Source organism: Nocardioides sp. GCM10027114 (assembly GCF_042659625.1).
Lineage (GTDB): Bacteria > Actinomycetota > Actinomycetes > Propionibacteriales > Nocardioidaceae > Nocardioides.
The window spans coordinates 111,855-223,524 of record NZ_JBHSSS010000029.1 but is presented as its reverse complement, the minus strand read 5'-3'; the positions used below and the strand labels follow the sequence as shown (position 1 = coordinate 223,524).

At 72.8% G+C, this 111,670-nt stretch carries 107 protein-coding genes and 2 tRNA genes (2 of these 109 only partly in view); 30 read left to right on the top strand and 79 right to left on the bottom strand.

Annotated elements, in window-relative coordinates:
- From ACFP2E_RS17855 to rpsP, 14 genes are all read right to left on the bottom strand, one after another.
- Nucleotides 1-982 carry the 5' portion of a pilus assembly protein TadG-related protein gene (locus tag ACFP2E_RS17855; protein ID WP_378524308.1) on the bottom strand. Its footprint begins 839 nt before the window's first position, so 982 of the gene's 1,821 nt are visible here — the first part of the coding sequence; it begins with the start codon at nt 980-982; the stop codon falls past the left edge of the window.
- Nucleotides 970-1,398 (bottom strand): TadE/TadG family type IV pilus assembly protein, encoded by a 429-nt coding sequence (locus ACFP2E_RS17850; RefSeq protein ID WP_378539363.1) that lies wholly within the window; start codon nt 1,396-1,398, stop codon nt 970-972. Before ACFP2E_RS17850 ends, ACFP2E_RS17855 begins: the two co-directional genes overlap by 13 nt.
- Nucleotides 1,399-1,530: 132 nt before the next feature.
- Nucleotides 1,531-3,630, bottom strand: a complete 2,100-nt coding sequence (locus ACFP2E_RS17845; protein WP_378524311.1) for a hypothetical protein — start codon at nt 3,628-3,630, stop codon at nt 1,531-1,533.
- A complete protein-coding gene (locus ACFP2E_RS17840; protein ID WP_378524312.1) occupies nt 3,615-4,127 on the bottom strand; it encodes a TadE/TadG family type IV pilus assembly protein in 513 nt (170 codons plus the stop codon). The genes ACFP2E_RS17845 and ACFP2E_RS17840 overlap by 16 nt, the downstream gene beginning before the upstream one ends.
- A gap of 140 nt (nt 4,128-4,267) precedes the next feature.
- A complete protein-coding gene (locus ACFP2E_RS17835) occupies nt 4,268-6,109 on the bottom strand; it encodes a hypothetical protein (protein ID WP_378524313.1) in 1,842 nt (613 codons plus the stop codon).
- Nucleotides 6,106-6,555: a TadE/TadG family type IV pilus assembly protein gene (locus ACFP2E_RS17830; protein WP_378524314.1), complete on the bottom strand. Its 450-nt coding sequence runs from the start codon at nt 6,553-6,555 to the stop codon at nt 6,106-6,108. The genes ACFP2E_RS17835 and ACFP2E_RS17830 overlap by 4 nt, the downstream gene beginning before the upstream one ends.
- A gap of 138 nt (nt 6,556-6,693) precedes the next feature.
- Nucleotides 6,694-7,002 carry a DUF2469 domain-containing protein gene (locus ACFP2E_RS17825; RefSeq protein ID WP_378524315.1) on the bottom strand — a complete coding sequence of 103 codons (309 nt, stop codon included), beginning with the start codon at nt 7,000-7,002 and terminating at the stop codon, nt 6,694-6,696.
- Nucleotides 6,999-7,715: a ribonuclease HII gene (locus tag ACFP2E_RS17820; protein WP_378524316.1), complete on the bottom strand. Its 717-nt coding sequence runs from the start codon at nt 7,713-7,715 to the stop codon at nt 6,999-7,001. The genes ACFP2E_RS17825 and ACFP2E_RS17820 overlap by 4 nt, the downstream gene beginning before the upstream one ends.
- Nucleotides 7,716-7,743: 28 nt before the next feature.
- A complete protein-coding gene (gene lepB / locus ACFP2E_RS17815) occupies nt 7,744-8,559 on the bottom strand; it encodes a signal peptidase I (protein ID WP_378524317.1) in 816 nt (271 codons plus the stop codon).
- Nucleotides 8,560-8,594: 35 nt separating this feature from the next.
- The gene (gene rplS / locus ACFP2E_RS17810) at nt 8,595-8,945 is read right to left on the bottom strand and encodes a 50S ribosomal protein L19 (RefSeq protein ID WP_378524318.1); all 351 of its coding nucleotides are present in this window, start codon (nt 8,943-8,945) and stop codon (nt 8,595-8,597) included.
- 215 nt (nt 8,946-9,160) lie between these two features.
- Nucleotides 9,161-10,297: a tRNA (guanosine(37)-N1)-methyltransferase TrmD gene (trmD, locus tag ACFP2E_RS17805; protein WP_378524319.1), complete on the bottom strand. Its 1,137-nt coding sequence runs from the start codon at nt 10,295-10,297 to the stop codon at nt 9,161-9,163.
- Nucleotides 10,297-10,872, bottom strand: coding sequence for a ribosome maturation factor RimM (rimM, locus tag ACFP2E_RS17800; RefSeq protein WP_378524320.1), 576 nt, complete (start codon nt 10,870-10,872; stop codon nt 10,297-10,299). Before rimM ends, trmD begins: the two co-directional genes overlap by 1 nt.
- A gap of 149 nt (nt 10,873-11,021) precedes the next feature.
- The gene (locus tag ACFP2E_RS17795; protein ID WP_378524466.1) at nt 11,022-11,264 is read right to left on the bottom strand and encodes an RNA-binding protein; all 243 of its coding nucleotides are present in this window, start codon (nt 11,262-11,264) and stop codon (nt 11,022-11,024) included.
- A 5-nt stretch (nt 11,265-11,269) separates the two neighbouring features.
- On the bottom strand, nt 11,270-11,779 hold the full coding sequence (gene rpsP / locus ACFP2E_RS17790) for a 30S ribosomal protein S16 (protein WP_378524321.1): 510 nt from the start codon (nt 11,777-11,779) through the stop codon (nt 11,270-11,272).
- Between the two features lie 208 nt (nt 11,780-11,987).
- Between rpsP and ACFP2E_RS17785 the strand changes: the two genes are divergently transcribed.
- The gene (locus ACFP2E_RS17785) at nt 11,988-12,596 is read left to right on the top strand and encodes a hypothetical protein (RefSeq protein ID WP_378524322.1); all 609 of its coding nucleotides are present in this window, start codon (nt 11,988-11,990) and stop codon (nt 12,594-12,596) included.
- Here ACFP2E_RS17785 and ACFP2E_RS17780 read toward each other — a convergent pair.
- The 23 genes from ACFP2E_RS17780 to ACFP2E_RS17670 form a co-directional block, all read right to left on the bottom strand.
- The gene (locus tag ACFP2E_RS17780) at nt 12,593-13,663 is read right to left on the bottom strand and encodes an amidohydrolase family protein (protein ID WP_378524323.1); all 1,071 of its coding nucleotides are present in this window, start codon (nt 13,661-13,663) and stop codon (nt 12,593-12,595) included. The genes ACFP2E_RS17785 and ACFP2E_RS17780 overlap by 4 nt on opposite strands.
- 44 nt (nt 13,664-13,707) lie before the next feature.
- The gene (locus tag ACFP2E_RS17775) at nt 13,708-14,079 is read right to left on the bottom strand and encodes a hypothetical protein (RefSeq protein WP_378524324.1); all 372 of its coding nucleotides are present in this window, start codon (nt 14,077-14,079) and stop codon (nt 13,708-13,710) included.
- 121 nt (nt 14,080-14,200) lie between these two features.
- Nucleotides 14,201-15,769, bottom strand: a complete 1,569-nt coding sequence (ffh, locus tag ACFP2E_RS17770) for a signal recognition particle protein (RefSeq protein ID WP_378524325.1) — start codon at nt 15,767-15,769, stop codon at nt 14,201-14,203.
- Nucleotides 15,770-15,872: 103 nt separating this feature from the next.
- On the bottom strand, nt 15,873-18,086 hold the full coding sequence (locus tag ACFP2E_RS17765) for a [protein-PII] uridylyltransferase (protein ID WP_378524467.1): 2,214 nt from the start codon (nt 18,084-18,086) through the stop codon (nt 15,873-15,875).
- Complete coding sequence (locus ACFP2E_RS17760; protein WP_378524326.1) at nt 18,083-18,421, bottom strand: P-II family nitrogen regulator; 339 nt, start codon at nt 18,419-18,421, stop codon at nt 18,083-18,085. The genes ACFP2E_RS17765 and ACFP2E_RS17760 overlap by 4 nt, the downstream gene beginning before the upstream one ends.
- Nucleotides 18,418-19,785, bottom strand: a complete 1,368-nt coding sequence (locus tag ACFP2E_RS17755) for an ammonium transporter (RefSeq protein WP_378524327.1) — start codon at nt 19,783-19,785, stop codon at nt 18,418-18,420. The genes ACFP2E_RS17760 and ACFP2E_RS17755 overlap by 4 nt, the downstream gene beginning before the upstream one ends.
- A 223-nt stretch (nt 19,786-20,008) precedes the next feature.
- Complete coding sequence (gene ftsY / locus ACFP2E_RS17750; RefSeq protein WP_378524328.1) at nt 20,009-21,169, bottom strand: signal recognition particle-docking protein FtsY; 1,161 nt, start codon at nt 21,167-21,169, stop codon at nt 20,009-20,011.
- 62 nt (nt 21,170-21,231) lie between these two features.
- A complete protein-coding gene (locus ACFP2E_RS17745) occupies nt 21,232-21,489 on the bottom strand; it encodes a hypothetical protein (RefSeq protein WP_378524329.1) in 258 nt (85 codons plus the stop codon).
- Nucleotides 21,490-21,625: 136 nt separating this feature from the next.
- On the bottom strand, nt 21,626-22,084 hold the full coding sequence (locus tag ACFP2E_RS17740) for an acyl-CoA thioesterase (RefSeq protein ID WP_378524330.1): 459 nt from the start codon (nt 22,082-22,084) through the stop codon (nt 21,626-21,628).
- Nucleotides 22,081-25,635, bottom strand: coding sequence for a chromosome segregation protein SMC (smc, locus tag ACFP2E_RS17735; protein WP_378524331.1), 3,555 nt, complete (start codon nt 25,633-25,635; stop codon nt 22,081-22,083). Before smc ends, ACFP2E_RS17740 begins: the two co-directional genes overlap by 4 nt.
- Nucleotides 25,636-25,857: 222 nt before the next feature.
- Nucleotides 25,858-26,964 (bottom strand): pyridoxal-phosphate-dependent aminotransferase family protein, encoded by a 1,107-nt coding sequence (locus ACFP2E_RS17730; protein WP_378524332.1) that lies wholly within the window; start codon nt 26,962-26,964, stop codon nt 25,858-25,860.
- A gap of 40 nt (nt 26,965-27,004) precedes the next feature.
- Nucleotides 27,005-28,399 carry an FAD-binding oxidoreductase gene (locus tag ACFP2E_RS17725; RefSeq protein ID WP_378524333.1) on the bottom strand — a complete coding sequence of 465 codons (1,395 nt, stop codon included), beginning with the start codon at nt 28,397-28,399 and terminating at the stop codon, nt 27,005-27,007.
- 4 nt (nt 28,400-28,403) lie between these two features.
- A complete protein-coding gene (locus tag ACFP2E_RS17720; protein ID WP_378524334.1) occupies nt 28,404-29,654 on the bottom strand; it encodes an MFS transporter in 1,251 nt (416 codons plus the stop codon).
- A 79-nt stretch (nt 29,655-29,733) separates the two neighbouring features.
- Nucleotides 29,734-31,260 (bottom strand): hypothetical protein, encoded by a 1,527-nt coding sequence (locus ACFP2E_RS17715; protein ID WP_378524335.1) that lies wholly within the window; start codon nt 31,258-31,260, stop codon nt 29,734-29,736.
- Between the two features lie 88 nt (nt 31,261-31,348).
- Complete coding sequence (locus ACFP2E_RS17710) at nt 31,349-31,558, bottom strand: hypothetical protein (protein WP_378524336.1); 210 nt, start codon at nt 31,556-31,558, stop codon at nt 31,349-31,351.
- Between the two features lie 77 nt (nt 31,559-31,635).
- Nucleotides 31,636-32,550 carry a bifunctional DNA-formamidopyrimidine glycosylase/DNA-(apurinic or apyrimidinic site) lyase gene (mutM, locus tag ACFP2E_RS17705; protein ID WP_378524337.1) on the bottom strand — a complete coding sequence of 305 codons (915 nt, stop codon included), beginning with the start codon at nt 32,548-32,550 and terminating at the stop codon, nt 31,636-31,638.
- Nucleotides 32,551-32,556: 6 nt separating this feature from the next.
- Nucleotides 32,557-33,417 carry a ribonuclease III gene (gene rnc / locus ACFP2E_RS17700; RefSeq protein WP_378524338.1) on the bottom strand — a complete coding sequence of 287 codons (861 nt, stop codon included), beginning with the start codon at nt 33,415-33,417 and terminating at the stop codon, nt 32,557-32,559.
- Nucleotides 33,338-33,523 (bottom strand): 50S ribosomal protein L32, encoded by a 186-nt coding sequence (rpmF, locus tag ACFP2E_RS17695; protein WP_378524339.1) that lies wholly within the window; start codon nt 33,521-33,523, stop codon nt 33,338-33,340. Before rpmF ends, rnc begins: the two co-directional genes overlap by 80 nt.
- Before the next feature lie 69 nt (nt 33,524-33,592).
- Nucleotides 33,593-34,132, bottom strand: coding sequence for a YceD family protein (locus ACFP2E_RS17690; protein ID WP_378524340.1), 540 nt, complete (start codon nt 34,130-34,132; stop codon nt 33,593-33,595).
- A gap of 156 nt (nt 34,133-34,288) precedes the next feature.
- The gene (gene coaD / locus ACFP2E_RS17685; protein ID WP_378524341.1) at nt 34,289-34,789 is read right to left on the bottom strand and encodes a pantetheine-phosphate adenylyltransferase; all 501 of its coding nucleotides are present in this window, start codon (nt 34,787-34,789) and stop codon (nt 34,289-34,291) included.
- Between the two features lie 3 nt (nt 34,790-34,792).
- On the bottom strand, nt 34,793-35,476 hold the full coding sequence (gene rsmD, locus ACFP2E_RS17680; RefSeq protein WP_378524342.1) for a 16S rRNA (guanine(966)-N(2))-methyltransferase RsmD: 684 nt from the start codon (nt 35,474-35,476) through the stop codon (nt 34,793-34,795).
- A 10-nt stretch (nt 35,477-35,486) separates the two neighbouring features.
- On the bottom strand, nt 35,487-37,730 hold the full coding sequence (locus tag ACFP2E_RS17675; protein ID WP_378524343.1) for an ATP-dependent DNA helicase RecG: 2,244 nt from the start codon (nt 37,728-37,730) through the stop codon (nt 35,487-35,489).
- Nucleotides 37,731-37,755: 25 nt separating this feature from the next.
- Nucleotides 37,756-39,411 carry a DAK2 domain-containing protein gene (locus ACFP2E_RS17670; protein ID WP_378524344.1) on the bottom strand — a complete coding sequence of 552 codons (1,656 nt, stop codon included), beginning with the start codon at nt 39,409-39,411 and terminating at the stop codon, nt 37,756-37,758.
- 253 nt (nt 39,412-39,664) lie between these two features.
- On the opposite strand from ACFP2E_RS17670, the gene rpmB reads away from it, so the two are divergent.
- Nucleotides 39,665-39,850, top strand: coding sequence for a 50S ribosomal protein L28 (rpmB, locus tag ACFP2E_RS17665; RefSeq protein ID WP_378524345.1), 186 nt, complete (start codon nt 39,665-39,667; stop codon nt 39,848-39,850).
- A gap of 100 nt (nt 39,851-39,950) precedes the next feature.
- Here rpmB and ACFP2E_RS17660 read toward each other — a convergent pair whose 3' ends face one another.
- Complete coding sequence (locus ACFP2E_RS17660; protein WP_378524346.1) at nt 39,951-40,907, bottom strand: thiamine-phosphate kinase; 957 nt, start codon at nt 40,905-40,907, stop codon at nt 39,951-39,953.
- Nucleotides 40,908-41,023: 116 nt separating this feature from the next.
- Here ACFP2E_RS17660 and ACFP2E_RS17655 point away from each other — a divergent pair, with 116 nt between their 5' ends.
- The gene (locus ACFP2E_RS17655) at nt 41,024-41,260 is read left to right on the top strand and encodes an Lrp/AsnC family transcriptional regulator (RefSeq protein ID WP_135080071.1); all 237 of its coding nucleotides are present in this window, start codon (nt 41,024-41,026) and stop codon (nt 41,258-41,260) included.
- Between the two features lie 92 nt (nt 41,261-41,352).
- Complete coding sequence (locus tag ACFP2E_RS17650; protein WP_378524347.1) at nt 41,353-41,760, top strand: DUF3515 family protein; 408 nt, start codon at nt 41,353-41,355, stop codon at nt 41,758-41,760.
- Nucleotides 41,761-41,799: 39 nt separating this feature from the next.
- Here ACFP2E_RS17650 and ACFP2E_RS17645 read toward each other — a convergent pair whose 3' ends face one another.
- Entirely contained in the window at nt 41,800-42,957 is a 1,158-nt protein-coding gene (locus tag ACFP2E_RS17645; protein ID WP_378524348.1) for a D-alanine--D-alanine ligase family protein, read from the bottom strand.
- Nucleotides 42,958-43,012: 55 nt separating this feature from the next.
- On the opposite strand from ACFP2E_RS17645, the gene ACFP2E_RS17640 reads away from it, so the two are divergent.
- Nucleotides 43,013-44,116 carry a trans-sulfuration enzyme family protein gene (locus ACFP2E_RS17640; RefSeq protein WP_378524349.1) on the top strand — a complete coding sequence of 368 codons (1,104 nt, stop codon included), beginning with the start codon at nt 43,013-43,015 and terminating at the stop codon, nt 44,114-44,116.
- Nucleotides 44,117-44,317: 201 nt separating this feature from the next.
- Here ACFP2E_RS17640 and ACFP2E_RS17635 read toward each other — a convergent pair whose 3' ends face one another.
- Nucleotides 44,318-45,319, bottom strand: coding sequence for an NAD(P)H-dependent glycerol-3-phosphate dehydrogenase (locus ACFP2E_RS17635; protein WP_378524350.1), 1,002 nt, complete (start codon nt 45,317-45,319; stop codon nt 44,318-44,320).
- Nucleotides 45,319-46,089 (bottom strand): lysophospholipid acyltransferase family protein, encoded by a 771-nt coding sequence (locus ACFP2E_RS17630; RefSeq protein WP_378524351.1) that lies wholly within the window; start codon nt 46,087-46,089, stop codon nt 45,319-45,321. Before ACFP2E_RS17630 ends, ACFP2E_RS17635 begins: the two co-directional genes overlap by 1 nt.
- A gap of 142 nt (nt 46,090-46,231) precedes the next feature.
- On the opposite strand from ACFP2E_RS17630, the gene cofC reads away from it, so the two are divergent.
- Complete coding sequence (cofC, locus tag ACFP2E_RS17625; protein ID WP_378524352.1) at nt 46,232-46,876, top strand: 2-phospho-L-lactate guanylyltransferase; 645 nt, start codon at nt 46,232-46,234, stop codon at nt 46,874-46,876.
- 21 nt (nt 46,877-46,897) lie between these two features.
- Here cofC and ACFP2E_RS17620 read toward each other — a convergent pair whose 3' ends face one another.
- The 3 genes from ACFP2E_RS17620 to leuC all read right to left on the bottom strand — a co-directional run bounded on the left by ACFP2E_RS17620 (nt 46,898) and on the right by leuC (nt 49,834).
- Nucleotides 46,898-47,569 carry an HU family DNA-binding protein gene (locus ACFP2E_RS17620; RefSeq protein WP_378524353.1) on the bottom strand — a complete coding sequence of 224 codons (672 nt, stop codon included), beginning with the start codon at nt 47,567-47,569 and terminating at the stop codon, nt 46,898-46,900.
- Nucleotides 47,570-47,809: 240 nt separating this feature from the next.
- On the bottom strand, nt 47,810-48,409 hold the full coding sequence (gene leuD, locus ACFP2E_RS17615) for a 3-isopropylmalate dehydratase small subunit (RefSeq protein ID WP_378524354.1): 600 nt from the start codon (nt 48,407-48,409) through the stop codon (nt 47,810-47,812).
- A gap of 3 nt (nt 48,410-48,412) precedes the next feature.
- Nucleotides 48,413-49,834 carry a 3-isopropylmalate dehydratase large subunit gene (leuC, locus tag ACFP2E_RS17610; RefSeq protein WP_378524355.1) on the bottom strand — a complete coding sequence of 474 codons (1,422 nt, stop codon included), beginning with the start codon at nt 49,832-49,834 and terminating at the stop codon, nt 48,413-48,415.
- Between the two features lie 111 nt (nt 49,835-49,945).
- Here leuC and ACFP2E_RS17605 point away from each other — a divergent pair, with 111 nt between their 5' ends.
- A complete protein-coding gene (locus tag ACFP2E_RS17605) occupies nt 49,946-50,671 on the top strand; it encodes an IclR family transcriptional regulator (RefSeq protein ID WP_378524356.1) in 726 nt (241 codons plus the stop codon).
- A gap of 29 nt (nt 50,672-50,700) precedes the next feature.
- Here ACFP2E_RS17605 and ACFP2E_RS17600 read toward each other — a convergent pair whose 3' ends face one another.
- The 11 genes from ACFP2E_RS17600 to ACFP2E_RS17550 all read right to left on the bottom strand — a co-directional run bounded on the left by ACFP2E_RS17600 (nt 50,701) and on the right by ACFP2E_RS17550 (nt 59,926).
- Nucleotides 50,701-51,318 carry a histone deacetylase gene (locus ACFP2E_RS17600; protein ID WP_378524357.1) on the bottom strand — a complete coding sequence of 206 codons (618 nt, stop codon included), beginning with the start codon at nt 51,316-51,318 and terminating at the stop codon, nt 50,701-50,703.
- Between the two features lie 8 nt (nt 51,319-51,326).
- Complete coding sequence (locus ACFP2E_RS17595; RefSeq protein WP_378524358.1) at nt 51,327-51,809, bottom strand: methylated-DNA--[protein]-cysteine S-methyltransferase; 483 nt, start codon at nt 51,807-51,809, stop codon at nt 51,327-51,329.
- 2 nt (nt 51,810-51,811) lie between these two features.
- Complete coding sequence (locus ACFP2E_RS17590; RefSeq protein WP_378524359.1) at nt 51,812-53,344, bottom strand: Ada metal-binding domain-containing protein; 1,533 nt, start codon at nt 53,342-53,344, stop codon at nt 51,812-51,814.
- Nucleotides 53,345-53,457: 113 nt separating this feature from the next.
- Complete coding sequence (locus ACFP2E_RS17585) at nt 53,458-54,240, bottom strand: amino acid ABC transporter ATP-binding protein (protein ID WP_378524360.1); 783 nt, start codon at nt 54,238-54,240, stop codon at nt 53,458-53,460.
- Between the two features lie 3 nt (nt 54,241-54,243).
- Nucleotides 54,244-55,029 carry an amino acid ABC transporter permease gene (locus tag ACFP2E_RS17580; RefSeq protein WP_378524361.1) on the bottom strand — a complete coding sequence of 262 codons (786 nt, stop codon included), beginning with the start codon at nt 55,027-55,029 and terminating at the stop codon, nt 54,244-54,246.
- 52 nt (nt 55,030-55,081) lie between these two features.
- Nucleotides 55,082-55,936, bottom strand: coding sequence for an ABC transporter substrate-binding protein (locus ACFP2E_RS17575; protein WP_378524362.1), 855 nt, complete (start codon nt 55,934-55,936; stop codon nt 55,082-55,084).
- 345 nt (nt 55,937-56,281) lie between these two features.
- A tRNA-Glu gene (locus ACFP2E_RS17570) sits at nt 56,282-56,354 on the bottom strand.
- Between the two features lie 102 nt (nt 56,355-56,456).
- Nucleotides 56,457-56,528 (bottom strand) — tRNA-Gln (locus ACFP2E_RS17565).
- Nucleotides 56,529-56,574: 46 nt separating this feature from the next.
- Nucleotides 56,575-57,639, bottom strand: coding sequence for a type II CAAX prenyl endopeptidase Rce1 family protein (locus ACFP2E_RS17560; protein ID WP_378524363.1), 1,065 nt, complete (start codon nt 57,637-57,639; stop codon nt 56,575-56,577).
- Nucleotides 57,636-59,093, bottom strand: coding sequence for a glutamate--tRNA ligase (gene gltX, locus ACFP2E_RS17555; protein WP_378524468.1), 1,458 nt, complete (start codon nt 59,091-59,093; stop codon nt 57,636-57,638). The genes ACFP2E_RS17560 and gltX overlap by 4 nt, the downstream gene beginning before the upstream one ends.
- Before the next feature lie 23 nt (nt 59,094-59,116).
- Nucleotides 59,117-59,926: a fumarylacetoacetate hydrolase family protein gene (locus ACFP2E_RS17550; protein WP_378524364.1), complete on the bottom strand. Its 810-nt coding sequence runs from the start codon at nt 59,924-59,926 to the stop codon at nt 59,117-59,119.
- Nucleotides 59,927-60,035: 109 nt separating this feature from the next.
- Here ACFP2E_RS17550 and ACFP2E_RS17545 point away from each other — a divergent pair, with 109 nt between their 5' ends.
- The 10 genes from ACFP2E_RS17545 (at nt 60,036) to ACFP2E_RS17500 (ending at nt 69,727) form a co-directional block, all read left to right on the top strand.
- Nucleotides 60,036-60,914 (top strand): 3-methyladenine DNA glycosylase, encoded by an 879-nt coding sequence (locus ACFP2E_RS17545; protein ID WP_378524469.1) that lies wholly within the window; start codon nt 60,036-60,038, stop codon nt 60,912-60,914.
- A gap of 8 nt (nt 60,915-60,922) precedes the next feature.
- Nucleotides 60,923-61,726 carry an alpha/beta fold hydrolase gene (locus tag ACFP2E_RS17540; RefSeq protein WP_378524365.1) on the top strand — a complete coding sequence of 268 codons (804 nt, stop codon included), beginning with the start codon at nt 60,923-60,925 and terminating at the stop codon, nt 61,724-61,726.
- Nucleotides 61,726-62,913: a PP2C family protein-serine/threonine phosphatase gene (locus ACFP2E_RS17535; protein ID WP_378524366.1), complete on the top strand. Its 1,188-nt coding sequence runs from the start codon at nt 61,726-61,728 to the stop codon at nt 62,911-62,913. Before ACFP2E_RS17540 ends, ACFP2E_RS17535 begins: the two co-directional genes overlap by 1 nt.
- Nucleotides 62,914-62,975: 62 nt before the next feature.
- The gene (locus ACFP2E_RS17530) at nt 62,976-64,448 is read left to right on the top strand and encodes a pyridoxal phosphate-dependent decarboxylase family protein (protein WP_378524367.1); all 1,473 of its coding nucleotides are present in this window, start codon (nt 62,976-62,978) and stop codon (nt 64,446-64,448) included.
- Nucleotides 64,445-65,782, top strand: coding sequence for a lysine N(6)-hydroxylase/L-ornithine N(5)-oxygenase family protein (locus ACFP2E_RS17525; RefSeq protein WP_378524368.1), 1,338 nt, complete (start codon nt 64,445-64,447; stop codon nt 65,780-65,782). Before ACFP2E_RS17530 ends, ACFP2E_RS17525 begins: the two co-directional genes overlap by 4 nt.
- Nucleotides 65,782-66,348 (top strand): GNAT family N-acetyltransferase, encoded by a 567-nt coding sequence (locus tag ACFP2E_RS17520; RefSeq protein WP_378524369.1) that lies wholly within the window; start codon nt 65,782-65,784, stop codon nt 66,346-66,348. Before ACFP2E_RS17525 ends, ACFP2E_RS17520 begins: the two co-directional genes overlap by 1 nt.
- Nucleotides 66,345-68,105: an IucA/IucC family protein gene (locus ACFP2E_RS17515; protein ID WP_378524370.1), complete on the top strand. Its 1,761-nt coding sequence runs from the start codon at nt 66,345-66,347 to the stop codon at nt 68,103-68,105. Before ACFP2E_RS17520 ends, ACFP2E_RS17515 begins: the two co-directional genes overlap by 4 nt.
- Before the next feature lie 140 nt (nt 68,106-68,245).
- Complete coding sequence (locus ACFP2E_RS17510; RefSeq protein WP_378524371.1) at nt 68,246-68,827, top strand: M23 family metallopeptidase; 582 nt, start codon at nt 68,246-68,248, stop codon at nt 68,825-68,827.
- Nucleotides 68,827-69,105 carry a DUF2087 domain-containing protein gene (locus ACFP2E_RS17505; RefSeq protein WP_378524372.1) on the top strand — a complete coding sequence of 93 codons (279 nt, stop codon included), beginning with the start codon at nt 68,827-68,829 and terminating at the stop codon, nt 69,103-69,105. The genes ACFP2E_RS17510 and ACFP2E_RS17505 overlap by 1 nt, the downstream gene beginning before the upstream one ends.
- Nucleotide 69,106: 1 nt before the next feature.
- The gene (locus ACFP2E_RS17500) at nt 69,107-69,727 is read left to right on the top strand and encodes a pentapeptide repeat-containing protein (protein WP_378524373.1); all 621 of its coding nucleotides are present in this window, start codon (nt 69,107-69,109) and stop codon (nt 69,725-69,727) included.
- Nucleotides 69,728-70,072: 345 nt separating this feature from the next.
- Here ACFP2E_RS17500 and ACFP2E_RS17495 read toward each other — a convergent pair whose 3' ends face one another.
- Complete coding sequence (locus tag ACFP2E_RS17495; protein ID WP_378524374.1) at nt 70,073-70,270, bottom strand: hypothetical protein; 198 nt, start codon at nt 70,268-70,270, stop codon at nt 70,073-70,075.
- Nucleotides 70,267-71,262 (bottom strand): biotin synthase BioB, encoded by a 996-nt coding sequence (gene bioB / locus ACFP2E_RS17490; RefSeq protein ID WP_378524375.1) that lies wholly within the window; start codon nt 71,260-71,262, stop codon nt 70,267-70,269. The genes ACFP2E_RS17495 and bioB overlap by 4 nt, the downstream gene beginning before the upstream one ends.
- A 109-nt stretch (nt 71,263-71,371) precedes the next feature.
- On the opposite strand from bioB, the gene ACFP2E_RS17485 reads away from it, so the two are divergent.
- From ACFP2E_RS17485 to bioD, 3 genes are read left to right on the top strand one after another with little or no spacing between them, the layout of a single operon-like run.
- Nucleotides 71,372-72,682: an adenosylmethionine--8-amino-7-oxononanoate transaminase gene (locus tag ACFP2E_RS17485; protein WP_378524376.1), complete on the top strand. Its 1,311-nt coding sequence runs from the start codon at nt 71,372-71,374 to the stop codon at nt 72,680-72,682.
- Nucleotides 72,682-73,830, top strand: coding sequence for an 8-amino-7-oxononanoate synthase (locus ACFP2E_RS17480; RefSeq protein ID WP_378524377.1), 1,149 nt, complete (start codon nt 72,682-72,684; stop codon nt 73,828-73,830). Before ACFP2E_RS17485 ends, ACFP2E_RS17480 begins: the two co-directional genes overlap by 1 nt.
- Complete coding sequence (bioD, locus tag ACFP2E_RS17475) at nt 73,830-74,546, top strand: dethiobiotin synthase (protein WP_378524378.1); 717 nt, start codon at nt 73,830-73,832, stop codon at nt 74,544-74,546. Before ACFP2E_RS17480 ends, bioD begins: the two co-directional genes overlap by 1 nt.
- 23 nt (nt 74,547-74,569) lie before the next feature.
- Here bioD and ACFP2E_RS17470 read toward each other — a convergent pair whose 3' ends face one another.
- A complete protein-coding gene (locus ACFP2E_RS17470; RefSeq protein ID WP_378524379.1) occupies nt 74,570-75,118 on the bottom strand; it encodes an NADPH-dependent FMN reductase in 549 nt (182 codons plus the stop codon).
- A 124-nt stretch (nt 75,119-75,242) separates the two neighbouring features.
- Between ACFP2E_RS17470 and ACFP2E_RS17465 the strand changes: the two genes are divergently transcribed.
- The gene (locus ACFP2E_RS17465) at nt 75,243-75,863 is read left to right on the top strand and encodes a TetR/AcrR family transcriptional regulator (protein WP_378524380.1); all 621 of its coding nucleotides are present in this window, start codon (nt 75,243-75,245) and stop codon (nt 75,861-75,863) included.
- A gap of 331 nt (nt 75,864-76,194) precedes the next feature.
- Here the strand turns inward: ACFP2E_RS17465 and cimA are convergent, their stop codons facing one another.
- A complete protein-coding gene (gene cimA / locus ACFP2E_RS17460; protein ID WP_378524381.1) occupies nt 76,195-77,790 on the bottom strand; it encodes a citramalate synthase in 1,596 nt (531 codons plus the stop codon).
- A gap of 276 nt (nt 77,791-78,066) precedes the next feature.
- Nucleotides 78,067-79,635, bottom strand: coding sequence for a serine/threonine-protein kinase (locus ACFP2E_RS17455; RefSeq protein ID WP_378524382.1), 1,569 nt, complete (start codon nt 79,633-79,635; stop codon nt 78,067-78,069).
- Nucleotides 79,636-79,806: 171 nt separating this feature from the next.
- Between ACFP2E_RS17455 and ACFP2E_RS17450 the strand changes: the two genes are divergently transcribed.
- Nucleotides 79,807-80,667, top strand: coding sequence for an HDOD domain-containing protein (locus ACFP2E_RS17450; RefSeq protein ID WP_378524383.1), 861 nt, complete (start codon nt 79,807-79,809; stop codon nt 80,665-80,667).
- A 96-nt stretch (nt 80,668-80,763) separates the two neighbouring features.
- Here the strand turns inward: ACFP2E_RS17450 and ACFP2E_RS17445 are convergent, their stop codons facing one another.
- The 3 genes from ACFP2E_RS17445 to ACFP2E_RS17435 form a co-directional block, all read right to left on the bottom strand.
- Nucleotides 80,764-81,843 carry a branched-chain amino acid aminotransferase gene (locus ACFP2E_RS17445; protein ID WP_378524384.1) on the bottom strand — a complete coding sequence of 360 codons (1,080 nt, stop codon included), beginning with the start codon at nt 81,841-81,843 and terminating at the stop codon, nt 80,764-80,766.
- Between the two features lie 144 nt (nt 81,844-81,987).
- Nucleotides 81,988-83,085, bottom strand: coding sequence for a 3-isopropylmalate dehydrogenase (locus tag ACFP2E_RS17440; protein WP_378524385.1), 1,098 nt, complete (start codon nt 83,083-83,085; stop codon nt 81,988-81,990).
- Nucleotides 83,086-83,095: 10 nt separating this feature from the next.
- Nucleotides 83,096-83,221 carry a hypothetical protein gene (locus tag ACFP2E_RS17435; protein ID WP_378524386.1) on the bottom strand — a complete coding sequence of 42 codons (126 nt, stop codon included), beginning with the start codon at nt 83,219-83,221 and terminating at the stop codon, nt 83,096-83,098.
- Between the two features lie 394 nt (nt 83,222-83,615).
- Here ACFP2E_RS17435 and ACFP2E_RS17430 point away from each other — a divergent pair, with 394 nt between their 5' ends.
- Nucleotides 83,616-84,182 (top strand): O-methyltransferase, encoded by a 567-nt coding sequence (locus tag ACFP2E_RS17430; protein ID WP_378524387.1) that lies wholly within the window; start codon nt 83,616-83,618, stop codon nt 84,180-84,182.
- Here the strand turns inward: ACFP2E_RS17430 and ACFP2E_RS17425 are convergent.
- On the bottom strand, nt 84,163-84,876 hold the full coding sequence (locus tag ACFP2E_RS17425; RefSeq protein WP_378524388.1) for a YitT family protein: 714 nt from the start codon (nt 84,874-84,876) through the stop codon (nt 84,163-84,165). The genes ACFP2E_RS17430 and ACFP2E_RS17425 overlap by 20 nt on opposite strands.
- A 61-nt stretch (nt 84,877-84,937) precedes the next feature.
- Between ACFP2E_RS17425 and ACFP2E_RS17420 the strand changes: the two genes are divergently transcribed.
- A complete protein-coding gene (locus ACFP2E_RS17420) occupies nt 84,938-86,371 on the top strand; it encodes a PLP-dependent aminotransferase family protein (RefSeq protein WP_378524389.1) in 1,434 nt (477 codons plus the stop codon).
- A gap of 69 nt (nt 86,372-86,440) precedes the next feature.
- Here ACFP2E_RS17420 and ACFP2E_RS17415 read toward each other — a convergent pair whose 3' ends face one another.
- The 3 genes from ACFP2E_RS17415 to serA form a co-directional block, all read right to left on the bottom strand.
- On the bottom strand, nt 86,441-88,903 hold the full coding sequence (locus tag ACFP2E_RS17415; RefSeq protein ID WP_378524390.1) for an immune inhibitor A domain-containing protein: 2,463 nt from the start codon (nt 88,901-88,903) through the stop codon (nt 86,441-86,443).
- A 232-nt stretch (nt 88,904-89,135) separates the two neighbouring features.
- Nucleotides 89,136-91,565, bottom strand: coding sequence for an immune inhibitor A domain-containing protein (locus ACFP2E_RS17410; protein WP_378524391.1), 2,430 nt, complete (start codon nt 91,563-91,565; stop codon nt 89,136-89,138).
- Nucleotides 91,566-91,784: 219 nt separating this feature from the next.
- Nucleotides 91,785-93,371 (bottom strand): phosphoglycerate dehydrogenase, encoded by a 1,587-nt coding sequence (gene serA / locus ACFP2E_RS17405; RefSeq protein ID WP_378524392.1) that lies wholly within the window; start codon nt 93,369-93,371, stop codon nt 91,785-91,787.
- Between the two features lie 280 nt (nt 93,372-93,651).
- On the opposite strand from serA, the gene ACFP2E_RS17400 reads away from it, so the two are divergent.
- The gene (locus ACFP2E_RS17400) at nt 93,652-95,316 is read left to right on the top strand and encodes an ABC-F family ATP-binding cassette domain-containing protein (protein WP_378524393.1); all 1,665 of its coding nucleotides are present in this window, start codon (nt 93,652-93,654) and stop codon (nt 95,314-95,316) included.
- Between the two features lie 13 nt (nt 95,317-95,329).
- Here ACFP2E_RS17400 and ACFP2E_RS17395 read toward each other — a convergent pair whose 3' ends face one another.
- From ACFP2E_RS17395 to ACFP2E_RS17370, 6 genes are all read right to left on the bottom strand, one after another.
- Nucleotides 95,330-96,049, bottom strand: coding sequence for a DsbA family oxidoreductase (locus ACFP2E_RS17395; RefSeq protein WP_378524394.1), 720 nt, complete (start codon nt 96,047-96,049; stop codon nt 95,330-95,332).
- Nucleotides 96,050-96,172: 123 nt separating this feature from the next.
- Nucleotides 96,173-97,201: a ketol-acid reductoisomerase gene (gene ilvC, locus ACFP2E_RS17390; RefSeq protein WP_378524395.1), complete on the bottom strand. Its 1,029-nt coding sequence runs from the start codon at nt 97,199-97,201 to the stop codon at nt 96,173-96,175.
- A gap of 54 nt (nt 97,202-97,255) precedes the next feature.
- Entirely contained in the window at nt 97,256-97,798 is a 543-nt protein-coding gene (ilvN, locus tag ACFP2E_RS17385) for an acetolactate synthase small subunit (protein ID WP_378524396.1), read from the bottom strand.
- Nucleotides 97,795-99,567 carry an acetolactate synthase large subunit gene (locus ACFP2E_RS17380; RefSeq protein ID WP_378524397.1) on the bottom strand — a complete coding sequence of 591 codons (1,773 nt, stop codon included), beginning with the start codon at nt 99,565-99,567 and terminating at the stop codon, nt 97,795-97,797. The genes ilvN and ACFP2E_RS17380 overlap by 4 nt, the downstream gene beginning before the upstream one ends.
- A gap of 302 nt (nt 99,568-99,869) precedes the next feature.
- Nucleotides 99,870-100,562 (bottom strand): VOC family protein, encoded by a 693-nt coding sequence (locus ACFP2E_RS17375; RefSeq protein ID WP_378524398.1) that lies wholly within the window; start codon nt 100,560-100,562, stop codon nt 99,870-99,872.
- On the bottom strand, nt 100,559-100,975 hold the full coding sequence (locus ACFP2E_RS17370; protein WP_378524399.1) for a VOC family protein: 417 nt from the start codon (nt 100,973-100,975) through the stop codon (nt 100,559-100,561). Before ACFP2E_RS17370 ends, ACFP2E_RS17375 begins: the two co-directional genes overlap by 4 nt.
- Nucleotides 100,976-101,062: 87 nt before the next feature.
- Between ACFP2E_RS17370 and ACFP2E_RS17365 the strand changes: the two genes are divergently transcribed.
- Nucleotides 101,063-101,785, top strand: a complete 723-nt coding sequence (locus ACFP2E_RS17365) for a Pr6Pr family membrane protein (RefSeq protein WP_378524400.1) — start codon at nt 101,063-101,065, stop codon at nt 101,783-101,785.
- Here the strand turns inward: ACFP2E_RS17365 and ACFP2E_RS17360 are convergent.
- The 4 genes from ACFP2E_RS17360 to ACFP2E_RS17345 all read right to left on the bottom strand — a co-directional run bounded on the left by ACFP2E_RS17360 (nt 101,751) and on the right by ACFP2E_RS17345 (nt 106,462).
- Entirely contained in the window at nt 101,751-102,986 is a 1,236-nt protein-coding gene (locus ACFP2E_RS17360) for a kynureninase (protein ID WP_378524401.1), read from the bottom strand. The genes ACFP2E_RS17365 and ACFP2E_RS17360 overlap by 35 nt on opposite strands.
- A gap of 66 nt (nt 102,987-103,052) precedes the next feature.
- Complete coding sequence (gene ilvD / locus ACFP2E_RS17355) at nt 103,053-104,756, bottom strand: dihydroxy-acid dehydratase (protein WP_378524402.1); 1,704 nt, start codon at nt 104,754-104,756, stop codon at nt 103,053-103,055.
- A 162-nt stretch (nt 104,757-104,918) separates the two neighbouring features.
- The gene (locus ACFP2E_RS17350; protein WP_378524403.1) at nt 104,919-105,377 is read right to left on the bottom strand and encodes an SRPBCC family protein; all 459 of its coding nucleotides are present in this window, start codon (nt 105,375-105,377) and stop codon (nt 104,919-104,921) included.
- Nucleotides 105,374-106,462, bottom strand: a complete 1,089-nt coding sequence (locus tag ACFP2E_RS17345; RefSeq protein ID WP_378524404.1) for a WD40/YVTN/BNR-like repeat-containing protein — start codon at nt 106,460-106,462, stop codon at nt 105,374-105,376. Before ACFP2E_RS17345 ends, ACFP2E_RS17350 begins: the two co-directional genes overlap by 4 nt.
- Nucleotides 106,463-106,613: 151 nt before the next feature.
- Here ACFP2E_RS17345 and ACFP2E_RS17340 point away from each other — a divergent pair, with 151 nt between their 5' ends.
- The 4 genes from ACFP2E_RS17340 (at nt 106,614) to ACFP2E_RS17325 (ending at nt 110,123) form a co-directional block, all read left to right on the top strand.
- On the top strand, nt 106,614-107,468 hold the full coding sequence (locus ACFP2E_RS17340; protein ID WP_378524405.1) for a DMT family transporter: 855 nt from the start codon (nt 106,614-106,616) through the stop codon (nt 107,466-107,468).
- Nucleotides 107,469-107,600: 132 nt separating this feature from the next.
- Nucleotides 107,601-107,828 carry a hypothetical protein gene (locus ACFP2E_RS17335; RefSeq protein ID WP_378524406.1) on the top strand — a complete coding sequence of 76 codons (228 nt, stop codon included), beginning with the start codon at nt 107,601-107,603 and terminating at the stop codon, nt 107,826-107,828.
- Between the two features lie 98 nt (nt 107,829-107,926).
- Nucleotides 107,927-108,952 carry an alpha/beta fold hydrolase gene (locus ACFP2E_RS17330; protein WP_378524407.1) on the top strand — a complete coding sequence of 342 codons (1,026 nt, stop codon included), beginning with the start codon at nt 107,927-107,929 and terminating at the stop codon, nt 108,950-108,952.
- A gap of 7 nt (nt 108,953-108,959) precedes the next feature.
- Complete coding sequence (locus ACFP2E_RS17325) at nt 108,960-110,123, top strand: PQQ-dependent sugar dehydrogenase (RefSeq protein WP_378524408.1); 1,164 nt, start codon at nt 108,960-108,962, stop codon at nt 110,121-110,123.
- A gap of 3 nt (nt 110,124-110,126) precedes the next feature.
- On the opposite strand, the gene ACFP2E_RS17320 is transcribed toward ACFP2E_RS17325, so the two are convergent.
- Together ACFP2E_RS17320 and cobT are read right to left on the bottom strand one after the other, a co-directional pair.
- The gene (locus tag ACFP2E_RS17320; protein ID WP_378524409.1) at nt 110,127-110,894 is read right to left on the bottom strand and encodes an adenosylcobinamide-GDP ribazoletransferase; all 768 of its coding nucleotides are present in this window, start codon (nt 110,892-110,894) and stop codon (nt 110,127-110,129) included.
- On the bottom strand, nt 110,891-111,670 hold the 3' portion of the coding sequence (gene cobT, locus ACFP2E_RS17315) for a nicotinate-nucleotide--dimethylbenzimidazole phosphoribosyltransferase (RefSeq protein WP_378524410.1). It continues 270 nt past the right edge of the window; the window shows 780 of its 1,050 coding nt (coding positions 271-1,050); its start codon lies beyond the right edge, outside the window — the gene reads right to left on this strand; its stop codon occupies nt 110,891-110,893. The genes ACFP2E_RS17320 and cobT overlap by 4 nt, the downstream gene beginning before the upstream one ends.

Here is a 111,670-nt window from a genome sequence, read left to right as displayed (position 1 = left end):
TGGCCTCGTCGGCCGGCGACCACGTCCCCGTCGCCACGGGGCCGTTGAACACCCGGATCCACCACACCGCCTCGGTCTGCGCGACGGAGTCGGGGATGTCCAGCTCGACCGTGCGCGACGGGTTGCTGGTGTACGGCGCGAGCCCGGTCCGCGAGCCGTCGCCCTGGAGCCAGAAGTTTCCCTGCTGGACGACGTAGATCGGGTTGGGGTCGTCACCGCGGAAGAAGCCGACGAACCGGGTGTTGCTCCACTTGGACGCCGTCAGCCGCAGCTGGTTGCCCACGGAGTTCAGCGCGAGGGTCGAGACCGTGGCGCCCGTGGAGTCGAGTGCTGTTGCTGCGCTCAGCCTGGTCGTGTTCGTGTCCAGGGGGTAGGCGAGCGTGGGCACGACCGGAACCGTCTGGCCGTTCGCCGGGTCGGTCAGCGTCTGCCGGCCGAAGGAGCACGAGTCGACGGCGTACATCGGCACGACGCGCATGCCGCCGGAGTAGACGTTGACCGTGGCGTCGGCGTTGACGTAGGTGCCGTCCATCCCGAGCACCGTCGCGAAGCCGAACGCGACCCGCGCCCGAGGGGACGTCACCCGGACGCCCTCGTTGGTGTACTCCACCTCGCCGTTGAGGATGCTGCCGTCCGTGAGGTCGGCCGCGACGACGCAGGTAGGAGGACTGTTGCGCCAGCACGCGTCCTCGTCGTCCTGCGGCTGGTTGTCGTTGAGGGCGGCGGTCACGGCGTTCACCACCGCGGCGGAGGGTGCGCCCCCGGCCGAGATGGTGGTGCTCAGCTCGGGCGCTGCGGCCAGCGCCGCGAAGTCCGCCTGGGTCTGCGAGTTCGTCTTGCGGGCCACGGTGTTGCCGAGGTCGACGGCGAGGGCCGCCATGATCAGGATGACCAGGGAGACGATGGCGTAGACGACAGCGACCGCGCCGCGGTCGCCACGACGACGGAGGCGCCAGCGGCGGCGGAGGGTCAGGCGGTGCATGCCGGCCCCGCAGTCGTGTCCTCGAGGCGGGCCTTGACCACCTTGGTCACGACGCCGCCGTTGGGGAGGGGCAGCAGCCCGATGATCTCGGCGTCCGCCGTGACGGTCACGACCACCTGGGTCACGCCCGGCGTGGCGCCCGAAAGGGAGGCCGGGGACTTGGTGAGGCTGGTGACCTGCACCGACTGCTGCTGGGCCAGCGTCTGCGCCTCGTTGCCCACCCAGCAGTCGCCCACGACCAGGCGCCGGGCCACGGTGCTCGCGGCACCCGAGGCCGTCTGACTGACGAAGAAGTACCAGCCGTACTGCATCAGCCCGACCAGCACCAGCATCAGCGGGATCGACACCAGTGCGAACTCGACCGCTGAGGCACCACGCTCGTCGCCGTCACGATGACGGCGCACCATCCACGACATACCCGTCCCCTCTCGACGTCCCCTGAGCACACTGTCTCGGGGCCGCGGAGGTGGATCCGGGCCATTGGGGACCTAGGTCCCGTTAATTGGGTATGTGCGGGTCAGCCCCCTCGGGTGATTTCGGTAGCCACCTCAGCGCACCAGCCCGACGAGGTTCAGGGAGGGGACCGACACGGCGGCGTTGGGGTCGACGGACATCGTGACCCGGGTCGTGTTGCCGTTCAGCCGGACGCTCGTGGCGATGTACTGCGCGTTCCTTAGGTCGAGGGCAGCACCTCCGCTGAGGATGAAGGGGTCTGCGTTGGGGGCCATGAAGACACCCTGCACCTTGAAGAGACCTCCGCCCGCCATGCTGAAGTTGGTGCTGGTGCTGCTGCCGCTCTCGGCCCAGAGCGCCAGGTCCTCGGGCCCGTCCGGGTCCCCCCAGGCGGCGACGGCGGTCGGGGTCGGGTTGCCGGCCGCGTCGGTGATGGCGTCGAGCGAGTTCGGGGCGGTCCAGTCGACGTCACCGCCGTTCTGCGTGAACTGGCCGGAACCGAGGCCGCCGTTCACCCCGGCGCACGGCGTCGAGGTCGGCGCGGCGCCCGCGGCGGCCGGGATGCAGGCGTCGGTGCGGCCGGCCATGAGGATGGCCGTCGTCCGGCACAGCCGGAGCAGGCCACCCGTCTGCTTGAAGTCCCCGCCGCGGACCAGCAGGCTCCCCCGGATGTTGCTGGTGCCCGTGCTGCAGTTGCCGCTGCCGTCGACGCTGCCCGACATCCCGACCTCGAAGGACGAGTTGTTGCCGAGGTCGATGGCCGACGAGTTGTTGCCGTGGTTCCCGATGTAGACCTTGCGGGCGTTGGGGAGCCGGAGCTGGCGGCTCGGGTTGACCCAGCCGCGGAAGTAGACGGTGCCCGCATTGATGGTCAGCCCGCTGTTGTCACCGACGAACTTGCCGCTGCAGTTGATGTAGAGCTTGTTGCTCGGGAGCAGGTTCATCGCCGTGATCTCGAGCGGTGTGGGCTTGCAGGGGTCCGCGGCCACGAGGGGGATCCAGCCGCCCAGCACCCACGCGGGAGGGAGCGGAAGGCCGGTGTTGCCGGCGGCGAACATCGAGCTGGCAGCGCTCACCGCGGCCTTCACCCCCGGGAAGTACCGGTCGTCCACCAGGCTGCGGGTGACCAGTGGACGCCCGCTCACCTCGAGCTTGCTGCCGGATGTGCCGGTGAGGGAGTCCGTGGCGTAGACCTGGTTGAGGCTGTCGCGCACGGGCGCTCCGGTCAACCCGTTGTAGGTCGCGACCGACGTGATGCTGCCTGGCTTGTTGGGGTCCGGCGCCGCCGGGTTGCTGGCCAGGGGGGCCGCGTGGGCGATGATGCCGTCGTTTGCGAGTCCGCCGAAGATCGATCCGTTGTTGGCGCCGTTGCACCCCACGCCGTCGCTGTCGGCGTGGATCGTGCCCGGCTGGGTCTTGCCGTCGGAGGACAGCGCGCCGAGGACGCGGATGAACGAGCCGCCGCCGCTGGAGCCCGTCGTCAGGACCGGGCAGCCCGTGCGCTTCAGGAGCAGCATCGCGGGCGCGCTGTCCCCCGGACCCGCCGTCACCCGGCCGACGGAGCGGACCGAGGTCCGGAGATCGGCCGACGTGGCGAGGCTGCCCATGCCGGGTCGGCGGCTCTGGGTGATGGTCACGGACAGGTTGTCGCAGCCCTGCAGCGCGGGGTCGCCGTTGTCCCCGCTGGTCGCGGGGAGCGTGTCCTCGGCCCAGGCGCCCCCGCCGAGGACGTAACCGCTCTCGATGGTGACGGTCACCGTCACACCGCGGTAGGTGCCGCTCCCGCTCCAGCGGGCCCAGGTGCTGCGGTCGGTGGGCCGGCACACCCGGTTGCGCAGGGTGGCGTCGGAGCAGCCGTTCGCGGTGGCGGCCCCCAGACCGTCCTTCCAGTTCGTGTTCTCGTTGATCCCCGCGAACCGGGGGCTGTTCGCCTTGAGGTACCGCGCCGCGGTGCACACACCGATGAAGGGCCGCGATACGCCGTCGACGGCGCCGAGCCCGTGGAGACCGGCCAGCGTGGCGGAGTCGGCGGCGGAGCGGTCGATCTGTCGGTCGATCCTTGCCAGCCCGAAGTCCATCACGAGCGCGGTGATCACCAGGAGGCCCGTCATGGACGCGGCCACGACCACCGCGACCGCCCCGCGCTCGTCGCGGGCGGATCGCCTCGGCCACGGCAGTGTCAGGCGACGGGGCACGTCGACGCCACCTTCCGGCTGTAGTACGCGACGGACTCCGCCTTGGAGTTGAAGGTCAGGTCCGGGAACGCGATCAGGCGGATGCGCTGGGGACGCTGCATCCAGACGAGCACGGCGCAGCTCCCCGACGCCATGTTGGCCGGGACCGGGGGTGCGCTGCCGCAGCTCGCACCGATGTGCTCGGCGGCAGTCGTCCCGGTGGAGCGGACCAGCCGGACACAGATCTGGTCGTTGGTGACCGTGACGCCGGCGTTGAAGTAGGTCTGCTTGACGCGGTCCCGGACCGAGGTGGCCCACGAGGAGTTCGAGATGCTGGTCGCCGCGCCGTAGCGAGCGCCCTCACGGGTGGCGTTGGTCGCGGAGAGGTGGTCGGAGAAGGCCAGGCCGGTCGTGATGAGGCCGAACAGGACCATCATCAGCAGCGGCACGATCAGCGCGAACTCCACGGCCGACGCTCCGCGCTCGCCGTGGCGTCGCGCACGTCTGCTCGTCCCCATGATGGTCCCCTCTCCCGGATGCACCCCGGGACCCACCATCGTGAGTCGAGGCCTCGGGAGAGGGTGGTTTCGGTGCTGCCTCCCCAAATTGGGGTATACCGCACACCGATATACCGACCTTGGGCGTAGCGGCGGCCCTGTCAACCCACCAATCTGACGATGCTGCGGCCGGACGGCTGGTAGTCGATCGTCGGAGACTGCTGGTCGATCGGGAGCGCGGCCTTGTTGAAGGTGAAGACGCGCAGGACCTTGACCGAGTTGCCGTTGATGTCGAGCCCGTTGGCGCTGGTCGCCGGCGACGTCTGGGTCTCGTCGGTGATGAACGCCGGAACGAAGTCCTTGATCGGCTGGAAGTTCTTCTGGGCACGGTCCGTTGCCACGACCATGGGCAGCCAGACGAAGCGCGGGGAGTCGACGACCCGCGGGTCGAGCATCGACTGCGTGACCCCGGAGGCGGAGGCGATGTCGCTCAAGGATGCACCGTTGCGCAGGAAGCACGAGAGCACGTCGTTGTTGACGGTCACGCCACCGATGGAGGTGTTGGAGCGCGAGGGGTTGCACAGCGGCGAGGTCGATCCGTTGATGGCGGAGAGCCGTCCAGGCGTGCCGTTGTCCGCGCCGGTCACGAGGCCGTCGTAGATGGCCGGTCCGTCGTTGCCCGGGTCCGCGATGATGCAGTTTCTCGGGGGGTTGCTGCTGGACACCGTGTCCGGGTGGGCACCCGGGATGAAGCCGTGCTGGGGGCTTCCACAGTCCTTGGTCTCGGCCTGGGACGGTGCCCACAGGAAAGGCTGCAGCAGGTGGTCGAGGCCACCGGCGATGTTGCGGGCCAGTCGTTTGTTGCCGGTGGAGCCGTCCTTGCGTGGGCTCAGCAGCTGCCCGAAGTTGCCGCGGTCCTGGCCGACACAGCCGACGGGCACCGGCGTGCTTGTCGCGGACGGGGAGGCGGAGGCAGACGCCGAGGCGGACGCGGTGCTGGACGGCCCGGCCGACACCGTGACGGTCAGGAAGTTCGCCGAGTACTTCGCATTGCCGCTGTTGCCCGAGATCAGCGCATAGGCCCGCCAGGTCCCCGGTGTGGCCGTGATCTCGGGACCGATGGTGAATGAAGGGATGTTGAAGGTGGCCTGATTCTTGGCCAGGGACTGGGCTGCGTAGTCGACGTACCGGGAGCCGTCCGGGGCCCAGAAACGCAGCGAGGCCCGGTCCGGGTTGCCGTTGATGCCGGTGATGACCCAGTTGGAGGCCGTCGCCGAGCCGTTGTAGGAGATGGCGATCGGCGAGGTCCCGCCCAGGACGTGGTTGCCCTGCTCGTTGGGCGACGGGGTGAACCCTGACGGACTCGCCGACGGGGAGGCAGACCCCGAGGGGGAGGCAGACCCCGAGGGCGACGCCGACGGTGAAGACGGGGAGGGCGAGGGCGGGCCGCCGCCTTGGGTGGTGTCGGCGTCCGCGGGGCCGTAGCCGCAGCCGCTGGGCAGCCAGAACGGGATGAGGTCGACCGGGTCCGGGAGGGCCGAGACCACGCGGACCGTGGCGCTCCGGGTCACGTCGACGTTGTCGTAGCCCATGATCCCGGCGAGCCCGAAGTCCACCCGCGCGGACGGCGCGACCACCCTCATCTGGGTGCAGCCGGTGACGCAGGCAGTCCCGTCCGAGTTGTGGAACGTCACCTCGCCGTCGGCCGTGAGTGTGTTGAGCAGCTGCACGCCCGTCACGCTGGCCTGGCCGGCCACGCGGTTCTCGGGCAGGTTCAGGTAGGAGGCGACCTCGTTGGCGATGCTGAGGGCGTTGACCGGGGTCTTCGGCAGCAGGTAGCCGGCGCCGAGTGCGCTGACGTCGACCTGCTTCTGCACGGCTCGCTTGCGGGCCCAGGCGTTGCCCATGTCCACGGCCAGTGACGCGACGGTGAAGAGGAGGATCGAGAGGAGGCCCACCATCACGGCCGTGGCGCCCCGCTCCCGGTCGGTCCGGCGCCTCACGAGCAGTCCTCGAGCGGGGCCGGGACGTACTCGACCATGGCCTCGGCGGTCGAGGTGACCCGACCGTTGTTGACGAACGGCAGGAAGGGCAGCTGCAGGTCGAAGCTGGTGAAGGAGACCGTGACCGTGACCTTGTCGCCCACGAGGACGTCCCCGGAGCTGTCGTAGTCGCGCGTGATCGTGGCCGTGCCGCCGGACCCGGTGAGCCCCGTGATCTGGCCGCGGACCTCGTTGCGGAAGTCCGTGCACGTCGCCGGGTCGCCGACAGCGGAGAGCCGAACGGCGTCACGGGCGATGTCGCTGCCGCCCTGGTAGGCCCAGAAGTACATGCCGTACTGGATGATGCCGAAGACCAGCAGGAGCAGGATCGGCACGACGAGCGCGAACTCGACAGCTGCTGCGCCATGATCCGTCTGCACACGACGGGGGCGCTGAGGCCACTTCATGGACTCCCCTTCCGAGATCAAGGACCCCCCGTCGTCCTGAGCCTCGGAGTCTAGGGGCGCGAGGGCGGCCACGTACCCCAAATGGGTGAACTCAGGGCCGTACCAGCGGCGGACCAGACCAGTCGGCGGCGCGACGCCTCAGCCCTTGGGCGGATCGATGTCCTGCGGGCTGAGCTCCTCGACGTTGACGTCCTTGAAGGTGAGCACCTTGACGTTCTTGGCGAACCGCGCCGGGCGGTACATGTCCCACACCCAGGCGTCGCTCATCGAGACCTCGAAGAACACGTCGCCGGACTCGGTGCGGGCCTTCACGTCGACCTGGTTGCACAGGTAGAAGCGGCGGTCGGTCTCGACGACGTACTTGAAGATGCCCACCACGTCGCGGTACTCGCGGTAGAGGGTCAGCTCCATCTCGGTCTCGTAGCGCTCGAGATCCTCGGCACTCATCGCACTCCCTCGCTCACTGCCTGCTGCTGACGGAGCTCATTCTGCAGGGCGGCCGGCTCCTCGAGGCCTGCGGCCCGCCGGACGTTGACGAACCGCATCCGGTGCTCGGGGCACGGGCCGTTCTGCTCGAGCGCGGCGGTGTGGGTGTCGGTGATGTAGCCCTTGTGCGTCCTGAAGTCGTAGGCCGGGAAGCGGGCGTCGAGGTCGGCCATCAGCCGGTCCCGGGTCACCTTCGCCAGCACCGACGCGGCGGCAATGCAGGCGGCCACCCGGTCCCCCTTCCACACGGCCAGTCCCGGCACGCCGAGCCCGTCGACGGGGAAGCCGTCGGTGAGCACGTAGGCCGGCGGCAGGTCGAGCAGCGCCACCGCCCGGCGCAGCGCCTCCACGTTGGCGACGTGCATCCCGAGGCGGTCGCACTCCTCGGCGTCGATGACCACGACCGACCACGCCAGCGCCCGCTTCACGACCTGGTCGTAGCAGCGCTCGCGGGCCTGGGCGGTGAGCAGCTTGCTGTCGGCCAGGCCCGGGACGATCCCGGCCTTCCCGGGCGGCAGGATCGCCGCGCCGGCGACCAGCGGTCCGGCGCACGCGCCGCGGCCGGCCTCGTCGACGCCGGCCACGGGCTCGATGCCGGCCCGCCGCAGGGCGCGCTCGTAGCCGTAGAGCCCGGCGTCTCGCCGGACCGTGAGGCCTCGTGGCAGCTGGCTCATCGGTGATGGGAAAGCAGGTCGGGACGGGTCAGTCGGTGGCAGCCACGTCGCCGAACGTGTCGGGACGCTCGACCCACCGGAAGTGGTCGTAGGGCCACAGCAGCACGAACACCTTGCCGACCACAAGGTCCACCGGCACGAACTCGTCGCCGGGGACGCAGTCGGTCTCCTGGTCGAGGCACATGTGGACCGTCGAGTCGGCCGAGTGGGCCCGGTTGTCCCCCATCACGAAGACGTGCCCGTCCGGGATCGGCCCGGCCTCCCAGTTGCAGTCGCCGCGCATCGGGCCGCGGCACTCGACGCCCCGCTCCTGCTTGACGTAGCCCTCCTCCTGGAGGGGAACGCCGTTGACGGCGAGTCGGCCCTTCTTGTCGCAGCAGGTGATGGTGTCGCCGGCGACGCCGACGACCCGCTTCACCAGGTGGCCGCCCTGGGGGTAGAGGCCGACCTTGGCCATCAGCGACGCGACCGGGTTGGTCGGGCCGGAGGACTCCGACGGGGTCAGCCAGCCGCCCGGGTCCTTGAAGACCACGACGTCACCGCGCTGGGGCGTGCCGTCGAACCAGTAGGAGACCTTCTGCACCAGGATCCGGTCGTCCTCGACCAGCCCGGGCTCCATGGACTCCGACGGGATGTAGAACGCCTGGACGAGCAGCGCCTTGATGGCGACGGCGAGCACGAGCGCGATGCCGAGCAGCAGGATCGTCTCCTGCCACAGCGGCAGGTGCTTCTTCTTGCCGGCCTTCCGGTCGCTGCCGTGGCGGCCCCGGGAACGCGAAGACCGCGACCCGGCGTCGTCGTTGGTCACGACTGCTGCCGTCTGGTCGCGGTCTTCGGAGGTCACGCGGGAAGCGTAACGAGGCGGTGGCTGAGGCCGACTCAGGCCTCGCGACGCTCCTTGATCTTGGCGGCCTTGCCGCGCAGGTTGCGCAGGTAGTAGAGCTTGGCGCGACGCACGTCACCGCGGGTCACGACCTCGATCTGCTCGAAGATCGGGGAGTTGATCGGGAAGGTCCGCTCGACACCGACGCCGAAGGAGACCTTCCGGACGGTGAAGCTGCGGCCGACGCCGGCGCCCTGGATGCGGATCACGACACCCTGGAAGACCTGGACACGGGAGCGGTTGCCCTCGACGACCTTGACGTGGACCTTGATGGTGTCACCGGCGCGGAAGGCCGGGACGTCGTCGCGCTTGATCGAGTTGCCGAGCTCGGCAATGACGTTGCTCATGTCTCTCCTCGCGAGTGCCACAGGTCAGCCGCGGTACGGGGAACCGTTGTCTGTTGTGGGCCAGTCGTCGTGGCCGGCGGCACCACGCTCCCCCTGTGGCAGGAGGTGGTGCGGACCCCCGACCGGAACGAGTCCTCCGGGCGATCCCTGTTTGGCCGACTGACCGAGGAACGAGTTTGCCACAGTCGCCCGCGCGGCTGGAAATCAGCAGGCCCTCAGGAACGCCGTGCGCGCCTCGCGGGCTTGGCCAGCCGGAGCAGGCCCTCCGAGGGTTCGCCGCGGCGCCGGTACCCGGCCCTGCGGTACCAGCGCTCCGCGATGTCGCTGCCCGCGGCCGTCGACAGCACGTACGCCGTGGTCGTGTCGGGCGCGGCGGCCTCGGCGTGCTCCAGCAGCCAACGCCCAAGGCCGCGGCCGCGCAGGTCGGGGGCGACCATGAGGAGGAAGATCCGCCACTCGTCGCCCTCGGGCCGGCCGGCGACCGACCCGACGATCCGTCCGCCCGAGCGCAGCACGAACGCGGTCGCGCCCGCGAGGTCGTGGGCGAGCTCGTCGGGGGTCTCCCGCAGCGCGGGCTCGAAACAGGCCCACTGCAGGGTCTGGAGCTCGCCCAGGTCGGCGGGGCGGAGCGGCTCGACCGCCCCGGTGAGGTCGCCGACGTCCAGGGCCCGGGCCGCGTGGGCCAGGTCGGGCCGGCGCTCGACGGTGCGGCGCACCGCCTGGTCGTGGCGCCACGCCGCGATCGCCGCGTGGTCGCCCGACAGCAGCACGGGCGGGACCTCGAGGCCGCGCCAGCCGGCAGGCTTGGTGTAGACGGGGTACTCGAGGAGGCCGCTCTCGTGGGACTCCTCGACGAGCGACTCGGGGTTGCCCATGAAGCCGGGCAGCAGCCGCACCACGGCCTCGGTGATGGCGAGCGCCGCCACCTCGCCGCCGTTCAGCACGTAGTCGCCGATCGACAGCTCGCGGACGCGCGCCCGCTGCCGCGCGTGCTCGACGACCCGGTGGTCGATGCCCTCGTAGCGGCCGCACGCGAAGACGAGGTGCCCCTCCCCCGCGAGCTCGCGTGCCACCGCCTGGGTGAACGGCTCCCCCGACGGCGTCGGCACGACGAGGACGGCATCGTCGGCGAGCACCTCGTCGAGCGCCTCGCCCCACGGCTCGGGCTTCATGACCATCCCGGCGCCGCCGCCGTACGGCGTGTCGTCGACCGTGCGGTGCCGGTCGTGGGTCCAGCCGCGCAGGTCGTGGACGTGCACGTCGAGCAGGCCGCGGTCCTGCGCCTTGCCCGGCAGCGACAGCGACAGGGGCGCGAGGTACTCGGGGAAGATCGTGACGACGTCGATCCGCATCAGGACTCGTCCTCGGCGGGCGAGACCAGCCCGGGCCGGTCGGCGACGACCACGCGGCCGGCGGCGAGGTCGACCTCGGGGACGAGCGCCTTCACGAACGGGACGAGGGCCTCGCGGCCGTCGGTGGTGCGGACGGTCAGCAGGTCCTGCGCACCGCCGTGCACGACCGCGGCGACCTCACCCAGCGTCGTGCCGGCCTCGTCGAGGACCGCCAGCCCGACCAGCTGGTGGTCGTAGAACTCGTCGGGGTCCTCCGGGGTCTCCTCCACCGGGACCGTCACGTGCAGGAGCGTGCCGCGGGCCGCCTCGGCGGCGTTGCGGTCGGCGATCTCCTCGAAGGTGGCGAGCAGCACGCCCTGGTGCCATCGGGTGCGCGCGACGGTCACCTCGCGCAGCGTCGAGGCCGACCCCTGCTTCGGCTGGGCCCGGAGCCGGGCCCCGGCGGCGAAGCGCCGGTCAGGCTCGTCGGTGCGCACGTCGATGGTCACCTCGCCGCGGATGCCGTGCGGCTTGCCGATGCGGCCGACCACCAGCTCGATGCCCCCGGCTCCGCCGCCGTTGCTGCCCTCAGTCACGGGCGCCAAGCCTATGCCGCCGGGTCAGTCGCCCGAAAATGACACCGACCCGCCCGAAAGCTTCGGGCGGGTCGGTGTGCGTTGCTCTGCTCAGCGACGACGGTCGACGTCGACGCTGTGCTCGCCGCTTCGTGGGCGGCGACCTCCGGCTAGCGCCTCCGGTCGACGTCCACGAAGTCGATCCGCGCGCCACCGCGGCCGGCGAGGGCCGAGATGACGGTGCGGAACGCCGTGGCAGTGCGGCCACCGCGGCCGATCACCTTGCCGAGGTCCTCGGGGTGGACCCGGACCTCCAGGATCGAGCCGCGCCGCAGCTGCTTGTCACGGACGCTCACGTCGTCGGGGTGGTCGACGACGCCGCGCACCAGGTGCTCGAGCGCCTCGGCGAGCATGGCGCTCAAGACTCGCTCTTGCCGGCGTCCTCGGCGGTCACGGTCTCGGCCGACTCGGCCTCGTCCGCGGCGCCCTCCGGCGTCTCCGAGGCGGGAACCTCGGCCGGCGCCTCAGCAGCCTCCTCGGTCTTCTTGGAGGACTTGGCGGTCACCGCGGCGCCCTTGGGGTCGCTGGCGGCCTCCTTGAGGGCCTCGTTGAAGATCTCGAGCTTGTCGCGCTTCGGCTCGGCCACCTTGAGGGTGCCCTCGGCGCCCGGCAGGCCCTTGAACTTCTGCCAGTCACCGGTGATCTTCAGGATCGCGGCGACCGCGTCGCTCGGCTGCGCGCCGACGCCCAGCCAGTACTGCGCCCGGTCGGAGACGACGTCGATGTACGACGGGTCCTCCTTGGGGTGGTACTTGCCGATCTCCTCGATGACCCGACCGTCACGCTTCTTGCGCGAGTCGACGACGACGATGCGGTACTGCGGCACCCGGACCTTGCCCAGGCGCTTCAAACGGATCTTGACGGACACGTCTGAGTGTCTCCTTGACGGTTGTGGTGGGTGAGGCGCCGGACACCAGGTGGGGTTACCGGCACGCGCGCCTCGATGGGCACTGCGACGACCGGGTGAGAGGGTCCGGGCGCGCAGGACTCAGCCGTGCATTCTGCCAGACCGCCGCGCGCCGCGGAAAATCGGCCGGGTGCCCCGTCCGGGGCCCCCGCGCGGCAGACTCTGCGGCATGACGCAGCCTCCGAACCCACCGTACGGCGGAACCCCGCCCGGCCCCTACGGCAGCCCTCCGCCGTACCCGGGTTCGCCGGGGCCCCGCCGGCTACGGCCGCGCGCCCGCTGGTTCGTCATCGGCGGCGTGCTGCTGGTGCTGGCGCCGGTGGTGTTCGCGGCCGGGCTGTTCCTGACGCTGCGCCCGCTGGCGCAGGAGGACGCCGTCCTCGTCGCCGACGGACAGCCGCGCCGGGTCGAGCTGCCCGCCGGCGAGGAGCGGGCGCTGTTCCTGGACCGGCCGGTGGTCGGCACGACCTGCCAGCTGGTCGACGGCGCCGGCAACCCGGTCGACCTGCGGCCGGTCGGCGGCGACTTCACCTTCAACGAGTGGACCGCCACCGACCGCTTCGACACCGCCGACGGGGACCTGACGATCACCTGCACCGGCGACGGCCGGGTGCGGATCGGGGCGCTCCCGAGCCTCGGCGGCTTCGCCGGCGGGCTCGCCGTGGCCATCCTGCTGCCGTTGCTGCTGGGGCTGACAGGGCTCGTGATGCTGGTGGTCACCGGCATCCTCTACGCGACCGGCGCCCCGCGCCCGCCGCGCTCCCAGCCCGGCAGCTAGGCCACGACCCGGCCGCGCAGCACCACCCGCGCCGGACGCCACAGCACGCCGAGGTCGGCCACGGGGTCGGCGTCGTAGACGACGAAGTCGGCCGGCGCGCCCTCCTCGAGGCCCTGCCAGCCGAGCCACTCGCGCGCCCGCCACGAGGCCGCGCCCAGCACGTAGTCGGCGGGCAGGCCCATCTCGGCCATCGCCTGCACCTCGCCGGCGAGGTAGCCGTGGCGGGCGGCGCCCCCGCCGTCGCTGCCGACGTACATCGCCAGCCCGGCGTCGTACGCCGACATGATCACCTCGCGGCGGCGGGCGTAGAGCTCCTCCATGGTCGCCGCGTAGTCGGGGAACTTCTCACGGCCGGCGGCGGCGAACTCGGGGAACTTGCTGGTCTGCATGACCGTCGGCACCAGCGCCACGCCGGCGGCCGCCATCTGCTCCACCTGGTCGACGGAGAGGCCGGTGCCGTGCTCGATGCAGTCGATGCCGGCGTCGAGCAGGCCCTGCAGCACGTCGCGGCCGAAGCAGTGGGCGGTGACCTTCGCGCCGTGCTCGTGGGCCACCCGGATCGCCTCGGCGAACGCCTCGGGCGGGAACGACGGGGCGAGGTCTCCCTCCTCGCGGGAGATCCAGTCGCCGACGAGCTTGACCCACCCGTCGCCGCGGTCGGCCTCCTGAGCGACGGTCGCCGCGAGGTCGGCGGGCTCGACCTCGTGGCCGTAGTTGCGCAGGTAGCGCTTGGTGCGGGCGATGTGGCGCCCGGCGCGGATCAGCCGCGGCAGGTCCTCCCGCTCGTGCACCCAGCGGGTGTCGGCGGGCGAGCCGCAGTCGCGCAGCAGCAGCGCGCCGGTGTCGCGGTCGGCGAGGGCCTGCCCCTCGATCTCGTCCTCGCCGACGGCGCCGTGGTCCTCGAGCCCGAGGTGGTTGTGGGCGTCGACCAGGCCCGGGACGATCCACCCCTGCCCGGCGGTCTCCGCACCCGGCTGGCGCTCGTAGGTGACGTGCCCGTCGACGACGTAGAGGTCGCGGGTCTCGCCGTCGGGCAGCACCGGGCCGTGGAACCTGAGCGCGCTCATGGCCGCGACGCTACCGCGCCGCTCGCGTCCGGCTGACGCGCGACTCAGCCGAGCCGCTCGAGCAGCCAGGTGGGTCCGAGGACCCGGGCCCCGACGCCGGTGACGTTGGCGGCGAGCGCGCGGTCGGCGGTCACGACCGTGACCTGGCGGCCGGCCTCCTGCCCTCGCCGCGCCTCGGCGAGGATCGTGGCGTCGCCGTCCCGTGGCGCGTGGACCGTGCGGACGTGGGCGTCGCGCCCGGCAGGTACGCCGCCCTTGGCGCCGCCCTCGAGCACGAGCACCACCTCGTCACCCGGCACGTCCGCGGTCAGCAGCTGCTCGTGGAGCCGGCGCGCGGCGCCGGCCCGGTCCTTCCACCAGCCGTCGGGACGCGCGCCCACGACGTTGGCGGCGTCGACGACCAGGGTCGTTCTCACGGCTGCCTTCCGTCTCGCTGGGTTTCGACGCGCTCGCGCGACTTCGTCCCTCGGTCGCGTCGCTTGCTCAACCTGGCCGAGCCCACGCGCACCGCTCGTCCCTCGCGGTGCGCTGCCCGACTCACTTCAGGAACTTGGAGAAGTCCTTGGGCAGGTTGAGGGCCGCGGCCGCCTGCTCGTAGTCGACCTCGTCGCCGCCCGGCGCACCGAAGGGGTTGGGGGCGGCCTTCTCCTTCTCCGCCTCCGCCTTGGCCTGCTGCGCGGCCTTGGCGGGGTTGCCGGAGACCCGCTTGCCCTTGCCCTTCTTGGGGGCCTGCCGGGCCTTGGACCGCTTGCCGCCCATGCCGGGCATCCCCGGCATGCCGGGCATCCCCGGGATGCCGCCGCCCTTGGCCAGCGACATCATCATCTTGCGGGCCTCGAAGAACCGGTCGACGAGCTGGTTGACGTCGGAGACCTGGCGTCCCGAGCCCTTGGCGATGCGCGCGCGGCGGGAGCCGTCGATCATCTTCGGGTTGGCCCGCTCGGCGGGCGTCATCGACTGGATGATCGCCTGGATGCGGTCGATCTCGCGCTCGTCGAAGTTCTCGAGCTGCTCGCGGAACTGCCCCATCCCGGGCAGCATCCCCATGATCTTCGACATCGAGCCGAGCTTGCGGACCTGCTGCATCTGCTCGAGGAAGTCGTCGAGCGTGAACTCGCCGCCCTGACCGCTGAGCTTCGCCGCGGCCTTCATGGCCTGCTCCTGGTCGAAGGCCTTCTCGGCCTGCTCGATCAGGGTCATCACGTCGCCCATGTCGAGGATGCGCGACGCCATGCGGTCGGGGTGGAACAGGTCGAAGTCGGTCATCTTCTCGCCGGCGGAGGCGAACATGACCGGCTTGCCGGTGACCTGGCGGATCGACAGCGCCGCACCACCGCGGGCGTCACCGTCGAGCTTGGTGAGGACGACGCCGTCGTACCCGACGCCGTCGAGGAAGGCCTGCGCCGTGGTGACGGCGTCCTGACCGATCATCGCGTCGACGACGAACAGCACCTCGTCGGGCTGGATGGCGTCGCGGATGTCCGCGGCCTGCTGCATCATCTCGGCGTCGACGCCGAGGCGGCCGGCGGTGTCGACGATCACGACGTCGTGGAGCTTGCGCTTCGCCTCCTCCACGGACTCGCGCGCCACGGAGACGGGGTCGCCCACGCCGTTGCCGGGCTGCGGCGCGAACACCGGTACGCCGACCCGCTCGCCGTTGACCTGCAGCTGGTTGACCGCGTTGGGGCGCTGCAGGTCGGCGGCGACCAGCAGCGGGGTCTTGCCCTGCTCCTTGAGCCACAGCGCGAGCTTCGCCGCGAGGGTCGTCTTGCCCGCGCCCTGGAGGCCGGCGAGCATCAGCACCGTCGGGCCGGTCTTGGCGTAGCGCAGCCGCCGGGTCTCGCCGCCGAGGATCGTGACGAGCTCCTCGTGGACGATCTTGACGATCTGCTGCGCCGGGTTGAGGGCCTGGGAGACCTCCTCGCTCCGGGCGCGCTCCTTGACCGCGGCGACGAACTCCTTGACGACGGGCAGCGCCACGTCGGCCTCGAGCAGGGCGATGCGGATCTCGCGCGCGGTCGCGTCGATGTCGGCCTCGGACAGCCGGCCCTTGCCGCGCAGGTTCTTGAAGGTGGTTGCGAGGCGGTCGGAGAGAGTGGCGAACAAGTGTGAGTCCCTAGCGGTGGAGCGGGTCAGGATCGAGGTCCAAGCCTAGCCGGACCCCGCGGGACGGCCGTCATCCCGCCGCCAGTGCACTGTCAGTGCACGGTCAGCCCCCGGTGAGGGCCTCGCGCACGGCGTGGGCCGCGGCCGCGGCGCGCTTGTCGGTGAGCGCACCGGCGCCCTCCTCCTGCACGTAGAAGACGTCGACCGCCTGCGGGCCCAGCGTGTCCACGTGGGCGGAGCGCACGGTGAGCGCCAGGTCCGCGAGGGCGGCGCAGACGAGGTGCACGGTGCCGGGCCGGTCCGCGGCGCGGACCTCCAGCACCGTCGCGCTCGACGAGGCGTCGGGGTGGACCACCACGACCGGCGCCAGCGCCGGGTCGCTGGGCGGCCGCAGCCTGGCCGACGGGTCGACGCGTCCGGCTGCGACCGCCTCGAGGCGCTGCCGCAGCACCGCCGGGTCGAGGTGGTCGTCGGCCACGTCCCAGACCGAGACACCCCACGGCCCCTGCGCCCAGGCGCGGGCGGCCCGGACCGGGGCGCGCTGCAGGGCGAGGACCGCGGCGGCGTCGGCGAGCAGGCCGATCCGGTCGATCGCCACGACGGTGACCGTCGAGCCACCCTCCGCGGGGGCCACCTCGACGATCGTCTGGTCCGGGTGCTCGGGGACCGGCACGTCGGCATCGGCCAGGTCCGTGGGCGTCACCGAGCCGGGCTGCAACGACGCCCGCACCCGGCCGGCGAGGGTCGTCACGAGGCCGGCGCGCCAGGTCGACCACGCCTTGGGGGCGGTGGCCCGCGCGTCGGCCTCGGTCAGCGCCAGCAGCAGGTCGAGGGTCTCCTCGTCGCCCACGCAGCGCGCGACGAGGTCGATGGTGGCGGGGTCGTCGGGGTCGCGGGTGGTCGCGGTGCCCGACAGCAGCAGGTGCCGGCGTACGAGCGTGCCGATCGTCGCCACGGCGTGGTCGTCGAAGCCGAGGCGGCCCGCGATGTCGCGGGCGATGGGCTCGCCGGCGACGCTGTGCTCGGTGAGGCCGCCCTTGCCGATGTCATGCAGCAGTGCGGCGACGAGCAGCACGTCGGGCCGCGCGACTCGCCGGATCAGGGCCCCGGCCTCGACGCAGGTCTCGACGACGTGGCGGTCGACGGTGAAGCGGTGGATCTCCGAGGCGTGGGGCAGCAGCCGGATCCGCTCCCACTCGGGGAGCAGCCGCGCCAGGGCGCCGGTCTCGTCAAGGGTCTCCCACACCGCCTGCAGGCCGCCGCGAGCGGCCAGCAGCCGCACCAGCAGCTGCCGGGCGCCGGCCGGCCACGGGTCGGGCAGGTCGGCTCCCTCGCGGGCCAGCCGCCCCGCGGTGGCCGGCGAGAGCACGGCGTCGCGCTCGGCGGCGAGGGCGGCGGCACGCAGCAGGAGCAACGGGTCCTCCGCCGGGCGGGCCTGCCGCGTCAGCACCACCTCGCCGGAGGACAGCGCGATGCCCGGCGCCAGCGGCACCAGGTCGGGCCGGCGGGCCGACGCGCTCGGGGCCGGCCGGGACAGCGCGGCGTCGACCCGCCGCCAGGTGAGCCGGGACAGGTGCGCCATCCGCCGGCCGAGCTCGCGGACCTGCTGCTGCGTGACGTCGCCGCCGGCGTGGCCCAGCGCGTCGGCGAGCGGGTCCCAGAGCTCCGGCGCGACCCGGTCGGTGCCGCGCCGGGCGACGGCGTGCAGCGCGTCGCGGACGTCGAGGAGCTGGCCGCGGCAGCGCTCGAGGTCGGCGTGCGGCACGTCGACCAGCCAGGTGGCGGTCAGCGCCTTGAGGACGGTGGCGTCGCGGATCCCGCCCTCGGCCTCCTTGAGGTCGGGCACGGACAGGTGGGCGAGCTCCCCCACCAGCCGGTGCCGGGCCTCGACCAGCTCGGCCAGCGCCGGCAGCCGGTCGCGGGCCTGCCGGCGCCAGGCTGCCAGCACCTCGGTGCGCAGCCGCAGGGTGAGGTTGGGGTCCCCGGCCACGTGCCGCACGTCGAGCAGGCCCAGCGCGACCTTGAGGTCGCCGTCGGCCGCCTTGACCATCTCGTCGAGGCTGCGGACCGCGTGGTCGAGCCGGTGGCCGGCGTCCCACAGCGGGTACCACAGCTTCTCGGCCCACTCCCCCGCCTCGACGCCTGCGTCGAGCACGAGGACGACGTCGAGGTCCGAGCAGGGGGCCAGCTCCTTGCGCCCGTAGCCGCCGACCGCCACCAGGGCGGCCCCGCTGTCGGGGCCGCCCTGGCCGGCGTACGCGGCCGTGCAGGCCGCGTCCGCCTCGGCGGTGCGCTGGGCGCGGTCGGCTGCGGTCAGAGCGCTGCCTCGTCCTGGTCACCGGTGCGGACCCGCACGACGGTGTCGACGGGGCTCACCCAGACCTTGCCGTCCCCGATCCGGCCGGTCTGCGCCGTCTTCACGACGATCCCGACGATGTCGTCGGTGTCGGCGTCGTCGCAGACGATCTCGATCCGGATCTTGGGGACGAGCGCGATGTCGTACTCCGCGCCGCGGTAGACCTCGGTGTGGCCCTTCTGGCGGCCGTAGCCGCTGACCTCGGAGACCGTCATGCCGGTGACCCCGAAGGTCTCCAGCGCCTCACGGACGTCCTCCCACTTGTGCGGCTTGATCACCGCGGTGACGAGCTTCATGCGGAGGCTCCTTCCTTGTCAGTGTCGGTGGCGGGAACGGTCGCCGCGTGGGCTCCCGCGCCGGCGAGCAGGCTGCCGCGGCGGGTGCCGGCGGTGCCGGAGAAGTCGTACGCCGCCTCACCGTGCTCGGCGAAGTCGATCCCGTCGACCTCCTCCTCCTCGGTGATGCGCCAGCCGATGGTGGCCTTGATGGCCAGGCCCACGACCAGGGTCGCGAGGCCCGCCCAGAGCATGGCGTAGAGGGCGACGACGACCTGGACGACGAGCTGGCGGACGCCCTCGCCGTAGAACAGGCCGGTCGTGGTGCTGAGCAGGCCGGCGCCGACGGTGCCGACGAGGCCTCCGACCAGGTGGACGCCCACGACGTCGAGCGAGTCGTCGTACTTGAAGCGGTACTTCAGGCCGACCGCGAGGGCGCACAGGCCACCGGCGGTGGCGCCGAGGACCATCGAGCCGACCGGGGACAGGTTGCCGCACGCCGGGGTGATGGCGACCAGACCGGCCACGATGCCCGAGGCGGCGCCCAGCGAGGTGCCCTTGCCGTCGCGGATCCTCTCCACCAGCAGCCAGCCGAGCATGGCGGCGCAGGTCGCGAGGGTGGTGTTGAGCCAGACCAGGCCGGTCTCGGTGGTGAACTGCGTCAGGTCCGCCTCGCCGCCGGTGCCGTCGACGAAGACGATCGAGCCGACGTTGAAGCCGAACCAGCCGAACCACAGCAGGCCGGCGCCGATCATGGTCAGGGTCAGGTTGTGCGGCTTCATCGGCTCCTTGCCGAAGCCGCGGCGCACGCCGATCAGCAGCGCCAGCACCAGGCCGGCCATGCCGGCGTTGATGTGGACCACGGTGCCGCCGGCGTAGTCGATCGGCGCCACGGCCGCGCCGCCGTCACCGGAGAAGAGCAGGTCGGCCAGACCGCCCTCGGCGCCGCTCAGGAAGCCGCCGCCCCACACCTGGTGGGCCAGGGGGAAGTAGCTGAGCGTGACCCAGATGGGCACGAAGACGAGCCAGGCGGAGAACTTGACGCGGTCGGCGATCGCGCCACTGATGAGCGCGGCGGTGATGACCGCGAAGGTCATCTGGAATGCCACGAAGACGTAGTCGCCGGGGGCCGTCCCCGAGAGCCCGAACTGGTCGAAGGGGTTGGCGAAGAGCATCGCCACCCCACCCTCGCCGTAGGACATGGACCAGCCCCACAGGGCGTAGACGATGCCGACCACGCCGAGCGCGCTGAACGACATCATGAGCATGTTGAGCACGGACTTCGACCGGCTCATGCCGCCGTAGAACAGCGCCAGGCCGGGCGCGGTCATCAGCAGCACGAGCGAGGCCGACACCAGCATCCAGGTGTAGTAGCCGTCGTACACGGGACCTCCAGAAGGTGCTTGCGGAGGCGAGGTCCCCCGGTCCGACCTCGGTGTCGAGCAGGCGGACCACGCCATTGCCCGTCACTCTTCGGGGCCGACGTTTCGCGGCTGGCAGCGTCGTGTTGCCGTCAGGCAACGAGTTCCGCGCCCGTGTTACGTCTGTGTGAACGGCGACCGGGCCGACCGGGCTGTCAGCCGCGCCGTTCGCAGGGGCTCAGGCGACTCAGCCGAGCAGCGCGTCGACGAAGGCGCCGGCGTCGAAGGGCGCGAGGTCGTCGGCGCCCTCGCCGAGGCCGACGAGCTTGACGGGGACGCCGAGCTCGCGCTGCACGGCGACGACGATGCCGCCCTTCGCGGAGCCGTCGAGCTTGGTGAGGACGATGCCGGTGACGTCGACGACCTCGCTGAAGACGCGGGCCTGGATCATGCCGTTCTGGCCGGTGGTGGCGTCGAGGACCAGCAGCACCTCGGTGACCGGCGCCTGCTTCTCGATGACTCGCTTGACCTTGCCGAGCTCGTCCATCAGGCCGGCCTTGTTCTGGAGCCGGCCGGCGGTGTCGACGACGACGGTGTCGACCCCGCGGTCCACGCCCTCCTTGACGGCGTCGAAGGCCACGGAGGCGGGGTCGGTGCCCTCGGGACCGCGGACCACCTCGACGCCGACGCGCTCGCCCCAGGTGCCGAGCTGCTCGACGGCCGCGGCGCGGAACGTGTCGGCGGCGCCGAGCACGACCTCGCGGTCCTCGGCGACGAGGATCCGGGCGATCTTGCCGACGGTGGTGGTCTTGCCGGAGCCGTTGACGCCCACGACGAGCACGACGCCGGGCTTGCCGTCCTCGCCGCTCACGCGGAGGCGGCGGTCGAGGTCGGGGTCGACGAGGGCGAGCAGCTCCTCGCGGAGCGCGGCCCGCGGGTCGGCGTCGCCGTCGCCCTTGAGCCGGGTGCGCAGGTTGTCGACGAGCTGCTGGGTCGGGGCGACCCCCACGTCGGCGGTGAGCAGGGTGTCCTCGATGGACTCCCAGGTGTCCTCGTCGAGCCGGTCGCGCGAGAGCAGCGCGAGCAGTCCACGGCCGAGGCCGCCCGCCTGGCTGCCGGCCAGCCGCTGGCGCAGCCGGGCGAGCCGGGAGGCCGTGCCCTCGGGCTTCTCGAGGGTGGGGGCTGCGGGAGCCTCCGGCTCGGGCGTGACGACCGGCGGCTCGGCCGTCTCGACGGGCTCGTCGACCTCCGCCTCGGTGGGCGGCGGCGGGGCCAGGACCTCGGTGCCGGCGCCGCCTCGCGGCGCGGCCGGGGGGCCCGCCTTGCGGCGGCCTCCGGCGAGCAGCCCGACGACGAGCAGCAGCGCCAGGCCGGCGATGGCGAGGATCAGGAACAGCCAGTCACCCATGGGCCCCATCCAACCAGAGGCCGTCGGGCGTCCCGCGCCCGGTCAGCGCGGGTGTGTGAGGGTCAGCGCCGGTCGGCGACGCGCTCCCGCAGGCCGGCGTCCAGGTCGGCGCCGAGCCCGCCGGCCCCCACCTCGACCGGCTGGGCCGCGGACAGGTCGCGGTCGGCCAGGACCGGCAGCCGCTCGACCCCGCGGCTCAGCGCGTCCCCGAGCCAGGGGGCGCCCGGGACCTCCTCGCCGCGGTGCGGGAACGCGACGTAGGTGACGACGAGACCGCAGACGGCGAGGACGATGATCATCGCGAGAGCGACGGACAGCACGGCAGGACCCTTCGAGAGATTCCGAGATGTTGGTGCGAGCAAGAAGATCGCACACTCCCGTACCCCGTTCGGCACCGGATCCACCCCTCGGTACCCCCGACGAGACGTCGGTCTCGCGCTGCGCCGCCCGGACCGGTCAGCCCGCGTCGGGCGCCGGCCGCAGCAGCGGCTCCACGGCGGCCCGGATCACGTCCGGCATCGGCGTCGACGGCCGGTCCGGGACGGTGTTGTCGACGTAGACGTGGACGAACCGCCCCTCGGCCGCGGCCTCGTCGCCCTCCCCCTGGAAGAGGCCGATCCGGTAGACCACCGAGGACCGGCCGACGTGGTCGACGACGAGCCCGGTCTCGATCGGCGCCGGGAAGCCGAGCTCGCGGAAGTAGCGGCACGACGTCTCCGCGACGACCCCGATCGCCGGCAGCGCGCGCACGTCGACGCCGGTCGCCTCGAAGAGGTGGGCGTTGACGGCGGTGTCGAACAGCTCGTAGTACGTCGCGTTGTTGAGGTGGCCGTAGGCGTCGTCGTCGCGCCAGCGCGTGGTCACCGTCCGCCAGGCGACGTAGTCGTCCCGGGTGGGTCGGGGGGCTCGGGTCACGCGGGCTCGGCCTCGCGCAGCCGCTGGCTGATCACGGTCGAGACGCCGTCACCGCGCATCGTCACGCCGTAGAGGGCGTCGCCGACCTCCATCGTGCGCTTCTGGTGGGTGATGACGAGCAGCTGGGAGTTCTCGCGGAGCTCCTCGTAGATCTCGAGCAGGCGACCGAGGTTGGTGTCGTCGAGCGCGGCCTCGACCTCGTCGAGGATGTAGAAGGGCGACGGCCGGGCCTTGAACAGTGCCACCAGGAAGGCCACGGCGACCAGCGAGCGCTCGCCGCCGGAGAGCAGCGAGAGCCGCTTGACCTTCTTGCCCGGCGGGCGGGCCTCGACCTCGACACCGGTCGCCAGCATGTCGTCGGGGTTGGTGAGCACCAGCCGGCCCTCGCCACCCGGGAACAGCCGCGCGAACGTCGCGTCGAAGGCCTTGCTGACGTCGGCGTACGCCGCGGTGAAGACCTCCTCGACCCGGGCGTCGACCTCCTTCACGATGTCGAGCAGGTCCTTGCGCGTCTTCTTGAGGTCCTCGAGCTGCTCGGTGAGGAACTTGTGGCGCTCCTCCATGGCCGAGAACTCCTCGAGCGCCAGCGGGTTGACCCGGCCGAGCATCGACAGCGCCCGCTCGGCGGCCCGGAGCCGCTTCTGCTGCTCCTCGCGCACGAACGGCACCGGCTCCGGCGCCTCGGCGTCCTCGTCCGCGCCCTCGGGGAGGGGCTGCGGCACCAGCTGGTCGGGGCCGTACTCGGCGATGAGCGCCTCGGACGCGAGGCCGAGCTCCTCGAGGGCACGTTCCTCGAGCTGCTCGATGCGCATCCGCTGCTGGGTGCGGGCCATCTCGTCGCGGTGGACGGAGTTGACCAGCTCGTCGTGCTCGCGGCCGAGGTCGCGCAGCGAGGCGCGCACGGCCATCAGCTCCTGCTCGCGGCCCTGCCGGGCCTGCTCGACGGCCTGCTTGGCCTCCGCGGCCCGGTGGACCGACACCTCCAGGCGCGCCAGCACGAGGCCCACGGCGGTGCCGACCGCCTGGGCCGCGCGGCCCTCCCGCTCGAGCCGGGCGCGGCGCTCGGCGGCGCGGGCGCGCGTCTCACGCTCCGACCGGGCAGCCCGCAGCAGGGAGTCGGCGCGGCCGTGCAGGGCGCGGGCCCGCTCCTCGGAGGTGCGCAGCGCCAGCCGCGCGTCCATCTCGGCCTGCCGGGCCTCGCGGGCGACCTCGGCGAGCCGCTCCCGCTCGGTGGTGTCGGGCTCCTCCTCGGGAGCCTCCTCCGCGGTGGCGAGGCGCTGCTCGAGCTCGGCGAGGCCGGCCAGGTCGCGGTCACGGGCCTCCTCGGCGCGGGTGATCGCCTCGGCGAGCCGCTCCGCCTCGCCGCGTGCGGCGCGGGCCTGCGAGCCGTACTGGCCGAGCTCCTCGGCCACCGCGGCGAGGGTGGCGTCGGACTCGTGCAGCTTGGCGAGGGCGACGTCGACGCGCTGCTGCGCCTCCTGCCGCTCCGCCTCGAGCCGGGAGATGTCGAAGCCGAGCCGCTCGGCGGCGGCGACCGCCTCGGCGAGCTGTGCGGCGGCGTCGTCGACCGCGGCCTGGATCTCGATGAGGCTGGGCTGGCTCGTCGAGCCGCCGGCGGCGACGTGGGAGCCGAGCACGTCGCCCTCGCGGGTCACCGCGGTCAGGTCGGGCAGCTCGGCGACGAGCGCCCGGGCGGCGGGCAGGTCGTCGACCACGGCGACCTTGAACAGCAGCCGCGACAGGGCGCCGCGCAGGTCGGCCGGGCAGTCGACCACGTCCACGGCGTACGTCGCGTGGTTGGGCAGGCCGGGCCAGTCGAGGTCGGCGGCGGGGCCGCCGCCGAGCAGCAGCCCGGCGCGGCCGAGGTCGTTGCCCTTGAGGTGGCCGATGGCGTCGAGGGCGGCGTCGGCGTCGCGCACGGCGACGGCGTCGGCGGCCGAGCCGAGGGCGCCGGCGACGGCGGCCTCGTAGCCGGGGCGGACGGTCAGCAGGGCGGCCACGGAGCCGAGCAGGCCGGAGACCTCGTCGGAGGCGGCGAGCAGGGCGCCCGCGCCGTCCTTGCGGTTGAGGCCCATCTCGAGGGCGTCCTTGCGGGCGGTGAGCGAGGCGCGGTCGCGCTCGGCCTGCTGGGCCTCCTCGCGGACCTTGGCGAGCCGCTCGGTGAGGTCGTCGAGGGCGCCGCTGGCGGCCTCGTGCTCGGCGTCGAGCCCCTCCTCGCCGGCGTCGAGGCCGGCGACCTTCGTCTCGAGAGCGGTGAAGTCGCGCTGCGCCCGCTCGGCGCGGGCGAGGGCGTCCTCGCGGGCCTGGGTGAGCCGGCCGACCTCGTCGGCGGCGGCCGCGGCGCGGGACTTGAGGGCGTTGACCTGGCCGTGCAGCCGGGCGAGGCCCTCGCGGCGGTCGGCGGCGGCGCGCTGCAACCCGGCGACCCTGCGCTCCTCGGTCGCGGCGGCCTCCTCGGCCTCCTTGCGGGTGGCCACCGCGGCGTCCATCGCCTCGCGGTGGCTGGCCACCTCGGCCTCGATCTGCCGCTCCTGGTCGCGGACCCGCTCGGCCTCCGCCTCCAGCTGCTCGGGGTCGCGGCCGGTGGGCGTGGTGTCCTCGGCGGCGTGGGCGTTGCGGACTCGCTCGGCGGCCAGCGACTGGGTGCCGCGCAGCCGCTCGCGCAGCCCGGACAGGCCGAACCAGGTCTCCTGGGCCTGGGCCAGCGCCGGGAGGTCCTCGCGCAGCGCCGCCTCGAGGGCCGCCTCGGCCTCGCGGGCCTGGGCGATGGCGGCCTCGACCTCGGTGCGGCGCGCCACCAGCAGCGACTCGTCGGCCATCTCCTGCTCCAGCGCCGTGCGGGCCTGGACGAGGTCGTCGGCCATCAGCCGGGCGCGGGCGTCGCGGACGTCGGCCTGCACGGTCTGGGCCTTGCGGGCAACCTCGGCCTGCCGGCCCAGCGGCTTGAGCTGGCGGCGGATCTCGGTGAGCAGGTCGTTGAGCCGGGTGAGGTTGCCCTCGGTGGAGTCGAGCTTGCGGAGCGCCTTCTCCTTGCGCTTGCGGTGCTTGAGGACGCCGGCGGCCTCCTCGATGAAGCCGCGGCGGTCCTCGGGGGTGGCGTGCAGGATCGTGTCGAGCTGGCCCTGGCCGACGATGACGTGCATCTCGCGACCGATGCCGGAGTCGGACAGCAGCTCCTGGACGTCGAGCAGCCGGCAGGGGTTGCCGTTGATGGCGTACTCGGAGCCGCCGGAGCGGAACATCGTCCGGCTGATCGTCACCTCGGCGTACTCGATGGGCAGGGCGCCGTCGGAGTTGTCGATCGTCAGGATGACCTCGGCGCGGCCCAGCGGCGGGCGGCCGGAGGTGCCGGCGAAGATGACGTCGTCCATCTTGCCGCCGCGCAGGCTCTTCGCGCTGGCCTCGCCCATGACCCAGGCGAGGGCGTCGACGACGTTGGACTTGCCGGAGCCGTTGGGCCCGACGATGCAGGTGATGCCCGGCTCGAGCTGCAGCGTCGTCGAGGAGGCGAAGGACTTGAACCCCTTGAGGGTCAGGCTCTTCAGGTACAACGTGGGCTCCTCACCGGACGACGAACAGGCCTGGCTCTCACCAGCGAACGCGCGGGCACTGATGGGGCACTGAAGGTACGTGGGGAAGCTCAGCGCGCCTCACCCTACCTGCCGGCACCCCCGCGTCCGCGCATCCTCGCCGAGCTGCCACCAGTTGCCCGCCCCGGCCCGCCGAGCTGCCACCAGTTGCCCGCGTCCGCGGCAACTGCTGGCAGGTCGCGGTCAGGCGTGGTCGAGCGCGTCCTGGAGCGCGGCGAGCACCAGCAGCGCGGCGTCGGGGCGGGCGTTGTGCCCCATCAGACCGATCCGCCAGACCGTGGCGGCGTACGGGCCGACCCCCGCGCCGATCTCGAGGTCGTGCCGCTCGAGGAGGTACTTGCGGACCGCCGCGGAGTCGACGCCCTCGGGGACCTTGACCGAGGTGAGCTCGGGGAGCCGGTGGCCCTCGGCGGCGAACAGCTCCAGTCCCATCTTCTCCAGGCCGTCCTGCAGCTGCCGGCCGGCCGCCTCGTGGCGGGCCCAGACCTGCTCGAGGCCCTCGTCGAGGATCCGGCGCAGCCCGGCGTGCAGGCTCGCGACCATCGCCACCGGGGCGGTGTGGTGGTAGGTCCGGCCGCCGGACCCGCCGGCCTCGCCGACGTACCCGCCGAGCAGGCCGAGGTCGAGGTACCACGACTGCGGCTTCTCGACCCGACGCTCGAACGCGCGGTCGCTGATCGTGAACGGCGCCAGGCCCGGCGCGACGCCCAGGCACTTCTGGGTGCCGGCGTAGCCGATGTCGACGCCCCAGTCGTCGGCGCGCAGCTCGATGCCGCCGATGCTGGTGACGGCGTCGACCAGCAGCAGGGCGTCGCCCTTGCCGGCGCCGAGCGCCGCGATGTCGGAGCGCACGCCGGTCGAGGTCTCGGCGTGGACGGCCGCGATGATCGCCGGGGACGGGTGGGCGGACAGCACCCGGTCGACGTCGACCGGCTGGCCCCACTCGTGCTCGACCACGACCACCTCGGCGCCGCAGCGGGCGGCGACGTCGGTCATCCGGCGGCCGAAGAGGCCGTTGACCGCGACGACCACGACGTCGCCGGGGTGCACCGTGTTGACGAACGCCGCCTCCATGCCCGCCGAGCCGGTCGCCGAGATCGGCAGCGTGCGGGCGTTCTGCGTGCCCCACACCTCGCGCAGCATCGCGCAGGTCTCGTCCATGACCTCGAGGAACACCGGGTCGAGGTGGCCGAGCAGCGGCAGCCCGAGAGCCGCGGTGGCCTCCGGGTAGGGGTTCGACGGTCCGGGTCCGAAGAGCTTGCGGTCGACGACGGTGCGGGTTCCGGTCATGCCCGCGACCCTAGGCCATGCTCCGGTGGGTCAGAAGGGCTCACAGGATCGCGCCCGGGTTGAGGATCCCGTCGGGGTCCAGGGCGTCCTTGACCCGCCGGGTCAGCGCCATCACGTCCGGGCCGAGCTGGGCGGGCAGCGCCCCCTTCTTGGTGCGGCCCACCCCGTGCTCGCCGGTGATCGTCCCGCCGAGCGCGATCGCGGCCTTCATCACCTCGTCGAACGCGAGCCGGGCCCGCTCCTCCCCCACCGGGTCGGCCGCGTCGTAGACGATGATCGGGTGGGTGTTGCCGTCGCCGGCGTGGGCGACGACGGGGATCTCGACCTGGTGCCGCTCCGCGATCGCGGCGATCGCCGCCAGCAGGTCCGGCAGCAGCGGGACGGGCGCCCCGACGTCCTCGAGCAGCAGCGCGCCGCGCGCCTCGATCGCCGGGAACGCCGCCCGCCGGGCCTCGACGAAGAGCTCACCCTCGTCGGGGTCGTCGGTCACGAAGACCTCGCTCGCACCCGCCTCGGTGCAGGCGGTCTCCATGACCGCGACCTCCGACGCCCGAGCCCCTTCCGGGGCGTCGGACTGCGCGACGAGCAGCGCGCCGGCGGTGCGGTCCAGGCCCATCGCACGGTGGTCCTCGACGGCGTTGACCGCGGCCCGGTCCATCAGCTCGAGCATGGAGGGCCGCAGCGTGCGCCCGATCGCGACGACGGCGCGCGCGGCGGCGTCGACGTCGGGGAAGGTGGCGACCAGCGTCGAGCGCGGCGGCTGGGCGGGCACCAGCCGCAGCACCGCCCGCGTCACGATCCCGAGCGTCCCCTCGCTGCCGACGAACAGCTTGAGCAGGCTCAGCCCGGCCACGTCCTTGATCCGCTTGCCGCCCAGCGTCACGAGCGTGCCGTCGGCGAGCACGACGTCGAGGCCGAGCACGTAGTCGGTCGTGACGCCGTACTTCACGCAGCACAGGCCGCCCGCGTTGGTGGCGATGTTGCCGCCGATCGAGCAGATCTCGTACGACGACGGGTCGGGCGGGTACCACAGCCCGTGCTCGGCCGCGGCGGCCTTCACCTCGGCGTTGAACGCCCCCGGCTCCACGACAGCGACCCGTGTCGCCGTGTCGATCTCGATGGCACGCATCCGCTCCAGGCTCAGCACGATCCCGCCGTCCACGGCGCTCGAGCCGCCCGACAGGCCGCTGCCCGCGCCCCGCGGCACGACCGGCACGCCGTGCCGCGCGGCCCAGCGCACCGCGACCTGGACCTGTCCGGCGTCCTCGGCCCGGACCACGGCCACCGGCTTGCCGGCACCCCGGTCCTTCGACCAGTCGTGGCGGTACTTCTCCATGCCGTCCGGATCGGTCAGCACCACCCCGCCGGGCAGCGCCGAGACCAGCTCGTCGACCCTCTCGGCGTCTGGGTCCGTGGTCACCCCGGGGACGTCCATGGGCTCATGCAACCACGCGGGCCGCGGCTTCCTCGTCGGCGTGCGCGATGTGGGCGAGCTCGCGCCACACCAGCACCAGCGTGAGACCCGCTCCCGCGAACGCGAACCACCACGGGGCGAGGACCCCCCACTGCTGTGCGATCAGTCCGCCGAGCAGTGATCCCACGAGCATGCCGCCCATCACGCAGATCGAGTAGACCGACCCGACCCGGCCCTGGAACTCGGTGGGGACGGCGCGCTGACGGACCGCCTGCGAGAGGGTGCCCCACACGAAGGCGTAGACGCCGAAGAAGAACACCAGTGCGTAGGCCGCCCAGGGGACGGTCGTCAGCGCCATGCCGAGGTGGAAGACGACCTCGCACAGCAGCACGACGCGCATCAGCAGCGCGAGCGGGACCCGCCGCTCGAGGGTGCCGTAGAGCGCCATGCCGAGGAGGCCACCGACCGCCGCGGCCGAGGTGAGCAGCCCGAAGCCGAACTCACCGATGCCCACCCGCTCCGAGGACCACAGCACCAGCACCGACCAGGGCGCGGCCCAGGTGAGGTTGAACGTGACGATCACCAGCGCGAGCGTGCGCACGGGCCGGTGGCCGACGAGCCAGCGGACCCCCTCGACGATGTCCTGCCGCACGTGGGTCTCGACGTTGTCGCGCACAGCACCCTTGGGCGTACCGATCCGGCTCACCAGCAAGGCGCCCAGCGCCACGCACACCGCCTGCAGCGCGAACGGCACGACCACGCCGACGGAGAAGAGCAGTGCACCCAGCGCAGGTCCGGCCATCTGGTTCGCGGTGATGAAGCCCCCCTGGATCCGCGCGTTGGCCAGGCCGAGGTCGGCCTTCTCCACCAGCATGGGCGTGAGCGTGGACGAGGTCGCGTCGGCGAACACCTCGGCGATGCCGAGCAGGAACATCGCGGCCAGCACCAGGGCGATGTCGACCTGGCCGGTCACGATCACCGCGCAGAGGAGGGCCAGGACCACGGCTCGCGACCCGTCCATCACCATCACCAGCAGCCGACGGTCCAGCCGGTCGGCCAGCGCCCCGGCGACGAGGCCGAAGAGCAGCCACGGCAGCTGCGTGGCCATCGCGGCTGCGGCGACCAGCAGCGGGTTGCGGGTCTGCGACGCGACCAGCAAGGGGCCGGCGGCGAGCATCAGCCCGTCGCCGAGGTTCGTGGTCCACGAGGAGGCCACCAGCCACCGGAACCCGCGGCCCAGCCTGGCGGGGACGACAGTCTCGACGATCCTGCTCACAAACGCGCAAGCCTAGGCGGGCGGCGGGGAGCTGGTCGCGCCATTTTCCCCCGCCGCCCGTCGGCGTCCGGCTCGGGGGTCAGTGCCTGCTGCGGCGGCGTACGGCGACGACGAGCGCCAGCGCGAGCGCCACGAGACCGATGGGCAGGACGCCCTGGGTGGCGCGCTCCACGACCGACCGCTCGCGGTCGACGCCCGCCTGCGGGGTCTTCCCGGCGCCGTCACCCGGGACGTTCGCGGAGTAGACGTCGAGACCGCGGACCAGGTCGATCGAGTAGACGACATTCGTCCGGGCGTCCTTCTGCTTGCCGCGCTTGTTGTAGACCGGCAGCCACATGGTGTCCCACACCTCGGAGGCACCCCAGTAGGCGTAGCCGTGCGAGGTCAGCTTCTTCGGGTTGCTCACGTCGACGAGCTGGCTGCCACCGCCGTAGTAGCCCACGGCGACGATGCCGCTCTGGTGGTAGTCGAACCAGTGGGCGGAGCAGAAGGTGCCGTGCGGCAGCGGCAGGCTGGCGGGCTGCTGGGCCTGGAGGTCGCTCAGCTCGACCTTGTCGAGCGGGACGATCGCGTCGGGGGTGCCGTCGAGCCGCTTCACGTGCCAGGTCTGGAAGGAGCCGGCCAGGGAGCAGTCGGTCTCCATGTAGTCCTCCTCGGTGACGAGCAGGATGTTGCCGTTCTCCAGCGACGGGGGCGCGTCGGGCCGGAAGGCGTCGGCGTTCGGCCGGTAGGAGTTGTGGTGGATGAAGTCGTTGTAGCCCTCGCCGGCGCCCTTGCCCTGGCCGGCTTCCCCGGTCGTGGTGACGAGCCGCGGCTCGCGGGGGTTCGACACGTCGAAGAGCGAGGTGCCGCCGAAGCCGGTGAAGGCGCCGAACTCGGCCGCGTCGAAGTTCCACTTGTGGCCCGCGGTCGGCGACGTGAAGGGCTGGACTCCCTCCTGCGTCGGGTCGGCGTCGACCTCGACGGGCTTGTCGAGGCGGCGCAGGTCGAAGATCGAGAACGTGCCGGGCTTCCCGTCGCGGGGCCGGTTGCCCGAGGAGTAGGCGTAGCGGCAGTCGGTCTCCTCGACGCAGGCGACCGTGTGGGTGCCGCTCGTCGACGCGACGCGGGACCGGATGGTCGGCTTCGCCGGGTCGGTGACGTCGACGATCATCAGCTCGTCGCCGCCGACGTTGACGTGCTGCGGATCGTCGGGCGAGGCCTGGTAGAGGTCGATCCCGACGAGCGCGAACCGCTTGGTGCCCTTCTTCGTGCGACGCTCGCCGCAGTTCATCGCCTCGTTCTCGAAGACGGGGTTGGGCAGCACGCCGGTCTGCGTCGGGTTGGTCCCCTGGCTGACGTCCCACACCTGGACCGACTCGAGGCCGCTGGTGACGAACAGGGGCGCGGTCTGCATGAAGCAGCCGGAGATCCCGGTCGTGCCGGGCTTGGTGGCGACGTGCTGGACGTTGCCGCTCGTCACCGGGGTGCCCTCGCCCTCGGCGAGGAGGTCGCTGCGGACCTGGGCGAGGCGGTCACGGTCGACGTGGGCAGTGGCGGGGGCGGCGACACCGAGGGCGAGCGAGAAGCCCAAGGCCGCCGCGCCGAGAGTTCCGAGTAGGCGCATGACGGCCCAACGACGGTCTAGACCGTCGGTCACGCGATTCGTGCCGTGCCGGTGTGCCGTCCCGGTTGTGCCGCCGGGCGGCGGAGGGTCAGACGGGCTGCATCTCCTGCTGCATCTTCTGCGACTCCATGTCCAGGAGCTCCGCCGCGCGAGCGGCGAGGGCGTCGTTCTCCTGGGAGAGCCGGAGCACCATCGCCTCGAGATCGGCCACGCGCGAGCGGAGCCGGTCGTTCTCGGCGGTGAGTCGGGCTGGAGTCCGCAGGTCGCTGTTCATGTATCCGATCAGCGCCTTGGCCATGGGTGAGCCTTCCAGGGAGAGAGTGGTGGTAGCCGTGGTGGGGCCGTCTTCAAGCGTCCCACCAGACCGCGCGTGGGTCAATCGCTCCCCGGCAAAGCCTGTTCCCCGGCGCGGCGGGCCGTTCGAGCCCGTCGGGGCGCCGGCTGGCAGCGGGGGCAGAAGAACGACGACCGGTTGGTGAAGGCGATCCGGCGGATCGGGGTACCGCAGCGGCGGCACCCCTCCCCCTCGCGGCCGTAGGCGTCGAGGCTGCGGTCGAAGTAGCCGGACTCGCCGTTGACGTTGACGTAGAGCGAGTCGAACGACGTGCCGCCCTGGCCGAGCGCGTCGGACATGACGGTCCGGGCGTGGTCGAGGAGCTCGCGCACCTGGCGCCCGGTCAGCCGGTCCCCCGGCCGCTCGCCGTGGATGCGGGCGCGCCACAGCGCCTCGTCGGCGTAGATGTTCCCGACGCCGCTGACGAGCGTCTGGTCGAGCAGCAGCCGCTTCACGCCCGAGGCGCGTCGCCGCACCCGCCGGACGAAGTCGTCGTCGTCGAACGCCGGGTCGAGCGGGTCGCGGGCGATGTGCGCGATCTCGGGCGGCAGGTCCGCGCCACCCTCGGAGAACGACAGCCCGCCGAACATCCGCTGGTCGACGAAGCGCAGCTCGACGGGACCGGTCGGTGCGCCGGCCGCGGCCCGTTCCAGCAGCAGCCGCACCCGCAGGTGGCGCTCGTCGGGGGCCCCGGGCGGCTGCACGAGCAGCTGGCCGCTCATGCCGAGGTGGCCGAGCAGCGCGTCACCGTCGGACAGCGGCAGCCAGAGGTACTTGCCGCGGCGGCGCGCGGCCACGATGCGCCGGCCGGTCAGCGCCAGCGCGAACCCCTCCGCGCCGCGCGGGTCACGGCGTACGGGGCGCGGGTGGAGCACCTCCACCCGACGGATCGTGGTGTCGAGGACGTGGCGCTCGAGGCCCGCCCTGACGACCTCGACCTCCGGCAGCTCCGGCACGTCGGGTCAGTCGTCGTCCTGCACGGACCGGGCGGACGCCTTCACGGCGTCGGCTCCCCCGGCGCCGGCCTCGGCACCGTCGGCGCCCAGGCCCTGGGCGATCTCGCCGTAAGCCGTCTCCGCGGCGGCCTGCTCGGCCTCCTTCTTGGAGCGGCCGACGCCGTTGCCGTAGAGCCCGTCGCCGACCTTCACCTGGGCGGTGAAGGTTTTCATGTGGTCCGGGCCGTCGTCCTCGATGACGTACTCGGGGACGCCGAGGCCGTGCTCGGCCGACAGCTCCTGGAGCGAGGTCTTCCAGTCGAGGCCGGCGCCCAGCGCGGACGCCTCCTCGATCAGCGGGTCGAAGAGTCGGTGGACGACGTCCGCCGACACCTCGAAGCCCCCGCTGAGGTGGATCGCCCCGAGCACCGCCTCGACGGTGTCGGAGAGGATCGAGTGCTTGTTGCGCCCTCCCGTGGCCTGCTCGCCGCGGCCGAGCTTGACGTGCTCGCCGAGGCCGATCTGGCGGCCCACCTCGGCGAGGGCGCGCGCGTTGACGACCGCGGCCCGCAGCTTCGCCAGCCGACCCTCGGACAGGTCCGGGTGGACGCGGTAGAGCGTCTCGGTCACCACGACGCCGAGCACGGAGTCCCCGAGGAACTCCAGCCGCTCGTTGGTGGGCAGCCCGCCGTTCTCGTAGGCGTACGAGCGGTGGGTGAGGGCGCGCTCGAGCAGCTCGGGATCCAGCTCGGGATCACCGAGCGCTGCTCGGAGCTCGGGATAGTTGGTCAAGCCGACCGGTGCCCGGTCAGAGGACCTGACGACGGTCAGCCTTGGCGCCGTACTGACCGCACTCGCCGCACGCACGGTGCGGGAGGTGCTTGGCACCGCAGGCGGGGTTGGCGCAGGTCACCAGGGACGGCGCGACGGCCTTCCACTGCGAGCGACGGTGACGCGTGTTGCTGCGCGACATCTTCCGCTTCGGGACAGCCACTGTTCTCTCCTTGCTACCGCGACCGTTCGGTCGCCCTCATGATTCTTCGGACCTGGCTCGAGGTGCTTCTCAGTCCTCGTCCTGCTGGAGTTCCTGCAACCGGGCCCACCGGGGATCCACGGCCGCTTCGTGCGCGTGGTCCGGGTCGTCGGCCAGACGGGCACCGCACTCGGTGCACAGTCCGGGACAGTCGTCCTCGCACAGCGGCTGGAAGGGTAGTGCGAGCACCACCGCGTCCCGCAGCAGGGGTTCGAGGTCGAGCAGGTCTCCCTCGAGCCGGCTGGTCTCGTCGTCCCCGGCGTCGTCGGTGTCGCCACCGCCGGCCCCGGGTCGGTCCTCGTCGTCGTAGACGAACAGCTCCTGGAAGTTCACGTCGACCTCGTCGGAGATCGGCTCCAGGCACCGCACGCACTCGCCCTCGAGCCCGGCGTGTGCCGAGCCCGTGACCAGGACCCCCTCCATGACCGCCTCGAGGCGCAGGTCGATCTCGACCGGCGCACCCTCGGGGACGTGGAGGACTTCGATACCGAGATCTGCCGGTGCCGGTGCCGAGAAGATCACCTCGTGCTGGGACCCCGGGCGGCGGCCGAGCTCGCGGGTGTCGAGCACGAGCGGCGCTCTCGGGTCCAGGCTGCTCAGGGGTTCACTTTCCGGTCCGGGCACACAACAGATCGTCGGGAATCGTAACCGTCCGGACGGGGGCACCGCAAAAGCAGCCACGGCGCCCCGCCGGGCCGGGCTCGGTGCCGGGCTGCCCGCGCGGTCTCAGGCTCCCGGCTGGCCGTCGCCCTGCTGCGCCAGCCGCTTCGTCAGGGCACGGTGCACGAAGTCCGGAACCAGCCCCGACACGTCGCCACCGAAGGCCGCGACCTCCTTGACGAGGCTGGACGCGAGGAAGGAGTACTCCGGGCTCGTGGGCACGAACACCGTGTCGACGTCGGCGAGCGAGGCGTTCATCTGAGCCATCTGGAGCTCGTAGTCGAAGTCGCTGACCGCCCGCAGCCCCTTCACGATGGCGCGGACGTCGTTCTCCTCGCAGAACGTCGTGAGAAGCCCGGTGAACGACGCGACCCGCACGTTGTCGTAGTCGCGGCAGGCCTCCTCCAGCATCGAGATCCTCTCCTCGGCGGTGAAGAGCCGGTTCTTGGAGGCGTTGACGCCGACGGCGACGATCACCTCGTCGAACAGGCGCGAGGCGCGCGAGACGATGTCGATGTGCCCGTTGGTGACGGGGTCGAACGACCCCGGGCAGACGGCACGACGCACGGACTACTCCTCGCTGCTGGGGCTGCTGGGGCTGCTGGGGCTGCTGGGGCTGCTGGGGCTGCTGGGGCTGCTGGGGCTGCTCGGGCTGCTGGGGCTGGGCTCGTCCGGCACTCCGTCGGGCGGCCCGGATGCCGCGTGACCGTACCAGAGCGTGGTCTCGCCGTAGCGCCGCTCGCGCCCGTCCTCGAACCCGGCCGGCCAGCGCGGGCGGGGGCTGCGCGAGGAGCGCTCGACCACCACCAGCGCGCCGGGCACGAGCCAGCCGTGGTCGGCCAGCGCCGCGAGGTCCTCGGCCAGTGCCTCGTCGGACAGGGGGTACGGCGGATCGAGGAACGCGACGTCGTAGGGCGCGGAGGGCGGCCGCAGAAGCGCCGTCCCGACCGACCCCGTCACGACGTTCGCCTTGGCGAACCCCAGGGCGCGGGCGTTGTCGCGGATCAGGGCGGCGGTACGGCGGTCCTGCTCCACCAGCGTGACCACGCCGGCCCCGCGGGACCAGGCCTCGAGCCCGACTGCTCCCGACCCGGCGTACAGGTCGAGGAAGCGCAGCCCGTGGAGGGATCCGCACCAGGACTCGATGGCGGAGAACAGCGCCTCGCGCACCCGGTCACTGGTAGGTCGCGTGGCTGCGCCTCGCGGAGTCTGGATGCGGCGTCCCCCGACGGCTCCCCCGATGATCCGGGTCATGCCCCACCACTCATGACTTCTCCATGAACTCAGACTGCCTCGAAAGCTCCATGGCTGTCACCGCGGCCCCCAGCCCGGGCGCCGCAGCGAGGGCGGGGTCGTCGGCCAGCAGGGACTCGGCCGCCCCGCGGGCCTCGACGATGGTGTCCTCGTCGCGCAGCACGCGGAGGTTCTGCAGGCTCGAGCGGAAGCCCGACTGGCTGCGGCCCAGCACGTCGCCCTCCCGCCGCTGCTCGAGGTCGACCCGGCTGAGCTCGAAGCCGTCGGTGGTGGCGGCCACGGCGTCGAGCCGCTCCCGGGCCGGCGTCAGGTCCGGCGCGTGGGAGACGAGCAGGCACAGGCCGGGGAGGCCGCCACGGCCCACCCGACCGCGCAGCTGGTGGAGCTGGGAGACGCCGAAGCGGTCGGCGTCCATGATCACCATGGTGGTGGCGTTGGCCACGTCGACGCCGACCTCGATGACGGTGGTGGAGACCAGGACGTCGATCTCGCCGGCCGCGAACGCGCGCATCGTCGCGTCCTTCTCGTCAGGCACCAGGCGGCCGTGGAGCAGGCCCACCCGCAGCCCGGCGAGCGGGCCCTCCTGCAGCAGAGCGGCCAGCTCCTCGACGGCGTACAGGGGCGGCTTCTTCTGGACGGGGTTGCCGTCCTCGTCGACGTCGACGACGTCGGACTCCCCCTGCTCGGACACGTCGCCGGAGATCCGCGGGCACACGACGTAGGCCTGGTGTCCCCTGCCGACCTCCTCGCGCACCCGTTCCCAGACGCGGTCGAGCCAGCCGGGCCGCTCGGCCAGCGGCACGACGTTGGTCTGGATCGGGGCGCGGCCGGCGGGGAGCTCCGTCAGCACGGAGGTCTCGAGGTCGCCGAAGACGGTCATGGCGACGGTGCGCGGGATCGGCGTCGCCGTCATCACCAGCACGTGGGGCGGGGAGCCCGCCTTGTCGGTGAGGGCGGCGCGCTGCTCGACCCCGAAGCGGTGCTGCTCGTCGACCACGACCAGGCCGAGGTCGGCGAAACCGACCTTCTCCTCGAGCAGGGCGTGGGTGCCGACGACGATCCCGGCCTCACCGCTCGCGGCGCGCAGCATGGCCTCCTGGCGCTGCGCCTTGCCCATCGAGCCGGTCAGCAGCGCCACCGAGGTCCCCTCCTCGGCGCCGCCGAGCATGCCCCCCTGGGCGAGGTCGCCGAGCAGCGCCACGATCGAGCGGTGGTGCTGCTGGGCCAGCACCTCGGTCGGCGCGAGCAGCGCGGCCTGCCCGCCGGAGTCGACGACCCGCAGCATGGCGCGCAGCGCGACCAGTGTCTTGCCGGAGCCGACCTCGCCCTGGAGCAGGCGGTTCATGGGGTGCGGCTGCGCGAGATCGGCCTCGATCTCCGCCCCGGTGCCGCGCTGCCCCGCGGTGAGCTCGAAGGGCAGGCGGGCGTCGAACGCGGCCAGCAGCCCGCCGCCGCCGGTGCGGGCCTGCGCCCCCTGGGCCCGGATCTCGGCGCGCCGGCGCGCCAGGACGACCTGCGTGACGAGCGCCTCCGCGAACCGGAACCGGCGCTGCGCCTGCTCCACCTGCTCCTGCGACTCCGGCGCGTGGATCCAGTCGTACGCCGTGCGGGCGTCGACGAGGCCGTGCCGCTCGCGCACCGCCGGGGGCACCAGGTCGGGCACGTCGTCGAGGACGGTGCGGGCGAAGGTCACCGCACGCTGCAGGTCCCACGACTCGACGCCCTTGGTGAGCGGGTAGATCGGGAAGTAGGCGCCGACGTCCTTGATCCAGGCGGCGTCGTCGGACTCGCCCCCGGACCCGTCGTCGTCGCCGGAGCCGAACAGCACCATCTTCGGGTTGGTGAGCTGCCACTGGTCGTTGAACGTCGACGCCTGGCCGACGAACAGCCCCCGCTGGCCCTTGGCGAGCTGCTTGGCCCGCCACTCCGCGATGTGCTTGCGCTTGGCGAAGAAGGTCATCCGCAGCGCCGGGCCGCCGGTGGAGAGCACGGTCTCGACGCGGTAGGCGGTGCCGCCCTTGCGCCGGTCGGTGTAGGACCGCAGGTCGCTGCGGGTGATCTCGCCGACGACGGTCAGCATCTGGCCGGCCTCGAGCTGCGCGAGCCGGGTGAGCTCGCCGGTCTTCACGTAGCGGCGCGGGAAGTGCTCGAGCAGGTCCTCGACCGTGCGCAGGCCGAGGCCGTCGACGATCTTCTGCCGCTTGCCCCGCTGGTCGCCGAGGACGGTCTCGATGGGCGAGTCGAGGCTGATCACAGCTGCTCCTCGTGGGGTCGTGGGCTCACTCGACGGACACCAGAAGTGGGTACCGCTCCTGCCCTCCGTCGTACACCACGACGTCGACATGCGGGTGGCGCTCCTCCACCAGCGCGGCGCAGCGCGCGGCCAGGCCGTCGGTGTCTTCCTGTCCGGACACGATCGTGACCAGCTCGCCGCCGCCGGCCAGCAGCCGCTCGAGCACGTCCGCGGCAACCGTCTCGAGGTCGTCGCCGATCACGGCGAAGTCGCCCGCAATGACACCCAGGACGTCACCGGGCTCACAGGGGCCGGCCATGGTGATGGCGCGCTTCGCTGCGACCGTGACGGCGCCGTGCCGGGCGTGACGGGCCGTCGCGGTCATCTCCAGGACGTCGTGCTCGAAGCTCCGCCCCGGCTCGTGGACCGCCACCGCCGCAAGGCCCTGCACCTGCGCCTGCGTCGGGATCACGGCCACGGTCACGCCCTCGTCGCTCTCGGCGGTGCGCGCGGCCACCTCCGCGACCTTCACCGAGTCGGGGTCGTTGGGCAGCACCACGACCTCCTCGGCGCCGCACGAGGTGATCGCCTCCAGCAGCTCTCCCGTCGAGGGGCGGTGGCCCAGCGCCGCCTCGACCACCACGGCCCCCGACCCGGCGAACAACGAGGCGAGGCCGGGGCCGGCCGCGACGACCACGATCCGTCGTCCGCGGCGTCGGGCGGTGCGCTGCCGCTGGGCGGCGACCTGCTCGGCGAAGTGGGTGACCCGGACCCGGTGCGGACGGCCGGCGCGGATCCCCGCCTCGATCGCGGCGCCGACGTCGTCGACGTGGACGTGGACGTTGTAGAGGCCCTCGCCGCCGACGATGACCAGCGAGTCCCCGAGCGGCGCCAGCTCGCCGCGCAGCACCGCGACCCGCTCGTCGTCGGAGTCGAGGAGGTACATCACCTCGTACGCCGGACCTTCCGGCGTGAGGTCGTCGGTGAGCCCGTCGGCCAGGGCAGGGACCGGGATCCGCGGCTGGCCGATCGTCGTGCGCACCGGCGGCGGGCGACGCCCGGTCAGCACGGTCTCGGCCGCGTCGAGCACCACGCTCAGCCCGCGTCCGCCCGCGTCGACGACGCCGGCATCGCGCAGCACGGCGAGCTGCTCGGGCGTCCTGGCCAGCGCCTCACGGGCCGCGGCCGCCGCCGCCGCGATCACGTCGCGGGCACGCGACCGCTCCTCCGCCGCGCACCGCTCGGCGGCCTCGCTGGCGGCGCGGGCGACGGTGAGGATGGTGCCCTCGACCGGCTCCCCCACGGCGGCGTAGCTGGCCCGGGTGGCCTCGGACAGCGCCTGCGCGATCACGTCGGCGTTGCGCTCCTCCGGGCTCCGGGCCGCGAGCCGGTGCGCGATGGCACCGAGCATCTGGCTGAAGATCACGCCGCTGTTGCCCCGGGCACCGAGGAGCGCTCCACGGGCGAGCGTGCTGAGCGTCGGGCCGAACGACGCCTCGGGATCGTCCCCCGCGGCCTCGCTCACGGCGTCGCGAGCGGCGGACACGGTGAGGTACATGTTCGTGCCGGTGTCGCCGTCGGGCACGGGGTAGACGTTGAGGGCGTCGATCTCCTCGCGGGCTCCCGCCAGGGCGTCGACGGCGACGTCGACGAAGCGCAGCACGGTGTCGAGCTCGATGGTCCCGCTCGGAGGTGCTTCCATCCCTGCCCTCGTGGTCGGCTGCCTGCTGGGTCGCCGCCGGCGAGCACGTACCCCCCGGCGTGGTGCCATAGGCTAGTGCGTGGTCCGCGGGGAGTGCCTCCGGTCGGTGACCGGGGCGTCGCCCGGGTGGCCGCTCGGGGTGGTCCGTGCGCCCGGGGCGACGATTCGCAACGCCCGCAGGGCATCGGATACTCTTGGGCGGTTGCCCGCGAGCGGGCCCTTTTCGTTGCACATCGATCTTCAGGAGTTCACGGTGGCTGCCGTCTGTGACATCTGCGCCAAGAAGCCGGGCTTCGGTCACAACCGGCCGTGGTCGCGCAAGATTACGAAGCGTCGCTTCAACCCCAACATCCAGCGCGTGCGGGCGACCGTCAACGGCACCCCGAAGCGGCTCAACGTCTGCACCGGCTGCCTCAAGGCCGGCAAGGTCAGCCGCTGACCACAGCCTCACACTTGGCTGGAAGGCCCCCGGAGCGCTCGACGCTCGCGGGGGCCTTCTGCATGTCCGGGCCGGCCTGACCTGCCCGGTTCGCCCTCGCTCAGAAGTGGGTCCACCCCGTCGGGCCGTCGTACGCCGCGCCGTCGACGGTGACCCCGCTCCCCTCCGCGACCGACCCGACGACCGTCCAGCCCTCCGGGACCGCCCCCTCCGAGCCCCCGGGGAACGTCGCCAGCAGCGCGTGGTCGTCGCCGCCGCCCAGGATGAACTGGAGCGGGTCCGCGCCCAGCGCCGCGCCGACCGCCGTCAGCGGTTCGGGGATCGCGAAGGCGTCGCGCCGGATGTCGACGGCGACGCCCGAGTCGTGGGCGATGTGCCCCGCGTCGGCCACGAGGCCGTCGGAGACGTCGATCATCGCCGTCGCCCCGGCCTCGGCGGCCGCCACGCCTGCGTCGTACGGCGGAGCGGGGCGCCGGTAGGCGTCGACGAGCACGCGGGGTGACCGGAAGCCGCGGCCGAGGACCGCGAGGCCGCCCGCTGCCCAGCCCTGCCGGCCGTGGAGCGCCACGACGTCGCCGGGCCGCGCCCCGGAGCGCAGCACCGGCGCGACCGTGCACGAGCCGAGCACCGTCACCGCGATCACGATCTCGTCGGCCCGGGTCAGGTCCCCCCCGACGACGCTCGCGCCGACCAGGGCGCACTCGTCGGCGAAGCCGCGGGCGAAGTCGAGGGCCCACTGGACGGGCAGGTCCGCCGGCGCGGCCAGCCCGATGGTGAGGGAGGTCGCCCGGCCGCCCATCGCGTTGACGTCCGAGAGGTTCTGCGCCGCAGCGCGGTGGCCGACGTCCTCCGCCGACGCCCAGTCCCGGCGGAAGTGGCGCCCCTCGACCATGAGGTCGGTCGACACCACGACGTGGCCGGTGCGCACCCGCAGCACGGCGGCGTCGTCGCCGGGGCCCACCAGCACGTGCTCGCCCTGGCCGAAGACCTCGGTGAGGGCGTCGATCAGCCCGAACTCGCCGGCGTCGGACAAGGTGGCGTCAGGGGGGAAGGCCATGGCGTCATCCCACCAGACCCCGGCGACGCACCCACGCGTCGGGCACCTATCGGCGTGTGTCGGGGAGACGGTAGGTTTGCCGCGACACAAGTCCCGTGACATGCGAGGAGCGCACGATGGTCGTCCAGGCGTACATCCTGATCCAGACCGACGTCGGCAAGGCCGCCGAGGTCGCCCGCGAGATCGCCCAGGTCAAGGGTGTGACGCTCGCCGAGGACGTCACCGGCCCCTACGACGTGATCGTGCGCGCGGAGGCCCGCAACGTCGACGAGCTCGGCAAGCTGGTGGTCTCGAAGGTCCAGAACCTCGACGGCATCACCCGCACCCTCACCTGCCCCGTGGTGCACATCTGAACGCGCTCGTCCGTCGACGCCCCGGTCCCGCACGGTGCCGGGGCGTCGTCGCGTCCGGGCTGCTCCTCGCCCTGACGGGCTGCGGCGGCCCGGTGGCGGTGGACGCGCCCGAGGTCGCGGGAGCCGACGCGGCCGCGTGCCGGGCACTGCTCGACGACCTGCCGGGGACCCTCGCGGGCCAGGACCGGCGGGAGGTCGAGCCCCCGGACGCGGCCGCGGCCGCCTGGGGCGACCCGGCGATCGTCCTCACCTGCGGTGTCCCGCGGCCCGACCTCGATCAGTTCGCGCCGTGCCTGGAGGCCAACGGCGTCGGCTGGTTCGTGGAGTCCGAGGACGAGTCGGACCCCGAGGCGCCGGCGACCGTCACCGCGGCCGGCTACGAGCCGACGGTGCGCGTCGAGATCCCCTCCGACCGCCAGCCCGAGGGGGTCGCCTCGGTGACCGCTGGGCTGGCGGCCGTCGTCGAGGAGCACCTCGAGCTGGTCGACCCCTGCGCCTGACCTGCGCGTCGGCCAGGGGTCGCCGCGAGGTCGACGGGGTCAGCGCAGCCCGGTGCCGCGCTGCAGCGCCAGCTGGATCAGCCGGTCGACCAGGGCCGGGTAGTCGAGCCCCGATGCCGCCCACATCTGCGGGTACATCGACGTCGGCGTGAAGCCCGGCATCGTGTTGATCTCGTTGACCACGAGCGACCCGTCGGGCATGTAGAAGAAGTCGACCCGGGCGAGGCCCTCGCAGCCGACCACCTCGAACGCGCGGCCCGCCATCGCGCGCAGCTCGGCGACCACCTCGTCGGGCAGGTCGGCCGGGACGTCGATCTCGGTGTGCTCGCCGGGCAGGTACTTCGCGGCGAAGTCGTAGAACTCATGGTCCCCGCCGACCCGGAGCTCGGCGGGCAGGCTGGTCTCGGCGGTGCCGTCGAGCGCCTGCAGCACGCCGCACTCGACCTCGCGACCGCCCTCGGCGGAGACCTCGAGCAGCGCCTTCGGGTCGTGGCGGTGGGCCTCCTCGAGGCACGCGTCGAGCTCGGTGGCGTCGTGGGCCTTGGAGATGCCGAAGCTCGACCCGCCCCGGGCCGGCTTCACGAACAGCGGGTAGCCGAGCTCGGCCGCGCGGTCGCGGCACGCCTGCGGGTCCCGCTCCCAGTCGCGGGTCGTGATCGTCACCCAGGGCAGCACCGGCAGGCCGGCCTCCTTGAGCACGACCTTCATGAACGCCTTGTCCATCCCGACGGCGGAGGCCAGGACGCCGGCGCCGACGTACCGGACGCCGGCCATCTCGAGCATCCCCTGGATGGTGCCGTCCTCGCCCCACGGGCCGTGGAGCAGCGGGAAGACGACGTCGACCTCGCCGAGCGTCTGCGGCGGTGCCGAGGGGTCCGTGACGACGAGGTCGGTCGAGGAGCCGTCGCGCGACAGCGTCACCAGGGCCCGGGTCTCGTCGACGCTGGGCAGCGCGTCGGGGCCGGCGCCGATCCGCAGCCGCTCGGGGTCACCGGACTCGAGCACCCACCGGCCGTCGCGGGCGATGCCCACCGGCACCACGTCGTACTTGTCGCGGTCGATGGCCCGCAGCACGCTGCCGGCGGTCACGCAGGAGATGGCGTGCTCGCTGGAGCGGCCGCCGAAGACAACGGCGACGCGGGGCTTGCGGGCCCCGCCGGCGGACTCGGCTGCGGGCACTGCTGGGCTCTCGTTCATCGCAGGCGACCCTACCGGCCGCGGGGCGGGTGGCCCGCGACCGTAGGGTCGTCGCATGACCGAGGACACACGCGCCCTCTCCCCCGCCGCCGGGAGCGGCCCCCGGCTGGCCCCGGCCACGCTCGCCGTCACCGCCGGCCGGCCCGAGCACCAGCCCGACGCGCCGCTGAACACGCCGCTGACGATGGCGTCGACGTACGTCGCCGGCGGGGACCTCGAGTACGGCCGCTACGGCAACCCGACCTGGACGGCGTTCGAGCACGCGCTCGGCGCCCTCGAGGGTGGCCGCGCGCTGGCGTTCTCCTCCGGCCTGGCGACCGTGGCGACGGTGCTCGACCTGGTGGGCCAGGACGCCGTCGTGGTTGCGCCGCGGCACGCCTACAACGGGACGGTGCTGCAGCTCGCCGACCTCGAGGCGCGCGGTCGGCTGCGCGCGTCGCTGGTCGACATCACCGACACCGAGGCGGTCGTGAAGGCGTGCGCCGACGCCGCCCTGGTGTGGCTCGAGTCGCCCACCAACCCCGCGCTCGAGGTGGCCGACATCCCCACCATCCGGGCCGCCGCGCACGACGCCGGCGCCTACGTGGTCGTGGACAACACTTTCGCCACCCCGCTGCTGCAGCGCCCGCTGGAGGACGACGTGGACCTCGTCGTCCACTCCGCGACGAAGTACCTCGCCGGCCACAGCGACGCCCTGCTCGGGGCACTGGTGACCCGCGACGAGGAGCTGTACGGCGTGCTCAAGGGCCGCCGCGACCTGCTCGGCGCCGTCCCCGGGACGCTCGAGGCGTGGCTCGCGCTGCGCGGCCTGCGCACCCTGCACCTGCGTGTGGAGCGGGCCCAGGCCAACGCCACCGAGCTCGCCCGCCGGCTCGCCGGCCACCCGGCGGTCGGGGAGGTCCGCTACCCCGGCTTCGGTGGGATCGTCTCGATCGTGCTCGCGCAGGGCGCCATGGCGGCCGACCTGCTGGTGCACAAGACCCGCCTGTGGGTGCACGCCACGTCCCTCGGTGGCGTGGAGTCGACCTTCGAGCGCCGTCGCCGCTGGAAGACCGAGGCGCCGACGATCCCCGACGCGCTGGTCCGGATGTCCGTCGGGATCGAGGACGTCGAGGACCTGTGGGCCGACCTCGAGCGCGCGCTCGACACGCTCACCTGAGGCACCGGTGGTTGAGGTGCGAAGGCCCGCTAGGGGCCTGAGCCTCGAAACCCCGCGAGGTGCGCAGGGCGGTTCCCACTGCCCTGCGTCCGTCACCGGGTTTCGACCCGCTCGCGCGACCTCGTCCCTCGGTCACGTCGCTTGCTCAACCTGGCCGGCTGACGGTCCCACCTCGTTCCTCGGTGGGACCGTGCCGGCTCATCAGTCAGTCTCTGCCTTGGTGGTGCGGGAGATGAAGGAGTCCATCATCTGCTGCGCGGTCATCCGGCCGGCGACGACCGCGTCGACGTGCTCGGCGATCGGGGCGTCCACGCCGTTGCGCTGGGCGAGGGCGAGGAGCGAGGAGCACGACTTGGCGCCCTCGGCGACCTGGTTGGTCGAGGCGTAGATCTCCTCGGTCGTCATCCCCTGCCCGAGCTTCTCGCCGAACGAGCGGTTGCGCGACAGCGGCGAGGAGCAGGTGGCCACGAGGTCGCCGAGCCCCGCGAGGCCCATCAGCGTCAGCGGGTTGGCGCCCAGCTTCGTGGCGAGGCGGGCGGTCTCGGCGAGACCACGGGTGATCACCGAGGCCGTGGTGTTGTCGCCGAAGCCGAGGCCGACCGCCATGCCGACGGCGAGCCCCACGACGTTCTTGTAGGCGCCCCCGAGCTCGCAGCCGAGCACGTCGACACTGGTGTAGGGCCGGAACGCCGCGGAGTGGGTGCGCTTCTGGATCATCCGCGCGACGTCCTCGTCGGCGCAGGCCACCACCGAGGCGGCCGGCTCTCGCCGGGCGATCTCGCGCGACAGGTTGGGTCCGCTGACCACGGCGATCCGCTCCGGGCCGGCCCCGGTCACCTCGGCGATGACCTCGCTCATCCGGTCCAGGGTGCCGAGCTCGACGCCCTTCATCAGCGAGACGAGGACGGCGTCCTTCTCGATGAAGGGCGCCCACTCGGTGAGGTTCTGGCGCAGCGTCTGCGAGGGCGTAGCCAGTACGACCATGTCGGCGCCGTGCAGCGCCTTCTCCACGTCGGACGTGCCGGTCACGGACTGAGGCAGCTCGATGCCCGGCTGGTAGTCCGGGTTCTGGTGCCGCTCCGCGATGGCCTCGGCGAGCTCCGGCCGTCGGGCCCACAGCGTCACGTCGTTGCCGGCGTCGGCCAGCACGATCGAGAACGCCGTCCCCCACGAGCCGGCGCTGAAGACCGCCACCTTTCCCATCACTGCCCCTTCTTCCTGCGCTTGTCCTGCTTCGGGTTGCCGATCTCCCGCACCCCCATCTTGCGGGGGTCGAACCGCTCGGCGGGAGGGGTCTCGCCCCTCAGGTCGGCGACCAGGGCGGTCAGCGCGACCATGATCCGGTCGGTGGCCTCGTGGACCACCTCGGCCGTCCGCGGCTGGGTCAGCAGGTCGGCGAGGTCGACCGGGTCGCCGACCTTCATCAGGACCTCGTGCCGCGGCACGACCCTGAGCCTCGCGGAGTACGGTGGCAGCACGTCCTGGGCCCCCCACTGCCCGATGGGGATGACCGGGCACCCCGTCTCGAGGGCGATGCGGGCGGCGCCGCTCTTGCCCTTCATCGGCCACATGCCGGGGTCCCGGGTCAGCGTTCCCTCCGGGTAGACGACGACGCACTCGCCCCGCCGGACCGCCTCGACCGCCGCGTCGTAGGCCCCGACGGCACTTCGGGTCATCCGCTCCACCGGGATCTGGCCGGCGGCGGTGAGGAAGCCTCCGAGGGCCCGGTTGCGGAAGAGTCCCGACTTGGCGAGGTAGCGGGGCAGCCGACCGTGGTCGTAGACGATGTGAGCCGCCAGCAGCGGGTCGACGTGGGAGATGTGGTTGAAGACCAGGACGCAGCCACCCTGCTCCGGGATCCGGTCCCCGTCGATCCAGGTGCGCCTGGTCGCCGCGAGCAGCAGGGGCTTCAGGATCGGGACGGCGACGGAGAACGCCCAGCCCCGCTTCTGCTGGTGCCTGCGAACCGTCACTCTCGTCCTTCGTGGATCGTCCGGCGCTGCCCGCCGGGGACGCACCCTGCGTCGGATGCAGGCTATCGCTCCGCGTCCCGGGCGGGGGCCCACGCCTCGACGCGTGTGCGCGGCCACCGGGACCGGCTGACAGGATCGGGGCATGTCCCACGTCGTGCTCGTGCCCGCCAAGCCACCGGCGGCCGGCAAGACACGGCTGCGCGGGCTCCCGGACGGCGTACGCCGCGACCTCGCGGAGGCGTTCGCCCTCGACACCGTCGCGGCCTGCCTCGCGACGGACGGGGTGGACCACGTGATGGCGGTGACCGACGACGCGGGCTTCGCCCGTCGACTCGCCGCCATGGGGTGCGCCGTGCTGCCGGACGGGGTCGCGGACGACCTGAACGGCACCCTCGTGCAGGCAGCCGTGGAGGCGGCCCGCCGCTGGCCGGTGAGCCGGGTGGCGGCCGTCTGCGCCGACCTGCCCGCGCTGCGGCCCGCCGACCTCGCGCTGGCGCTGCGCCGCGCGAGCAGCCACGCCCAGGCGTTCGTCGCGGACGCCGAGGCCACCGGCACCACCTGCTACGTGGCCGACCTCGGCGCGTTCCGGCCGGCCTTCGGACCCGACTCCCGGACGCAGCACCTGGCGCTGGGTGCGGTGGAGATCCGGGACGACACAGCGGGAGATCTGGCGTCGCTGCGGCGCGACGTGGACGACCTCGAGGACCTCGAGGAGGCGCACCGGCTCGGCCTCGGACCGCAGAGCCATCTCCGCAACATGCAGCGAGGGTGGGTCACCGGTCGGTGACCCACCCTCGCTACGTGTGGTTCAGGACTTCTTGGCCGGCGCCTTCTTGGCGGTGGACTTCTTGGCCGTGGTGGTCTTCTTGGCCGGCGCCTTCTTGGCGGCCGCCGTCTTCTTGGCCGGCGCCTTCTTCGCAGGAGCCTTCTTCGCGGTCGTCGACTTCGCCGTCGAGGTCTTCTTGGCCGGCGCCTTCTTCGCGGTCGTCGACTTCGTGGCCGTGCTCTTCTTGGCCGGCGCCTTCTTCGCGGTCGTCGACTTGGCCGTCGAGGTCTTCTTGGCCGGCGCCTTCTTCGCGGTCGTCGACTTCGAGGCCGTGGTCTTCTTGGCGGGGGCCGACTTGGTCGTGGCCTTCTTGGCAGCGCTCGCGGCGGTCTTGGCGGCGGTGCCGCTGGCGGCCAGCGTCAGCTTCGGGAGCTTCTTGGCCCCGGAGACGACGTTCTTGAGGTCCTGGCCGGCGCTGAACTTCGGCACCGCGGTCTTCTTGGCCTTCACCCGCTCGCCGGTCTGCGGGTTGCGGACCCAGCGCGCAGCGCGGACCCGCTTCTCGAACGAGCCGAAGCCCGTGATGGCGACCTTCTCCCCCTTGGCGACCTCGCGGGTGATCGTGTCCAGGACGGACTCGAGCGCGTGCGCGGCAGCCTTGCGGTTCCCCTCGAAGCGCGCAGCCAGCGTGTCGATCAGCTGAGACTTGTTCACTAGCTTCCCTTCCAATGAACTCGTGCGCCGAGCCCGTGCTCGACTTTTCCCTACGCACGCTAGGTATTCGTGGCCGTGGTCACAATCGCCACGCCGCATTTCCTGCGCCTTTTTTCCGAGGTCCGGACGCCCCGATGTCCAGCAAAGACGCGGGTTCCGGCAATTGCGCCGAGGTCCTAAATGAAGGAATCCCCTTATTTCTAAGGGGATTCCTTGCAATTCCGCTCAACGACGGGGCTTTCAGAGCGTCGAGGGCTTCCACTCCGGCCTCGTCGCCTCGTACGCCGCGATGTCGGCGTCGTGCGCGAGCGTGATGCCGATGTCGTCGAGGCCCTCGAGCAGCCGCCACCGGGTGTAGTCGTCGATGTCGAAGGAGTCCTCGACCGCGCCGTCACCCTCGCCGGCGCGGACCGTGCGGTTCTCGAGGTCGACCGTGACGGCGGTGCCTGGCTCGGCTTCGAGCAGCTCCCAGATCCGCTGCACGACCTTCTCGTCGACCTGGGCCGCAACGAGGCCGGCCTTGCCGGCGTTCCCCCGGAAGATGTCGGCGAAGCGCGGCGACAGCACGGCCTTGAAGCCGTAGTTCTGCAGCGCCCACACGGCGTGCTCACGTGACGAGCCGGTGCCGAAGTCGGGACCGGCGACGAGCACCGAGCCGGCGGCGTACTCCGGCTTGTTCAGCACGAAGTCGGGGTCCTTGCGCCACGCGGCGAAGAGCCCGTCCTCGAAACCGGTTCGCGTGACCCGCTTGAGGTAGGACGCCGGGATGATCTGGTCGGTGTCGACGTTGCTGCGCCGCAGCGGGACGCCGACACCGGTGTGGCTGGTGAACTTCTCCATGGCTCAGGCCTCCTGGGTGACGACGGGCTCGAGGTCGGCGGGCGAGGACAGGGTGCCGCGCACGGCGGTCGCCGCTGCCACCGGCACGGAGACCAGGTGGGTGCGTCCACCGACGCCCTGCCGGCCCTCGAAGTTGCGGTTGGACGTGGAGGCGCTGCGCTCGCCGGGCTGCAGCTGGTCGGGGTTCATGCCCAGGCACATCGAGCAGCCGGCCCCGCGCCACTCGCCGCCGGCCTCCTTGAAGACGACGTCCAGGCCCTCCTCCTCGGCCTGCAGCCGGACCCGGACCGAGCCCGGGACGACGAGCAGCCGGGTGTCCTTGGCGACGTGGCGTCCCTTGATGATCTCGGCGGCGGCACGCAGGTCCTCGATGCGACCGTTGGTGCAGGAGCCGACGAAGACGGTGTCCACCTTGATGTCGCGCATCGGGGTGCCCGCCTCGAGACCCATGTACTGCAGCGCCTTCTCGGCGGCGATGCGGTCCTGGTCGTGGTCGAAGTCCTCGGGCGAGGGGACCTCGGCGCCCAGCGGCACACCCTGGCCCGGATTGGTGCCCCAGGTGACGAAGGGGGTCATCGTGCTCGCGTCGAGCACGATCTCCTTGTCGAACTCGGCGTCGTCGTCGGTGACGAGCGAGCGCCAGTGCTCGACGGCGGCGTCCCACGCCGCGCCCTGCGGCGCGTGGCGACGGCCGCGGATGTAGTCGAAGGTCGTCTCGTCGGGCGCGATCAGGCCTGCCTTGGCGCCCCACTCGATGGACATGTTGCAGACCGTCATCCGGCCCTCCATCGACAGCTCCTCGATGGCCTGGCCGCGGTACTCGACGATGTAGCCCTGCCCACCGCCGGTGCCGGTGTGCGCGATCAGCGTGAGCACGAGGTCCTTGGCGGTGACACCCTCGGGCAGGGTGCCGTTGACGGTGACCGCCATGGTCTTCGGCTTCGACTGCGGCAGCGTCTGGGTGGCGAGCACGTGCTCGACCTCGGAGGTGCCGATGCCGAACGCGATCGCGCCGAAGGCGCCGTGGGTGCTGGTGTGGCTGTCGCCGCACACGATGGTCATGCCGGGCTGCGTGAGCCCGAGCTGCGGGCCGACGACGTGCACGATGCCCTGCTCGATGTCACCCAGCGGGTGCAGCCGGACGCCGAACTCCTCGGCGTTCTTCCGCAGCGTCTCGACCTGGGTGCGGGAGACGGGGTCGGCGATCGGCTTGTCCCAGTCGACGGTCGGGACGTTGTGGTCCTCGGTCGCGAGGGTGAGGTCGGGCCGGCGCACCTTGCGGCCGGCGAGGCGCAGCCCGTCGAAGGCCTGCGGCGACGTCACCTCGTGAATGAGGTGGAGGTCGATGTAGAGCAGGTCCGGCTCGCCCGCGACCGAACGGACGACGTGCTGGTCCCAGACCTTCTCGGCCAGGGTCTTGCCCATTGCTTCACTCCCTCACTGCTCTGGCACATTGGCCGGCCGACGGGGTCCCGTCGGGCCACGAGATGCAGCGTACGACTTGCATCCCAGTTTGTGAGACGGCAGTATTGCATTATGGACACCACAAGCGGCGTCGGGGTGCTCGACAAGGCAGCCCTGGTTCTCACCGCGCTCGAGTCGGGGCCGGCCACGCTCGCCGGTCTGGTCGCCGGCACGGGGCTCGCTCGCCCCACTGCCCACCGGCTGGCCGTCGCCCTCGAGCACCACCGTCTCGTGGCCCGCGACATGCAGGGCCGCTTCGTGCTCGGTCCCCGGCTGGCGGAGCTGTCGGCCGCGGCCGGCGAGGACCGCCTCCTCGCGACCGCCGGCCCGGTGCTCGCCCGGCTGCGCGACATCACCGGCGAGTCCGCCCAGCTGTGGCGCCGACAGGGCGACCACCGCATCTGCGTCGCCGCCGCCGAGCGCCCCTCGGGCCTGCGCGACACGATCCCGGTCGGCTCGCAGCTGACGATGAGCGCCGGCTCCGCCGCGCAGGTGCTGCTGGCCTGGGAGGACCCCGAGCGCATCCAGCGTGGGCTGCAGAACGCCGCCTTCTCCGCCGCCGCACTGTCCGGCATCCGCAAGCGGGGCTGGGCGCAGTCCGTCGGCGAGCGCGAGCAGGGCGTGGCGTCGGTGTCCGCGCCGGTCCGCTCCCCCGGCGGCAAGATCATCGCGGCGGTCTCGGTGTCGGGCCCGCTCGAGCGGCTCTCGCGCCAGCCCGGCCGGATGCACGCCCCAGCCGTGATGGCCGCCGCCGAGCGGCTCTCCGAGTCGCTGCGCCGGGCCGCCGCTGCCGACTGACCCGAGTCGGTCGCCGGCCCTGAGCCGGCTCACAGCAGGTCGCGCAGCTCGGCCCTGGTGAGGTGGCCGGCGATGCCGCGGCAGCGGGCGAGATAGTCGACCACGTCCGCGACGGAGAGGCCGTGGGTGACCCGCAGGCCCCGGGCGATGGTCGCGAGGTACGCCGGCGCCGGCGGTCGTGGTGCGTGGGCCCGGACGTCGTCGCAGCCGAGCGTCACGACGGGGTGGCCGCCGAGCTCCCCCACGCGATGGACCGTCTCGTAGCGTCCCGGCCCGACCACGTGGCAGCTCCCCTCTGCGTCCGGCGCAAGGGCCGGCGCGAGGTCGTGGTCGGACCCGGGCTCGCGCCGCATCTCCTGCTCCAGCACGTCGACCAGCTCACGCCGGGTGAGCAGGTAGGCCCGGCACAGCACCACCTCGTCGCCCCGGTGGTCGAGCAGCGCCAGGCCACCGCCCCAGGCAGTGGACACCCCGGCGAAGACCAGGCTCCCCCGCAGCCGGTACGGCACCTGGGCGCGCGCCGGGCGGCCGTCCCGCGTCCCGGGGTAGGTCCGCCGCGCCCCCGGGGGGCGACCGCCCTCGAGGTAGCAGCGGAACCGGACCGGGTCGAGGTTCGACCCGTACCCGGCGTACCAGACCTGCTCCACGTCGTCCCTCAGAACAGGGCGTCCTGCTCGAGCTCGAGCAGGACCTGCTTGCGCTCCAGCCCGCCGGCGTAGCCGGTGAGGGTGCCGTTGGCGCCGATAACCCGGTGGCAGGGCACGACGATCGGGATGGGGTTGCGGCCGTTGGCGAGTCCCACCGCGCGCGAGGCCGCGCTGGTCATACCGAGCCGCAGCGCGATCTCGCCGTACGACGCGGTCTCGCCGTAGCCGATCGTCATCAGCTGCTGCCACACCCGCTTCTGGAAGTCGCTGCCCTGCGGTGCGACCGGGAGGTCGAACTCCTTCAGGTCCCGCGCGAAGTAGGAGGCGAGCTGCTCGGCCGCGCGCGCGAGCACCGGCTCGTCGTCGCGCCGCTCCCCGCGGGGCCGGCCGTCCGCGGGGTCGCGGAACGGCGCGAAGTCGATGTGGGTGATCGCGCCGCCGTGCTCGACGATGCGCAGCTCGCCGACGGGGCTGTCGATGACGGTCCACATGGTCAGTTCTCCTTCAGGACGTCGAGGGTGTGCCACAGGTGCAGCAGGGCGTAGGAGCGCCACGGGGTCCAGCCGGCGGCCAGGCTGCCCACCGCGTCGGGGTCGTGGCCGAGGCCGCGCACGGCCGCGCGGACCCCCAGGTCGGTGGGCAGGAAGACGTCGGGGTGTCCCAGCGCGCGCATCGCGACGTAGTCGGCCGTCCACGGCCCGATCCCGGGCAGCTCGAGCATCCGGCGCCGGACCTCGTCGCGGTCGGCGCCGCGGTCGAGCCGGACCCGCCCGTCGGCGAGCGCCGCGGCCAGGCCCACCAGCGCCCGGCCCCGTGCCCGCGGCATCGGCAGGCTCTCCGGGTCGGCGGCGGCAAGGGTGGCGGCATCGGGAAACGCATGCGTGAGCGTGCCGTCCGGCGACGGCAGCGGGCGGCCGTGCTCGCGCACGATCCGGGCGGTGACGGTCCGCGCGCCGGCGACGCTGACCTGCTGGCCGATGACGGTGCGGATCGCCAGCTCGTGGCCGTCGGGGTGGCCCGGGACCCGCAGGCCGGGCCGAGCCCGCACCAGCGGGCCGACCACCGGGTCGCCGACGAAGGCGTCGGCGACGGCCACCGGATCACAGTCGGCGTCGAGCAGCCGGCGGACGCGCTCGACGGCGGCGCCCACGTCGCGCAGGTCGGTCAGCCGGAACGTCGCGGGCACCTGCGCCGTGCCACCCGCGGTCGAGTCCTCCGCGGCAGCGAGGTCAGCGAGCCGCAGCCGGACGGTCCCGGGCCCGTGCGGGAGGGCGAGCACCTGGGCCCAGCCGTCATCGGTGGCCTCCTCGATACCGGGGACCGCGTGCGCGGCGAGGAAGGCGTGGAGGGCGCGGCCGGCGAACGGCGTGCGCACCGCGAGCCGCAGCGTCAGCTCGCCCGCCGCCGTCCCGGCCGCACTGGCCGCGGCGCCGACAGCGCTGACAGGGCCGGCGGGGCGCCGGCTGCGCAGCTGGGTCGGGGTGGCGTCGTACACCTCGCGGACGGTGTCGTTGAACTGCCGGACGCTGGAGAAGCCGGCGGCGAAGGCGACGTCGGCGAAGGTCAGGTCGGTGGTCTCGATGAGCACGCGGGCGGTCTGCGCCCGGCGGGCCCGGGCCAGCGCAAGCGGCCCGGCGCCGAGCTCGCCGGCCAGCAGCCGGGTGAGGTGACGCGGGGTGTAGCCGACGTGGGCGGCGAGGCCCTCGACCCCCTCGCGGTCGACGACCCCGTCGGCGATGAGGCGCATCGCGCGGCCTGCGGCGTCGGCTGCGACGTCCCAGTCGGGGCTGCCCGGCACCGCGTCGGGCAGGCACCGCTTGCACGCCCGGAACCCGGCCGCCTGGGCCGAGGCCGCCGTCGGGTGGAACGCCACGTTGGCGAGCGCCGGGGTCCTCGCGGGGCACGAGGGCCGGCAGTAGATGCCGGTGGTGCGCACCCCGGTGTAGAAGACGCCGTCGAAGCGCCGGTCGCGCGCCTTCACGGCGCGGTAGCAGGCCTCGCGGTCGAGGGCGGGGTTCGGGGACATGTCCCCATCATCATCCCTCACCCGGCGAGGCTCTGGCGGGAATCGGACACGGCCGCGGCCGACCCGGGAGGGTCGACCGCGACCGTGGGTGACGCGGGTGGTGACGAGATGCGTCAGAGGACCTTCGAGAGGAACGACTGGGTGCGCTCCTCCTGCGGGTCGGAGAGGACCGTCGCCGGGTCGCCCTCCTCGACGATGACGCCGCCGTCCATGAAGACCAGCTTGTCGCCCACCTCGCGGGCGAAGCCCATCTCGTGGGTGACGACCATCATGGTCATGCCGTCGGACGCGAGGTCCTTCATGACCGCGAGCACGTCGCCGACGAGCTCGGGGTCGAGCGCCGAGGTCGGCTCGTCGAAGAGCATCATGTCCGGGTCCATGGAGAGCGCCCGGGCGATCGCGATCCGCTGCTGTTGCCCGCCCGACAGGTGCGCCGGGTAGGCGTCCTCGCGGTCGGCGAGGCCGACCTTCTCGAGGTTGGTCCGCGCGATCTCGACGGCCTCCTCCTTGCTCCGCTTCAGCACCCGGCGCTGCGCGATCGTCAGGTTGCCGAGCACGTCGATGTGCGGGAAGAGGTTGAACTGCTGGAAGACCATGCCGATCTTGGCGCGCACGGCGTCGAGGTCGGTCTCGGGGTCGGTCACGTCGATGCCCTCGACGAGGACCTTGCCGCTGGTCGGGATCTCGAGCATGTTCACGCAGCGCAGCAGGGTGGACTTGCCGGACCCGGACGGGCCGATCACACAGACGACCTGGCCGGCGTCGACGTGGAAGTCGATGCCGGTCAGCACCTGGTTGTCACCGAAGTACTTGTGCAGCTGCTGCACGTCGATGGCGGGGACGTCCTCGCGCCCGCCGGGGATGCGTCCGGCGTGGTGCTCAGGTGCGGTGGACATCGGTCACCTCGCCTTCATGGTCCGGCGCTCCATGTACGCGACGAGGCGCGTCAGCGGGAGCGTGATGATCAGGTAGAAGACCGCGGCGGCCAGCAGGCCGGACGCGTTGCCGCTCTCGGTGAGCGAGTCGCGGGCGAACGTCGTCAGCTCGACCTGGGTGGCCGTGGCGCCGATGACGAAGAGCAGCGAGGTGTCCTTGATGAGGATCACCAGCTCGTTGGTCAGCGGCGGGATGACGATCCGGAACGCTTGCGGCAGGATGATCGAGCGCGTCGTCCAGAAGCCGCTCATGCCCAGCGAGCGGGCGGCCTCCGTCTGCCCCTTCGGCACCGCCTGGATGCCGGCGCGGATGGTCTCGGCCATGTAGGCCGCCGAGACCACGATCAGCGCGATCAGTCCGGCGCCGATCGGGAAGAACGGCGGCCGCCAGCCGAAGGCGATCGGCACCGCGAACCCGAAGGCGAGGATGACGACGATCGCCGGCAGGCCACGGAAGAACTCGATGTACGCCGTCGCGATCCAGCGGTACGGCGCCACGGGCGAGAGCTTCATCAGCGCCAGCAGCAGCGCCAGCACCAGTCCGCCGGTGAAGGCGATGGCCGTGTAGACCACCGTGTTGCGCGCGGCCACGGTGACGATCTCCGGCCAGAGCGCCTCGAGCACGTCGCGGTTGAGGAAGTTCGTCCGCATCGCCGCCCAGTCGGCGCTCAGGACGAGCGCGAGCAGCGCGAGCAGCAGGATGGCGTAGAGGACGCCCTGGTTGACCTTCTTGCGGGTGGTGCGCTTCACCGCACACCCCCGCCCGCGTGGGCGGCGTCAGCCGCCCCCCGACTGTCGGTCATCACTCCGCGTCCGTCGCGAAATACTTGTTGTAGATCTCGTCGTACGTGCCGTCGTCGCGCATGTCCTGCAGCGCGCCGTTGACGGCCTCCTGGAGCGCGTCGGAGCCCTCCTCGCGGAAGCCGAAGCCGTACTGCTCACCGGTGTCGTAGGTCTCGACGACCTTGAACCCGCCGTCCTGCTCGTGGGAGAGGTTCACCGGCAGGTCCTGCAGGATCGCGCCGATCTGGCCGGCCTTGATCGCGGTGTACATCTCGCCGTCGCTCGGGAAGGTCACCAGCTCGGCGCCCTCGGGGGCGTTCTCCTCGGCGTAGGTCTTGCCGGTGGTGCCCTGCTGGACCGCGACCTGGACGCCGTCGAGGTCCTCGATGGACTCGATGTCGGAGTCCTCGGGGACGAGCAGCGACTGCTTGGAGTCGTAGTAGCCCTCGGAGAAGTCGAGGTTCTGCTCGCGCTCCTCGGTGATGGTCATCGCGGCGGAGACGAGGTCGCACTGCTGCGAGTTGAGGGCGAGACCACTCTGCAGGCCCTCGAAGGCCTGGTCGCGCAGGCTGACGTCGAGCTCGAGGCGGCTGGCGATCTCGTTGATCAGGTCGCCGTCGAAGCCGGTGTAGGTGTCACCGTCGCGGGTGTCGAACGGCGGGTAGGGCACGTCGGAGCAGACGGTGAGGGTCCCGCTCTGGATCAGGCCCAGGTCGCCGTCGCCGCCGTCGGCAGCGGTGTCGCCGTTGTCGCCGCCGCAGGCCGACGCCGTGAGCGCGACCGCCGCCACGAGGGCTCCCCAGCGGTGGAGTCGTCTGCGCGGCGTCCGGACAGCGGACGGGGCGGTGCTGGTCTGCGTGCGTACGTCGTTCATGCATTCCACCCTCCCCCAAACGGATGGAGGGCGCAAAGAAGGGTCACAAAGGTGTCACAAAGCCGGGTCGTGGGCCACGGTTCGGTCACGATCGCGCTGCTGCAGTGCCCCGGGCGCACCCGCAAGCACGCGGGTGCTCAGTCTGCTGCCGGCTCGCGGAGCTCCCGCCTGCTCCGGGACGCGGTCGGGGCGAGCCCGGCCTCATGGATCGTCACTGGCATGGCGTCACCCTGGCGTGGGATGCGGACATTCGATGAGCACGACACGCGAACACCGGGCCCGGGGAGCACCGGGGCCCGGGAACGACGAAGGCCCGCTCCTGCTGGAGCGGGCCTTCGTGTGGTGTACCCCCGACCGGATTCGAACCGGCGCTACCGCCTTGAGAGGGCGGCGTGCTAGGCCGCTACACAACGGGGGCATTGCCTGTGCCAGAGAGTCCTTCCGGACTTCCGGCGGCGGAGCGAAACACTAGTGGATCTCTCTGTTTCGCACCAAATCCCGGCCTTCCGACCGGGACTCGCTGGGATACTAGGACTCGAACCTAGACTAACTGAACCAGAATCAGTCGTGCTGCCAATTACACCATATCCCAATGGCTACGGGCCCTTCCGCTGCTGCGGTCGAACCGGGATGGAACCTTACACGCGACCTCTGGAGGCCTCCAAAACGGCCGGACTGGTGCGTCGGTCGAGCCCCATCGAGCGGGCCACCCAGAGGGCCAGCGCGAGGTAGGTGACGGACTTGAAGACCGTCACGAGGATGTCCCACCAGCTGCCGCCGGTCGGGTTCAGCGCGTCCCCCAGGTCGAAGAAGGCGACGGCGAGGCCGAAGGCCAGCCAGTTGTTGAGGACGTGCATCGCGATCGCCGCCTCGAGGCCGCCCGTGGCGAGCACCAGCACGCCGGCGACGAGCCCGAACGCGAACCGGTCGAAGAAGATCGGCAGGCTCTGGCCGATGCCGTGGGCCAGGGCGAAGAGCAACGCCGGACCCACCACCGCGGCCACCCGGCTGTTCAGCAGGCCGCCGAACGCCTGCGCGAGGTAGCCCCGGAAGGCGTACTCCTCCGCCGCCGCCTGCAGCGGCGTGAGGAACACCACGACGAGCACGAAGTCGCGGAGCGTGCTGCTCCAGGGGTTCGGCTCCGCGATCTCGCCGCCGACCGCTTCGCCGGGGAGCAGCGCCCCCAGCAGCAGGGACATGAAGAGTGTCGCGAACGACACAGCGAAGCAGATGAGCAGGAACCGCCACCGCAGCCGCGGCCTCACCGACGACAGCCACCGGGGCTTCAACCCGTGGATGACGCGGATGATGAACCAGCAGATGGGGATGGCCGTCGACAGCGTCACCAGCAGGAACGCCAAGGTGGCCGGCGACGGGTTGCGGGTGTCGACGAGGCCGGTCAGGCCCGTGCCGAGCTCCTCCCCGCTCCAGACCTGCCAGGCGACGAACGGCCCGAGGACGACGAAGGGCGCCACGAGGTACCAGCCGAAGCCGAGCACCAGCATGCCGAGGACCGGCCGCCACCAGCCCCGGCGGCCGGCGAGCAGGATCCGGTGGTACTCCAGCGGCGGCGCCGGCTCCCGGGCGGGCATCGGCGCCTGCGGCACGCCCGGGGGCGGCCAGCCCGCGCCGTACGGCGGCGGCGAGCCGCCCCAGGTGGGGGGCTGCGCACCGCCGTACGGCGGGGGCTGGTGGCCGCTCATGCCAGCGCGCTCTGCAGCCGGGCCAGGCTGCGCTCCCGGCCGAGCAGCTCCATCGACTCGAACAGCGGCGGCGAGACCCGGCGGCCGGTGATCGCCACCCGCACCGGGCCGAACGCGTTGCGCGGCTTCAGCCCCATGCCGTCGACCAGCGTCGCCTGGAGCGCGTCCTGGATCGCCTGCGTCGTCCACTCCGGCAGGTCGGCCAGCGCGTCGTGGGAGGCCTTGACCACGGCCAGCCCGTCCTCGGTGAGGAGCTTCGCCACGTCGGCCTCGTCGCGGGTGAACGCCGCCTCGTCGACGAAGAGGAAGCCGAGCATCGCGGGCGCCTCGGCGAGCTTGTTGATCCGCTCGGCGACCAGCGGCATCGCCTGGTCGAGCATGGTGTGCTCCGTGTCGGTGACCGGGTCGGAGACCACGCCCTCGGCCTGCAGGAACGGCAGCACCCGCTCGGTGACCTGCTCGACGCTGAGCATCCGCATGTGGGACGAGTTGATCGCCTCGGCCTTCTTCAGGTCGAAGCGCGCCGGGTTCGGGTTGACGTCGCGCAGGTCGAAGGCGTCGACCATCTCGTCGAGCGTGAAGACGTCGCGGTCGGCGGCGATCGCCCAGCCCAGCAGCGCGAGGTAGTTGAGCAGCCCCTCGGGGAGGAAGCCCTGGTCGCGGTAGGCCAGCGCGTGCGCCTGCGGGTCGCGCTTGGAGAGCTTCTTGTTGCCCTCCCCCATCACGTAGGGCAGGTGGCCGTAGGCCGGGGTCTCCTCGGCGACGCCGATCGCCTTCAGCGCGTCGAAGAGCGCGATCTGGCGCGGGGTCGAGGAGAGCAGGTCCTCGCCGCGCAGCACGTGGCTGATCCGCATGGTCGCGTCGTCGACGGGCGCGGTGAGCGTGTAGAGCGGGTCGCCGTTGGCGCGGCACAGCGCGTAGTCGGGCACGTGCGCGGTCTCGAAGGTGACCTCGCCGCGGACCAGGTCGTCCCAGGTGATCGAGCCCTCGGGCATCCGGAACCGCACCAGCGGCTTGCGGCCGTCTGCCTCGAAGGCGGCACGCTGCTCCGCGGTCAGGTCGCGGCAGAAGCCGTCGTACCCCATGACCTTGGAGCCCGAGGCCTTGCGGCGCGCGTCGACCTCCTCGTTGGTGCAGAAGCAGTCGTAGGTGTACGACGACTCCGCGAGCCTGGCGAGCACGTCGCGGTAGAGGTCACCGCGCTCGGACTGCCGGTAGGGGCCGTGGGGGCCGCCCACCTCGACGCCCTCGTCCCAGTCGAGGCCCATCCAGCGGAACAGGTCGAGGATCGCGGCGTAGGACTCCTCGGTGGAGCGCTCCTTGTCGGTGTCCTCGATCCGCAGCACGAAGGTCGCGTCCTGGCCGTTGCGCGCCGCGTGGCGTGCGAAGGCCCAGTTGAAGAGGGCCGTGCGCACCAGGCCGACGTGCGGGGAGCCGGTCGGCGACGGGGCCATGCGGACGCGGACGGGGGTGTTGCTCAACGGGTTGCCACCTTGTTCGTGAGAGTGCCGATGCCGGCGATCGAGACCTCGACCTCGTCGCCGACTTCCATGGGACCGACACCCGCAGGGGTGCCGGTGAGGATGACGTCGCCCGGGAGGAGCGTCATCACGCTCGAGACGTGCGAGACCAGGGTCGGGATGTCGAACATCATGTCCCTGGTGTCGCCGTCCTGCTTGAGGTCGCCGTTGAGGTGCGTCTGGATCTTGACGCCGTCGGCGAAGTACTGGGGGTCGAGGTCGGTCTCGATCCAGGGCCCGAGCGGGCAGAACGAGTCGAAGCCCTTGGCCCGGGTGAACTGGACGTCGGAGCGCTGCAGGTCTCGGGCGGTGACGTCGTTGCCGATCGTGTAGCCGTGGATGACGTCGGTGGCCTGGTCCGGCGGGACGTCGCGGCAGATCCGGCCGATCACGACGCCGAGCTCGCCCTCGAAGTGGAGGTCCTCGGTCTGCTTCGGGTACCAGATCGGGTCGCCCGGGCCGACGACGCTGGTGTTGGGCTTGAGGAAGAGCATCGGCTCCGGCGGGACCTCGTTGCCCAGCTCCCGGGCGTGGGAGGCGTAGTTGCGGCCGACGCCGACCACCTTGCTCCGCGGCAGCACCGGGGCGAGCAGCCGCACGTCCGACAGCTTGTGCTCCTCCTCGAGGAGCTTGATGCCGACGTAGAGGGGGTCGCCGGCCAGCGTCACGACGACGCTGTCGTCGGCGGGCTGCCCGTACTCGTCGATCTCGCCCGTCACGACGCCGTACTGGGGGTCTTCTCCGGTGGTGAACCTTGCGATGCGCACGCCCGCGAGCCTATCGGGGCCGCGCAGCCGCGGGCCGAATCGTCGGGGTCTCGACGGGCTCGACCGCCGTTCGGTCACCGGGGGTGCGCCCGGTTACCGTCTTCCGGTGCTGGAGACGATCGCGGTGCTCGACGAGGCGGTGTGGCACGCCCGGGCGGCGGCGCACGCCGCCCGCGTCGACGCGTTCGTGCGGCCGCACCTCGAGCGCCGGCGCGACCGGGTGAAGCACCCGGTCCACGACTTCCTCTTCACCTACTACTCCCAGCGGCCGGCGCAGCTGCGCCGCTGGCACCCCGGGTTCGGGGTCGCGCTCCGGGGTGGGGCGGCGGAGTACGGCGGGTTGAAGGGTTACGAGGTCGCGACGGCCCGGGACACGGAGATCGTGACCGTCGACCCGGGGTACGTCGCCTCCCAGCGGCCGCTGGTCGAGTCGATCCACCGGCTGCTGGCCGCCACGGCCGGGCGGGCTCCCCAGTTCGGCTGCTTCGGGCTGCACGAGTGGGCGATGGTCCACCGCGCCGACGAGACCCGCCACGACTGGCCGCTGCGCCTCGGGCGCGAGGGCACGGACGCCGTGGTGGAGTCGCACCGGATCGCCTGCTCCCACTTCGACGCGTTCCGGTTCTTCACCGACAGCGCCCGGCCGCTCAACACCCTCTCCCCCGCGGCCCACGACCGGCCCGACTTCGAGCAGCCCGGCTGCCTGCACGCCGGGATGGACCTCTACAAGCACGCCTTCCGGCTCACCCCGATGGTCCCCTCCGACCTGGTGGCCGACTGCTTCGAGCTCGCCCGCGACATCCGCGAGCTCGACATGCGGGCCGCGCCGTACGACCTCCGCGACCTCGGCTTCGAGCCGGTCCGCATCGAGACCCCCGAGGGCAAGCAGGCGTACGTCGCCGCGCAGCGCGCCTTCGCCGAGCGCGGGGCCCCGCTGCGCCAGCGCCTGGTCGACGAATGCGTGCGGTTGGGGGCCGTCGGGCGATAGCCTCGAACATGCGCGCGTCCGAACGGCACAACGTGACGGTGCTCGGGCCTGAGTCCGGCCAGCCCATGGTCTTCGCCCACGGGTACGGCTGCGACCAGAACATGTGGCGCTTCGTCGCGCCGGAGTTCGCCGACGACTTCCGGGTGGTCCTGTTCGACTGGGTGGGCGCCGGCGGCTCCGACCTCGCGTCGTACGACCCGGAGCACTACTCCACCCTGCAGGCGTACGCCGACGACCTCGTCGAGCTCATCCGTGACCTCGGGCTGGAGGACGTGGTGCTCGTCGGGCACTCGGTGTCGGCGACCATCGGGGTGCTCGCGGAGATCGCCGCCCCCGACCTCTTCGACAAGCTCGTGCTGGTCGGGCCCTCCCCCTGCTACATCGACGACGAGGGCTACCGCGGCGGCTTCACCCGCGCCGACATCGAGGACCTGCTGTCCTCGGTCGAGAGCAACTACCTCGGCTGGTCGGCGGCGATCGCCCCGGTGATCATGGGCAACCCGGACCGCCCCGAGCTCGGCCAGGAGCTCACGTCGAGCTTCTGCCGCACCGACCCGGTGGTGGCGCGGCAGTTCGCGCGGGCGACGTTCCTCACCGACCACCGCGCCGACCTGCCGCGGGTGTCCACGCCGACCCTGGTGCTCCAGTGTCGTGACGACGTCATCGCGCCGATGGAGGTGGGCGAGTTCGTCCACCAGCAGGTGCCGGACAGCCGTCTGGTGGTGCTCGACGCCACCGGGCACTGCCCCAACCTGAGCGCACCCGCGGCGACCACGGCGGCGATCGCCGACTTCGTGCGACCGGGGGCTTGATGGCTCCCCCCTCCCGCGAGCGCGCGACCGAGGCGTTCGAGGAGGCGCTCCTCGAGGACGACCCGGTGCTGCTCTACGAGCGCGCGCCGGTGGGCTACCTGTCGACGAGCGCCACCGGGCGCATCGTCAAGGCCAACCAGACGCTGTCCACCTGGACGGGCTACAGCCACGACGAGCTCCTCGCCCGGTCGTTCGTCGACCTGCTGTCGGCCGGGGGCAGGATCTACCACGAGACGCACTACTCGCCGATGCTGCGGATGCAGGGCACGGTCCGGGAGATCGCGCTGGACCTGGTCCGCCGGGACGGGAGCCGGCTGCCGGTGCTGGTCAACGCCCGCCTCGACCGCACCGCCCACGACCATCCGGTGGTCCGGATCGTCGTCTTCGACGCCACCGAGCGCCGGCAGTACGAGCGGGAGCTGCTGGACGCCAAGGACCGGGCCGAGGCGTCCGACCGCCGGGCCCGCGCCCTCGCCACGACCCTGCAGCAGACACTCATCCCGCCGATGCTCCCCCGGATCGACGGGCTCGAGATCGGCGCCGCCTACCGCCCCGCGGGCGACGGCTCCGAGGTGGGCGGCGACTTCTACGACGTCTTCCAGGTCGGCCCGGACACCTGGATGCTGGCCGTCGGCGACGTCTGCGGCAAGGGCGTCGAGGCGGCCGTGGTCACGGCGCTGGCGCGCTACACGATCCGCGCCCTCGCGGTCTCGCACCCCGGCTCGCTGACCGAGCTCGTGGACCAGCTGAACGAGGTCGTGCTGCAGGAGGGGACCGGACGGTTCCTCACCCTGATCCTGGCCCGGCTCGACCGCGTCGACAACGGCTGGGACGTCGAGCTCACCACCGGCGGACACCCGCCTCCCGTGCTGTCCCGGCACGTCGGCCGGGTGGTCGCGACGCCCGTGTCCGGTGACCTCATCGGCGTCGTCGACGCCCCCGACATCGGCACCCACCGGGTGCACCTCGGCCCCGGGGACGGGCTGCTGCTGTACACGGACGGCGTCACCGAGGCCCGGCGGGACCAGGACTTCTTCGGCGAGGAGCGGCTGCTCGACGTCGCCGGTGGCGCCGCCTCGGCCGCGGAGCAGGTGGGCAGGGTGCTCAACGCCGTCCTCGAGTACCAGCGAGGCACGGCCGCCGACGACGTGGCGCTGGTGGCCGTGCGCTGCCCCGTGGACCCCTGACGAGTCCCCCGAGGAGCCTGAGTAAGGTGAGCCTTACCTAACCTCTCTCGGAAGGTTCGCCGGTGTCCCCTGCCCTCCCTGCCTCCAGGCACCACCTCTTCCACCCCGCGCACCTCGGCGAGTACGTCGACACGATGCGGCTCGGCATCGAGCACCTCGCGGCTGCGGCGCGGCGCGCGGACGGCCCCGCCACCGGCAAGGCTCCCGCGGCGGCGGCTCGCCCCGTCACCGCCGTCGACCTCGACGAGCCTCTGGGTGACGTCACCCAGGCTCTCGCGGAGCTCGACCGGATCTACCTCGACGACGCGGTGTGGTTCCACGAGCCGGCGTACGCCGCCCACCTCAACTGCCCGGTGGTGATCCCGGCGCTGCTCGCCGAGCTGTTCGTGTCGGGCGTGAACTCCTCGCTGGACACCTTCGACCAGAGCGTCGGCGGCACCTTCGTCGAGCGGGCGCTGGTCGACTGGACGAACCGCCGGATCGGGTTCGGCGAGGACGCGGACGGAGTCTTCACCAGCGGCGGCACCCAGTCCAACCTGCAGGGCCTGCTGCTCGCGCGGGACCACGCGCTGGGCTCGCGAGGCACCGGGGTCGACCGGCTGCGGATCCTCGCCTCCGCCGACGCCCACTTCAGCGTCCAGAAGTCCGCCCGCCTGCTCGGCCTCGGCGACGCCGCCGTGGAGCCGGTGGCCACCGACCGCCAGCGCCGGATGGACCCCGCCGCACTCGGGCGCGCGCTGGACGAGGTCGTCACCGCCGGGCTGGTGCCGATGGCCGTCGTCGCCACCGCCGGCACCACCGACTTCGGCGCCATCGACCCGCTGCCCGAGGTGGCCGGGCTGTGCCGCCGTCACGGCGCGTGGCTGCACGTCGACGCGGCGTACGGCGGCGGGCTGCTCGCCTCCGCGCGGCTGCGGCACCGGCTGGCCGGGATCGAGCGGGCCGACTCGGTGACCGTGGACTTCCACAAGACCTGGTTCCAGCCGGTCTCCGCCAGCGCCCTGCTGGTCCGCGACCGCCGCCACCTCGGGCACGTCACCTGGCACGCCGACTACCTGAACCCGAAGGAGCCGGCCGGCGCGCAGCCGCCCAACCAGGTCGACAAGAGCCTGCAGACCACGCGTCGCTTCGACGCGCTGAAGCTGTGGGTGACGCTGCGCACGATGGGCGCAGACGTCATCGGCGGCTACGTCGAGCACGTCGTCGGGCTCGCGCAGGAGGTGCACGAGCGCATCGAGGCCCACCCGGAGCTCGAGGCGGCCGCCGCCCCGCAGCTGAGCACCCTGGTCCTCCGCTACCGGCCGCCGGGGCTCCCCGAGGACGAGGCCGACCTGCTGGTGGGCCGGATCCGGTCCCATCTCTACGAGAGCGGCTGGGCGATGGTCGCCGCCACGAAGGTCGACGGGCGGCGGTGGCTCAAGCTCACCCTGCTCAACCCGATGGCCACTGCGGACGACCTCGCCGGGGTCCTCGACCTCGTGGTCGGGGCCGGCCGCGAGCTCGCGGACCGGCCGGTGACGGCGGTGGCCTCGTGAGCCTTCCGGAAACGGTCCGGGACTTCGTCGGCATCGGCCTCGGCCCCTTCAACCTCGGGCTCGCCTGCCTCACCGATCCGATCGACGAGCTCGACGGGGTGTTCCTCGAGGCCCGCGACGAGCTCGCCTGGCACCCGGGCCTGATGCTCGACGACGCGACGCTGCAGGTGCCGTTCCTCGCCGACCTGGTGTCGATGGCCGATCCGACGTCGCGGTTCTCCTTCCTCAACCACCTCAAGGACACCGGCAACCTCTACCCGTTCTACATCCGCGAGTCCTTCTACCCGCTGCGCCGCGAGTACGACCGGTACTGCCGCTGGGCAGCCGAGCGGCTCGACTCGGTCCGGTTCGGCCGGCGGGTGGTCGGCGTCGAGCACGACGGGACGGCGTACGTCGTGACCACCGCGACCGGGGAGGTGCACCGCGGGCGCCGGCTGGTCCTCGGAACCGGTACGTCGCCGCACGTGCCCGAGGGGCTGGAGGGTGTGGTCTCGACGAGCTCGACCAGCGTCGGTCCGGGCTCGACCGACGACCAGGGGGTGGCGCTCCACGCGTCCGACTACCTCCACCGCAAGGCCGACCTGCAGCGGCTCGACTCGATCACCGTCGTCGGCAGCGGGCAGAGCGCGGCGGAGGTCTACCGCGACCTGCTCGCCGAGAGCGCCGACCACGGCTACGAGCTGACCTGGCTGACGCGCAGCCCGCGGTTCTTCCCGATGGAGTACACCAAGCTCACGCTCGAGATGACCTCGCCCGAGTACACGGCCTACTTCCAGGGGCTGCCCGACACCACCCGGGCCCGGCTGCTGCGCGAGCAGCGCTCCCTCCACAAGGGCATCAGCGGCGACCTCGTCGACGAGATCTTCGACCTGCACTACCGGCTGCGGGTGCAGGGGGACGGCCCCAGGACCACGCTGGTCACCAGCACCGAAGTGACCGGCGGCCACTGGGACGGGTCGGCGTACGAGCTCGACCTGCACCACACCGAGACCGACGAGCGGTTCGGGCTGCGCACGCAGGGGCTGGTGCTCGCCACCGGGTACGCCGCGAGGGTCCCGGACTTCCTCGACGGGGTGCGCGACCGGATCAGGTGGGACGACCAGGGGCGGCTCGTCGCGTCGCCGTCCTACGCCGTGGACCACGCTGGCCGGGAGATCTTCGTGCAGAACGCCGAGGAGCACACCCACGGGTTCGTCGCGCCGGACCTCGGCATGGGCGCCTTCCGGAACTCGGTGATCATCGCCGCGATGCTCGGCCGCGAGGTCTACCCGGTCGAGAAGCGGGTCGCGGTGCAGTCGTTCGGCGTCCCCGACCACCTGCGGGCGGTGAGGTGATGACGACCGACGTACGGCTCGAGCCCCTGGTCGTCGACCGCGACCTGGCGCTGCTGCACGCGTGGGTGACCCACCCGCGGTCGGTGTTCTGGCAGATGCAGCACGCCACCGCGGACGAGGTGGCCGCGGAGTACGCCGCGATCGCCGCCAGCCCCCACCACCATGCCTGGCTGGGGCGGGTCGGTGGCGTGCCGGCGTTCCTCGCCGAGACCTACGACCCGGCGCGGTCGGGGATGGCCGGCCTCGTCGACCTGCCGGACCTGCGGCCGCTCATCCAGCCGGGCGACCTCGGGATGCACGTGCTGGTCGCCCCGACCGACACCCCGGTCCCGGGCTTCACCCGGCGGGTGTTCCGGGCGGTGATGGCGCACTGCTTCGCCGACCCCGCCGTCCGCCGGGTCGTGGTCGAGCCGGACGTCCGCAACGAGCGGATCGCCGTCCTCAACGCCGAGGCCGGCTTCGTCGTCGACCGCGTCGTCGACCTGCCCGGCAAGCAGGCCGCGCTGTCGTTCTGCACCCGCGAGGCCTGGACCTCGTCACCCCTGCACCAGGAGGAGTGCCCGTGAACCCCGCCGACCACCTGTCCCCCGCCGCCCTCGACCGGGCGCAGCGGCACCTGCTCGCCAAGGCGATCGGCGAGCTCTCCCACGAGCGGCTGCTTTCACCGGCTCCGGATGGGGCGGACGGCTGGCTGCTCACCACCCCGGCCGGCGATACGACGTACACCTTCACCGCGCGGCGGCTGACGCTCGACCACTGGGTCGTCGACCCGGCCGGCCTCGAGCGGCACGTCAAGGGCGAGCCCGCCCCGCTCGACGTGCAGGCCTTCGTCACGGAGCACGCGCCGCTGCTGGGGATCCCGGACCAGCTGCTGCCGACCTACCTCGAGGAGCTCGCCAGCACGCTGGCCTCGACGATGTGGAAGCTCGCGCACGCCGACGTCCCGGTGCCGGCGCTCGTCGATGCGGACCACCAGACGGTGGAGGCAGCGATGACCGAGGGCCACCCCGCCTTCCTCGCCAACAACGGCCGGATCGGGTTCGACCTCGACGACTACACGGCGTACGCGCCGGAGGCCGGGCGCACGCTGCGGCTGGTCTGGCTCGCGGCCCGCCGCGAGCACACCCACCTCTCGCTCGGCGACGGCCTCACCGAGGCCGCGCTGTACGACGGCGAGCTCGACGCCCCGACGCGCGACGGGTTCGAGGACCGGCTGCGGGGGCTGGGGCTCGACCCGGCCGACTACCTGTTGCTCCCGGTGCACCCGTGGCAGTGGCGGCACCAGGTGGCGATCACCTTCGCCCCCGACCTCGCGCGGCGCGACCTGGTCCACCTCGGCGAGGGGCCCGACGAGTACCGGCCGCAGCAGTCGATCCGGACCTTCGCCAACGACTCGCGGCCCGGCCGGCACTTCGTGAAGACGGCGCTGGCGATCCAGAACATGGGGTTCGTGCGCGGCCTCTCCCCCGCCTACATGGGGCTGACGCCGGCCATCAACGACTGGGTCGCCTCGGTGGTGGAGGGCGACCCGACGCTGCGGGCGTGCGGCTTCGGGGTGCTGCGCGAGCGGGCCGCGATCGGCTACACCGGCGACGCCTTCCACGCGCTCGACCGGCCGTCGCCGTACCGGAAGATGCTGGCGGCGCTGTGGCGGGAGTCGCCGGTGCACCGCGTCGGCGAGGGCGAGCGGCTGATGACGATGGCCGCGCTGCTGCACCGCGACAAGGCCGGCCGCTCGCTCGTGGCCGCGCTGGTGCAGCGGTCCGGGCTGGCGCCGGCCGACTGGTTGCGCCGCTACCTCGACGCCTACGTGCGGCCCGTCGTCCACTGCCTGCTCGCCCACGACCTCGCCTTCATGCCGCACGGGGAGAACCTGGTCCTGGTCGTCCGCGACGGCGTACCGGTGCGGGCGCTGATGAAGGACATCGGCGAGGAAGTCGCGGTCATGTCGACCACGCGTCCGCTGCCCGAGGACGTGGAGCGGATCCGGATCGACGTCGACCAGGACGTGAGGTCGCTGGCGCTGCACACCGACGTGATGGACGGGTTCCTGCGGTTCCTGGGGGCCATCCTCCACGAGGACGGCGTGCTCGACGTCGACTCGTTCTGGGGCGAGGTCGCGGCCTGCCTGCGCCGGCACGCCGACGAGCACCCGGAGCTGGCGGAGGCGGTCGCGGCGTACGACCTGGCGCGGCCGGAGTTCCGCCACTCCTGCCTGAACCGGCTGCAGCTGCGCAACACGCTGCAGATGGTCGACCTCGCCGACCAGGCCGAGTCGCTGCTGTACGCCGGCACGCTCACCAACCCGCTCGCGGGTCGGTAGCGGTGGTGGTGGGCGGATAGTTCGTGACGTTCGGGTCGCCTCGGGCTCCGGAAAGCGACCCGAACGTCACGAACTGTCCCCCGGCTGTCCTCTCGGCCAGCCCCATGACCCCCGTCGGCGACCTGTGTGAGGGTGAGCACATGAAGGCTCTCGGGAAGCTGCTCCTCGTCCTGGCCCTGGCGCTCGGGTCGACCACGCTCGCCGTCCCCGCCTCGCAAGCCGGCGAGGCAGACCCGCGGTGGCGGTTCTACACGAAGGACAAGAGGGAGTACCGCTCCCGGTGGTACGCCGGCGCCCACCGGATCATGATCCCGTTCGGCTGCACCCGTGCGCCCTACTACCCGCCCGACCCGCGCTGCCGGCGCGGCCGCGGCTTCCACCACGGGCTCGACATCGCGACGCCCTGCGGCACCCGGCTGTTCTCCGACCGCTGGGGCTGGGTCGTCTCGAACGCCGGGCTCGGATCGGCGTACGGCAGGAACCCGCTGCGGCTGCGCAACTACGAGGTCGGCTTCGACCTGGTGATCGGCCACACCCGCAAGGTCTTCGTGAAGCCGGGTGACCGGGTGCGGCCGGGCACGAAGATCGCGAAGGCCTCCGACTCCGGGGCGCCCGACGGCTGCCACCTCCACTTCGAGAAGCGCGCGCTGCGCGGCGGACTGTCCACCGCCACCCACCCGCGGGAGATGCTCGAGCTGAAGGTGAAGCGGAAGAAGGGATGATGGCGACCGACAGCGCAACCAGGATCCTCGGCCACTTCCTCGACGCCGACGGCCGGCTCCACACCATCCCCTCGAAGCACGCCAAGCTGCTCGTGGTCCTCGACCACCTCGCCCAGCGCTTCGAGCCGGGGCGGACCTACCCCGAGACGGAGGTCAACGGCGTGCTCAACGAGTTCCACCCCGATCACGCCGCCCTGCGCCGCTACCTCGTGGAGAACCAGTTCCTCACCCGCGAGGACGGCGTCTACTGGCGTAGCGGCGGGACGTTCGAGGTCTGAGGTGGTCGACCACACCACCGGCGGGGAGACCGTGGAGGGCCGCGAGCTGCGCGGCCTCGACTGGTACGCCGACGACCTCGGCGCCGCGCGCTACGTCGACTGCACCTTCACCGACGTCGACCTCAGCGAGGCGACCACGTCGGGTGCGCTGTTCGACCGCTGCACCTTCCGGCAGTGCCGCTTCAACGCCTCGACGCACACCGCGTCGGCCTTCGTGGCCTGCGAGTTCCAGCGCTGCAGCTTCTTCGACGCCACCCTCGACGGCTGCAAGCTCACCGGCTCGCTGTTCGCCGACTGCACGATGCGGCCGCTGCGGGTCACGGGCGGGCAGTGGCGGGGCGTGACCATCCGCGGCACCAACCTCACGAAGCTGGACCTGACCGGGCTCGACCTGCGCGAGGTGGACCTGGCGCTCAGCGACCTGTCGGGCTCGGTGCTGCGCGACGCGCGGCTGGAGGGTGCCAGCCTGCGCGACACGAACCTCGGCGGTGCGGACCTCCGCGGGGCGGACCTCGTCGGGGTCGACCTCGCCGCCGCCCGGCTGCGCCGTACGAAGCTCGACCTCGCCGGCGCGGTGCTGCTCGCGGAGCTGCACGGCGCCGACGTGGACGCGTCCGCCTAGCCCGACTGGCGGGGTCTCGACGAGCTCGACCTCCGTAGGGTCGCCGCCCTGCCTTCCCTTCCAGGTCTCGACGGGCTCGACCTCCGTAGGGTCGCCGCCCTGCGTTCCCTTCCAGGTCTCGACGAGCTCGACCTCCGTACGGTCGCCGCCCTGCCGTCACCTTGCGGGTCTCGACGGGCTCGACCTCCGTACGGTCGCCGCCCTGCCTCACCTTCCGGGGTCTCGACGGGCTCGACCCGCGTACGGTCGCCGCCCTACCTTCACTTCCGGGGTGCCACGCCTGACCGCCGGGCCGTACCCACGCCGGTCGAGCTCGTCGAGACCCCCGCACAGGTGCAGGGCCGCTCAGTCGTGCTGCGAGATCTCGCCGTGCTGCACGCAGGCGGCCGACCAGCCGCGGGGAGTGACCTGGACCTTCATCCGGCGCCGGCAGGCGGTGCAGTAGCGCGGCGGCTCCATCTGGAGGAACCGGTCGCAGGCGGCGTGGTCGCGGGCGTCGACCGGCTCCCCGCAGTGGCCGCAGAAGTCGGGCTGCTCGCTCACAGGGTCTTCGCGAGCTCCTTGATCGGCATCTTCAGGTCCGAGAGCAGCTCGAGGTCGGCGTCCGGCTCGCGACCCAGGGTCGTGAGGTAGTTGCCGACGATGACGGCGTTGATGCCGCCGAGCAGGCCGTCGCGGGTGCCGAGGTCACCGAGGGTGAGCTCGCGGCCGCCGGCGTAGCGCAGCACGGTGCGCGGCATCGCGAGCCGGAAGGCAGCGATGGTGCGCAGCGCGTCCTGGGAGTCCATCAGCGGCAGGTCGCCGAAGGGCGTGCCGGGGCGCGGGTTGAGGAAGTTGAGCGGCACCTCGTGCGGGTCGAGCTCGGCGAGCTGGGAGGCCAGCTCGGCGCGCTGCTCGAGCGTCTCACCCATGCCGACGAGGCCGCCGCAGCACAGCTCCATGCCGGACTCGCGGACCATCTCGCAGGTCTCCCACCGCTCCTCGAAGGAGTGCGTGGTGACCACGGACGGGAAGTAGGACTTCGCGGCCTCGAGGTTGTGGTTGTAGCGGTGGACGCCCATCGCCTTGAGGTCGTCGACCTGCTCCTGGGTGAGCATGCCGAGGGAGCAGGCGACGTTGATGTCGACGGCCTCCTGGATCGCCTTGATGCCGTCACGCACCTGCGACATCAGCCGCTCGTCGGGGCCGCGGACGGCGGCGACGATGCAGAACTCGGTGGCGCCGGTCGCGGCGGTCTCCTCCGCGGCCTTGACCAGCTGCGGGATGTCGAGCCACACCGACCGCACCGGCGAGGTGAACTGGCCGGACTGGCTGCAGAAGTGGCAGTCCTCGGGGCAGCCGCCGGTCTTCAGGCTGATGATGCCCTCGACCTCGACCTCGGGGCCGCAGTGCTTCATCCGGACGGCGTGGGCGAGCTCCAGCAGGTCGGGGACCTGGTCGTCGGGCAGCTGCAGGACCTCGACCAGCTCGTCGTACGACAGTCCGGTGCCGTCGTCGAGGACCTTCTTGCGGGCGCGTTCCAGGATGTCGGTCACGCGGGCACGATAGCCGTCCCCGCGAGGCCTCGCGGCGCGCGGTCGGTTACCGGACCGTAGGCCGAATCGTGGCCGGGGTCGTCGGCGGTCCTCCGTAGACTGCCGGGCGATGACTTCCCCCGACCCCAGCCCGCGGCCCGGCGCCCGGGCCCACGACGCGCTGCTCGCGTTCGACCGCGACCACGTCTGGCACCCCTACACCTCGATGACCGAGCCGACCCCCACCCGGCTGGTCACCGGGGCGCGCGGCGTGCGGCTCACCCTCGACGACGGCCACGAGGTGGTCGACGGGATGTCGTCGTGGTGGGCCGCGATCCACGGCTACGGCCACCCCGCCCTCGACGCCGCCGCCACCGAGCAGGTCGGCCGGTTCTCGCACGTCATGTTCGGCGGCCTCACCCACGAGCCCGCCATCCGGCTCGCCGAGCGGCTCGTCGAGATGTCCCCCGCCGGGCTGGAGCACGTCTTCCTCGCCGACTCCGGGTCGGTGAGCATGGAGGTCGCGCTCAAGATGACGCTGCAGTACCAGCGCGGCGCCGGGCGGCCCGAGCGCCACCGGATGCTGACGGTGCGCGGCGGCTACCACGGCGACACGTTCGGCTGCATGAGCGTGTGCGACCCGGTCGGCGGGATGCACTCCATGTTCCGCGACGTGCTGCCCACACAGGTCTTCGCCGAGCGGCCGCCCGCCGACGAGGCGGACGTGGCGGCCTGGGCCGAGTCCTTCGAGCGGCTCGCGGCCGACCACGCCCACGAGCTGGCCGGCATCGTCGTGGAGCCGCTGCTCCAGGGCGCCGGCGGGATGCATGTCTACCCCGCCGCCTGCCTGCGCGTGATGCGGGAGGTGGCCGACCGCCACGACTTGGTGCTCGTGCTCGACGAGATCGCCACCGGCTTCGGCCGCACCGGCACCCTCTTCGCCGCCGACGCCGCGGGCATCACCCCCGACATCATGTGCGTCGGCAAGGCGCTCACCGGCGGCTACCTCACGCTGGCCGCCGCGCTGTGCACCTCCCGCGTGGCGCACGGCCTGTCACGCTCCGAGTCTGGCGTGCTGATGCACGGCCCGACCTTCATGGGCAACCCGCTCGCCTGTGCGGTGGCGCTGGCCAACCTCGACCTGCTCGCCACCGGCGCGTGGCGTGACCAGGTGGCCGGCATCGAGGCCGGGCTGCGGGCGGGCCTCGAGCCCGCGCGCCGGATGGCGGGCGTCGCCGACGTGCGCACGCTCGGAGCGGTCGGTATCGTCCAGCTCGACCACCCGGTCGACGTGGCCAAGGCGACCGAGGCCGCGCTCGAGCGGGGCGTGTGGCTGCGACCGTTCCGCGACCTCGTCTACACGATGCCGCCCTACCTGTGCGACGAGGCCGAGGTGGCGACGATCTGCGAGGCGGTCCTCGCGGCGGCGGAGGTGGCGTGATGGTGCCCGGACGCAGCCTCTGGCAGCAGTGGCTCGACGACGAGGCGCGGGCCCGCGAGGCCGCCGGGCTGCGGCGCACGCTGCGGCCGCGCACGGCCGACGACGGCGTCCTAGACCTCGCCGGCAACGACTACCTCGGGCTGTCTCGCCACCCGATCGTCACCACGGCGGCGGCGGAGGCCGCCCGGCGCTGGGGCGCCGGCGCGGGTGCCTCGCGGCTGGTGACCGGGACCCTTGCGCTCCACGGCGAGCTGGAGGCGGCGCTGGCCGCCTTCACCGGGCGCCCGGCCGCGCTGTGCATGTCCACCGGCTACCACGCCAACCTCGCCGCGGTCACCGCGCTCGCCGGCCGCGACTGCCTCATCGTCTCCGACGCCCATGTCCACGCGTCGCTGGTCGACGCGGCGCGGCTGTCGCGGGCCGAGGTGGTCGTGACACCCCACAACGACGTCGCCGCGGTCTCCCAGGCGCTCGCCGGCGCGGCGGGCCGCCGGGCGCTGGTGCTGGTCGAGTCCGTCTACTCCGTCCTCGGTGACGCGGCCCCGCTGCTCGAGCTGGCCGGCGTCTGCGCGTCGTACGGCGCGATGCTGCTGGTCGACGAGGCCCACGGCATCGGCGTCGCCGGCGCCGGCGGCCACGGGCTGGTGGCCGAGCTGGGGCTGGCCGACCTCGACCTGCTCGTGTCCACGGCGACGCTCTCGAAGGCCCTCGGCTCGCAGGGCGGTGCCGTGCTGGGCTCCCCCGCCCTCGTCGAGCACCTCGTCAACCGGGCCCGTCCCTTCATCTACGACACCGGGCTGGCCCCGGCCGCGGCGGGCGGAGCGCTCGCGGCGCTGGAGCTGCTGCGCGGCCGGCCCGACCTGCCCGCGGTCGTCGGCGAGCGGGTGCGCGGGCTCGCCGGGTCCCTCGGCGTCGACGTGCCCGCCGGCGCCGTTCTGTCCGTGCCGATGCCCTCCCCGCAGACCGCGGTGGCGGCGCAGGAGGCCGCGCTCGAGCAGGGCGTGCGGGTCGGCTGCTTCCGCCCACCCTCGGTGCCCGACGGGGTCTCCCGGCTGCGGGTCACCGCCGGCGCCGGCCTGCCGGAGGCGGACTGGGCCCACGCGACCGGGGTCCTCGCCCAGGTCGTCAAGGAGATGGGGAGCGCCTGATGGCAGAGCTCGGCAAGGTCGTGGTCGTCACCGGCACCAACACCGGCGTCGGCAAGACCGTGGCCACCGCGGCTCTCGCGCTGCGCGCTGCCGACCACGGGTCGGTGGTCGTGGTGAAGCCGGTGCAGACCGGCATCTCGCCCCACGGGGTGCCCGCCGACAACCCCGGCGGCGACTACTCCGAGGTCCCGGACGCCGACGAGGTCCACCGGCTCACCGGCTGCGCGGTCCAGGAGTTCACCTGCCTCGAGGACCCGCTCGCGCCCGACACCGCGGCCCGGCTGCGCGACGTGCGGATCCCGGCGGTGGCGGAGTACGCCGACCGCATCCGGGTGCTCGCCGACTTCCACGACACGGTGGTCGTCGAGGGTGCCGGCGGCCTGCTGGTCCGGCTCGACACCGACGGCGGCACCCTGCTCGACCTGGCGGCGCTGCTCGCGGAGAGCGTGCCCGTGGAGGTGGTCGTCGTGACGGCTGCCGGCCTCGGCACCCTCAACCACACCGAGCTCACCGTCGGCGCGCTCCGGGCGCGCGGCCTCGAGCCGCAGGGCCTCGTGATCGGCTCCTGGCCCGACGAGCCCGGCCTCGCCGAGCGCTGCAACCTCGAGGACCTGCCCCGGGTCAGCGGCGTGCCGCTGCTGGCGAAGGTCCCGGCGGGCGCCGGCGCGCTCGACCGCGAGCGGTTCCGCGCGGCGGCGCCCACCTGGTTCTGCTGAGTCCCCCGGCGTGCGGCGTCGCCTCAGGCGGCGTCGGCGGCGGGCTCGTAGCCCGCGAGGTCGCGCAGCGCGCCGACGAGCCGGGCGAGGACCTCGTCGTCGGCGAGGATGTCGCCCTCGAGCGCGGACTGGGAGACCACGACCTCCTCGACCACGTTCGCGCCGGCGATGCGGGCGGAGCGGCGGGTGTCCTCGTGGGCCCACTTGCCGCCGTAGGGGGTCGGCGTGGCGCCGATCACGGCGAGCGGCTTGCCGACCAAGGCGCCGGCGCCGTAGGGGCGCGAGAGCCAGTCGATGGCGTTGTTGAGCACGGCCGGCATGGTGCCGTTGTACTCCGGCGTGACGACGAGGACCCGGTCGGCGGCGGCCACGGACTCGCGGAGGGCGACGGCGGACGCGGGCGGCTGGTCGCCGTCGAGGTCCTCGTTGTAGAACGGCACGCGGTCGAGGCCGTCGAGGATCTCGACGTCGGTGCCCTCGGGGGCACGGTCGCGCAGCGTCTCGGCGATGCGGCGGTTGAGCGAGTCGGCGCGGAGGCTGCCGACGAGGACGAGGACTCGGGTGTGCGACATGCTGGCTCCTGATGTCGAACGGGGATGGGAACACCGACAAAACGGACTGCGGTCCGCTTTGTATTCCCGGGGTCGCCGAAACGGGTGTCGCCTGCGTCACACGCGCGCCTAGAGTGGAGGGGTCATGAGCCAGCCGTCCGACCTCGGCGCCCCGAGCCTGCTCCCCCTCGTCGACGCGCCTCCCGTGGAGCGGCGCGACGCCGCGCGCAACCGCGAGAACCTCGTGCGCGCCGCGGAGCGGCTCATCGCACGCTGCGGCGTCGACCGGGTCACCATGGACGCCCTGGCCGCCGAGGCGGGCGTGGGCAAGGGCACCGTGTTCCGTCGGTTCGAGTCGCGCGAGGGCCTGATGGCGGCCCTGCTCGACCACACCGAGACCGAGTGGCAGCAGCGCGTCATCTCCGGCCCACCGCCGCTCGGGCCTGGCGCCGAGCCCTGGGACCGGTTGGTCGCCTTCGGCCGCAGCCGGATCGAGACGACCATCCTGCACGCCGACCTGATCCGCAACGCCGGGCGGTACGGCGGCCGCTCCTACGCGGCGTACTCCTTCCACGCGATGCACGTGCGGCTGCTGCTCACCGACCTCGGCGTCGAGGGCGACCTGCCGCTGCTCGTGGTGGCGCTGCTCGCGCCGCTGGAGGCGCCGATCCTCGACCAGCTCGTCCGGATCGAGGAGCTCGACGTCGACCGGGTCCACGCCGGGTGGGTCGACCTGGCCCGGCGCATCGTCCGCTGCCCGGACTGAGCCGACCGGCGCCGTCGCGTCAGGCGGTGGCGGGACGGGGTCGCGAGGGACTCGACTCCGTCGCGGGAGCGGCACTCCGGGTGGGCGGTGCCGGCGGTGAGGTCGCCTCCGACGACCGGCCGGGCCGGCGCGGGAAGGAGTTCCGGACCTCCTGCTGGCGCAGGCGGGCGAGGGTGAGGGCCATCTGGACGGGAAGCGGGTGCATGGCGGGCTCCGGGGGCGGGCTGGTCGGTCGGACCACTCCAGACTCGTCCTGAGTCCCCGGCGCCCGGATCGGGAGGACTCCCTATCTTCCGGCCGACTCCCCGACCGTGTCGCGCATGGGGGTACCTCAGTCCTGGTGGTGGCGCCGCAGGCCGAAGGTGACCCCGTCGACGAGCGCCTCCCAGGAGGCCTCGATGACGTTGTGCCCGACTCCCACCGTCACCCACGACGACTCGCCGTCGGTGGTCTCGATCAGCACCCTTGTGATCGCGTCGGTCCCGTGCCCCTGATCGAGGATCCGCACCTTGTAGTCGATGAGCTCGAGCTTCGCGACCTCCGGGTAGGCCTGGGTGATCGCCTCGCGCAGCGCCTGGTCGAGCGCGTTGACCGGGCCGTTGCCCTCCCCCGTCACGACGTAGCGGACCCCGTCGGCGCTCAGCTTGACCGTCGCCTCTGAGACTGCCTCGTCGCCGGCCTGCCGGTTGCTCAGCGTCTCGGTGATGACGCGCCACGACTCGATCTCGAAGTACGCGCGCCGGCGGCCCTCGACCTCCTCGAGCAGCAGCAGCTCGAACGACGCGTCCGCGGCCTCGAAGGTGTAGCCGCGCGACTCCATCGCCTTGACCCGGTCGGTGACGCGGGTGACCAGGTCCTTGTCCCCCGAGAGGTCGAAGCCCAGCTCGCGCCCCTTGAGCTCGATGGAAGCGCGGCCGGCCATGTCGGAGACCAGCAGCCGCATGTCGTTGCCCACGCGGACCGGGTCGAGGTGCTGGTAGAGGTTCGGGTCGACCTTGATCGCGCTGGCGTGCAGGCCGGCCTTGTGCGCGAACGCCGAGGTGCCGACGTACGGCTGGCGGGACGCGGGCGGGACGTTGGTGACCTCGGCGACGGCATGCGCGATGCGGGTGGCGTCCTGGAGGAGGCCCGCCGGCAGCACCTGCCGCTCCAGCTTGAGCTCGAGGTTGGCCACCACCGCCACCAGGTCTGCGTTGCCGGTCCGCTCGCCGTAGCCGTTGATGGTGCCCTGCACGTGGGTGGCGCCGGCGTCCACGGCGGCGAGCGTGTTCGCGACGGCGCAGCCGGTGTCGTTGTGGCAGTGGATGCCGACCCGGACCCCGGTGGCGCCGATGACGTGGTCGACCACGTCGCCGACCCAGCCGGGCAGCATGCCGCCGTTGGTGTCGCAGAGCGCGATCACCTCCGCGCCGGCGTCGTACGCCGTGCGCAGCACCTCGAGGGCGTAGTCGCGGTTGGCGCGGTAGCCGTCGAAGAAGTGCTCCGCGTCGAGGAACACCTGCTGGCCCTCCGCGCGCAGGTGGCTGACGGTGTCGCGGATCATCGCGAGGTTCTCCTCGAGCGTGGTCCGCAGCGCCAGCTCGACGTGGCGGTCGTGGGACTTGGCGACCAGCGTCACCACCGAGGCGCCGCTGTCGCGCAGCGCCGCGACCAGCGGGTCGTCGGCGGCCGCCACCCCCGCCCGGCGGGTGGCGCCGAACGCCGCAAGCCGGGCGTTGCGCAGGTCGAGCTCCTCGCGGGCGCGGCGGAAGAACTCGGTGTCCTTGGGGTTCGCGCCGGGCCAGCCGCCCTCGATGAAGCCGACCCCGAGCTCGTCGAGCTGCCGGGCGATCGACAGCTTGTCGGCGACGGAGAGGTTGAGCCCCTCCTGCTGCGCACCGTCGCGCAGGGTGGTGTCGTAGACGTGGAAGGAGCCCTGCAGGTCCATCGGGTTCATCTCTCGGTCAGTGGTGTCGGGTGGTGTCGGGGGGTGTCGGGGGTGCCGGTGCGGCCGTGCCGGGGAAACAAAAAGACCTCCCGTGGGACGGAAGGTCGGCGCGTCGGCGGCCCTGGCGGGCGTCGTCGACGCGCTAGCGAATGATGATCTCGGCAGCGAGCTGGGCGCGTTGCATGGGACGAGTCTGGCACGCGCGACCGGATCGTGGACCCGACATCTCGCGATCCGGGCGCTACCGGGCGCTGCCGGGCCTTACCGGGCCGGGGGTCAGGGCCGGAGCTCCCACGGCACGCGGAGCCGGACGTCGGACAGCGGCGGGCCGTCGTCGGGGGTCCAGTCGACGCCGTTCGCCTCCACGCGCAGGCCGAGGAGCACGGCGGCGCCGAGCAGCAGCGCCAGGGCGACCAGCCAGCCGGCAGTCCCCCGCGAGACCGGCCGGACCACCCGTCCGACCGGGCCACGCACGCGCGACCCGCCCGGGCCGACCCACACCGCCGCCGAGAACGTCAGCCCGGCGACCAGCAGCATGGTCTCGACCGGGGTGGCGAGCGCGTAGCAGACCAGCGCCCCTGCGACGCCGAGGCCCGCGCTCCACAGCGCCAGCAGCAGCGCCCCGGGGATCGCCCGCACGGCGTGCCATGGCGCGCCGAGCAGGTAGAGCACCGGGTCGTACCAGCGGGCGCCGCGCAGCTGGCGGCGCTCGTCGGTGGCGCTGGCGGCGAGGGACATGCCGCGCAGCAGCCAGGTGAGGACGAGCAGCACCGCCGCGGTCGGCCACGGGTACGCCGTGACGGCGGCGCCGACGACGGTCGCCAGGGAGAGCAGCAGCAGGCCCCGCCGGGCCCGCTCGACCAGCGGCACCCGCGCCGGCTCGGGGTCGGCCCAGGGGTCGTCGGCGTCCACGCCGTCGGGGTCCCAGCCGTGCGGGTCGAGGAGCCGGGTCCGCGACGGCTCCTCGTGGAGGTCGTCGGGCGCCGGCGCCAACGCCACGGTGTGCTCGTCGGCGCCCGGACCGACCGGCAGCACCGCGCCCCGAGGGTCGCGCAGCCACGCGAGCAGCTCCGGCATGGCCGGCCGGTTCGCCGGGTCGGGGTCGAGCGCGGCGCCCAGCACGTCCTGGAGCGGGGCCGGCAGGCCGGTCAGGTCGTGATCGCCACGACGGACCCGGTCCATGATCGCCATCGACGGGCCGCGGCCGAACGGCGCGCGCCCGGTGCCGGCGTACGCGACGGTGGCGGCCCAGGAGTGCAGGTCGGAGGCCTCGCTCGCGTCCTCGCCCTGCAGGATCTCGGGCGCGAGGTAGCCGGGGGTGCCCAGCAGCCAGCCGGTGTGGGTGAGCCGCGGGTCGTCCGCGACCCGGGCCAGCCCGAAGTCGATGAGGATGGGCGTGCGGCCCTCCATGAGCACGTTGGACGGCTTCACGTCCCGGTGGAGGACGCCGACCTCGTGGACGCTGGCGATCCCCTCGGCAAGGCCGTGGGCCAGGCGGCGGAGGTCGGCGCCCTGCAGCGGTCCGTCCTCGGCGACGACCTCGTGCAGCGAGAGGCCGGGCACGTAGCGGGTGGCGACGTACGGCACCTCCCCCCACGGGTCGGAGTCGACGATCTCGGCCACCCAGGGGCTGTGGATGCGCGACAGCGAGCCGACCTCGCGCTCGAGCCGTCGGCGGGCCTCGTCGTCGCCGACGATGTGGGGCCGGAGCACCTTGAGGGCCACCGGCTGGCCGCCCGGCCGGCGCGCGAGGTGGACCACTCCCATGCCGCCCTCGCCGAGGCGGCGGATGATCGCGTAGCCGTCGACGGTCAGGCCCGGTGGCGGCTGGGCTGAGGTGGTCACGGGCCGAGGGTAGTCGCCTGCCGGCCCGCCGCCGCGGTGCGGGTTGGGGGCCTGCGGGACAAGTCACGAGCAGCCGCTCAGCCGGGGCCCGCGGCTGCCGATGACCCAGGTGGCAGCAGGAGCGCGCGAGCGCGGCACGAGCGGGAGCACAGGGTGGTCGAGAGCACGCCGGTGACGGACACCAGCGACCTGGTCGCGGCGGCGGAGTCCGTCGAGCCGCTGCCGCACACGGTGGCCCGGCTGGCGACCCTCGTCGCCGACCCGGACTCCGACACCGACGAGATCGCCGAGGCGGTCTCGCTCGATGTCACGCTGACCGCCGACCTGCTGCGTCGCGCCAACTCGGCGGCGCTCGGCGGCCGCTACGCCATGACCTCCGTCCGCGAGGCCGCCATCCGGCTCGGCCGCAGCATGCTGCTCTCCCTGGCGCTCGCCTCCAGCGTCGGGGGCCGCATGGCGAAGCCGCTGCCGCTGTACGGCCTCGAGGCCGGCGAGCTGTGGGAGCGCTCGGTGGCGGCGGCGATCGCGGCCGACGCGATACGGGCCCACACGGGCGCCCCGATCCCGCCGGAGGCGAGCACCGCCGCGCTTCTCCACGACTTCGGCAAGCTCGTCCTCGCCCGGCGCCACGGGCACGGCGCGCCGGCGGCGCTGCTGCGCACCGCGCTCGCCGACGGCCTCGACCTGCAGGAGGCCGAGCGCAAGGTCTTCGGCCTCGACCACGCCCGGGTCGGCGGGATCGTCGCGGAGTCCTGGGGCCTGCCGCTGACCATCGTCGACGGCATCGCCGAGCACCACGAGGTCCACGAGGGCCTCTCGGCCGTGAGCGCGGCCGTGGGGCTGGCCTGCACCATCTCCTTCGAGGTCACCTGCCCCAACCCCACACCGGAGCAGCAACGCCAGCAGGCCGACCGACTGCTCGCCCAGCTGCCGCTGCTGCGGATGCTGCGGATGGACCGCGACGCCTACTACGGCGCGGTCGACAGCGCGCAGCGCCGGTTCGCCGACCTGGCGGACCGCTACCGCGGCTGAGCCGATCGACCGCTACCGCGGCTGAGCCGATCGACCGCTACCGCGGCTGAGCCGATCGACCGCTACCGCGGCTGAGCCGATCGACCGCTGGCGAGGTCAGGCCTCGCAGACCCGGTGCATCCAGCCGAAGGTGTCCTCGGCCCGGCCGTACTGGATGTCGACGAGGGCCTGGCGGATCCGCATCGTGAGGTCGGTGCTCGCCGGCGCCGGCGCCTCGCCGCCGTCCCACTTCAGGGCACCCACGGGGGTGACGACCGCCGCGGTGCCGCAGGCGAACACCTCGACGATCTCGCCGCTGGTCACGCCGTCGCGCCACTCGTCGATCGAGAACTTCCGCTCCTCCACCGGGTGGCCGAGCTTGCCGGCCAGCTCGATGATGCTGGACCGGGTGATCCCCTCGAGGATGGTGCCGGTCTCGGGGGTGACGATGCGGCCGTCGTCGTAGACGAAGTACATGTTCATGCCGCCGAGCTCCTCGACGTACCGGCTCTCCTGGGCGTCGAGGAAGACGACCTGGTCGCAGCCGTGGGAGATGGCCTCCTGCTGGGCGACCAGCGAGCTGGCGTAGTTGCCGCCGGTCTTCGCGGCGCCCATGCCGCCGCGGCCGGCGCGGGTGTACTCGGTGGTGAGCCACAGCGTGACCGGCTTGACGCCGCCCTTGAAGTAGGCGCCGGCGGGGCTCGCGATCACCATGAAGGTGACGTGCTGGGCGGGCCGCACGCCGAGGAACTTCTCGGTGGCGAGCATGAAGGGGCGGACGTAGAGGCTCTTCTCACCCTCCGGGTCCGGGACCCAGCGGCGGTCGATGGTGACGAGCTCGTCGACGGCGGCCACGAAGTCCTCGACGGGGAGCTCGGGGAAGGCCAGCCGCTGGCTGGAGCGGACCATGCGGGCGGCGTTCTCCTCGGGGCGGAAGGTCCATACCGAGCCGTCGTCGTGGCGGTAGGCCTTCATGCCCTCGAAGGTCTCCTGCGCGTAGTGCAGGACCGCGGTGGCGGGGTCGAGCGTCAGCGGGCCGTACGGCGTGATCCGCGCGTCGTGCCAGCCCTCGTCGGGGGTCCACTCCACCGTGAACATGTGGTCGGTGAAGTGCACGCCGAAGCCCGGGTTCGCGAGGATCTCCGTCAGGCGGTCGTCGGCGACGGGCTGGGACGAGGGCGTGGTGCTGATCTGCATAGGCGCACGTTAGCCGACACGGCCGGGCCCGTGGCCGGCTGCCACATCAGTACCAGCGCTCGGGCACTCGCCGCGCTTCTCGGGCACTCCAGTGGCCCAGAAGCGAAGCGATCCCCGGATATCCGGGGATCGCTACAGGGCGGCTCAGCCGAGCCGGGCGGCGATCGCGTCGCCGACCTGGGAGGAGGTGCGGGCCTGGCCGGGGACGCGGTCGGCGAGGTCGGCGACCACCGCCGCCTCGAGGGTCGCGGCCGCCTCGGGGTGCCCGAGGTGGTCGAGCAGCAGGCCGGCGGAGAGGATCGCGGCGGTGGGGTCGGCCTTCTGCTGGCCGGCGATGTCGGGGGCCGAGCCGTGGACGGGCTCGAACATCGACGGCGCCGTCCGGTCGGGGTTGACGTTGCCCGACGCGGCGAGGCCGATGCCGCCGGTGATGGCGGCGGCGAGGTCGGTGAGGATGTCGCCGAACAGGTTGTCGGTGACGATCACGTCGAACCGGGCCGGGTCGGTGGTCAGGAAGATCGTCGCCGCGTCGACGTGCAGGTAGTCGACGGTGACGTCGGGGAACTCCCGGCCGACCTCGGCGACGACGCGGGTCCACACCGCGCCGGCGTGCACGAGCACGTTCGTCTTGTGCACCAGCGTCAGCTTCTTGCGCGGGCGGCGCGAGGCGCGGGCGAAGGCATCGCGCACGACCCGCTCCACGCCGTACGCCGTGTTGAGGCTGACCTCGGTGGCCACCTCGTGCGGGGTCCCGACCCGGACGGCGCCGCCGTTGCCGGTGTAGGGGCCCTCGGTGCCCTCGCGGACCACCACGAAGTCGACCTCGCCCCCGAGGACGCTGTCCGCGAGCGGCGAGACCACGCCGGGGAAGATCCGCGACGGGCGCAGGTTGACGTAGTGGTCCAGCTCGAAGCGGAGCCGCAGCAGCAGCCCACGCTCCAGGATGCCCGGCGGGAGGTTCGGGTCGCCGGGCTTGCCGCCGACGGCGCCGAGCAGGATCGCGTCGTGGTCGCGGATCTCGGCGAGGACGGAGTCGGGCAGTACCTCGCCGGTGGCGAGGTACCGCTCCGCCCCGAGGTCGTAGCGCGTCGGCTCGAACTTCACCCCGCCCGGAGCGGCCACCTCGAGGACCTTGAGGGCCTCGGCGGTGACCTCCGGTCCGATCCCGTCACCGGGGATGACGGCGAGCTTCACGGTGCCCGCGTTCTCGGTGACCTGTGCGGGAGGCTGGGGTGTCTGCATGGCGGCGAGACTAGTTGTCGTCCGGACGCTCCCCGCCGTTGTCCCGCAGGTCGAGCGCGGCCTGGACGGCCTCGCTGCTGAACGGGTTCTCCGGGTGGTGCTGGGCGGGTCCCCAGTCGGGGTACATGTCGTACATCGGTTCTCCTGTGGGTGTGTCTGGGGCCCGGGTCGCGGCCGGGCCTCGGGATGCCTCGAAAGGGATGCACACCACCGCGGCGGGGCCGGCGTCGTGCTCGCGGGTCGCGCGAGCCAGGAGAACCAGGGATGCGGGTCGTCGCAGTGCTGCTGGTGCGGACCCGCCGCGGAGGCGTTCGTTCAGATGTGCCGTGAGACCGTCAACGCCGACCACCGCGGCGAGGTGGCCTCACTCGCAGTTGACTACTGCTGGGCCTCGCCGCGGCGCTCGATGAGTACGAAGACGCTCCGCATGATGGCGCCAACCGTACGTCGGCCCGCGCCGGCGCGACACCCGTTTTCCGACATCCGTTCGGTATGCGAGACACGGGTACCAGAGTGAAAGACTCATTTCCATGTCCGCTCCCCCCGACCTGCCCGAGATCGTCTCCCGCGCCTTCGAGGTCTCCCGCCGCGCGGGCTACGTGTCCTTCTGCCGCAACGAGACCGGGCGGCTGCTGGCGACGCTGGCCGCCACGCGAACCGGGACGCTCGCGGAGTTCGGCACCGGCACCGGCGTCGGCACCGCCTGGCTGCGGTCGGGCGTGCGGGGCGACGCCCGCATCCTCACCGCCGAGCTCGACCCCAAGCTGGCCGGCGCGGCCGCGGAGATCTTCGAGGACGACCCGCAGGTCGAGGTGCTCGCCGCCGACTGGGCGACGCTGCAGGACAAGGGCCCGTTCTGCCTGCTCTACCTCGACTCCGGCGACCCGTCGTCGGTGCGCGTGGACGCGGTGGCCGACCTGGTCTCCCCGGGCGGCATCGTGGTGCTCGACGACTTCACCCCCTGCGAGGTCTGGCCGCCGGTCTTCCACGGCCGGGTCGACACGCTGCGCGAGCAGTGGCTGACCGACGAACGGTTCACCACCGTCGAGGTGATGGTGGCGGCGGACGCCGCCACCCTCATCGCGACGAAGCGCTGACCGGCTCCACCGCCGGCACCCGGACCGCCACCGTGAGCGCCGGCAGCATGAGCTGGGTGAGCGGACCGATCGCCAGCGCGTAGAGCACCGTCCCCAGCCCGAGCACGCCTCCGAGCAGCACGCCGAGCAGCACCACCGCGACCTCGAGCGAGGTGCGCACCAGCCGCAGCGACCGGCCGGTCCGCCGGGCCAGGCCCGTCATCAGGCCGTCGCGGGGACCGCGCCCGAGCTGGGCCCCGATGTAGAGCGCGCTCGCCAGGCCGCACAGCACGACCCCGCCCACGGTGAGGGCGACGCGCGGAACGAGGCCCGCCGGGGCGGCGAGCAGCCACAGCGTGACGTCGGCCGCGGTGCCGACGAGCAGCGCGTTGAGCACGGTGCCGATGCCGGGCTTCTCCCGCAGCGGGATCCACGCGACGAGCACCACGAAGCTGAGCGCGATGACGGCCTGGCCGAGGGTCAGCGGCACGTAGCCGATGAGGCCGGAGTGGAGGACGTCCCACGGCGCCAGGCCCAGGCCGCCGCGGACCATCAACGCAAGCGAGACGCCGTACAACCACAGCCCGACGAGGAGCTGGGGCAGCCGGCGGCCGAGGCGGCCGGCGCGGAGCTGGGCGACGGGGCCGAGGTCGGCGAGAGCGGGACGCGGTGCCCGGGTGGGGCTTGTCGGGCGGGGGGTGGCGAGCTGGGTCACCGGACCAGCGTGACCGATATTGGCCTTCCCAGAAATAGCCAATCATGCAACAGTGGCCTGCATGAGCCGGTCCATCAGTGCCGCCAGGGTGTCCACCCTCGTCGGCGACTTCCCCCGCTCCCCCGCGTACGCCGGCCTCGCCGACGCCCTGACGCTGCTGATCGGCGACGGCCGCATCCCGTTCGACACCCGGCTGCCGAGCGAGCGCGAGCTCACCGACGCGCTCGGCGTCTCCCGCACCACGGTCACGCGGGCGTATGCCGTGCTGCGCGACACCGGGTACGCCGAGGCGCTGCGCGGGTCGGGCACGTTCACCCGGGTGCCGGGCGGCCGGGCGCGGGCGCTCGACCGGGCGCTGCTCCCCCGGCCCGGCGACGCGGACGCGATCGACCTCGGCTGCGCCGCGTCGTCGGCACCGCCCTCCCTGGCCGCGGCGTACGCGGAGGCGGCCGCCGACCTCCCGGCCTACCTCGGCGGCCACGGCTACTTCCCCGCCGGCCTGCCCCGGCTGCAGCAGGCCATCGCGGCCACCTACGAGGCTCGCGGACTCCCCACGGAACCGGGCCAGATCGTGGTCACGCCGGGCGCGCTGGCCGCCACGGCGGTGGTGGCGACGGCGTTCTCGAGCCGCGGCGACCGCGTCCTCGTCGAGTCGCCGGTCTACCCCAACGCCGTCCAGGCGATCCGCCACACCGGCGCCCGGCTCGCGGTGGCCGAGGTCGACCCCGACGGCTGGGACCTCGACGCGGCCGCGGCCGTGCTGCGCCAGGAGAACCCCCGGCTGGCCTACTTGATCCCGGACTTCCAGAACCCGACCGGCCACCTCATGGACGACGGCCAGCGCGAGGCGTACGCGGCCCACCTGCGGCGGACGCGGACGGTCGCCGTCGTCGACGAGGCGCACCAGGCGCTCGCCCTCGACGGCCAGGCCATGCCGCGGCCGTTCGCGTCGTACGCCCGCGACGCCGTCACCATCGGCAGCGCCAGCAAGAGCTTCTGGGGTGGCCTGCGGCTGGGCTGGCTGCGCGCGCCCGAGCCGGTCGTCGAGCGGCTGACCGAGGCCCGGGTGGCCCTGGACCTCGGGACGCCGGTGATGGAGCAGCTCGTGCTGGCCCGGCTGCTCGAGACCGAGGGAGCCGTCCCCGCCGGCCACGTCGACCGGCTGCGGGAGCAGCGGGACCGGCTGGCCGCCGCTCTCCGGCGGCACCTGCCCGACTGGCGATTCCGACTCCCCGGGGGCGGGCTGGCGCTGTGGTGCGAGCTGCCGGCCGCGCGCGGCACGGCGCTCGCCGCCGAGGCGGAGCGGCACGGCGTCATCATCACGCCGGGCCCGGTGTTCGCGGCCGAGGGCGGGCTCGACCGCTTCGTGCGCGTGCCCTGGACCCGGCCCGCCGAGGAGCTCGAGCTGGCCGTCGAGCGGTTGGCCGCGGCGTGGAGCGCGGTCGGCGACCGCCGTCCGCCGCGGGGCGCGGCCGGCCGGGTGATGGTCGCCTGAATGACGCTGACCCGCCCGAAGGTTTCGGGCGGGTCAGCGCAGCGATCAGTGCAGCGGTCGGTGCAGGGGTCAGCCCTTCGGGCCCACCTCGACCCGCATGACGTCGCCCTTCTGGCCGACCACGCGGATGGTGGTGCCGGTCTTGGGCGGGTTCACGCCGAACCAGCCGGGCTGATAGCGGCCCGGGTGCCGGCCGTCGACCTCGTGGCCGTCGGAGCCGAACCACCAGGTCAGCGTGTCGTCGAAGACCGACACGGCGGCCTGCCGCGCGATCCGGCCCGGGACGCTCCGGTTGTGCAGCGTGACCGGGTCGGACGCCTTCAGCCCGAAGGTCGAGTCGTAGCTCGCGATCCGCGGTCGCATCAGCGTGCCGTCGTTCCAGTGCGGGAGCGTCGGGTGGGCGTCGACCGGCAGCAGCAGGCCCTCGCCGGGGTGGTCGCCCACGTTGTTGTCGGCGTGCTGCGTGTTCCAGTACCAGATCAGCAGGCCGTCCTGGTAGCGGAAGCTCTCCACCCAGTCGGGCCGGCTGTCGAGGAACCCGAAGTTGTACGCCGTGCGCAGCGACGTGTCGTAGCCGTCGTACTGGCGGTTCTCGGCGATGTAGGCGTTGAAGAACTCCTGCACCTCCGAGCCGGTGGTGCGGGTGAAGCCGTGGAGCTCCCAGCCCTCGTCAGCGCTCTCACCGTCGCCGACCACGGTCCCGTCGACAGCGATGTCGTCGACCTTGAAGCCGGACTCGGCGACCGCGCCGTCGGTCTGGTAGCGGAACCGGATGGCGTCGGTGCCGGCCGGCAGCGTCGCGGTCAGGTCGGTCCAGCCGTCGGTGAAGCCGGTGAGGCCGGTCTTGCTGCCGTTGAAGCCGCTCTGGTCACCGGAGGTGTCGGAGAGGTTGGTCGCGACCGGCAGCCAGGTGGCGCCGCCGTCGGTCGAGGCCTCGAGGAACGCGTAGTCCCAGTCCTCCTCGATCGCGTAGTCGACCTTCGCGGTGAGCGCGGCGCCGGACACGCCGGTGCGGCTCATCCAGGTGTCGAGGTCGTCGCCCTGCGTCGACCAGAACAGGTACTCGCCGGAGGCGGGCTCGCCGATCTGCAGCGGCACCTCGAGGTCGGGCAGGATCGTGAAGAGCGCCTGTACGCCGTTGTCCTTGGCCGGGACGTTGGCGGACAGGGTGTGGGAGGACTTCTTCCCCGCGAAGGCCACGTCGTAGAACGGGCCCTTGTCGCCCTGCGGCTCGAGCCAGCCGAGCTGCAGCAGCTCCCAGGCGCTGAGGTCGGTCGGGGCGTCGCCGATGCCGTCGGGGCCGCCGTCGCCGATGTTGGCGCCGGAGGACATCAGGCTCCAGAAGCCGGTGGAGTTCTCCGCACCACCGGTGTTGCCGGAGGTGTCGTAGAGGTCCGGCAGGCCGAGGTCGTGGCCGTACTCGTGCGCGAACACGCCGAGGCCGCCGTTCTCGGGCTGGATGGTGTAGTCACCCACCCAGACTCCGGTCGGGTTGTGCGGGACCGGGTTGGCCGGGTTGGCGCCGAGGCCGAACGCGCCGCCGTTGGAGCCGACGTTCACGCCCGGGAGCCCGCCGGGGCCGCCGCCCTGGAGGTTGGCGTACCAGCGGTGGCTCCAGATCGCGTCGGAGCCGTAGATCGGGTCGCCCGACGCCTCGTCCCCGCCCGCGTGGACGATCTGGAAGTGGTCGATGAAGCCGTCCGGCTCCTCGTAGTTGCCGTCCCCGTCGATGTCGTAGCGGTCCTCGACGTCGAAGGTGCGCAGGTAGTCCTGGATCTGCGGCATGGTCATGCCGGCGTCGAGCTGCGACTTCACCCACACCGCGAGCGCGTCGCGGATCAGGGCCTTCGTCGAGGCGCAGGTGGTGACCCGGGCGCCCGGCGGGTTGCCGCAGTAGCCGCGGCCGTAGAGGGCCTGGTTGTAGGGCACCTTGACCCACTCGGTCACGTCGCCCTCGACCGTGTAGCGACCCGAGGACTGCTCCTCGTAGTAGGCCGCCATGCGGTTGAAGTACATGTCCTCGTAGTGCTGGCGGCTGTAGTCCTCCTGCCAGAGCGTCGTGTTGTCGACGCTCCGGTCGGGCTCCGGGATCTGGTTGTGGAGCGGGCCGTCGAAGCGCTGCGGCTGCGGGTCGGGCAGCGGGAAGCCCCGCTTCGCCGCGTCGTCGACGAAGCGCTTGTCCGTCGCCGTCTCGTAGCGCTGGTCGCCGAACTCCGCGAGGACGACGAAGATCCGGTCGGTGCCCTCGAGCTCGAGCGGCACCTCCTGGCCCTTGCCGCTGCCCTTCTTGAAGGGCGCCTTGCCCTTCAGGACACGCTCGAGGGCCGCCTGCTTCTGGGCCTCCCGCTTGGCCTTGATCTTCAGCGGGTGCGGGGGCTCGTGGCCCGCGTCGTGGTGCTCGCCGGGCTTGTCCTCCGGCGCCGGGGTCGGTGTCGCCGGCGCGGGGGCCGCCACGAGCAGCCCTCCGGCGACGACGCCGGCTGCAGCGGTGAGGGCGATCGCCCGGACGCTGCGCTTCCTGATGTGGGACACGTGCATTCCTGTCTACGACTCAGCTGGTCGGGATCGGACATGAACGCACCCGGGAACCACGCGGCGCCCCGAGCGCGCCGCAGGCATCGTCCGTCGGGATTGACGCGATGCGAAGCACGCCGCAGGTTCGTTACCGGAACGTGACCTCGCTCACGTCCGGTCCGGGACTCGTCGGCGCCCCATCCGCCGAGGCGGATGGGGGCCGATCGTGACCTGGGTCCTGCGGAGGGAGTCAGCCCTTGGGCGCGACCCTGATCACGAGGGAGTCGTCCCGCAGCTGGCGGAGCACCTTCACGGTGGTGCCGGTCCGCGGGACCTGCACGCTGTTCCAGCCCGGCTGGTAGCGGCCGGCGTGCTCCCCGGTCTCGCCGTGGGTGTCGGCGTCGAACCAGTAGCGCTTCGAGTCGTCGAACGTGGTCCGGCGGCGCTTCGGGTCGATCACCGACTTCTTGCCCTGCAGGTGCACCACGGTCCGGTCGGTGCGCTCGAGCCCGAACGTCGAGTCGGCCGTGAGGATGCGCGGCCGCATCAGCGTGCCGTCCTTCCAGTGGCTGAGCTGCGGGTGGGCGTCGACCGGGAGCAGCAGCCCCTCGCCCGGGTGTTCACCGACGTTGTTGTCGGCGTGCTCCTCGTTCCAGTACCAGACGAGCATGCCGTCCTGGTAGCGGAAGCTCTCCACCCAGTCGGGCCGGGTGTTGGTGAACCCGAAGTTGTACGCCGAGCGCAGCGACCGGTCGTAGCCGTCGTACTGGCGGTTCTCCAGGACGTAGGCGTTGAAGAACGACTGGGTCTCCGAGCCGGTCGTGCGGCGGAAGCCGTCGTACTCCCAGCCCTCGTCGTCGGTCTCGGCGGTGCCGACGGGCACGCCGTCGACCGCGATCTCGTCGACCTTGAAACCCTCCAGCGTGTAGGCCGAGTCGGTCTCGTAGCGGAACCGGATCCCGTCGGTGCCGTCCGGCAGGGTGGCGGTCAGGTCGACCCAGCCGTCGGAAGTGCCGGCGATGCCGGTACCGGACTCGTTGAAGCCGCTCTCGTTGCCGGGCACGGAGAGGTTGGTCGCCACGGATTGCCAGGTGGCGCCGGCGTCGGTGGTGGCCTCGAGGAACGCGAAGTCGTAGTCGTCCTCGATCTGGTAGCTGACCTTGGCGGTCAGCGCCGTGCCGGCGACGGTCAGGTTGGTCATCGAGTTGTTCAGGCCGTCGCCGGAGCCGGAGTAGAACATGTGCTCGCCGGCCGCGGGGGCGCCCAGGTCGAGCGGCACCTCGTTGTCGGGCAGCAGCGCGAAGACCGCCTGCACGCCCTTGACCGAGGCCGGCACGTTCGTGGACAGCCGGTGGCGCGAGCGCTTGCCGTGTTCGGCGACGCCGTAGAAGGGGCCGGTGGCCTGGAGGCCGTCCTTGGTGACCGGGTCCAGCCAGCCCATCTGCAGCAGCTCCCAGGCGCTCATGTCGACCGGGTCGTCGCCGATGCCGTCGGAGCCGCCGTCGCCGATGTTGGCGCCGGAGGACATCAGGGTCCAGAAGCCGGTGGAGTTCTCGGCGCCACCGGTGTTGCCGGAGGTGTCGTAGAGGTCCGGCAGGCCGAGGTCGTGGCCGTACTCGTGCGCGAAGACGCCGAGCCCGCCGTTCTCGGGCTGGATGGTGTAGTCGCCCACCCAGATGCCGGTGGGGTTGTCCGGCACCAGGTCGCTGGAGAACGCGCCACCGTTGGAGCCGGCGTTGACGCCGGGCAGGCCGCCGGGGCCGCTGCCCTGCAGGTTGGCGTACCAGCGGTGGCTCCAGATCGCGTCGGAGCCGTAGATCGGGTCGGCCGAGGCCTGGTCGCCTCCGGCGTGGACGATCTGGAAGTGGTCGATGAACCCGTCGGGCTCGTCGTAGTTGCCGTCGGCGTCCGCGTCGTAGCGGTCCTCGACGTCGAAGGTCTGCAGGTAGGCCTTGATCTCGGGCATGGTCATGCCCTCCTCCAGGCGGTCCTGGACCCACACGGCCATCGAGTCACGCACGAGCGCCTTGGTCGAGGAGCAGACGATGCCGCCGCAGTAATCGCGGCCGTAGAGCGCCTGGTTGAACGGGACCTTGACCCACTCGGTGACGTCGCCCTCGACCGAGTAGCGGCCCGAGGACTGCCGCTCGTAGTACTTCGCCATGCGGTTGAAGTACATGTCCTCGTAGTGGGCCTTGTCGTAGTCGGGCTGCCACAGGGTGGTGTTGTCGACCGACCGGTCCGGCTCGGGGATCTGGTTGTGCAGCGGTCCCGTGAACTGCTGCGGCTGCGGGTCGCCCACCTCGGCGTCGTCGGCGAAGCGAGGGTCGGGGTAGCGCTCCTCGCCGAACTCGGCGATCACCACGAACACGCGGTCGGTGCCCTGGCGGTCGAGCTCGACGTACTGGTTGGTGCGCTTGGCGCGCGCGACGCTGGGGAACGGCTTTCCGGTCTCGAGCTTCCGCTGGAGGGCGGCCTGCCGCTGCGCGTCGCGCTTGGCCTTGATCTTCAGCGGGTGCTTCGGCTCGTGGGAGTGGGCGTGGTCGTTGCCGTGCTCGGTGGGCGGTGCCGTGGTCGGCGACGCGGGTGCGGGCGAGGCCGCCAGCAGTCCGCCGGCGACGACGCCGGCTGCAGCGGTGAGGGCGACCGCCCGGGCACTGCGCTTCTGGAAGTGGGACACGTGCATTCCTGTCTACGACTCATCCGTCGGATTCGGATAGGAACGCACCCGGGGCCCACACGGCGCCCCGAGCGCGCCGCAGGCATCGTCCGTCGGAAGAGCGGCGAAATGCGGCACGGCGCGGGTTCGTTACCGGAACGTGATGCCGCTCACGTCCCGGTCACCGAACCCGCGCCGTGGCGCGGGGCCCAGGAGGCTCGAGGAGCCCCCCGAGGAGCCTCAGTCGAGGTCGACGCCCCGCACCGAGATCGCGTTGATGGCGTGCTCGATCTCGGCGAGCGTGTCGTGCGGGATGGCGGTGTCGACCGACAGCGCAACGAGGGCGTGGCCGCCCTGCTGGTCGCGCGAGACCTGCATGCCGGCGATGTTGACGCCCGCCTCACCGAGGATGCCGCCGACCGTGCCGACCATGCCGGGCCGGTCCTCGTAGGTGAAGAACGCGAGGTGGTCGGTGGGCTCGATGTCCATGTCGAAGCCGTTGACCTCGACCAGCCGCTCCCGCTGCGAGATGCCGATCAGCGTCCCGCTGACCGAGACCTGCTCGCCGCTCGCGAGGGTGCCGCGCAGGGTGATCAGGTTGCGGTGGTCGGGGCTCTCGGGCTCCGTCACCAGTCGGACGGCGGTGCCGCGCTCGGCCGCGAGCAGCGGCGCGTTCACGTAGGAGACCGGGTCCTCGACGATGTCGGAGAAGACGCCCTTGAGGGCGGCCAGCTCGAGCACCTTCACGTCGTACTCGGTGATCTCGCCGCGCACCTCGACGTCGAGCTGCACGGCGACCTCGCCGGCGAGGCCGGTGAAGATCCGGCCGAGCTTCTCCGTGAGCGGCAGGCCCGGGCGCACGTCCTCGGCGATGACGCCGCCCTGGACGTTGACCGCGTCGGGCACGAGCTCGCCCGAGAGCGCGAGGCGCACCGAGCGGGCGACGGCGACGCCGGCCTTCTCCTGGGCCTCGTCGGTCGAGGCACCGAGGTGGGGGGTGGCGACGACGTTGTCGAGCTCGAAGAGCGGGCTGTCCGTGCAGGGCTCCTTGGCGAACACGTCGAGGCCCGCCGCGGCGACGCGGCCCTCCTTGAGCGCGGCGTAGAGCGCGGCCTCGTCGACGATCCCGCCGCGGGCGGCGTTGACCAGCACCAGCGACGGCTTGACCTTGTGGAGCTGCTCCTCGCCGATGAGGCCCAGCGTCTCCGGGGTCTTGGGCAGGTGGACCGACATGAAGTCGGCCTCCTCGAGCAGGGTGTCGAGGTCGACGAGCCGCACGCCCATCTGCGCCGCCCTGCCCGCCTGGACGTAGGGGTCGTAGGCGATCACCTTCATGCCGAACGCCGACAGCCGCTGCGCCACGAGGACGCCGATGCGGCCGAGACCGACGATGCCGACGGTCTTCTCGTAGAGCTCGATGCCGGTGTACTTCGAGCGCTTCCACTCGCCGTTCTTGAGGGCGGCGTGCGCCGGGGAGACGTGGCGGGCGGCGGCCAGCATCAGCGCAACGGCGAGCTCGGCGGCCGAGACGATGTTGGACGTCGGCGCGTTGACGACCATGACGCCCGACTGGGTCGCGGCCTTCACGTCGACGTTGTCGAGGCCGACGCCCGCACGAGCGACGACGGTCAGCCGCTTCGCGGCCGCGAGGGCCTCGGCGTCGACCTTCGTGGCGGAGCGGATGAGGATCGCGTCGACGTCCGCGATGGCCGGCAGCAGCTCGGCGCGGTCGGCGCCGTTGCACTGGCGGATCTCGAAGTCGGGGCCCAGCGCCTCGACGGTGGCCGGGCTGAGCTCTTCGGCGATCAGGACGACAGGCTTGGTCACAGCGGTTCCCTCGATCATGGTCGGTGGAGTGGGACGGCTCCAGCTCCGGCTGGGGAGCAGGGCGGGGCACGACGCTGTGCGCCCGGCCAGCGTACAAGACACGAGGCTCGGGCGCGCGGCCGTCCCAGCGACCGACGCCCGGCCCGGACGGTGCCGGCCGGTGGCGTCCCGAAAACCCGTGGCGGAGACCCCGGGCCGCCGCCTAGGGTCCGGGGCGTGGACCACTCCTGACGCCGCCCCGCCGCGCACCGCGCGGTCCCTCGTCAGCCCCAGGAGCAGCATGTCCACCACCCTCGCCCTCAGCGACCTCGTGGTCGCCGCCGGCCCGCGCACGCTCGTCGACGGCCTCGACCTCGTCGTCGCCGACGGCGACGTCGTCGCCCTCGTCGGCCCCAACGGCTCCGGCAAGTCCACCCTGCTGCGCACCCTCGTCGGGGAGCTCCCGCTCGAGTCCGGCGCGGTGCGGCTCTCCCCCGCCGACGCCACGCTCGGCTGGCTCCCCCAGGTGCCGCCCGACCCGGCGGAGTCGCTGCGCGACTACGCGCGCCGGCGCACCGGCGTGGCGGCCGCCGACGCCCGGCTGGAGGCCGCGGCCGACGCGCTCGCCGCGGGATCGCCGGGCGCGGACGCGGAGTACGCCGACGTTCTGGAGCGCTGGCTTGGCCTCGGCGCCGCCGACCTGGACGAGCGGCTGCCGGAGGTGGCCTCCCGGTCCGGCCTCGACGTCGACCCGGACCGGCCGCTCGGCTCGCTGTCGGGCGGTCAGGCCGCCCGCGCCACGCTGGTGGCGGTCCTGCTCAGCCGCCACGACGTGCTGCTGCTCGACGAGCCGACCAACGACCTCGACGCGCGCGGCACGGCCCTCGTCGAGGAGGTGGTGGCCGGGCACCGCGGCCCGGTCCTGGTCGCCAGCCACGACCGCGCCTTCCTCGACGCCGTCGCCACCCGGGTGGTGGAGCTCGACCTGCCCCAGGGCACGGTGCACCACCACGCCGGCGGCTGGTCGGCGTACGCCGAGGAGCGGGCGCTGCGGCGGCGCCAGGCGTGGGAGGCCTACGAGCAGTACGCCGGGGAGCGCGACCACCTCGAGCAGCAGGCCCGACAACGCGCGGGATGGGCCGAGCGCGGGCGGCGCAGCGTCGCGCTGGGTCTCAAGGGCAGCGACGACAAGCACGCGCGCGAGAAGTTCCGGGCCCGGGCCGACCGGCAGGGGGCCCGGTCGGCACGGCTGTCCAGGGCGGCCGAGCGGCTCGACGTGGTCGAGCAGCCGCGCAAGGAGTGGCAGCTGCGCTACTCGCTCGCGGCGGGTCCTGAGTCCGCGGAGGTGGTGGCGACGCTCGACGCGGCGGTGCTGGAGCGCGGCGACTTCCGGCTCGGGCCGGTCGACCTCGTCCTCGCGCGCGGCGAGCGGCTCGCCCTCGCGGGCGACAACGGCAGCGGCAAGAGCACGCTGCTGGCGGGGCTCCTGGGGACGCTCGCGCCGGTGTCGGGGCGCCAGGCCCTCGGCGGCCGGGTCCGGGTCGGCGTCGTCGACCAGCGGCGCCGGCTCCTCGAGACCGACGACCCGGTGGTCGAGGTGGTCCGGCGTGAGCTCGCTGATGGCGCCAGCACGGCCCCGGACCGTGGCGAGGTGCGCACCCTGCTGGCGAAGTTCGGCCTCGGCGCCGAGCACGTCGACCGCCCCTCACGCAGCCTGTCCCTCGGCGAGCGCACCCGCGCCCTGCTGGCCGTCTTCCAGGCCCGGGCGGTCAACCTGCTGGTGCTCGACGAGCCCACCAACCACCTCGACGTCGCCGCGGTCGAGCAGCTCGAGGCGGCGGTCGCGGGCTTCGACGGCACGCTGGTCGTGGTGAGCCACGACCGGCGGTTCCTCGAGGAGGTCGGCGTCGACCGGCGCGTCACGCTCGCCGGCGGCAGGGTGGTCGCCGACGACGTGCTCCGCTGAGCGGAGCGTCGGGTCAGGGGGTGCAGCCGTCGGGGCCGCACACCTCGCCGTCCGCGGAGCCCGCGTCGCCGACGAGCTGGAGGCTGGGGACCCGCTCGTCCCACGCGCGCCGGAGCACCGCGGCGAAGGTCTCGGACGGCTGGGCGCCGGAGACGCCGTACCGGCCGTCGACGACGTAGAACGGGACGCCGCTCGCACCGTACGCGTGGGCCTGGTCGATGTCCGTCTGCACGGCGTCGGCGTAGGCGTGCGAGCCGAGGACCTCGTCGACCCGGGCGGCGTCGAGGCCGGCGCCGGTGGCCACGTCGCGCAGGACGTCGTGGTCAGCGACGTTGCGCGCCTCCACGCAGTACGCCGACAGCAGGGCCTCCTTGAGCCGGCCCTGCAGCGCGGGGCCGCCCTCGTCGAGCGCGAGGTGCAGCAGCCGGTGGGCGTCACCGGTGCCGACCGGCAGCGCGCGGTGGAGCCCGAACAGCAGGCCGGCCTCGGCGGCCACGGCCTCCATCCGGTCGATCATCTGCCGGCCCGCGTCGGGGCCACCGCCGTACTTGCGGCCGAGGTGCTCGGCCAGCGACTGCGTGGGCGCCGTCGGCGCGCCGGGCTCGAGCTGGAAGGAGTGCCAGACGACCTCGACCTCATCGGCGTGCCCGAAGTCGGCGAGCGCGGCCTCGAGCCGTCGCTTGCCGACGTAGCACCACGGGCAGACCACGTCGGACCAGATGTCGATGCGCATGGTCCGGGCAACCCCGGACCGCTCCCACCTATTCCGCGGGCTGCCACCAGTTCCCCCAGAAATGGCGCCGAGCTGCCACCAGTTGTCCGCGTGCGCGGAAACTGGTGGCAGCTCGGCGGGGGCTCAGCGGGTGGCGGTGCCCTCGGTGTAGTCGGAGTCGTGGCTCTTGACCCACGCCATCAGCTTGCGGAGCTCGCGGCCGGTGGTCTCGATGGGGTGCTGCTCGCCCTTGGCGCGCAGCTCCTTGAACTCGGGGGCGCCGGCGTCCTGGTCGTCGATGAACCGCTTGGCGAAGGCGCCGTTGCGGATGTCCTCGAGGACGGCCTTCATGTTCTCCTTCACGTCCGGCGTGATGACGCGCGGACCGGAGACGTAGTCGCCGTACTCGGCGGTGTCGGAGACCGACCACCGCTGCTTGGCGATGCCGCCCTCGTACATCAGGTCGACGATGAGCTTCAGCTCGTGGAGGCACTCGAAGTAGGCGACCTCGGGCTGGTAGCCGGCCTCGATGAGGGTCTCGAAGCCGTACATGACCAGCTGGCTGGCGCCGCCGCAGAGCACGGCCTGCTCGCCGAAGAGGTCGGTCTCGGTCTCCTCGGTGAACGTCGTCTTGATGCCGCCGGCGCGCAGGCCGCCGATGGCCTTCGCGTAGGAGAGCGCGAGGTCCCAGGCCTTGCCGGAGGCGTCCTTCTCGACGGCGACCAGCACCGGGACGCCGCGGCCGTCGACGTACTCCCGACGGACGAGGTGGCCGGGGCCCTTGGGGGCGACCATGAAGACGTCGACGCCCTCCGGCGGGGTGATGTAGCCGAAGCGGATGTTGAAGCCGTGGCCGAAGACGAGGGTGTCGCCGGCGGTGATGTTGGGCTCGACCGCCTCGGCGTACAGCTTCCGCTGCACGTGGTCGGGGGCGAGGATGACGATGACGTCGGACTCCTCGACCGCCTCGGCCGGGGTGAGGACGCGCAGGCCCTCGGCCTCGGCCTTCTCGCGCGACTTCGACCCCTCGGGCAGGCCGACACGGACGTCGACGCCGGAGTCGCGCAGCGACAGGGCGTGGGCGTGGCCCTGGCTGCCGTAGCCCAGGACGGCCACGTTCTTGCCCTGGATCAGGGACAGGTCGGCGTCGTCGTCGTAGAACATCTCAGCCACGGGGGCTCTCTCCTTCTGGTGGGGTGACGCTGGGGGTTCGGGGTGGATCTGTGCTCAGCCGTTGACGGCCGGCGGGGCGGGGATCGGGACGGGCCGCAGGGTCCGCTCGCTGATCGACCGGGAGCCGCGGCCGATGGCGACCATCCCGGACTGGACGAGCTCGCGGATCCCGAAGGGCTCGAGCACCTTGAGGAAGCCGGCGAGCTTCTCGGAGTTGCCGGTGATCTCCACCGTGACGGCGTCCGGCGCGACGTCGACGACGCGCGCCTTGAACAGCTGGACGGCGTCCAGGACGTGGCCGCGGGTCTGGGTGTCGGCCTTGACCTTCACCAGCAGCAGCTCACGGTTGACGGAGGCCGGACCGTCGAGCTCGACGATCTTGATGACCTCGACCAGCTTGTTGAGCTGCTTGGTGACCTGCTCGAGCGGGGAGTCCGCGACGTTGACCACGATGGTCATCCGCGAGATCTCCTCGTGCTCGGTCGGGCCCACGGCCAACGAGTCGATGTTGAAGCCGCGGCGGCTGAACAGCCCGGCGATGCGGGCCAGCACGCCCGGCTTGTTCTCGACGAGCACGCTCAGGGTGTGCTTGCTCATGCTCGAACCTCCCAGTCGTCCTCGACCTCGTCGAACTGGGGGGCCAGGTCGCGGGCGTACTTGATGTCGTCGTTGCTGGTGCCGGCGGCCACCATCGGCCACACCATGGCGTCGCGGTGGACCCGGAAGTCGACCACGACCGGCGCGTCGTCGATCTCCATCGCCTTGCGGATCGTGGCGTCGACGTCGGCCGGGCTGTCACAGGACAGGCCGACGCAGCCGTAGGCCTCGGCCAGCTTCACGAAGTCGGGGATCCGCTTGGAGTGCAGGTCGGTGTTGGAGTAGCGCTCGTTGTAGAAGAGCGTCTGCCACTGCCGGACCATGCCGAGCGACTCGTTGTTGATCACCGCCACCTTGATCGGGATGTTGTTGATGGCACAGGTGGCGAGCTCCTGGTTGGTCATCTGGAAGCAGCCGTCGCCGTCGATCGCCCACACCGTCGTGTCGGGCCGACCGACCTTGGCGCCCATCGCCGCCGGGACGGCGTAACCCATGGTGCCGAGGCCGCCGGAGTTGAGCCACGTGTTGGGGTTCTCGTAGCCGACGAAGTGCGCGGCCCACATCTGGTGCTGCCCGACGCCCGCGCAGTAGACGGCTTCCGGGCCGGCGATCGCGCCGAGCCGCTCCATGACGTACTGCGGGGCGAGGGTGCCGTCGGCGGGCGCGTCGTAGCCGAGGGGGTACTTCTTCTTGATGCGGGCCAGGAAGTCGACCCAGCCCTCGTAGTCGCCGGTGTTGCCGGCGGCTGCCTCGGCCTCGAGCGCCACGACCAGGTCACTGATGACCTCGCGGCAGTCGCCCACGATCGGGACGTCGACGGCGCGGTTCTTGCCGATCTCGGCCGGGTCGATGTCGGCGTGGATGACCTTGGCGCCGGGCGCGAACGAGTCGAGGTTGCCGGTGACCCGGTCGTCGAACCGGGCGCCGAGGCTGATGATCAGGTCGCTGCGCTGCAGCCCCGCGACCGCGGCGACGGTGCCGTGCATGCCGGGCATGCCGAGGTGCTGGGGGTGGGAGTCGGGGAAGGCCCCCCGGGCCATCAGCGTGGTGACGACGGGGAGGCCGGTGAGCTCGGCGAGGACCCGCAGCTCCTTCGACGCCCCGGCGCGGATCGTGCCGCCGCCGACGTAGAGCACCGGGCGCCGCGACTCGAGGATCAGCTTGGCGGCCTCGCGGATCTGCTTGCTGTGGGGCCGGGTGACGGGGCGGTAGCCGGGGAGGCTGAGCTCGGTGGGCCACTCGAACGACGTGGTCGCCTGCAGCGCCGACTTGGCGACGTCGACCAGCACCGGGCCGGGGCGGCCGGTGGAGGCGATGTAGAACGCCTCGGCGACGGTCCGCGGGATGTCGGCCGGGTCGGTGACCAGGAAGTTGTGCTTGGTGATCGGCATCGTGATGCCGCGGATGTCCGCCTCCTGGAAGGCGTCGGTACCGATCATGCTGGCACCGACCTGGCCGGTGACCGCGACGAGCGGGACCGAGTCCATGTGGGCGTCCGCCAGCGGCGTCACCAGGTTGGTCGCCCCGGGGCCGGAGGTCGCCATGCAGACCCCCACCTTGCCCGTCGCGGCGGCGTACCCCTGGGCGGCGTGGCCGGCCCCCTGCTCGTGGCGCACCAGGATGTGACGGATCCGGCTGTCCATGAGGGGGTCGTACGCCGGCAGGATCGCGCCGCCGGGGATGCCGAAGACGTTCTCGGCGCCGGCCGCCTCCAGCGACATGATCAGGCTCTGGGCCCCGGTGACCGGTGTGCCCGTGGTCTCGCTCATCGCCCTGCTTCCTGCTCGCTCCCGGCTCTCCGTCGAAGAGCCACCTGGTCCCACTTCATCAGCCCAACAAAAAACCCCTCGGCCCGAGCGGGCAACGAGGGGTGACGCGTGGACGGGTCGTCGTCTGACTCAACCCACGCGTCGCGTGCGTACAAGGATGTCCGTGCGCATGCGACCAACCGTCGTCGTCCGGCTCGCTGCCGTCAACCCGATTCTGTCAGGCGTCCCAGCATTCGGGACGGCTGTCCCACGATGTGTCCCTGAACGTGGTGCGGGTCACCGGGTCGTCCGCGACGGGTCGGTCAGTTGTCGCGCCCCAGGGCGGTGCAGACGCAGGCCCGGTTGCCGTCGGCATCGGCGAGCACCCAGAACGCGGGCGCCCGCTCGTCGCTCACCAGTGTCCCACCAGCCTCGAGCGCCGCGCGCACGCGGCCCTCCGCGAGGTCGGCCGGCACCGTGATGTCGAGGTGGAAGCGCTGCCGGGGCGCCTCGTGCGGGTCGGTCTGCTGGAACCACAGCGTGGGCAGCACGCCGGACGGGTCGCTGACCTCGTCGTCGACGTCCCTGGTCGGTCTCATCCCCAGCAGCGCGGCCCAGAAGTCCTTCACCCTCGCATGGTCGGGGGTGTCCAGCGCCAGCTCCAGGGACTGCACGCGCGCGAGGTCGGGCTCGGCGCCGAGCCGGCCCGCGGCCTCGCTGACCCGCCGGGCGAGCTCGACGTCGCGCGAGGTGATGCCACCGACGTCGTGGCTGGTGGCGCGCACGTGCACCGCGCCGTAGCGCAGGTCGACGTCGGGGTGGTGGTTCATCTCCTCGGCGATCTCGCCGATCGCGGCGACCAGGGGCAGCCCCTTCTGGAACCCGCCGGTCAGGAAGCAGCCGCCGAGGGTGCGGAGCAGCACCGCCCAGTCCTCGAGCAGCTCCGCGGCCACCTCGGCGGTGGTCAGCACGCGCTTCGGATCCGGCTGTCCCTCTGTGTCTGGCGCGTCGGTCACGGCAGCACCTCCTGTCCGATTGGTCCGGGGTTCCACGCGACCTCCCAGCGGAAGCCGTCCGGGTCGCCGAAGTAGCCGGAGTAGCCACCCCAGTCGCGGTCGATCGCGTCGCGCACCGGGTCGGCGCCGGCCCGGCCGGCGAGGGCGAGCACCTCGTCGACCTCCTCGCGCGTCGCCACGTTGTGGGCCAGCGTGAACGGCTGCACGCCGTCGCCTCGGGCGATCGGGCCGACCTCCTCCTCGAAGGCCGCCTCGGCCCACAGCGACAGCACCAGCTGCGGCCCCGCCATGAACATGAGCACCTCGCCCGGCTCCTCGAACGCCGGCTTCCAGCCGAGCCCGTCCACGTAGAAGGCGCGCGTGGCCCCGAGGTCGCGCACCGCCAGGGTGACGAAGCTCAGCCGCTGGTCCATGGCCGTCACCCTGCCACGTGGGGACGCCCGCCGACACCCCTCGCGAAGCCGTGCGAGCCGGCACCCCGCACTCCTAGGCTGCCGGCCATGTCGCTCGCACCAGTCCCCCTCCGCGTGGGCCCGGCCCGGTCCCTGCACCTGGTCACCGCCGTCGTCGCCGTGGCCGCCCTCCTGCTGCAGCTCGTGCTCAGCGCCAGCGGCGCCGCCACGCTGGTGGAGGTGGACCCGCCGGGGTTCTGGACCCGGATGGGGAGGCTGGTCTCCTACTTCACGATCCAGAGCAACCTGCTGGTCGCGGTCGCCGCGGTCACCCTCGCGCGGGACCCCACCCGTGACGGCGACGGCTGGCGGGTCCTCCGCCTCGCCGGCCTGGTCGGCATCACCGTCACCGGACTGGTGCACTTCGTGCTGCTGCGGCCGCTGCTGGACCTCGAGGGCGCCTCGCTGGTGGCCGACAAGCTGCTGCACCTCGCCGTGCCCTTGCTGGCCATCGCCGGGTGGCTGCTCGCCGGGCCGCGTCCGCGCTTCTCGGCCCGGACCGCGGCGCTGGCGCTGCTGTGGCCGGTGGGCTGGCTGGCGTGGACGCTGGCGGTCGGGGCGCTGACCGGGTGGTACCCCTACCCGTTCCTCGACCCGGCCGAGGGCGGCGCCGCCGCGGTGGCGGTGACCTGCGTCGTGATCACGGGCCTGTTCGTGGCGCTGCTGGCCGGCGCGGTCTCCCTGGACCGCCGGATGGCGCCGGCTCCGGCCGGCGAGCCCGCGGACGAGCCGGCGGTCAGTCGTCCGCCAGCTCGGCGAGCAGCTCCCTGACCCGCTCGAGGCCGGTCCGCACCTCCGCGAACGACGTCGACAGCGGCGACAGCCCCACCCGGAGGCCGCCGGGGTCCCGGTAGTCCGGGATCACGTCGCGGGTCCACAGCGCGGCCACGACCTCGCGCATGGCGGGGTGGTGGAGCGTGACGTGACCGCCGCGGCGCGCCGGGTCACGGGGCGAGGCGACCGTGACGCCGAGGTCGGCGAGCAGCTCGTCGGCCAGCTCCACGGCGTACGACGTCAGGGCCACGGACTTCTCGCGCACGGCCGGCATGCCGACCTCCTCGAGGCAGGCCAGCATGTCTCCCATCGGCAGCATCCCGACGATGGGCGGGGTGCCGCTGAGGAACCGCCGGACGCCGTGGGTGGGGGTGTAGACGGGCCCCATCAGGAACGGGTCGCGGGCCCCCATCCAGCCCTGGATCGGCTGGGTCAGCGAGTCGAGGTGGCGCTCGGCGACGTACAGGAAGGCGGGCGCGCCGGGGCCGCCGTTGAGGTACTTGTAGCCGCAGCCGACGGCGAGGTCGACCTGCCACTCGTCCAGCGCGAGCGGCACGGAGCCCACCGAGTGGGAGAGGTCCCACAGCATGAGGGCGCCGGCGTCGTGGGCGATGCGCGTGAGCTCGGCGCCGTCTGCCAGCCACGCAGATCGGTACGCCACGTGGCTGAGGACCACGACCGCCGTGCGCTCGCCGACGGCCGCCGCGAGCAGCTCCGCCGTGACGCCCGCCTCCGGGTCGACGTCGACCCACCGGACCTGAAGGCCACGCTCGGCGGCGATGCCCTCGACGACGTACCGGTCGGTCGGGAAGTTGTCGCGGTCGATGACGATCTCGTCGCGGCCCGGGCGGGCGGCCACCGCGGCCCGCACCAGCTTGTAGAGCAGCACGGTCGTGGAGTCGCCGATCGAGACCTGGCCCGGCGCGGCCCCGAGGCACACCCGGCCGAGCCGGTCGCCCATCGTCAGCGGAAGGTCGAACCAGCGCTCGTCCCAGCCGCGGATCAGCCGCTCGCCCCACTCCCCGGTGGTGAAGTCGGCCAGCGTCCGCTCGGTCTGCAGCAGCGGCCGGCCGAGCGAGTTGCCGTCGAAGTAGACGAGCGGGGTCTCCGCGCCCACGAACCGCTTGCGCAGGTGGGCCAGCGGGTCCGCCCGGTCGAGGGCTGCGGGATCCAGGTCAGCGGGGTCGGTCGGGGCCACGGGACGTTTCTATCCCACCTGTGGGCGCGCCGCTCCCCCGGTCGCCCGGTCGGCTCGAGGGCGCCGTCAGCCGCAGATCGCCCCGTGGGCGGCGCTCTGCACCACCTTGGCGTACTTGCCGAGCACGCCGCGGGTGTACTTGGGCTCGTTCGGCGTCCACCCCTCGCGACGCGCGGCCAGCTCCTCGTCGTCCACGTCGACGTCGAGCGTGCGGCCGGCGACGTCGAGCCGGATCCGGTCACCGTCGCGCACGAAGGCGATGGGGCCGGCGTCGACCGCCTCGGGGGCGACGTGCCCGACGCAGAGGCCGGTGGTGCCGCCGGAGAAACGGCCGTCGGTCAGCAGCAGCACGTCCTTGCCCAGCCCGGCGCCCTTGATGGCGCCGGTGATGGCGAGCATCTCGCGCATGCCGGGGCCGCCCTTGGGGCCCTCGTAGCGGATGACGACCACGTCGCCGGCGACGATGCGGCCGGCCTCGAGCGCGTCCATCGCGGCGCGCTCGCCGTCGAAGACCCGGGCGGTGCCCTCGAACACGGACTCGTCGAAGCCTGCGGACTTCACGACCGCGCCCTCCGGGGCGAGCGTGCCCTTGAGGATCGTCAGGCCGCCGGTCGCGTGGATCGGCTCGGAGAGCCGGCGGATGACCTCCCCGTCGACCGAGGCGGGGTTGAGCGCCTCGAGGTTCTCGGCCATGGTCCGGCCGGTGACCGTGAGGCAGTCGCCGTGCATGAGGTCGGCGTCGAGGAGCGCCTTCATGACGACGGGGATGCCGCCGATCTTGTCGACGTCGTTCATGACGAACCGGCCGAACGGCTTGAGGTCACCGAGGTGCGGGACCCGGTCGCCGACGCGGTTGAAGTCGTCGAGGGTGAGGTCGACCTCGGCCTCACGGGCGATCGCGAGCAGGTGGAGGACGGCGTTCGTCGAGCCGCCCAGCGCCATCACGACGGCGATGGCGTTCTCGAACGCCTCCTTCGTCATGATCTGGCGGGCGGTGATGCCCTGGCGCAGCATGCCCACGACCGCCTCGCCCGACCGGTGCGCGAAGCCGTCGCGACGGCGGTCCACGGCAGGCGGCGCGGCCGAGCCCGGCAGGGACATGCCGAGCGCCTCGGCGACGGAGGCCATCGTGTTGGCGGTGTACATGCCGCCGCACGCGCCCTCGCCCGGGCAGATCGCCCGCTCGATCTTGTCGACCTCCTCGCGCGTCATCTTCCCGGCCATGCAGGCGCCGACGGCCTCGAAGGCGTCGATGATCGTCACCTCGCGGCCGTCGACCTGGCCGGGCATGATCGAGCCGGCGTAGAGGAAGACCGAGGCGAGGTCGAGCCGGGCAGCGGCCATCAGCATGCCGGGCAGCGACTTGTCGCAGCCGGCGAGCAGCACCGAGCCGTCGAGCCGCTCGGCCATCATCACGGTCTCGACCGAGTCGGCGATCACCTCGCGGGAGACCAGCGAGAAGTGCATGCCCTCGTGACCCATCGAGATGCCGTCGGAGACCGAGATGGTGCCGAACTCGAGCGGGTAGCCCCCGGCGGCGTGCACGCCGTTCTTGACGGCCTTCGCCAGCCGGTCGAGGGACAGGTTGCAGGGGGTGATCTCGTTCCAGCTCGAGGCCACGCCGATCTGCGGCTTCGCGAAGTCCTCGTCACCCATCCCGACCGCGCGCAGCATGCCGCGGGCGGCGGCCCGCTCGAGGCCGTCGGTGACGTCGCGGGAGCGGGGCTTGATGTCCGGCTGAGTGGGAGAGGTCTGCTGCTCGTCGGCCATGCGAGGAGCCTACTGACCGCGGCCGGCCGGCTGCCGTGGGTCCGCGGCTGCTGAGACTCCGCGACCGCGGGCCGTCGGCACCGATAGTTCGTGACGTCCGGGTCACAGATCCGGGCTCCGGGCGACCCGAACGTCACGAACTATCCGGCAAACCCGAGAAGGTCAGGCGTTCTCGGCGACGGCCTTGAGGCGGGCGAGGCCCTTGTCGAAGTCCTTGGCGAGCATCTTCTCCATGGGCAGGAGCCGCGCGATGACACCGGCGAGGCCGGTCTGCTCGCCGCGCATCCGCCAGGTGACCTCGGTGCCGCCGGCGGTCGGGGCGAGCTCGAACGCCACGTCGCTGGTGGCCTTCCACGGCTTGAGGAAGGCGAGGTCGATCTCGACCCGCTCGGGCGTCGAGGCGATGACCTCCATGGCGCCCTCGCCGGCCTTGCGGTTGCCCTTCCACGCGTAGCGGGCGCCGACGCCGCGATCGGGGCCGGCGTACGTGCGGTGGACGTCGGGGTCGATGTCCTCCCACGGCGACCAGCGGGTCCAGGCATGGAAGTCGTCGACCAGGGCCTGCACCTCGGCCGGCGGTGCGGCGATCGTGGTGGAGCGGGCAACCTCGTAGGAGCTCATGCGCCGATCCTCGCAGCGCGGACGACCAGGACGTCGGGAAGGTCCTCGATGAGCGCGCGCCACGTGTCGCCCTCGTCGGCGGACCCCCAGACCGACCCGTTGCGGGCGCCGAAGTAGACCCCGGCGAGGTCGTGGTCGTCGACGCAGAGGGCGTCCCGCATCACGCCGACGTAGAAGGTGTCCGGCAGGCCCTTGGCCAGCTCCTCCCAGGACTCCCCCGCGTCACGGGACCGCCAGACCCGCGCCCGCGCGTCCGGCGGGTAGCGGCGGTCGCCGCCGCCGATCGGGAAGACGTACAGGGTGTCGGGCTGGTGGGGGTGGACCGCGAGCCCGAACCCGAAGTCGGAGGGCAGGCCGTCGGCGATGTACTGCCAGGAGGCGCCGTGGTCGTCGGAGCGGTAGACGCCGCCGTGATTCTGCAGGAAGAGCCGGTCGGGTCGCGACGGGTGCCGGGCGACCTTGTGGACGCACTGGCCGAACTCGGGGTACTGCTGCCCCTCGGGCAGGAACTCCGCGCGGATCCCCTGGTTGCGCGGCTCCCACGAGGCACCGCCATCGTTGGTCTGGTAGACGCCGCCGGTCGAGATGGCGGCGGTGACCGAGGCGGGGTCGGTCGGGTGCGGCAGGACCGTGTGGAACGCCTGCCCGCCGTAGCCCTCGCTCCACTCCGGGCGGTGCGGGTGGTCCCACAGGCTGCGCTCGAGGGCGAACGTCTCGCCGGCGTCGGTGGACCGCCAGACCGCGCCGGGCTCGGTCCCGGCCCAGACGACTCCGGGCTCGGCGCCGGCGGCGAGCTGCCAGACCCGGGACACCGTCGCGTCCGTGCCCTCCGGGAAGCGGACCGCGCCGCCCGGGGTCTCATGCCAGGTCGCGCCGAGGTCGTCGGAGCGCCACACCTGCGGCCCCAGCCAGCTCGAGGACGCGCCCGCCAGCAGCCGGACCCGCTCGCCGCGGGTGTCGACGAGGCAGGAGTAGACCTCCTCCATGTCGAAGTGGGGGCCGGTCCAGTGCCAGTCCTCGCGGGCGTCGTCGGACGAGCCGAGCCACATCCCCTTGCGCGTCCCCGCCATCACGATCGTGCCCATCGCTCTCCCGTCCTCGTCTCGCGTCGCTCGTCGCTCGTGCCGCAATCCCGGGCGCAGCCCCCTTGACGGCATCCTCACACCGTCCACCGACGGTGACCAGATCCGTCGGGGCCATCCCGGCCCCCGGGGTCGGTCCACCTAGATTGACCCGGTGCGCGCGCGAATCTCACCGGTCTGGCTGGTGCTGGGCGGCATCCTCTCGGTGCAGTTCGGCGCCGGCGTCGCCAAGACGCTGTTCGACGAGATCACCCCGACGGCCATGGTCTGGCTACGGCTGGTCACCAGCGCCGTCGTGCTCGCCGCGATCGCGCGGCCCGTGCTGCGCGGCCGGACCAGGGCGGACTGGATGGTCGCCCTCGGCTTCGGCCTGAGCCTCGGCACCATGAACTGGGCGATCTACCAGTCGTTCGCCCGGATCCCGCTGGGGCTCGCGGTCACCATCGAGTTCATCGGCCCACTCGCGGTCGCGACCCTCGGCTCCCGGCGGCCCCGCGACCTCGCCTGGGTCGGGCTCGCCGGGCTCGGGGTGCTGCTGCTGGGCTTCGAGCGTGCGGACCTCGACCTGCTGGGTGTCCTGTTCGCGGTGGTCGCCGGCGCCGCCTGGGCGGCGTACATCCTGCTCAGCGCACAGACCGGGCGGCGCTGGCCGGGCCTCGACGGTCTCGCCGTCGCCAGCGTGGTGGCGACCGTCCTGCTCACGCCCGCCGCGTTCGCCACCGCCGGTACGACGTTCCTCGACCCGCGGCTGCTGCTGCTCGGCGCCGCGGTCGGGCTGCTGAGCTCCGTCATCCCCTACAGCCTCGAGATCACGGCGCTGCGCCGGATCCGGCCGGCCGTCTTCGGGATCCTCATGAGCCTCGAGCCGGCGGCCGCCGCGCTGGCCGGCATCATCGTGCTCCAGGAGCTGCTCTCGCCCACGCAGTGGCTGGCGATGGCGTGCGTCGTGGTCGCCAGCGTCGGCGCCACCCGGTCCAGTCGGGTGATCACCGAGCCCGCTCCCGACTGACCGACGACCAGCGGGCGGGCGATCCGGATCGAAGTCTTTGCCCGGCAGGCCCTTGACAGGAAGTGACCCAGTTCACACGATCGTCACGTGCATTTGACCAAGGTGTCGCAGTCGGCTCCTAGCGTCGTGCCCGTGCTCCTTCCGTTCCTCGACCTCCGGGTGGTCCGACGCTGGGCCGAGTCCTCGCAGCAGGGCTCGCGTCGCAACGCGATGATCGCCTCGAGCGCCCTTACGCAGCGGCGCCGGGAGCACCAGGAAGTGGAGGAGCTGTTCGCCGCCCGCTACGGGGGCCAGTCGCGCGCACCGAGGACTGCGCGTGCCGGCTCCCGTGGCGCAGCGGCGGGGGTGGTTCGCGGCTGAAGGCCGACGAGTCGCTCGTCGTGGGTCCCCGTGCCGGGCCGCGGTGGGCTCCACCACACCTGTCCCACCCACCACGGCCGCTCGGGCACAATTCGGGCATGCCTGCCCCCCGGCCCACCCCCGACATCCCCGGGCCCGAGGCCCCCGAGACCGACGGGGCCGTGACGTTCCACGACGTGCTGTCCGACGACGGCACCCGGCTGCGCGCCTGGACCAACGACCCCGACGGCCTGCTGGACGGCCCCACCGTCGTGCTCTGCAACGGGCTCGGCACCAACCCGTGGACCTGGCCGTCGCTGCTCGCGCCCGACTGCGAGGTCCGGGTCGTGTCGTGGAACCACCGCGGCACCGGCGGCTCCGACCGCCCGACCGACCCGAGGCGGGTCGGCATCGAGGAGTTCGTCGAGGACGCGCTGTCCGTCATGGACCACTTCGGCATCGACCGGGCCGTCCTGCTCGGCTGGTCGATGGGCGTCAACACGATGTTCGAGCTCGCGGTCCGCCACCCGGAGCGGGTCCGGGGCCTCTTCGCGGTCGCCGGGGTGCCCGGCGACACGTTCTCCACCATGCTGGGCCCGCTCCGGCTGCCGCGGATCGCTGCGCGCGCCCTCACTGTCAACGCCGCCCGCGCCCTCAAGCTGGGCGGCCGGGTCATCTCGCCGGTCACCACCCGCCTCCCGGTGGGCCGGCACGCCATCACGCTGCTCAGCCACACCGGCTTCATGCTGCCGGTCACCGACCCCGACCTCACGGCACGTGCCGTGCGGGAGTTCCTGGCCACCCCGGTCGAGTGGTACTTCCACCTCGCCCTGCGCACCAGCGAGCACGCCCGGGTGTCGCTGCGCGACATCGACGTCCCGGTGATGCTGGTCGCGGGGACCTGGGACCTGCTCGCAGGCCCGCGCCACATGGCCACCGCCGCGGCGCGGCTCGCCGACGCGACGTACGTCGAGCTGTGCGGCAGCCACTTCCTGCAGATGGAGCGCTCGCACGAGGTCCACGACCTGCTGCGCGAGTTCCTCGACCGTGTCCACGCCGAGCAGGACGAGCCGGAGGACGAGCAGGACGGATGGGACGGCGGGAACGACGCCGGTCCGGTCGGGGAAGCCCTGGACGGGGCCTGAGGTGCGGGTGCCCGCCTCGCGCCCCGGTCGCTGGTCGGCCGGGCTGCTGGTCGGCGCGCTCCTGCTCGGAGGCTGCTCCGACACCGCCCCGGAGCCGTCGACGACGGTGACCGCGACCCCGTCGTCGCCCACTCCCACCGGCGACCCCGCGAGCGGAAGCCCCTCGGGCAGCCCGACCGACGACGCGACCGAGAAGCCGGCCGGCCCGCCTCGCGTCGTACGGGTCGTGGCCGACGGGCTGGCCGTGCCGTGGGGCCTCGACTTCCTGCCCGACGGCCGGGCCGTCGTCACCGAGCGCGACCGCCGCCGCGTCCTGATCGTGTCCGGGGACGGGGACGTCACCGTGGCCGGCACCGTCGGCCAGGCCGCCCCCCAGGGCGAGGCCGGGCTGCTCGGCGTCGCGGTCTCCCCCGACTTCGAGGAGGACCGCACCGTCTTCCTCTACGTGACGACGCCGGAGGACAACCGGATCCTCCGCGGCCGGCTCCGCGACGACCGGCTGGGGTCGCTCGAGGTCGTGCTCGCCGGCATCCCCAACGGCTTCATCCACGACGGCGGCCGCCTCGAGTTCGGCCCCGACGGTTATCTCTACGCCAGCACCGGCGAGATCGGCCAGCCCGAGCTCGCCCAGGACCTCGACTCGCTCGGCGGCAAGATCCTGCGGATCACCCCCGACGGCGAACCCGCCCCCGGCAACCCCGACCCCGACTCCCCCGTCTGGTCGTGGGGCCACCGCAACGTGCAGGGCCTCGCGTTCGACGACCGCGACCGACTCTGGGCCTCGGAGTTCGGCTCCAACATCTTCGACGAGCTGAACCTGGTCGAGGGCGGAGCCAACTACGGCTGGCCGATGACTGAGGGCCCGGGCCAGGGCGGGGACCTCACCGACCCACAGGTGGTGTGGGAGGTCTCCGAGGCCTCCCCGTCGGGGCTCGCCCACCTCGACGGCCACCTGTGGCTGGCGGCGCTGCGCGGCCAGCGGCTGTGGCGCATCGACGTGTCGGGCGGCAAGGCCTCGGACCCCACCGACTTCTTCGTCGGCGAGTACGGCCGGCTCCGCACGGTCGTGGCCGCCCCGGACGGCACGCTGTGGCTCACCACGTCCAACCGCGACGGCCGCGGCAACCCCGCTCCCAGCGACGACCGGATCCTGGTGGTCGACCCGGGCTAGCGGTCAGCCCGGGAGGACCACCAGGGCCACCAGGTAGCCGACCAGCGCGAGCTCGACGCAGGCACCCAGCACGTCCCCGGTGACACCCCCGAGACGGCTCCGCGCCCGTAGCAGCAGCAACGTGGTGGCCACGCCGGCCACAGCCACACCCGCAAGGCCGTGACCGCCGTCGACCGCGAACGCGCAGACGGCCACCACCGACAGCGCCACCACCGTGACAGGTGCGGGCACGGTCCCCGCGACCGCGCTGCCCAGTCCGTCGTCCCGCGCAGCGGGGATGCCGTGGGTGCAGGCGGCTGTGACGGCGACCCGGCTGGCCACCACGGCCACGACGACGCTCCCCGCTGCCGCGACGGTCTCGCCTCGGGAGACGACGTCGGCCAGCGCCGCCACCTGGGCCAGCACCACGAGGAGCAGGGTCACGGCACCCACCGGCCCGACGTCCCCGGCCCGCATCACCTGCAGCCGCCGGTCCCGGTCACCGGGCACGGCCAGCCCGTCGGCGCTGTCGGCGAGGCCGTCGAGGTGGAGCCCCCCGGAGCCGAGGGCCAGCACCGCCACCACCGCCACGGCCACGAGCAGGGGCGGCGCCTGGACGAGGTCTCCCAACCACACCACGAGCCCGGCGCCGGCCGCCACCGGCACGACCGCCAGCGGGGCCAACGCCATCGCGATCCCGCCGACCCGCCGGTCGACGCGAGCCGGTGGCCGCACCGGCATCACCGTGAGCGTGCCGACCGCGAGCCGCGCACCGGCGGCGACGGCGTTCACTCGGCCATCGCCGCCGCCCCGGTCACCGAGTCGAGTGTTGCCATCCCCGCCAGCAGCGTCGCGGCGGTCCGCAGCAGCGGCAGCGCCGCCAGTGCCCCGCTCGCCTCGCCGAGCCGGAGATCGAGGTCGAGCAACGGAGCCAGCCCCAGCGACTCGAGGGCGAGGCGGTGCGCAGGCTCGGTCGAGCGGTGCCCGGCGCACCACCATGCCCGCGCACCCGGAAGCATCCGGTCTGCCAGCACCGCGCAGGCACCGGAGATCACGCCGTCGAGCAGCACCGGCGTGCCTCGCTCGGCGGCGCGGACCAGGAACCCGACCCCCGCCGCCAGGTCGGCGCTCCCGATCGTGCGCAGCAGTGCCGCCGGGTCCTCGCGGTACGGGCGGCCGCGCTCGATGGCAGCGGCCACCACGTCGCGCTTGCCACGCCAGGTGGCGTCGTCGACGCCGGTGCCGCGGCCGACCACCTGGGCGGGTTCGAGCCCCAGCGCGGTGCCGACCAGCGCCGCCGCCACCGTGGTGTTGCCGATCCCCATGTCGCCGGGCACCAGCAGGTCGGCACCGGCGTCGATCTCCTCGTCGGCCACCGTGCGACCGGCGTGCAGCGCCTCCTCCACCTGGTCCGAAGTGAGGGCGTCCTCGCGGTGGATGGCTCCGGAACCGCGGCGCACCTTGTGGCGGCGAACCGCCTCGGGGGTGCCCGTGAGGTCGTCGTCGACGGCGACGTCGAGAACCTGCACCCGCGCGCCGTGCGCCCGGGCGAGCACGTTCACCGCGGC

What these genes read in the sequence shown, in the direction of transcription:
- ACFP2E_RS17470 (WP_378524379.1), bottom strand. Translation starts at nt 75,118, where the DNA reads ATGTCGCACACCCGAGTCCTCGTCCTCGTCGGCAGCCTCCGCGCCGAC.
- ACFP2E_RS17830 (WP_378524314.1), bottom strand. Translation starts at nt 6,555, where the DNA reads ATGAAGTGGCCTCAGCGCCCCCGTCGTGTGCAGACGGATCATGGCGCA.
- ACFP2E_RS17535 (WP_378524366.1), top strand. Translation starts at nt 61,726, where the DNA reads ATGGCTCCCCCCTCCCGCGAGCGCGCGACCGAGGCGTTCGAGGAGGCG.
- ACFP2E_RS17420 (WP_378524389.1), top strand. Translation starts at nt 84,938, where the DNA reads ATGAGCCGGTCCATCAGTGCCGCCAGGGTGTCCACCCTCGTCGGCGAC.
- ACFP2E_RS17575 (WP_378524362.1), bottom strand. Translation starts at nt 55,936, where the DNA reads ATGAACGACGTACGCACGCAGACCAGCACCGCCCCGTCCGCTGTCCGG.
- ACFP2E_RS17655 (WP_135080071.1), top strand. Translation starts at nt 41,024, where the DNA reads ATGGTCGTCCAGGCGTACATCCTGATCCAGACCGACGTCGGCAAGGCC.
- ACFP2E_RS17540 (WP_378524365.1), top strand. Translation starts at nt 60,923, where the DNA reads ATGCGCGCGTCCGAACGGCACAACGTGACGGTGCTCGGGCCTGAGTCC.
- ACFP2E_RS17760 (WP_378524326.1), bottom strand. Translation starts at nt 18,421, where the DNA reads ATGAAGCTCGTCACCGCGGTGATCAAGCCGCACAAGTGGGAGGACGTC.
- ACFP2E_RS17820 (WP_378524316.1), bottom strand. Translation starts at nt 7,715, where the DNA reads ATGAGCCAGCTGCCACGAGGCCTCACGGTCCGGCGAGACGCCGGGCTC.
- gltX (WP_378524468.1), bottom strand. Translation starts at nt 59,093, where the DNA reads ATGGCCCCGTCGCCGACCGGCTCCCCGCACGTCGGCCTGGTGCGCACG.
- ACFP2E_RS17585 (WP_378524360.1), bottom strand. Translation starts at nt 54,240, where the DNA reads ATGTCCACCGCACCTGAGCACCACGCCGGACGCATCCCCGGCGGGCGC.
- ACFP2E_RS17370 (WP_378524399.1), bottom strand. Translation starts at nt 100,975, where the DNA reads ATGGACCAGCGGCTGAGCTTCGTCACCCTGGCGGTGCGCGACCTCGGG.
- ACFP2E_RS17440 (WP_378524385.1), bottom strand. Translation starts at nt 83,085, where the DNA reads ATGCAGACACCCCAGCCTCCCGCACAGGTCACCGAGAACGCGGGCACC.
- ACFP2E_RS17825 (WP_378524315.1), bottom strand. Translation starts at nt 7,002, where the DNA reads ATGAGTGCCGAGGATCTCGAGCGCTACGAGACCGAGATGGAGCTGACC.
- ACFP2E_RS17505 (WP_378524372.1), top strand. Translation starts at nt 68,827, where the DNA reads ATGGCGACCGACAGCGCAACCAGGATCCTCGGCCACTTCCTCGACGCC.
- ACFP2E_RS17725 (WP_378524333.1), bottom strand. Translation starts at nt 28,399, where the DNA reads ATGGACGTCCCCGGGGTGACCACGGACCCAGACGCCGAGAGGGTCGAC.
- ACFP2E_RS17345 (WP_378524404.1), bottom strand. Translation starts at nt 106,462, where the DNA reads ATGGGCACGATCGTGATGGCGGGGACGCGCAAGGGGATGTGGCTCGGC.
- ACFP2E_RS17400 (WP_378524393.1), top strand. Translation starts at nt 93,652, where the DNA reads ATGTCCACCACCCTCGCCCTCAGCGACCTCGTGGTCGCCGCCGGCCCG.
- ACFP2E_RS17350 (WP_378524403.1), bottom strand. Translation starts at nt 105,377, where the DNA reads ATGAGCTCCTACGAGGTTGCCCGCTCCACCACGATCGCCGCACCGCCG.
- ACFP2E_RS17445 (WP_378524384.1), bottom strand. Translation starts at nt 81,843, where the DNA reads ATGCAGATCAGCACCACGCCCTCGTCCCAGCCCGTCGCCGACGACCGC.
- ACFP2E_RS17640 (WP_378524349.1), top strand. Translation starts at nt 43,013, where the DNA reads ATGACCGAGGACACACGCGCCCTCTCCCCCGCCGCCGGGAGCGGCCCC.
- trmD (WP_378524319.1), bottom strand. Translation starts at nt 10,297, where the DNA reads ATGCGGATCGACGTCGTCACGATCTTCCCCGAGTACCTCGCGCCCCTG.
- ACFP2E_RS17435 (WP_378524386.1), bottom strand. Translation starts at nt 83,221, where the DNA reads ATGTACGACATGTACCCCGACTGGGGACCCGCCCAGCACCACCCGGAG.
- ACFP2E_RS17485 (WP_378524376.1), top strand. Translation starts at nt 71,372, where the DNA reads ATGACTTCCCCCGACCCCAGCCCGCGGCCCGGCGCCCGGGCCCACGAC.
- leuC (WP_378524355.1), bottom strand. Translation starts at nt 49,834, where the DNA reads ATGGGCAAGACCCTGGCCGAGAAGGTCTGGGACCAGCACGTCGTCCGT.
- ACFP2E_RS17840 (WP_378524312.1), bottom strand. Translation starts at nt 4,127, where the DNA reads ATGGGGACGAGCAGACGTGCGCGACGCCACGGCGAGCGCGGAGCGTCG.
- ACFP2E_RS17785 (WP_378524322.1), top strand. Translation starts at nt 11,988, where the DNA reads ATGACGCAGCCTCCGAACCCACCGTACGGCGGAACCCCGCCCGGCCCC.
- ACFP2E_RS17590 (WP_378524359.1), bottom strand. Translation starts at nt 53,344, where the DNA reads ATGTCCCCGAACCCCGCCCTCGACCGCGAGGCCTGCTACCGCGCCGTG.
- ACFP2E_RS17395 (WP_378524394.1), bottom strand. Translation starts at nt 96,049, where the DNA reads ATGCGCATCGACATCTGGTCCGACGTGGTCTGCCCGTGGTGCTACGTC.
- rplS (WP_378524318.1), bottom strand. Translation starts at nt 8,945, where the DNA reads ATGAGCAACGTCATTGCCGAGCTCGGCAACTCGATCAAGCGCGACGAC.
- ACFP2E_RS17780 (WP_378524323.1), bottom strand. Translation starts at nt 13,663, where the DNA reads ATGAGCGCGCTCAGGTTCCACGGCCCGGTGCTGCCCGACGGCGAGACC.
- leuD (WP_378524354.1), bottom strand. Translation starts at nt 48,409, where the DNA reads ATGGAGAAGTTCACCAGCCACACCGGTGTCGGCGTCCCGCTGCGGCGC.
- ACFP2E_RS17795 (WP_378524466.1), bottom strand. Translation starts at nt 11,264, where the DNA reads ATGCTCGCCGAGGCGCTCGAGCACCTGGTGCGCGGCGTCGTCGACCAC.
- ACFP2E_RS17430 (WP_378524387.1), top strand. Translation starts at nt 83,616, where the DNA reads ATGTCCGCTCCCCCCGACCTGCCCGAGATCGTCTCCCGCGCCTTCGAG.
- cimA (WP_378524381.1), bottom strand. Translation starts at nt 77,790, where the DNA reads ATGGACCTGCAGGGCTCCTTCCACGTCTACGACACCACCCTGCGCGAC.
- cofC (WP_378524352.1), top strand. Translation starts at nt 46,232, where the DNA reads ATGTCCCACGTCGTGCTCGTGCCCGCCAAGCCACCGGCGGCCGGCAAG.
- ACFP2E_RS17635 (WP_378524350.1), bottom strand. Translation starts at nt 45,319, where the DNA reads ATGGGAAAGGTGGCGGTCTTCAGCGCCGGCTCGTGGGGGACGGCGTTC.
- ACFP2E_RS17330 (WP_378524407.1), top strand. Translation starts at nt 107,927, where the DNA reads ATGCCTGCCCCCCGGCCCACCCCCGACATCCCCGGGCCCGAGGCCCCC.
- ACFP2E_RS17605 (WP_378524356.1), top strand. Translation starts at nt 49,946, where the DNA reads ATGGACACCACAAGCGGCGTCGGGGTGCTCGACAAGGCAGCCCTGGTT.
- ACFP2E_RS17730 (WP_378524332.1), bottom strand. Translation starts at nt 26,964, where the DNA reads ATGACCGGAACCCGCACCGTCGTCGACCGCAAGCTCTTCGGACCCGGA.
- ACFP2E_RS17510 (WP_378524371.1), top strand. Translation starts at nt 68,246, where the DNA reads ATGAAGGCTCTCGGGAAGCTGCTCCTCGTCCTGGCCCTGGCGCTCGGG.
- ACFP2E_RS17645 (WP_378524348.1), bottom strand. Translation starts at nt 42,957, where the DNA reads ATGAACGAGAGCCCAGCAGTGCCCGCAGCCGAGTCCGCCGGCGGGGCC.
- ilvD (WP_378524402.1), bottom strand. Translation starts at nt 104,756, where the DNA reads ATGGCCGACGAGCAGCAGACCTCTCCCACTCAGCCGGACATCAAGCCC.
- ACFP2E_RS17850 (WP_378539363.1), bottom strand. Translation starts at nt 1,398, where the DNA reads ATGTCGTGGATGGTGCGCCGTCATCGTGACGGCGACGAGCGTGGTGCC.
- ilvN (WP_378524396.1), bottom strand. Translation starts at nt 97,798, where the DNA reads ATGAGCAAGCACACCCTGAGCGTGCTCGTCGAGAACAAGCCGGGCGTG.
- ACFP2E_RS17670 (WP_378524344.1), bottom strand. Translation starts at nt 39,411, where the DNA reads ATGGAAGCACCTCCGAGCGGGACCATCGAGCTCGACACCGTGCTGCGC.
- ACFP2E_RS17480 (WP_378524377.1), top strand. Translation starts at nt 72,682, where the DNA reads ATGGTGCCCGGACGCAGCCTCTGGCAGCAGTGGCTCGACGACGAGGCG.
- ACFP2E_RS17380 (WP_378524397.1), bottom strand. Translation starts at nt 99,567, where the DNA reads ATGAGCGAGACCACGGGCACACCGGTCACCGGGGCCCAGAGCCTGATC.
- ACFP2E_RS17520 (WP_378524369.1), top strand. Translation starts at nt 65,782, where the DNA reads ATGACGACCGACGTACGGCTCGAGCCCCTGGTCGTCGACCGCGACCTG.
- ACFP2E_RS17710 (WP_378524336.1), bottom strand. Translation starts at nt 31,558, where the DNA reads ATGGCCAAGGCGCTGATCGGATACATGAACAGCGACCTGCGGACTCCA.
- ACFP2E_RS17595 (WP_378524358.1), bottom strand. Translation starts at nt 51,809, where the DNA reads ATGTGGACCGTCATCGACAGCCCCGTCGGCGAGCTGCGCATCGTCGAG.
- ACFP2E_RS17560 (WP_378524363.1), bottom strand. Translation starts at nt 57,639, where the DNA reads ATGAGCGGCCACCAGCCCCCGCCGTACGGCGGTGCGCAGCCCCCCACC.
- ACFP2E_RS17715 (WP_378524335.1), bottom strand. Translation starts at nt 31,260, where the DNA reads ATGCGCCTACTCGGAACTCTCGGCGCGGCGGCCTTGGGCTTCTCGCTC.
- ACFP2E_RS17465 (WP_378524380.1), top strand. Translation starts at nt 75,243, where the DNA reads ATGAGCCAGCCGTCCGACCTCGGCGCCCCGAGCCTGCTCCCCCTCGTC.
- rsmD (WP_378524342.1), bottom strand. Translation starts at nt 35,476, where the DNA reads ATGACCCGGATCATCGGGGGAGCCGTCGGGGGACGCCGCATCCAGACT.
- ACFP2E_RS17365 (WP_378524400.1), top strand. Translation starts at nt 101,063, where the DNA reads ATGTCGCTCGCACCAGTCCCCCTCCGCGTGGGCCCGGCCCGGTCCCTG.
- ACFP2E_RS17660 (WP_378524346.1), bottom strand. Translation starts at nt 40,907, where the DNA reads ATGGCCTTCCCCCCTGACGCCACCTTGTCCGACGCCGGCGAGTTCGGG.
- bioD (WP_378524378.1), top strand. Translation starts at nt 73,830, where the DNA reads ATGGCAGAGCTCGGCAAGGTCGTGGTCGTCACCGGCACCAACACCGGC.
- ftsY (WP_378524328.1), bottom strand. Translation starts at nt 21,169, where the DNA reads ATGGGTGACTGGCTGTTCCTGATCCTCGCCATCGCCGGCCTGGCGCTG.